Origin of the sequence: Virgibacillus ndiopensis, assembly GCF_900187325.1 — a bacterium.
GTDB classification, from domain to species: domain Bacteria; phylum Bacillota; class Bacilli; order Bacillales; family Amphibacillaceae; genus Virgibacillus_E; species Virgibacillus_E ndiopensis.
In genome coordinates this window covers 806,594-921,936 of the sequence record NZ_FZMZ01000005.1, presented here as the reverse complement: position 1 = coordinate 921,936, position 115,343 = coordinate 806,594, and the positions used below count along the sequence as shown (strand labels likewise).

Genomic DNA, 115,343 nt, shown 5'->3' with positions numbered 1-115,343 from the left:
AGAAGAAAAATATCCTGCATACGGAAACCTAGTTACTCGTGATATTGCAACACGAGAAATTTTTGATGTCTGTGTAAATCAAAAATTAGGTATCAATGGGGAAAATATGGTATACCTAGATTTATCACATAAAGACCCTAAAGAATTGGATGTAAAACTTGGTGGAATCATCGAGATTTATGAAAAATTTGTTGGGGAAGATCCACGTAAAGTTCCAATGAAAATTTTCCCTGCTGTTCATTATTCTATGGGTGGACTTTGGGTTGATTTTGATCAGATGACTAGTATTCCAGGAATCTTTGCATGTGGTGAATGTGATTATTCTCAACATGGCGGAAATCGTCTAGGTGCTAACTCATTGTTGTCAGCAATTTACGGTGGTTCAGTTGCAGGACCGAATGCAATTAAATACATTGATGATTTGGACATACACGTTGAGGATATGTCACCTGAATTGTTCGAGAAAACTGTAAAAGAAGAACAAGAAAAATTCGAGAAGCTTATGAAGATGGAGGGCGAAGAAAATGCTTATCAGCTTCATAAAGAGCTAGGAGAATGGATGACAGATAATGTTACAGTAGTACGTCACAACGATAAACTTCTTAAAACGGACGAAAAACTTCAAGAACTTCAAGAACGATGGGAAAATATTAATATTAATGATACTTCTCGTTGGAGCAACCAAGGTGTTATGTTCACACGTCAACTTAAAAATATGCTTCATTTAGCACGTGTTATTACACAAGGAGCATATAACCGTAATGAAAGCCGCGGGGCACATTATAAACCAGAATTTCCTGATCGTAATGATGAGGATTGGTTAAAAACTACAATCGCAACATTTGATAAGGAGAACAATGCTCCGGTATTAACATATGAAGAAGTGGATACTTCACTAATCAAACCAAGGTTACGTGACTATTCAAAAAAACATTGAGGGGAGAAAGATAGAAATGGCTGAACAAAATACTGTTACTTTTATTATAACTCGGCAAGACAGCCCGGATTCTGACCCTTATGAGGAAACATTCAATGTCCCTTATAAAAAAAATATGAATGTTATTTCTGGGTTAATGGAAATACGTAAAAATCCTGTTAACGCCAATGGAGAAAAATCAACTCCAGTTATGTGGGATATGAACTGTCTGGAAGAAGTATGCGGAGCCTGCTCGATGGTCATTAACGGTACAGCTCGTCAATCTTGTGCTGCATTAGTAGACCAATTAGAACAACCTATTCGTTTGCAACCGATGAGTACGTTTCCAGTGGTTCGTGATTTAATTATTGATCGCGAACAAATGTTTGATGCACTAAAACAAGTAAAAGCATGGATACCAATCGATGGAACATATGATCTAGGTCCTGGACCACGTATGCCTGAGAAAAAACGTCAATGGGCGTATGAACTTTCTAAATGTATGACTTGTGGTGTGTGCTTAGAAGCATGTCCAAATGTTAATGATAAATCAAACTTTATTGGACCTGCTGCAATTTCTCAAGCGCGATTATTCAATGCTCATCCAACAGGGGAAATGAATAAAAGTGAACGTTTAGAGGGATTAATGGAAGAAGGTGGAATTACTGGATGCGGAAATGCTCAAAACTGTGTTCAAGTATGTCCAAAAGGAATTCCATTGACAACTTCTATTGCTGCAATGAATCGTGCAACAAATATACAATCATTTAAAAATTTCTTTGGAAGTGACAATGTACGTTAATTTGATGTAGTTGGAATTTTACCATGACCCTTACCATTTTTATGGTGAGGGTCATTTTTTAAAGTAGGCTTTTTTCGCATAGTTTGTTACTATTTATAGAAACTGCGATATTAGTTTATACTTGGATTACCTTTCCATGGGATTGCTGTATATTTCCATCTTAGTGTTGTGTTTTTTAATCCAATTTCATTGATGAAATATAGAAATGCATATATTTTCTTACAAGCAGCCCGTATATACGAAGACTCTTGGGAGATGAGAGCATCGGTGAGAATCCGGAGTGCTTTAGCACAAGGAGGCTCAACAGCCGCAAAGGATGCGCGAAGTGGATACGGGCTGCTGGGCAGAAAGCAATAAAAGAAGTGAATTAACACAACGCTTACGTCGTATTTTATATCAACTATTAAACAAGATTCAGCATTAGAAATTGCAACTGTCTTTTAGGAAACAGCCTAAAAGATTGCAGGAAGGGGAAAAGGAATGAATTCAATTTTATATATAGAGGACATGGAAAAGTGGCGATCGGGATTCACATTTTTTACACCAATAAAAGTTCGTTTTTCAGAAACGGATATGTTCGGTCATGTTAATAACGTTTCATCATTTATTTATTTTGAGGAAGCGCGTATCGAATTTTTAAAATCTGTTGGTTTATTTGATGATGCTAATAGTAAAAATGGTATTCCGATAGTTGCTGATTTGCAATGTGATTATCACAAACAAATATTTTTTGAAGACGATTTAAGACTTTTTGTTAAGGTCTCTCATGTCGGAAACTCATCATTTGATTTACATTATATGGCGCTAAATCAAAACGAAGATATGTGCTTAACTGGAAGAGGGAGGATCGTTTACATACATCCTGAAACTGGAAATTCTGTTCCATTAAGTGAAACGATGAAAGAAAAACTTATAACTGCTTAACAAGTGAAAACCGACTTCCTATAAAGAAAGTCGGTTTTAATTAGAGCTTTAATTCCCCCATGCGAAGGAGCTCTACTACTGCTTGCGAGCGCCCCTTAACTCCTAATTTTTGCATAGCATTTGAGATGTGGTTCCGGACAGTCTTCTCAGATATAAACAAATCCTGGGCAATTTCTTTTGTTGTTTTGTCTTGTACTAAGAGTTCGAATACTTCTTTTTCACGTTTAGTTAATAATTGCTTCGGTTTATACTCGTTGTCCTTCAAATGTTAACCCCTCCTTACTGTCATAGAGCTGCAGAATGAAGGGAAATTATCTAGTCACTATAGCTTATGAAATTAAGTGTAAACGGTGCGTACAATTGCATGAACGAAATAAATTTGTTACTTTATTACCTTATGCTGCATTTTGAGTAGAAAACAAATTTGGAAATAATTGAATACAATATTACGAAGCAAGCAATAAATTGGTACAAATAAATATTTAAAAAGTCAACAAAAATTGACATTTTTATGTCGGAAATACCAATACCTGTTATTATATATACATTTATGTGAGTTTTTTATCTATACTATGTTAAAATATGCATAGAGATGTAGGGATAATTGTCCCTAAATGTCAGATTGGTGAGAAACATTATATCCAACCAAGCTCAAGCAGAGGTTAAGTAGAACCAATCATGTTTGGATTGTCGGTTTATCTTTGCATAGCGGAGATATTGCGTCAGTAGAACGGGACTATCATTCAGAAGCGGAGAAAGTATGACCACTGAATAAGTTTCACTTTATAGGAGGTTGCCGACTTGGCAGACAAATTAAACGTAGAAATAATAGCTGATTTAGAAAAAAGACTACGATATATTGCAGGAGACATTAAACAGAACGGTCGTAAAATCTTAGCTAATTACCCAATTACGTCACCACAATTTATTGCTTTACAATGGCTTCTTGAAGAGGGTGATATGACAATCGGTGAATTGTCAAATAAAAATGGTTTAGCATTTAGTACTACAACCGATTTAGTTGATCGTATGGAAAAAAATAAACTTGTTGAACGTGTACGTGACTCAAACGATCGACGTGTTGTTCGTATACATGTATTAAAAAAAGGTAAAACAATTATTGAAGAAGTAATTCTTGAGCGGCAAAAATTTTTAGGAGAGATATTAGAAAAATTCTCGTTTGAACAGACAAATACATTAAATGAATTACTGACATTTCTTCATCAACAAATGAAAACAGTTAATGAAAAATAACAACAAAGACGAGGCGATATAGTTGGATTCGGCAATTGGTGTAATTGATTCTGGTGTTGGGGGATTGACAGTGGCACATGAACTTATGCGCCAGCTCCCTAAAGAAAAATTAATATATCTCGGAGATACGCTAAGATGTCCGTATGGACCGAGATCCAAAACGGAAGTAATAAAGTTTACTTGGGAAATGGTAGAATTTTTATTGCAAAAGAATATTAAAATGTTAGTTGTTGCGTGTAATACTGCGACTGCATTTACTTTAACTGAACTTCAAGAAAGGTTGAATATACCAGTAATTGGTGTCATCCAACCTGGTGCACGAGCTGCAATTAAGTTTACTAGAAATAGTCATGTTGGTGTTATTGGTACGGATGGGACAATTCGAAGTAATGCATATCCAAATGCATTAAAGAGTATAAATGCTGACATTCATGTAAGGGCGTTAGCTTGTCCAATGTTTGTACCAATGGTAGAACAGGGGATTTTATCAGGTGAACACGCTAAACGAGTGGTAGAAGAGTCATTACAACCAATTAAAGAAAGTAACCATATAGATACATTGATTCTAGGATGTACACATTACCCACTAATAAAAGAAACAATTCAAGAAGTAATTGGTCATCATGTTACTGTGATTTCTTCAAGTGAGGAGACAGCTCGTGAAGCGAGTACAATTTTGGAATTCCGTCAATTATTAAATAAAGGTGACCGTACACCAAAACATCAATTTTTCACAACTGGAGAATTAGGCATATTTGAGAAAATAGCAAGAGACATTTTTAAAACATCGTTACCAGATTTTAAAAGCGTCATAATTGAAAAGGCAGTTATTAGTTAATATCAAGGTTTTAAGATCTTGATATTTTTTTGTGTTTATTTTAATAGATTGGTCTAAATTCACGATAAGCTCGTATATATAATAGTACAAACCATCGTGGGAGGGAAAAACATGCGGAAGCAAGGCACATTACTAATAACTGGAATAATGGGCATTTCAATTATATTGACGGGGTGTTTTCAAGGGGAACAATCAATGGAAAAAAAGGTTGATCCACCTCCGAATGCTGAAACGGTAAACGATTTAGAAAATGGAACATCGGATGAAACGAAAACAGATGCGAAAGCTGATACTGAAAATGGTGAAACTGCAGAAACTGTAATGAGGCAGTTGTTTTTGATTGATGCTAATGGAATGGTGGCACCTCAAACATTAGAGATACCAAAAGATGATTCCAAGGAAGTTGCTTCACAGGCGTTAGAATATTTAGTGAAGGATGGACCAGTAACAAATTTATTACCAAATGGATTCCAAGCTGTTTTACCAGCAGGTACAGAAATACTGGGATTGAATTTAGAAGAAGATGGAACGATGATTGTTGATGTTTCTAACGAATTTAAAAATTATGAAGCAGAAAATGAATTGAAAATATTGCAAGCTATGACGTACACATTGACACAATTTGATAGTGTTAACAAAGTTCAATTACGAATTGAAGGAAAAGATCAAACTGAAATGCCTGTAAATGGAACACCAATTGCAGAAGGATATACAAGAGCAGACGGTATTAATATAACAGAAACGGAAGCTGTAGATCTTATGAATAGTCAAGCTGTTACATTATACTATCCAACCGAATACAATGAAACAAAATACTTTGTCCCGGTTACAAAACATATTGAAGTAAAAGATGGGGATTTATATGGCTCAATTGTACAAACTCTATTAAATGGCCCGGGCTATAAAGTAAATGCGAAACAAGTATTTAATGAACAGGCTTCGTTGACGAGTGATCCCACATTAAATAGCGGTGTTCTTGAGTTGGTCTTTAATCAAGATATATTAAAAGGTAAAGATACGGATAAAACAACGATTTCTGATGATGTGATGGAGTCACTAGTTCGAACTCTAACAGAACAACAAAGTGTAGATGCGTTAAAAGTAAAGGTTGAAAAAGTTGACAAGTTGTTTAATGAGAAAGGCGAAGAATATAATAAACCTGTTACAGCGGATATGTTCTCTCCAACGGAAAAACTTTAATTTAAGGTGGCTGGTATTTACAGCCTCTTTTTTTGTTTCTAAAGGCTATTTTCTAAAAGATTGTTGTTTTGTTTTACACAAAAGATTCAAACTGCGACGTAAGTACTCTGTAAATTTCGCATTCTATAACACTCTTTCGCCCCGCAGTCCGTATATACTTCGCTTTCCGAGGAGGCTCACCGCGAGCCCGTGGAAAGCGTAGTGAATTTCCGGAACGGCAGCCAAACCGTCATTTCAATCTACGTCGTAGTCTACCTAAAACTACGTATTAAAAAGAAAAAAACTTACGAAAAGAGCCTTTCTAAAAAAATAAAATAAAATACTGTGGATAAACTAACGAATAGATTAGAATGGCACACATATTCACTTTTGTTCCAAGATTGGTAAAAAATATGTTACCATTGATTTTGACTGAAGGAGGAAAATTAATATGAGAAATGATCAACGTACAACTGACGAACTACGACCAATTACAATTACACTAGATTTTGTTAAACATCCTGAAGGGTCTGTACTAATTCAAGTAGGGGAAACAAAAGTGATATGTAATGCAAGTATAGAAGATAGGGTTCCTCCATTCATGCGCGGTCAAGGGAAAGGCTGGATAACAGCGGAATATGCCATGTTACCTAGAGCGACGGATCAAAGAAATATTCGAGAATCATCTAAAGGTAAGGTTAGTGGAAGAACAATGGAAATTCAACGTCTAATTGGAAGAGCATTGCGTGCTGTTGTGGATTTGGACAAAATAGGTGAACGTACAATTTGGGTTGATTGTGATGTCATTCAAGCAGATGGCGGAACTAGAACAGCATCCATAACTGGAGCATTTGTTGCAGTTGTACAAGCTTTTGGTAAGCTATTGGAAAATAAGACATTGGACAAAATGCCTGTTACAGATTTTTTAGCAGCAACTTCAGTCGGTGTATTACCAGATGGTACTGAGGTTTTGGATTTGAATTACGAAGAAGATTCTAAAGCACATGTCGATATGAACATTGTCATGACTAGTGCAGAAGAATTTGTTGAAATTCAAGGAACTGGTGAAGAAGCAACGTTTACCAATACTCAATTACAAACAATGCTTCAACTTGCAGCAAAAGGTTTAGTAGACATTATGGAAAAGCAAAGGGAAGTATTAGGTGAGATAGCCGACCGGATTGGTGAAACAAAAAGATAAACGAATAGGTGAACGACGATGAAACAGGTAATCATTGCTACAAAAAATGAGGGAAAAGCTAAGGAATTTAAAGACTTTTTTGAACCATATAACATAAATGCCGTTTCTCTATTGGAGTTACCAGACAATATTCCAGATATTGAAGAAACAGGTGGTACCTTTGAAGAAAATGCTGCGTTGAAGGCAGAAACCATCACTGATTTATTGGGTACACCTGTGTTAGCAGATGATTCCGGATTGGTAATCGATTCATTAGACGGAAGACCAGGGATTTTTTCTGCGCGCTATGCGGGTGAGACAAAAGATGATCAAGCAAACATTCAAAAAGTACTTTATGAATTGGAAAATGTAACAACTGAAAAACGAACGGCACGATTTGTGTGTGTATTAGCAATATCTATACCGAACAAAGAAACAATATTTTGCAAAGGCACATGTGATGGCAGTATAGCATCTTTTCCTGAGGGTGAGCACGGATTTGGATATGATCCAATCTTTGTTCCTAAAGGGTACTCAAAGACTATGGCAGAGCTTACCCCAAGTGAAAAAAATAATATAAGTCATCGTAAAAATGCAATTATACAATTAGAAGATTGGTTAAAGGGTATATACTAGTAGTAACCTTTGATAGGAAGGGGATATTATGCCTAAAGTTTTAATTATAAGTGACAGCCATGGATTAACGAATGAGGTTGCACAGATTAAAGAAAGACATCATGCAGATTATATGATACACTGTGGTGATTCGGAATTAGATATTGATGCTCCTGAATTAGAAGGCTTTCTTAAAGTAGCGGGTAATTGTGATTTTGATAATCGTTATCCTAATGAACAAGTAACAGCAATTGAAGGATTGAACTTTTTTGTGACACACGGGCACCTATACCATGTAAAATCAAACCTCATGACGTTAGCGTATCGATCGAAAGAGAAAAATGCGCATGTAGTATGTTTTGGACATAGTCATATTGCCGGTGTTGAAAAAGTGGGAGATCAATTATTTATTAATCCTGGAAGTATCCTTCAGCCTAGAAATAGGGTTGAAAAAACGTATGCAATGATAGAATGGGATACATTGGATGACGTAAATGTGACCTTCTACACGGTGACCGGCAGCCCTGTTGATGATCTTAATTATCAAACCTCTATATGAGAACTAAGGAAAACTTGTCATTCATAATTGAAAGGATGATTGATAGGTTTTCTTTAAAATTAATTGTAGAAAAGGTATTGACAAAAAATTGCTTAGTGCATATAATAATTCTTGTCTCTTAAAAAGAAATAAGTTAAGTGCGGGTGTAGTTTAGTGGTAAAACCTCAGCCTTCCAAGCTGATGATGTGAGTTCGATTCTCATCACCCGCTCCATACATAATTTTATGTCCCAGTAGCTCAGCTGGATAGAGCAACAGCCTTCTAAGCTGTGGGTCGCAGGTTCGAATCCTGCCTGGGACGTTGCAGTAAGAAACCTATATAATTTTTATAGGTTTCTTTTTTCATATTAATGAAATGTTTAATTTTTTAAATTTCGGGAATGTATATCTATTATGTGATATAAACCTAACTAAATATCCGTTTGTGGGAAAGGAGAGAAAGGATGCAGAAAAACGGAAATGTAATTCTTTTTCCAAAATGGCAAACAACATTGGAGGAAGAAAGCTTATCTGCACTTAAGCAAAAGAAGTACGGAGAAGCGTTGGAGAAATTGAATAAATTATTAAGTTATCAAATTAACAATCATGAGATTATTATAGGAAAATTAATTTGTTTAATGGAGCTAGAACAATATGACGAAGCGCAAGATTTATGTGAGGATGTACAAAAGCAAAAAGATGAACACTATTTTCAATATGTACATATATACTTAACGATATTATTTCAGACAAGCCAGTATAAATTGCTCATGGATCAAGTCGAATATGAATTCGAAACAAACGAGGTTCCAATGCCAGTTAAAGAACAGTTCCAGCAGTTATATGATATGAGTGTACAAATGAATGATCAATTAAATGTTGAGCAATCAGTATCGTACATAAAAGAATTACTAGATGCAGTTAACGAGCAAAATCATTCATTACAGTGGCGTTTAGTAGAGAACATGAAGAAAATGAAGGCAAAACCTGACATTCAAGTTATGGAGGACCTCTTAACGAATGAAACAGTTCATCCTGTTACGAAGACGGCCATATTTCAATGGTTGCAGGAAAAAATGTTTTCAGAAAGTGTTACTATACATAAATTAAATGTACGTCATACGGTCTTTCCTACAGATATAACAGGGTTAGAATCACATATTTTCATAAAACAAACCATACTGGTGATTGGTGAATTAGAACAAAAAAATCCTTCACTGTATCGAATGATTGAAAAGCTGTTGTATCGATATGCTTACGTTCGTTATCCGTTTATGCCATCGAATGATGACTTTATGCTGATTGCTGAAGCATTAATATCTATAGGTGAAGAATATTTAAATTTACATAATAGTGAAGTACAAAGTAAAGAAGTTTTACAGTATATTGAAGAAATAAAAATGTGTGAAACGTTATATTTATCAATTATAGAAGACTAAGTGAATCGTAGCAGACAAGAATAGCTACAAATGCTTGAAAGGCATAGTAATTATGTTATAATAAGATGGTTGTAAATTTGAATAGTATTACGTATCCATTAAATTTAATGAACGTGAAAATTTATGAAATACAATAGATTTTGGAGGGAATAATATGTCAGCAAAGTGGGAAAAGCAAGAAGGTAATGAAGGAGTACTAACAATTGAAGTTAGTTCTGAAGAATTTGATCGTGCATTAGATCAAGCATTCAAAAAGGTTGTAAAAAAAGTACAAGTTCCTGGATTCCGTAAAGGTAAAATACCACGTAAAATTTTTGAAAATCGTTTTGGTGTTGAATCATTATATCAAGATGCTGTAGATATTGTATTACCAGAAGCTTATACGAAAGCTGTTGAAGAAACTGGTATTGAACCAGTTGAACAGCCTGAAGTTGATATTGAAGAAATCGAACAAGGCAAACCTCTAGTATTTACTGCAAAGGTAACTGTGAAACCAGAAGTAACTCTCGGTGAATATAAAGGGTTAGAAGTTGAAGAACAAGATACTACTGTAACAGATGAAGACGTTGACCATGAAATCGAACATCAAAGAGAACATCACGCTGAATTAATCGTTAAAGAAGAAGGAAAAGTAGAAAAAGGCGATACAGTTGTAATGGATTTTGAAGGATTCATTGATGGAGAAGCATTTGATGGTGGTAAAGGTGAAAATCATTCGTTGGAAATCGGATCAGGTCAATTTATTCCTGGATTTGAAGAGGAACTTATTGGTAAAGAAGCTGGAGTGGAAACTGAAATAGAAGTTACCTTCCCAGAGGATTATCATGCAGAAGAATTGGCTGGTAAAAAAGCAACGTTCAAGGTAACAATTCATGAAATTAAAATGAAAGAACTACCTGAGCTTGACGATGAATTTGCTAAAGATGTTGACGAAGAAGTAGAAACGTTAGATGAGTTAAAAGCGAAAAAACGTGAAGAATTAGAAGCACAAAAGAAACAAGATGCTGAAAATCAAAAGCGTGAAACGTTAATCGAAAAAGCATCTGACAATGCAGAAGTAACAATTCCAGAAGCAATGGTGACTACTGAATTAGACCGTATGGTTAAAGAATTTGAACAGCGTCTACAAGCACAAGGTATGACGATGGAAATGTACTTCCAATTCTCTGGACAGGACGAAAATGCTTTACGCGAGCAAATGAAAGAAGATGCTGAAAAACGCGTTAAAACAAACCTTACTTTAGAGGCGATTTTCGATAATGAAGGTCTTGAAGTAACGGAAGAAGATGCTGATGCTGAACTTGAAAATATGGCTAAAATGTATGGGACTGAAGTAGATCAACTGAAGCAAATGCTTGGTGGAAATACGGAAGCAATTAAAGAGGATATTAAGTTCAAAAAAGCGATAGATTTCTTAGTAGAGCATAGAAAAACTATATAATCTTTCGTTTAGGGTTTATTTACAACTGAAAAAGGTGAATACTACTAACAAGGTGCGAATTTCTCGTACCTTGTTTTACCTTATAGAGAATATCTAGCTAGATAATTCCTACAATGCGACATAATGTGTTGTCTTAAATTTGTTAAATTCACATAAGATAAACAAAAGGGCATGTGACTAGAGAAAACAGTTATGATTTGACTTTTTCAATAATTTATCCATAATTATAAGAAATGTAGAAAAGGTTTATTGTTTTGTTTTCTAAATATGATTTGATATGATGGGCTATGAAAGCCAGAGTCCTAATGTAGGAGTAGAGTGAAACTTTTAGGGGTGAAAATGTATGTTTAAATTTAATGAAGAAAAAGGACAATTAAAATGTTCATTTTGTGGAAAGAGTCAGGATCAAGTTCGTAAATTGGTTGCCGGACCTGGTGTTTATATATGTGATGAATGTATTGAACTTTGCACAGAGATTGTAGAAGAGGAATTAGGCACCGAAGAAGAAACAGAATTTAAAGAGGTGCCAAAACCTAAGGAAATTTGTGACATTCTTGATGATTATGTAATTGGACAAGAAAAGGCAAAAAAGAATTTATCTGTGGCGGTATATAATCATTATAAGCGTATCAACTCACCAAAAAATTCGGATGATGTTGAATTAGCTAAAAGTAATATTGCGATGATTGGGCCGACTGGTAGTGGGAAAACATTGCTAGCTCAAACACTTGCAAGAATTTTGAATGTTCCTTTTGCAATTGCTGATGCGACTTCTTTAACTGAAGCAGGTTATGTCGGAGAAGACGTTGAAAACATCTTGTTAAAATTAATTCAATCTGCTGATTATGATGTTGAAAAAGCTGAAAAAGGTATCATTTATATTGATGAAATCGATAAAGTTGCACGTAAATCAGAGAACCCGTCCATAACAAGAGATGTCTCTGGTGAAGGGGTTCAACAAGCATTACTAAAAATTCTTGAAGGAACTACTGCAAGTGTTCCTCCACAGGGCGGTCGTAAACATCCGCATCAAGAATTTATTCAAATTGACACGACTAACATTTTATTTATTTGTGGTGGAGCTTTCGATGGCATTGATCAAATTATAAAACGTCGATTAGGTAAAAAGGTAATTGGTTTTGGAGCTAATGAGAAACAACAAGATCTTGAAATGGGAGAATTGCTTTCGAAAGTACTACCTGAGGACTTGTTGCGTTATGGTCTAATTCCGGAATTTATCGGAAGACTGCCAGTTATTGGTGCATTAGAGCCATTAGATGAAGATGCACTAGTAGAAATTTTAACAAAACCAAAAAATGCTCTAGTTAAGCAGTATGAGAAACTATTCCAAATGGACGATGTGGAGTTAGAGTTTGAAGAAGAGGGTCTTGTTGAAATAGCTAAAAAAGCTATTGAAAGAAAAACGGGTGCCCGTGGTTTGCGCTCCATTATTGAAAGTATTATGCTTGATGTAATGTTTGAATTACCATCTAGGGAAGACATTGAAAAATGTGTTATCACAAAAGATACGATCGCCCAGGAAGATGGTAGCCCTAAACTTATATTTAGGGATGGCACGGTAAAAGAGGGGAATGAAAAGTTTCCTAAAGAGAGTGCATAACTAAATTATAGATAATTATAACAAACCTGAGACTGGATTGAATGGTATACTGGCTCCTTTACTAGCGATGATTAGGTGTAGGAAGGAGGCTTGTGTATACTTTATTCTCCAGTCTCTTTTAATTGTGTTTAGTATTTACCCTTAAGGTAATACTAAGCCCATCAAGTTCAACAGACATTTACATTTACAAATAGAGAAGTTTTATATAAACTTTAACAATGAAGATATACATAGGAAGAATGAAAAAGATTGCATGATAAATTGGAGGTACATACAATGACAACTAATACAATTCAACTTCCCCTCCTCCCTTTACGTGGATTACTCGTCTTTCCATCAATGGTGCTTCACCTTGATGTGGGAAGAGATAAGTCAGTTACAGCATTAGAAAAGGCGATGATGGATGATCAAACTATTTTCCTTGCTGCACAAAAAAAGGTCAGCGTCGATGATCCAGAACCAGCCGATATTTATCGTGTCGGAACTATGGTAAAGGTTAAGCAAATGTTAAAACTTCCAAACGGGACAATTCGTGTCCTTGTTGAAGGCTTACATCGAGGGGAAATTGTCCGTTTTATTGATGAAAAAGATGAATTTATTGTTGAAATAGATAAATTAGATGAAGTTATTAGTGAAACACACGAAGAGGAAGCGCTAATGCGTTCATTATTAGCTCAATTTGAACAATATATTAAGGTTTCTAGGAAGGTGACACAAGAAACGTTTGCAACTGTACAAGATATTGATGAGCCAGGAAGACTGGCAGATATTATAGCATCACATTTATCATTGAAAATAAAAGATAAACAGGAAATACTTGAAATTATAAATGTTAAAAAACGTTTGCAGCATTTAATAAAGTTAATTTCAAATGAAAAGAAAGTTCTTGATTTAGAAAAGAAAATTGGGCAGCGTGTAAAAACTTCAATGGAAAAGACACAGAAGGAATACTATTTGCGTGAACAATTAAAGGCTATTCAAAACGAGTTAGGTGAAAAAGACGGTAAAACGGGTGAAGTGGAACAATTACGTGAAAAGGTAACTGAATCTGATATGCCTGAACGAATTATGGAAATAGCCATGAAGGAACTTGGAAGATATGAGAAGGTGCCACAAAGTTCTGCAGAAAGCTCCGTCATACGTAATTATATAGAATGGTTGTTGGCGTTACCTTGGACTAAAAAAACGCGTGATACGATAGAAATTAACAAAGCGCAAGCGGTTTTGGACAAGGATCATTATGGTTTAGACAAAGTAAAGGAACGAATATTAGAGTATCTTGCTGTTCAAAAACTTACAAAATCAATAAAAGGACCTATATTATGTCTTGTTGGGCCACCTGGTGTGGGAAAGACTTCTTTAGCTAAATCGATTGCAACGTCCATTAATCGAAACTTTGTACGAATTTCATTAGGTGGGGTTCGGGATGAAGCTGAAATAAGGGGACATCGCAGAACATATATAGGGGCAATGCCAGGCAGAATTATTCAAGGTATGAAGAAGGCTGAAACAGTTAATCCGGTTTTTTTATTAGATGAGATTGATAAAATGTCTAACGACTTCCGTGGAGATCCTTCATCGGCGATGCTTGAAGTACTGGACCCTGAGCAAAATAGTAATTTTAGTGATCACTTTATTGAAGAGACATACGACTTGTCTAGTGTTTTATTTATTGCAACGGCAAACTATGTTAACAATATTCCAGGTCCGTTATTAGACCGAATGGAATTGATATCAATTGCTGGATATACAGAGGTGGAAAAACTGCATATTGCAAAAGAACATTTATTGCAAAAGCAACTGAAGGAAAATGGATTGAAAAAAAGCAATCTGCAAATTCGTGATAATGCGTTACTAAAATTAATCAGACGGTATACTCGTGAAGCGGGTGTCAGAGGATTAGAGAGACAATTAGCTACATTATGTAGAAAAGCTGCCAAAATTATTATATCCGAAGATAAAAAACGTGTAATTGTAACAGAGAAAAGCATTGAGGAACTATTAGGCAAACCTTTATTTCGTTATGGATTGATGGAAAATGAAGATCAAATAGGTGCAGCAACTGGTCTTGCCTATACAGCAGCTGGAGGAGATACCCTTTCTATTGAAGTTTCTCATTATCCAGGAAAAGGCAAGCTTACGTTAACAGGTAAATTAGGTGATGTTATGAAGGAATCAGCTCAGGCTGCATTTAGTTATATCCGCTCAAGAGCGAAGGAACTGAATATTGATCCTGATTTTCATGAAAAATATGATATTCATATCCATGTGCCTGAAGGGGCAACACCAAAGGATGGTCCGTCTGCCGGAATAACGATGGCAACAGCGCTTGTATCTGCCCTGTCAGGAAGAGCTGTTAAAAAAGAAGTAGGAATGACTGGTGAGATTACGTTAAGAGGACGTGTACTTCCAATAGGTGGTCTAAAAGAAAAATCACTAAGTGCCCATCGCGCTGGAATTTCTACAATTATTATCCCTGAAGAAAATGAGAAGGATATTGAGGATATACCTGAGAGTGTTCGGAACGATTTAACGTTCATTAAAGTTAATCATTTGGATCAAGTATTAAAAAATGCTTTGGTGGAGGAAAATCATGAAAGTAACTAAAGCAGAAATTGTTATTAGCGCAGTCAGTCAAAAACAATATCCTAACGACCAGCTACCAGAAATAGCGTTAGCTGGTCGTTCCAACGTTGGAAAATCATCTTTTATAAATAAGCTCATTAATCGAAAGAATTTAGCAAGAACATCGTCAAAGCCTGGTAAAACACAGACGTTAAATTTTTATAAGATAAATGAAATCTTTTATTTTGTTGATGTACCGGGTTACGGTTACGCAAAGGTATCAAAGAAGGAACGAGAAAAATGGGGAGGCATGATGGAAGAGTATTTCGAAACAAGAGATACTTTAAAAGCTGTTTTGTTAATCACAGATATCCGTCATGAACCAACTAGAGATGATGTGCAAATGTATGATTTTTTAAAGCACTTTGAACTACCTGTAGTTGTTATTGCAACTAAGCTTGATAAGATCCCTAAAGGTAAACGTGATAAACATTTAAAGCGTACGAAAGAAACCTTGCAATTAGATAAAGAAGATCTCATTATTCCATTCTCAGCAGAATCTGGTGAAGGAAAAGATGAAGCATGGAAGGTTATACGAAATCATATTAATTTTTAAAGTTATCCCTACTAATGTCTATGACTTTAGTAGGGATTTTTTTTATTCATTTTCAGAAAATTTGGAGTGTATTTAAGGATATTAAAGTATATTACGGTATATGTAAGGTACATGAAGGTAAACCCGTCTAATATAAAGATATGTGGGCTTAATTAGATATATAAGTAAATTTGCAATTAGAAGTTGTTTGTGAATATTGCTATAATTTTATATATATTAGTGCGAAGGAATGACTCGACTTGCATGATATACGCATATTTAATTAAAAGGGGATGTATTAACTTATGAAAAGACTGAAAATTGCACTATTTTTCGCCCTATTTCTACTTATGTTAACTGCATGTGGTAAAAGTGGCTCAGAAACTGAATCAGGTGATAATTCTAAAAGTGGCGATAGTGGATCAGAATTTAATCTCATTGAGGATGGTAAGCTAACATTTGCTGCATCAGGTGAATTTAAACCGTTTAGTTATATGGAAGATGGAAAAATGGTCGGGTATGATATTGCCGTTGCAGAGGCAATAGCTAAAAAATTAGGATTAGAAGCAGTACAACAGAAAGCAAAGTTTTCCGGTATTGTTACTGGTGTAAAAAAAGGACGCTATGATATTGCGGTAGCAAGCCATACAATTACCGACAAACGATTGAAACAAGTTAACTTTTCAGAACCATATTATTACTCTGGACCAGTAATTTATACAAGACCTGATAGTGATATTCAATCAGCAGATGATTTAAAGGACAAAGAGATTTCCGTTTCACGAGGATCTACGTATGTTGATAAGGCTAGTAAATATACAGACAATATTCCACAGGTTGATAGTGATGTAGTTGCATTACAATCATTAGCAAAAGGCCATCACGATGCCGTAATTACTGACTCTATTACAGGACAAACAGCTATTGAAAATGGGTTAGAAATCGAGAACCGTGGACAGCTAGGAGTTAGTGAACAAGCAGTGGCTGTAGCTAAAGATAATGAAAAGTTATTAGCTGAGGTTGATGAAGCATTAAAAGAGCTTAAGGAAAGTGGTAAGCTTGCGGAATTAGCAAAAGAGTGGATTGGCGTAGATATTACACAAGAGCCTGAAGAAGCGAAATAAAAAAGTCTACCAATTAATACAAATGTGCGCTAGATTTGCGCACATTTGTCCTTTAAAAGGGAGTTGAACTAGTTGTCTGGAATTAAACATTTTTTTGATGTATTTATAAATAGTTTAGACGTTTTTATAGAAGGCTTTAAAATTACCATCAATCTTTCTGTAGCGTCATTGATAATAGCTTTTATTATTGGATTGTTCTTTGCAATTTTAAAAATATCGAATGTGAAAATCTTACAATGGATTGCGGATGCTTATATTTGGGTAGTTCGTGGAACACCACTTATTGTACAAATATTTGTCCTTTACTATGGGCTGACGGAAATCATTCTACTCGATAAATTTTGGGCAGGTGTGGCTGGTCTAGCTTTTCATAGTGGTGCGTATATTGCAGAAATTATCCGTGGTGCAATTCAATCCATTGATAAAGGTCAAACAGAAGCTGGTCGTTCATTAGGTATGACTTCTGGTCTTACTATGCGACGTATTATTTTACCACAGGCATTTCGTCGTGCCGTACCATCCCTTGGTAACCAATTCATAATTGGTATTAAGGATTCCTCACTTGTATCCTTTATCGGTATGCAGGAATTATTTGGAGTTGCCAGCACACAAGGGTCAAACAACTTTGACTATTTACCTTTCTATTTAACCGTTGCAGTTTATTATCTCATTATCGTACTGGTTCTTACGGTGCTAGTTAACATGTTAGAGAAGAAAATGGCTCAAAGTGATTAAGTGAGGAGGTATAGCATGAGTGAAAATAAGGAAATGATCAAGGTAGAAAAATTAAATAAATCATTTGGTAAATTACATGTGCTAAAAGATATTGATATGACAGTAAAAGAAAGTGATGTTGTTGTATTGATTGGTGCAAGCGGGTCAGGCAAAAGTACACTGTTACGTTGCTTAAATTTTTTGGAGATAAAAAACGATGGAAAAATTGTCATTGAAGGTGAGCAAATTGAACAAAGGACACACGATCTAAACAAAGTACGTGAACGAGTAGGCATGGTGTTCCAGCATTTTAACCTTTTTCCGCATAAAACGGTACTTGGTAATATTATTGAAGCACCTACACAAGTAAAAGGAATTAAAAAGGAACAAGCTATAAAAGAAGGTAAAGTACTTCTGGATAAAGTTGGGTTAGGAGATAAGTATAATGTCTATCCATCGACTTTGTCAGGAGGACAAAAGCAACGTGTAGCAATAGCTCGGGCATTAGCAATGAAACCAGATGTTATGCTGTTTGATGAACCAACTTCTGCACTTGATCCGGAATTAGTTGGTGAAGTCTTATCCACAATGAAGGATCTTGCAGAGGAAGGCATGACAATGGTGGTTGTTACACATGAAATGGGATTTGCACGAGAGGTCGGCGATTGGGTTGTTTACATGCACGATGGGAAAATAGTTGAAAGTGGGCGACCAAAGGAACTATTTGATAATCCAAAAGAGGAGCGTACACAGGAGTTTTTAAGTTCAATATTATAAAAATAAATGGTACTTTAATGGAGTAATGAAAAAAGCCCAATTTCTTAGCATTAATTCTAAGAAATTGGCTTTTTAATATTGGAATTGCCTCATAGTAAATCCGTATTTTCCTTACTTTTTTTCCTATAAATTTAAGATCCATCATAGCGTTGTTCATGTAAATACATTGATAAAAAAGAAAAACTATGGTAAATTTATATAGATATGCACTGTTGATGGATTTTTGTATAATTATCCTTATTTTAATTATACATCATAAATCCCTTTTCAGTCAACCACTATTTTTATTTTTATAAGGAGGGTTTGATAAAAGCATGGAACTTCGCCAAGAGTGGAAACGAATGAACAGCGTAATTGGTTGAGATGAAAAATTTTAGTCATATGATTTTTCTTGGTATTGATTGATAAACGGGAGGGAAAGAAATGAAACCATATGTACTAGAGTTTCGGGAGATCGATAAAACGCAACTTTTGCACGTTGGAGGAAAAGGGTTGAATTTAGGGGAACTATCAAAGATTGATAGAATAAAAGTGCCAGAAGGATTTTGTGTTACGACAGAAGCTTATGAAAAAGCTCTCGAACAAAACGATGCCTTCCACGCTTTGTTGGATCAACTAACACTGCTAAAAATAGAAAATCGAGATCAAATTGGCGAGATAAGCAGGAAGATTAGGAAAATCATTATGGAAATAGAGATTCCTTCCGATGTTGAGAAAGCTGTTAGCAATATACTCTCCCGGTTTGGTGATGAACATGCTTATGCAGTGCGTTCCAGTGCAACTGCTGAAGATTTACCACATGCCTCTTTTGCTGGTCAGCAAGACACCTATTTAAATATAACTAGTAAAGAAGCTATTTTGCAGCACATTAGCAAATGTTGGGCTTCCTTGTTTACGGATCGTGCCGTGATTTACCGTATGCAAAACGGATTTGACCACAGACAAGTGTCTTTATCCGTTATCATTCAAAGGATGGTTTTCCCACAGGCTTCAGGGATTTTATTTACCGCTGATCCGATTACTTCCAACCGAAAGGTACTATCAATCGATGCTAGTTTTGGACTTGGAGAAGCCCTGGTCTCTGGTTTGGTTTCTGCGGATTGTTATAAAGTACAGGAAGATAAAATCGTCGATAAAATGATAGCAACCAAAAAATTGGCTATCTATGGGCAAAAAGAAGGAGGAACAGAGACAAAGCAGCTCGATCCCGATCAGCAAAAAACGCAAACACTTACGGATCAACAAATATTACAACTGTCACGTATTGGAAGACAAATCGAAGCACATTTTGGTAACCCGCAAGATATCGAATGGTGTTTGGTTGATAATATATTTTATATTGTCCAGAGCCGTCCGATTACGACTTTATACCCCATCCCTGAAACGGAAGATGAAGAAAACCACGTCTATATATCTGTCGGGCATCAACAAATGATGACAGACCCTATAAAACCATTGGGATTGTCCTTTTTCCTGTTAACGACTCCTGCACCTATGCGTAAAGCCGGCGGAAGGTTGTTTGTTGATGTCACACATCAACTTGCTTCACCTGTCAGTAGAAACACTTTATTAAATGGAATGGGACAACACGATCCGCTCATGAAAGATGCCCTTATGAACATCATTGAACGTGGAGATTTTATAAAATCGTTACCAAATGATAATAAAGCCCCGAGTCCCACCAAAGGCAATACAGATATGCTGGAACAAATCGAAAACAATCCTTTAATCGTTTCTGATTTGATTAAGCGTAGTCAATCATCCATAGAAGAGTTAAAGCAAAATATTCAAATGAAAACAGGATCAGATTTATTTGATTTTATTCTAGAAGATATTAAAGAATTAAAGAAGATTTTATTTGACCCACAAAGTTCAGCTGTATTTATGGCTGCTATAAATGCTTCATCATGGATCAATGAAAAAATGAACGAGTGGTTAGGTGAAAAAAACGCAGCAGACACGCTTTCTCAATCTGTACCAAACAATATTACTTCGGAAATGGGTCTAGCACTATTGGATGTCGCAGATGTAATTCGTCCTTATCCAGAAGTAATTAATTATTTACAACATGTAAAAGATGATAACTTTTTGGATAAATTGGTTAATTTTGATGGTGGACAGGAAGTTAGAAACGCTTTTATTGCTTTTCTCAACAAATACGGAATGCGATGTGCAGGAGAAATCGATATCACGAAAACTCGTTGGAGTGAAAAACCAATTACACTTGTCCCCATGATTCTTGGTAACATCAAAAACTTTGAACCTAATACTGGCAAGCGCAAATTCGAGCAAGGGCGACATGTTGCTTTGGAAAAAGAACAAGAGTTATTAGACCGATTGAAACAATTACCGAATGGTGAACAAAAGGCCAAAGAAACAAAACGAATGATTGACAAAATCCGAAATTTCATCGGCTATCGTGAATATCCAAAATACGGCATGATTAATCGCTACTTCGTTTATAAGCAAGCTTTACTGAAAGAAGCCGATCAACTCGTACGAGCAGGTATTATTCATGAAAAAGAAGATATATACTATCTCACTTTCGAAGAACTTCACGTAGTCGTACGCACAAATAAATTGGATTACCAAATCATCAGCCAACGAAAAAACGAGTACAAATTATATAAAAAACTAACTCCCCCACGTGTTATTACGTCTGATGGTGAAATCATTGCAGGTGAGTACAAACGAGAAAATCTCCCAGCTGGAGCAATTGTAGGTCTACCTGTTTCTTCAGGAGTTATAGAGGGGCGAGCACGTGTCATCTTAAACATGGAAGATGCAGACCTGGAAGATGGTGATATATTAGTCACCGCTTTTACTGATCCTAGCTGGACACCATTGTTTGTATCCATAAAAGGACTCATCACCGAAGTTGGTGGACTGATGACCCACGGAGCAGTCATCGCTCGTGAATATGGCTTACCAGCAGTTGTGGGTGTGGAGAATGTTACGAAGCTGATCAAGGATGGACAAAGGATCAGGGTGAATGGAACAGAAGGATATATAGAAATACTATAGTAGAGCATCAACGTCAAATAACAAAGGAGGAAAAAACATTTTGAAAATTATTGTTAACAGTATATTTGTAGAAAACCAAGACAAAGCAATGGATTTTTACTCAGAAAAGCTGGGATTTGTAAAAAAGCATGACGTTCCCACAGGAGAATTTAGGTGGATAACCCTTGTTTCTCCAGATGAACAAGATGGTACCGAACTTTTACTCGAACCGAATGCTCATCCTGCCGCTAAAGAATATCAACAGAAGTTATTTGCTGAGGGCATACCAGCAACAATGTTTGGCGTTGCAGATATTCGCAGAGAATACAAACGATTAATGGAAAAAGGCGTTAGGTTTACTATGGAGCCGACAGAAATGGGAGAAGTCACAATAGCAGTCTTCGATGATACATGCGGCAACCTTATTCAAATAATACAGCAGTAACTCCGACAAAATAACCTAGTTCTGAACGACTTTATTGGTAAGTTTTACAATTAGTGAATTGTTTTTTATTAAAAATTCATCAACTTTATATTAGCCCTGTCCTAATTTTGGGATAGGGTTAAATATTTTTAAGGGTTAAAATAAAGGACATTCTTGTCACTCACCAATAGAAAGAAAAAGTTTTTTTAAATGAACAGTTCAAGAATCGAACGAGAGAATGTTATTGCAGTTGATCTTTTAGTTTTTTTAATAGAAAATTAAACTTAAGTACACCAATAAATGGGATATTATGTTAATATTAACTAATATAGATATTGAGCTAACGTAGTAGGACAGTTGAATAAAAGGAGGCTTTTTATGAATTGGAAATGGCTCAATAATAAGGGTTAGACATATCCCTTCTGTGTGGAGGATGTAGTTAGAAAAGTTAAAACAAAGGTGGTATTAATGAGGGGTTTGTTCTACGGTACAATTAGCTTTGTTGTATTATTTATTGTTTTTATTTCACTAGATTACAATGGGTTCGGGAATATTGTTAGTTTATTTGAATGGGTAACACGTTTTATATTACCTTGGATAGTGGTATATTGGTTTATACAATTCGTAAAAAGAGAAAAGGTGTAGCCATTTTCTTATTCAAGTAACGAGTACCAACAGATATAAGAAAGAAAAATGGCATTGGATATTTCTCCAAGCCATTTTTTACTGCGAATTTAATGGTGAAGATCAAGTGATTATAGGTAAGATTTAAGTTGCGAATCACTGTTTTCAAAAGTGCCCCCGCTAATCTTATAGGCGGAAGGGTTTATTTTTTCTTTCTTAATAAGTAAATACCAATTCCGATTAATAGGATTGGCCAAAATCTTTCAATATAATCAATGACTATATATATCCAATCAAACCATACAGGTAATCTGATGGAGAATATCAGCAGCAAGGAAACACCAATTAAAATAACCCCTGGCAACAAACCTGCTTTCGTTTTTAAGTAGCGTACAATGAAAGCAACTCCTACTATTAAAGGGTAAACCGCCCAGTGTTCAATCCAAAATGAATAATGCGCTACACCATGAAAATGAATTCCTAAGCCTAAAACGACTGTACCACTGAATAAATTTTGATAATCTTTGGAACTATAGCTATGAATAAGTAAAGCTAGACCTATTACAATTAATAAGGTTGGCCAGGAGTAAAAGTCTGTAATAATTGGTAATTTTAATTCTTTTAATAGAAAATACGCACCAATACCAATTAATAAATAGCCAGCGAACGAGTTCTGTTTTTTCATTCTATTGATTCCTTTCAAACATGTTGTTATACAGGTTGATTTCTTGCTTCTTGTTTGTGGTTATGATAGAGTACAAACGAGTTCTTAAGTATATACGTTTTATCCTATCATAATGTTTCAAAATCTGTTCACATTTATGGAAAATAAGATTTGGTACTCATGATATAATAGGAGATAAATGATAATTATTTAAACGATGTTTTTAACATCTTTGTTAAGTCTTGTGGGGGTAGATAGTGTGCATATTATAAAAGTCGGAATTAATTATAAGTCAGCCCCAGTAGAAATCAGGGAAAAGCTAACATTTTCTGAGCAGGAAATTGATAATGCAATGTTACGGTTAAAGGATCAAAAGAGCATATTGGAGAATGTAATTGTCTCTACTTGCAACCGTACAGAGATATATGCAGTGGTTGATCAAGTTCATACCGGCCGCTACTACATTAAGCAATTTTTGGCAGATTGGTTTCAAGTAGACAAGGAAGAATTTTCGTCTTATTTGCGAATAGCAGAAAGTGATGGTGCCATTGAGCATCTTTTTCGTGTGTCTACTGGTCTAGATTCCATGATTCTTGGGGAAACGCAAATACTTGGTCAGGTAAAACAAGCATTTTTAACTGCACAAAAAATGCAAACGACTGGTACAGTTTTTAATGAGCTTTTTAAACAAGCAATTACATTTGCAAAACGAGCACATAAAGACACAGCTATTGGGGAACACGCAGTATCTGTAAGTTATGCTGCTGTTGAATTAGCTAAAAAGATTTTTGGTAACTTGCAGAATAAGCATGTTGCTATTTTTGGTGCTGGTAAGATGGGAGAACTTGCTGCCAAAAACCTTCATGGTTCTGGTGCGTCAAAGATTACCGTTATCAATCGAACACTTGAAAAAGCAGAAACCCTGGCAGAAAAATTTCAAGCGAAAGCGGAACATGCGGCTAATTTACTTAACGTTATTCAGGAATCTGATATCTTAATAAGTTCAACAGGATCAGACTCTGTTGTATTGACGAAGGAAGATATCGAACCTATTCAAAAAAAGCGTAAGGGAAGACCGCTTTTCTTGGTAGACATTGCCGTACCAAGAGATATTGATCCAATTATTAGTGAATTAGACAATGTATTTTTATATGATATTGATGATTTACAACATATTGTTGATGAAAATTTAGCTGCTAGAAAAACTGCTGCTGAAACAATTGAACTTATGATGGAAGCAGAAATTGTTGACTTTAATGAATGGCTGCAAACGTTAGGCGTGGTACCTGTTATATCTGCACTTCGTCAAAAAGCATTAGCTATTCAAGCGGATACAATGGAAAGTATTGAACGGAAAATGCCAGATCTAACGGCCCGTGAGAAAAAAGTATTAAATAAGCATACAAAAAGTATTATAAATCAATTATTAAAAGAGCCTGTTACCCAAGCAAAAGAGTTAGCAGTAAGTGAAAAAGCTAATGAATCACTAACACTTTTCATTAACATCTTTGGAATAAAAGATGAAGTTAATGCCGAGTTAGACAAACAGGCAAAAAAAAATGTCAAATCGACGAAAATAGCGCAAAATAATAATGTATCCTTTCCAATGATTGAAAATTTAAAGACGCCTTAAGATGGAAGGGTATCAAGTATGATTGAATCAAAATGGCTTTACGAAATCATTCTTATTATTTATGGTTTAAGCTTGATGGGATACTTTATTGATTTTATTCAGCGTAACCGGAGGGTAAATAAGATTGCCTTCTGGTTACTTAGTATGGTTTGGGCTATTCAAACACTCTTTTTAGTAAGTGAAGTATTGTTTAAGGCTACCTTCCCAATATTTACGATCTATGATAGCTTATTTTTTTATGCATGGGTTTTAATTAGTTTTTCATTACTTATTAATAAACTATTTCCTGTTCACTTTATTGTATTTTTTACAAACGTATTTGGTTTTTTCATTTTACTTTTGTATATTACAACACGAGCACAAGAGGGCATGAAGCAACAGGGTATTCAATTAGTGAATGAAGTTTTGGTTTCTCACATCACGCTTGCTATAGTTTCATATGGATTTTTCACCTTATCTTTTTTATTTTCCATTATGTATATCGTACAATATCGATTATTGAAAAATAAAAAAGGACTTAAATGGATGTGGCGATTAGGCGACTTACAACGTCTTGATAGTTATTCGTTTAAAGCTGTTACCTTAGGGGTTCCATTGCTTTTGATTGCCATTATATTAGGAGTAGTATGGGCCTATGTCGCAAATGCTGAATTTTATTGGTTTGATTTAAAGACCGTTGGATCAATTCTTGTACTGATTGTTTACATTATCTATTTATTTTTACGAATTATAAAAAGATATCAAGGGAAGTCTATCTCCCTTTATAATTCAGCTGCATTTTTAATTTTATTAATAAATTTCTTTTTATTTAGCTTTTTATCAAATTTTCACTTTTAGTTTACGCTGAGGAGGCTATCAAATGCGCAAAATTGTTGTTGGTTCTAGAAAAAGTAATTTAGCTCTAACACAAACGGAGTGGGTAATTGAACAATTAAAGAGAAAAGGAGTTGCAAACGATTTTGAAATAAAAAAAATCGTGACAAAAGGGGACCGAATTCTTGACGTCACATTGTCAAAAGTTGGTGGAAAAGGGCTCTTCGTTAAAGAAATTGAACAAGCAATGTACGATCAAGAAATTGATATTGCTGTTCATAGTATGAAGGATATGCCAGCTGTAATTGCTGATGGACTTATTATTGGTTCAATACCTGAAAGGGAAGATCACCGAGATGCATATATTGCGAAAAATCATTTAGGACTACGTGATTTACCTGAAGGTGCGATTGTTGGGACGAGTAGTTTAAGACGTGCCGCACAGGTATTGGCGGTGCGCCCCGATGTTAAGATCAAATCTGTAAGAGGGAATATTGAAACGCGTATCCGAAAACTTGAAGAAGAGGATTATGACGCAATCATTTTGGCTGTAGCAGGTTTAAAACGGATGGGCTGGAGTGATGATATTGTAACAGAGTATTTAGATCCAGAAATATGTGTTCCAGCAGTTGGTCAAGGTGCTCTAGCAATTGAATGTCGTGAAGATGACCAAGAAGTTAAGGATTTGTTAGAAAAACTAAATGATACGTATACAACAAAAACCGTAACTGCAGAACGGACATTTTTACATTTATTAGAAGGTGGTTGTCAAATTCCAATCGCCGGGTATGCTCATTTAGAGAAGGATGAAATCGTTTTGACGGCGTTGGTTGCAACATCAGACGGTAAAACCTTGTTAAAAGAAGTTGTACGTGGAATGGATCCAGTGACAGTTGGGAAAGAAGCGTCTGAACGTCTTATAAAACGAGGGGCAAAAGATATAGTTGATGAAGTCAAAGAGGAGCTTGACCAGTAATGGCAGCTTCATTACATGGAAAAAAGATCTTGATAACGAGAGAAGAACATCAAGCTAAAGTATTTTCGAAAAAGGTTTTGCAGTTTGGAGGCATACCAATCGAAGTACCTCTTTTAAAAATTTCATGTAAGGATGGTTTTTATAATAATCAACTATTGCGCAATTTACAACAGTATAAGTGGATTTTCTTTACAAGTGTAAACGGGGTGAATTGTTTTTTTGAACTGTTGAAAACAAATTACGTATTCCATGACTTTATAAATTATCAGGTTGCTGCTGTAGGAGAGAAAACAGAGGAAGCATTACAAAAACATGGTGTTTCAGTCGATTTCATTCCGTCTACCTATAATGCAGAAATGATGGCAAAGGAATTCCTGTTTGCCTACCCGTTTGCCGGTCCTGTGTTACTTGTAAGGGGCAATCGTTCACGCGATGTGTTACCAGTAGAATTTAGAAAGAAATATATTACATTTGATACGATAGAAGTGTATGAAACAACATACAACTATCAAAGTAGTAATAAGTTAAACGATTTATTCATCGATCCTACTATTGATTTTATTACGTTTACAAGTCCATCAACTGTGGAAGCGTTTATTGATCTGATAAATAGTGATGAAAATTTAATCAATGCAAAAAAAACTGTTTGTGTATGTATCGGAACTACTACTGAGCAAAAAGCAAACGAATTGGGTTTCATCAATACAATTATTCCTAATCATTTTACGATTGATGAAATGCTTAACAGAATGATGAATTACATAAAGTGAAACTTTATTCATTGGGTGTTTTTCCGTCCTAAATGAATGGTAGTTAAACTAGATCGGACATTAACTGGTAGTTGATCCCTATGTATAAATGTGGTTTTAACTCAAATCTTGATTTGGATTCTTCCTGTCAGTTAATGCGTACAAAGAAAGGATGATTATTATGACGAATACACTACAATTTAGACGCCATCGCAGATTACGTTCCTCTATTGAAATGCGTTCATTGGTACGAGAAAATCACTTACACAAAGATGATTTAATTTATCCCCTGTTTATTATTGAAGGAGAAAAAACGAAGAATGAAGTACCATCAATGCCTGGTGTTTATCAAATTTCACTTGATTATTTAGAAGATGAAATGAAAGAATTACAATCTTTAGGTGTGAAAGCAGTTATTCTTTTTGGTGTTCCAAAAGAGAAGGATGAAGAAGGAACTGGTGCATTTCACGATCATGGTATTGTTCAAGAAGCAATACGAGAAATTAAAAACAAAATACCTGAAATGCTCGTAATTGCTGATACATGTTTATGTGAATTCACATCACATGGGCATTGTGGCGTAATACACAACGGTGATGTTGCTAATGATGAATCACTTGAATTATTAGCTAATACCGCAGTCTCTCAAGCAAAAGCTGGTGCAGATATTATTGCTCCATCAAATATGATGGATGGATTCGTAACTGCTATTCGAACTGCTCTAGATGAAGCTGGTTATATAAACATTCCGATTATGTCATACGCAGTTAAATATGCATCAGCTTATTATGGACCGTTTCGTGATGCTGCAGACAGTACACCACAATTTGGTGATCGGAAATCATATCAAATGGATCCGGCAAATCGTTTAGAAGCATTACGTGAAGCTGAATCGGATATAGAAGAGGGTGCCGATTTTCTTATTGTGAAACCTGCACTATCATACTTAGATATCGTTCGGGATGTGAAAAATAATTTTAATGCGCCAGTTGTTGCTTATAATGTAAGTGGTGAATATTCCATGGTAAAAGCTGCCGCAATAAACGGTTGGATTAATGAAAAAGAATTGGTTATGGAAAAATTAACTTCTATGAAACGTGCTGGAGCAGATTTAATTATTACGTATTTTGCAAAAGATGTTGCAAAATGGTTGAGTGAATAATTTATAAACTTTAGTGAGGTGGTTTGCAATGAGTAGTTTTGAAAGATCAGTCGATGCGTATAAAGAAGCAATTGACTTAATGCCTGGTGGAGTGAACTCCCCTGTACGTGCGTTTAAATCAGTTGGAATGTCACCCATTTTTATGGACCATGGTAAAGGATCAAAGATAGTAGACATTGATGGAAATGAATACGTTGATTATGTTTTAAGTTGGGGCCCACTAATCCTAGGTCATGCTGATGATCGTGTAGTAAAAAAGCTAAAAGAAACTGCAGAAAAAGGGACAAGCTTTGGTGCTCCTACTTTACTTGAAAATAAACTAGCAGAACTCGTTATCCGCCGAGTACCATCTATCGAAATGGTTCGTATGGTGAATTCTGGAACAGAAGCAACGATGAGCGCACTAAGATTAGCTAGAGGATATACAGGCCGGGACAAAATTTTAAAATTTGAAGGAAATTATCATGGTCATGGCGATTCATTGTTAATTAAGGCTGGTTCTGGTGTAGCAACGTTAGGACTTCCGGATTCGCCAGGTGTTCCAGAATCTATTGCAAGTAACACAATAACAGTTCCATACAACGATATTGAAAGCCTACATTACGCTTTTGCTAATTATGGTGACGATCTAGCTGCCGTAATAGTAGAACCAGTTTCTGGGAATATGGGCGTTGTACCACCACAGGAGAACTTTTTACAAGAACTAAGAAAGCTTACAGAAGACAATGGGACGATTCTTATTTTTGATGAGGTTATGACAGGTTTTCGAGTAGGTTATAATTCTGCACAAGGTTATTTTGGGATTACTCCTGATTTAACATGCTTAGGGAAAGTAATTGGTGGTGGGCTTCCGGTTGGAGCCTATGGCGGAAAAAGAGAAATTATGGAAAGTGTTGCGCCAACAGGTTCGATCTATCAAGCAGGTACATTATCTGGAAACCCTTTGGCAATGACAGCCGGCTATGAAACGTTAAATGCTTTATCAGTGGAATCGTATGAACAAATTAATCAAAAGGTTGATCGATTAATTGAAGGATATAAACAGGCAGCAATTGATTTTGATATTCCATTACACGTTAACCGTGCTGGTTCAATGGTTGGATTCTTTTTTACAAATAATCCTGTCATTAACTATGAAACATCCAAAAAATCAAATACGGATTATTTTGCACAGTATTACCGTGCAATGATTGAAGAAGGGATCTTCTTACCTCCTTCACAATTTGAAGGACTTTTCCTATCAACAGCACATACAGAAGAGGATATAGAAAACACAATAAAAGCAGCTAGAACTGCATTTTCGAAAATTAAAAAGTAATGTCGTTTTAAAAGCTTCTCGTAAATCGAGAAGCTTTTTTTTCGCATATATTTATTTCAGTTCTCATATAGTGAATTAAGACATATAAGCATATGGATATGTATGTTGAAGGGAGGAAGATCTTTGTCTAATGATCAATCAGTATTTAGTTTTGACCTGAATGAATCCCTATATTTTGAAAGGGGACAGGAAGTTGCTGAAATGATGGGGATATCACTGGACCCTGAAATTTCAATTCAAGCTTTTAATGAGTATATTTCAATTAGAGGGGTAATCGAACTTCGAGGCGAATATGTAAAGGCGAATAATTACGAGGAGGAATCTGACACTCTGGAATTTGATGACTATCAATCCAGACGCTATGTTGAAAGTGTCATAGACAGTGAATCGGGTGCAACAGAGTTCTCGCATCGATTCCCAGTTGAAATCTCTGTACCGACATATCGAGTTGGGGATTTAGACGATGTTACAGTTAGCATCGAGTCGTTTGATTATGAAATCCCCAATAGTAGCCAATTAAAACTTATGTCTACTGTTGCTATTCATGGTATTAGTGATCAGTCAGAAAGTTCACGTCAAGAAGAGTCGTATGATGGTATGGATTTCGCAGAGCCATTAGTAGATTCTGCGAACAGTGATACATTTGAATTTGATATAAAAGAGAGCAATCAGGATAGACCCGAGGAAAAGGAAATAAATGATTTTTCAAATGTCCCTACTTTAGCGAATGATTATGAGCAAACTGACGTGGAAGAACAAGAAGTACACGAAAATGAAAAGGAACGCTGGAAACAGAAAAAATCCCAAACACTGGCAGAGTTTTTCAAGAAGGACCCTGAACCTGATTCAGTAACAGAAAGTCCGTATGTTGAATCACCTGTAATGGACAATACGGAATCAGATGATTTTTATGAAGATGATGAAAGCCGGTCAAATGATGTGCAAGACGTTCGGTATTTATCTGAGATTTTTCGAAGTGATGAGGAAGAGAAATTTACAAAAATGCGAATGTGTATTGTACAAGAAAAGGATACAATAGAAAAGATTGCTAATCGATACAAAATCCCAACACTTCAATTAGTTAAACAGAATAGATTGCAGGACGAAAATTTGACAGAAGGACAATTATTGTATATTCCTAATAAAAATAAATAGGAACAAAAGCAATTGAGGTTTCCTGATTATTGGATTATTTATAAATGCTACCCCTTGATATTTTATCAAGGGGTATACCGTTTTATAATGACACTGGAGAGATGTAACGTGGACTCAATAAGAATAGCTTTAGAAGCATATCGAATTGAAGCCTTAAAAATAGATCGAATAACGGATAAGCTTTATGCTGTTTACGATGGTAAACAGGTTTTTGCGTTGAAAAGAAGTAAGATGACAACAGAACAAATAAAAAACTGGGAAGCTGTGTACCATCGTGCCTACTCTCAAAATTTAACTGGAATTTTATCTGTTTATCTTACCGCGGATGGGAAGCTATTTAAAGAAGTAGATGGAGAATTTTATTATATAACTCCTTGGCTGCTACAAAAAAAGGAAAATCAGAAACAAGAATTTGAGGTACTATACAAAACGATTGGGGCCATTCATGAAAACACAAAACAGCCAGTATCAAATAATATAGAAAAAGTTAGAGACCAATTTAAGCAGTATCAAGCGTATTGTACAAACATAAAGTCCCGTTTACTTAGTTATGTGGAAACATTTGAGAAAAATAGATATATGTCACCGTTCGAATTATTGGTCTGTTCACAATTTCGAGATCTTGATTTATTCTTAAACGAATTAAATAGACGAATTGACTATTTTATGGATGAATTAAACGAGCAGTCTGATTGGAATATTAGTCTATGTCATAAACAATTGAATACCTCCCATGTTTTACAGAGTGACACTATCTATATAACAAACTGGGAAGGAGCACAATTTGACAATGCAGTTGTCGATTTGTCCATCTATTTAAAGAATCAGGTGAAATATTATGATCAACCAGCAGAGCAAATAATTGATTCATTTCCTGTTTATTTGGAGAAAAATAAATTAACGAATAGTGAACTATACTTACTTTGTATCTATTTATTTGATCCTAGTACATACATAAGAATTATAAAACGTTACACAGGCAAAATATCTACTTATTCCATGCTGCAACAAATTCGTGAATTGCAACATGCCTATCGTCAGCTTATTTTTGCAATGAAATGGTCAGAACACGTTGATGAATTTACTGTTTCATCAATAGATAATCTTGAGAGTTAAATCCATTCTAAATAAAAGGCTATAAACACTCCTACCAATATACCTAATAAAAATACGTCAAAAGTGGTTGGGAAAAATAAAGTACGAATTAATTGAAAGATAAGGATTGGAAGTGTACACCTTTCAATGACAATTATGCAATTTCTTGCCCATGGTGGTAGTTTGTAGCGATAAAATCGTGCCAACAGAATCACCTCTTTTTTAATCACCTTTTGATCTATTTTATATTATGATATGTATATATGTAGTTGTTTTGTGCAATACAAAAAGTAATAGTTGATTTTCTTTGTCGTAACCGCTAAAATAAAACTAATTAAAATGATCAATTAAATGTGATGATAGGGAAGAGTACAGAATAATTACCTTCAGAGAGGGAAATCAGGAGCTGAGAATTTCCCAGGAACAATTATTTTAGAAGGTCGCCCTTGATGCAGCTTCTCTGAATCAAGTAGGAGAATGCCGGGACTTGTCCGTTATCAAGCAATGAGTGTACAAGTGATACTTTTACTTGTAAACAAAGGTGGTACCACGGAATTAATATCCTTTTCGTCCTTTATTGGATGAGGAGGATTTTTTTATTTGAAAAGGAGGATTTCTTATGAACGATAAACCGAACAGGTCTTTACCATCGAAATACAATCCACAGGAAGTAGAGCAAGATCGTTATAAATTTTGGGTGGAAGGCAAGTTTTTTGAGGCAACTGATGACAATGAAAAAAAACCGTATACGATTGTTATTCCACCTCCAAACGTAACTGGAAAATTACATTTAGGTCATGCATGGGATACAACAATGCAGGATACAATTTCACGGATGAAGCGTATGCAGGGATATGATGTATTATGGTTGCCAGGAATGGACCATGCTGGAATTGCAACCCAGTCTAAAGTTGAAGCGAAATTAAGAGAGCAAGGGAAAAATCGTTATGATTTAGGGCGTGAAAAGTTTTTAGATACGGTTTGGGAATGGAAAGAAGAATATGCAGATTTTATTCGTAAACAATGGGAGAAAATAGGTCTAGGCTTAGATTACTCCCGTGAACGTTTTACAATGGATGATGGATTGTCAGACGCGGTTCGTGAAGTTTTCGTAACATTATATGAAAAGGGCCTAATCTATCGCGGGGAATATATTATTAACTGGGATCCACAAACAAAAACAGCACTATCTGATATTGAAGTAATTTACGAAGAACTTCAAGGTAAATTCTATCATATGCGCTATCCATTAAAGGATAGTGATGAAACAATTGAAATTGCCACAACACGTCCAGAAACAATGCTTGGTGATACTGCAATTGCGGTTCACCCGAATGATGATCGGTATAAACACTTAATTGGAAAAACAGTAATTTTACCAATTGTTGGTCGTGAAATTGAAATCGTTGCAGATGATTATGTTGATATGGAGTTAGGTTCAGGTGCAGTAAAAATAACACCTGCACATGACCCTAACGATTTTGAAATCGGTAACCGTCATAACCTTAAGCGTGTACTTGTCATGAATGAAGATGGTTCGATGAATGAAAACGCTGGTAAATATGAGGGGCTTGATCGTTTTGAATGCCGAAAGAAGATAGTTCAAGATCTTCAGGACCAAGGAGTCTTATTTAAGATTGAAGATCATGTTCATCAGGTTGGTCATTCTGAACGTAGTGGTGCTGTAGTTGAACCATACTTGTCGACGCAATGGTTTGTTAATATGCAACCGTTAGCTGATGCTGCTGTAGATTTACAAGATAGTGATGAAAAGGTTAACTTTGTTCCTGACCGTTTTGAACGTACGTATTTACATTGGATGGAAAATATTCGTGATTGGTGTATCTCACGTCAGCTATGGTGGGGGCATCGTATTCCAGCGTGGTACCACAAGGAAACTGGTGAATTATACGTAGGAAAAGAAGCTCCAAAAGATAGTGAAAACTGGAAACAAGATGAAGATGTATTAGATACATGGTTCTCTTCTGCATTGTGGCCATTCTCTACTATGGGCTGGCCGGATAAAGAAGCGGAAGACTTTAAACGTTACTTTCCAACAGATGTGTTAGTAACTGGCTACGATATTATCTTTTTCTGGGTTGCTCGTATGATTTTCCAATCGAAAGAATTCACTGGAAAACGTCCATTTAAGGATGTACTGATCCATGGCTTGATTCGAGATGCTGAGGGGCGTAAGATGAGTAAATCGCTTGGTAATGGTGTGGACCCAATGGATGTTATTGAAAAATATGGAGCAGATTCATTACGATATTTCTTATTAACAGGTTCATCTCCAGGTCAAGATTTGCGTTTCCATTGGGATAAAGTGGAATCGACATGGAATTTTGCTAATAAGGTTTGGAATGCTTCCCGTTTTTCATTAATGAATATGGAAGACTTCTCCTATGAGGATATTGATTTAACAGGTGAAATGTCATTAGCAGATAAATGGATACTAACCAGATTAAACGAAACAATTGACCAAGTTACAAAGAACACAAATAAATACGAATTTGGTGAGGCAGGACGTCATTTGTACAATTTCATCTGGGATGAATTATGTGACTGGTATATTGAAATGGCTAAGCTACCATTATATGGTGACGATGAAGCGAAGAAAAGAACAACACGTTCTGTACTTGCATACGTTTTAGACCAAACAATGAGAATGCTGCATCCATACATGCCGTTTATAACCGAAGAAATATGGCAGCAGCTGCCACACCAAGGTAAATCTATAACAGTTGCAACGTGGCCCAAAGTACGAAGTGAGTTCCATGATGAAGCTGCATCAAAAGAAATGAAGCGACTTGTTGCAATTATTAAATCAGTACGTAATATTCGTGCTGAAGTTGATACCCCAATGTCAAAACAAATTAGTCTCTTAATTCAAGCAGAAAATGTGGACATTGTGGCAGAGATTGAAAATAATCGTGACTATTTGGAACGATTCTGTAACTTAAGTGAAATGACGATTTCAACGAATGTTGTTGTTCCTGAAAAAGCAATGTCAGCAGTTGTAACCGGTGCAGAGTTATTTCTCCCACTTGAAGGGTTGATTGATTTCGACAAAGAAATTGAGCGTTTAGAAAAGGAATTGACTAAATGGAATAAAGAAGTTGAACGGGTGCAGAAAAAATTGGCTAATGAAGGATTTGTTAAGAAAGCACCTCAGGCTGTTGTAAAGGAAGAGAAACAAAAAGAACAGGATTATTTAGAAAAACATGCGAAAGTTAAAGCGCGTTTAACTGAATTAAAAGGATAAACAAAAGCGGAATCTCAGATTGAATTGAGATTCCGCTTTTTAATGTACTTTCAAATGTTTGATGGAAAGTTTTCTTTTTATATGCGTAACATACTTTTTTAAGATATTAACATCACTTACTGCACTTAGTGTTCTGGAGCCGACAATATCTTCTATTTCATTAAACAAAAACGCGCCATCTTTACCAATTAAAAAATCAATACCGACCATATCGAAGTCAAAATTATTTATAATCTTTTTTACGATGTCAAATTCTTTAATCGAAAGTTGGTACCATTCTGCTGAGCCACCGAGTTTATAATTTGCTCGAAAATCGGAGGAACTTTCTCGTTTAACGGCACCAACAATTTCTGTACCTACAACGAACACACGAATATCTTGTCCAAGTGTTACGTTACACGATTGAATAATAATCTCGCTTGAAGATATTGACGAAATACAATTTTCCCACTCTTGTTTATGATTGATAAAATAAACCTGCTTTCCACCCCGTCCCGCTACTTCTTTGACTATGAACGGATAAGGAATCGGTGGTGTGGTAGGGATACTTCCTTTTTGGATAAACATTGTATCAACCATTGGAAGCTCAAGATTATGAATATAGTGATGAGATAAAGCTTTATTGTTACATAGAGTGGAAATACCAGAAGAATTCAGTACAAGGATACCACACGACTCTAAATGCAAACTTAAAAATGGATCAATAGTACGAACAACTGCAAAATCGGGCAAGTGTATGTCCTCGTTCTGATAGCGGACACTTCGCTGATTGTTTGTAATACCTATTGTTAATTCTTCTCGTAAAATAAGCTCAAGTGTAATATTTTGAAGACGTGCTTCTTCAATAAACCAATTAATATAAGCGTTGTTTTGAATAGCATCTTTCTTATTATAAATCAACCATCCTAAATACTTCATAATAAACGCCCCTGATCTCTTTCAAGCGTATTAATAATGTGCTCGATAATAAAATCAGCAACATTAATTTTTGTACAGTCATAAATGTTACGAATATGTGCATTTGAGTTTATCTCACAAATCAGAGGTTTATTATCTGGTCCAAATAATAAATCAACCCCGGAAAAATCTGCTCCAATGGCTTTCGTTGCTGCTATAGCTAATTCTGTTTCTTCTTCAGATGGTTCGTATGATTGCATCGTTCCTCCTGCTGTAACATTTGCTCTGAAGTCATCAGCTGCATTTCGAATCATCGCTGCAACTACCTGGTCACCAACTACATGTAACCGCATATCTCTGCCATAACTTGAGGATATAAATTCCTGAAACACAAACGGTTTTCCAAGTATTTCTGTAATTTTAGTCAACATTTCTTCTTGATTATGAGCTAAATAAACTTGTTCACCAAAAGATCCGAATGCTTCTTTGAGTATCATTGGAAAACCTAATGTTTCGATAGCGAATTGCGAAAAGCTGCGATCAATTTCGATTGTGTTTGGAAATATCTTTGGTGCCACAATTGTTTTAGGGATAGGTAATTTATATTTAGCTAAAGCTTGGTATGTAGCAATTTTGTCATCACTTAATTCGATAGCTTTAGAGCTATTAAACACACGAACTCCAAGTAATTCTAATTGTTTAGCCAAATAGATATCCTTATCCGTAAATATAACAAAGTCTGGTAATGTATGTTCATCAAGTAAAGCAAGGTGAGTGTTACCAAAATAGGTGAGTAGGTCATTATTTTTATAAATAACTGTATCAATGTTTTGCTTGAAAGCTGCACGTTGTAACCATTCCGCAAAATCAGCAAATTTATTCCCTGGTAAGTGACCGTTATATATAATCCATCCATTTATGTTCAAAATAGTTATCCTCTCATTTCAATTACGTAAAATTTTTGTTGCAGTAAGTTTTTTGTGTAGTATTATGTAATGCATGACCTATTATTAGAAAAGCGGTGTTCGTATGTTTAATAATTTTCAGCAGGTTAAAGCTTTTTTTGAGATTAGAAAAAGTTATGGTATAAAGCCAGGTTTAGATAGAATAAACCAATTACTTCATTTACTTAATAACCCGCAAGATAAAATAAATGCAATTCATGTGGCGGGAACAAATGGAAAAGGTTCCTCAATAAATTTTTTGAAAAATGCACTTATTTGTAATGGGTTTCATGTTGGTGTATTTACGTCTCCAAGCATGGAAGGGCTAACTGGATACATTTTTATCGATGACAATCCAATAAGTGAACAAATGTTCATTTCACTATTAAATGAGATGCATCCTGCCATACAAAAACTTGATAATGATCACAACCATCCTACTGAATTTGAAATATTAACCGCACTTGCTTTCGTCTATTTTGCGAAAAATGTTGATTTTGCATTGATAGAAACAGGTATGGGTGGTAGAGAAGATACAACTAATTGTTTTAAACCTATATTGTCTATTATAACAAATGTAGCAAAAGATCATATTGCATTTTTAGGTGAAACACAAGAAAAAATTGCTTATCATAAAGCCGGAATAATTAAAGAAAATGTACCAGTCATTATAGGCGATATGCGAAAAGACGCATTATCTGTTATATGTAATGAAGCATCAAAAAAAAGTGCACCAGTAAAGCAATTGGCAACAGATTTTAACTATGAAATTATCGAAAAAACGACATCAAACCAAACATTTTTGTGGAGCGGTGGTAATCATTATAAATTTAAAGTGTCAATTCAAATGCACGGTGAACATCAATTAAGGAATGCATCTCTAGCAGTTATGAGTCTTGTGCAGTTAGAGGAAATCGGTGTCGAACTAAATTGGTCAAAGGCTTTAATGGGGATAAATCTATCACAGGCTCCAGGAAGATTTGAAGTGGTATCTGTGAATCCTACTGTAGTTATAGATGGTGCACATAATGAAGCAGGCATAAATTCTTTTATTCAAACCGCTTTAAACAATTACCCCGATAAAGAGAAACATATTATTTTTGCAGGATTTAAAGATAAAGACTTAGAAGTGATGTTAAACAAGCTTAGTAGACATTTTGCATCTATTACGGTAACAACTTTCGATCATCCAAGAGCGGCCAAAGGTGAGGATTTATATCACTTATTTGAAATGGAGAATAAACTATTAAGTTATAACTGGAAAGATAGTATGGAAAAAATCAAAGAAAACCATACTGTAAATCAAATCTTTTTTGTTACCGGTTCTTTACATTTTATAGTAAATGTTAGGAAATATTTTGTAAAATAACAGTTACTGTGATACATTATCATTATCTGAAAGTTTTTAATAAATGAGCATAAAGTCACATTTTTGTCAATTATTGATAGGAGATGCATAGGCAAATGATAACTAGAAGAAAAATATATACACTCTGGTTCATTTGGCTCTTAATTTGGCCATTATTGCTATGGTTATCGTATGAATACTCTAGTATTAACATAGAAGGTCAATGGATTGATATATTTTTATTTGCTGTTTTCATGTGTATTGTTGCTTTATTTCCATTAACAATAAATAATAATCCGATATTTTTCATTAATGGAATTAGTATGGCAGTCTTTTTATCATTTGGGCTTATAGTTGAAACCATTTTGACACAACTAACGATATTAACTTTATTACTCAATTTGAAGATTGGTAAAAAAGAACTTTATCGTTTTCCATTAAATATGTTGATGTTTGCTATCGTATCTTTTATTTCTGCCAATGTATTTTGGTTATTAGGTGGGGATCATCAAGCAAAAAATTATCATTCATTAAACGGTCTTATTCCTATACTTGGTTATGTCATTACGGTTTTTGTTACAAATCAATTGATATTAAAACTACTTCAAAGGTACTTACATAAGCAGAAGGTTAAAATTTTTGATAAAGGTTTATTTTGGGAGGCTGCCTCTTCATTATTAGTGTTACCAGTCGGCTTTGTATTATTTGTACTTTTTACAGAAATAGGTAGAGAGGCTATTTTTTATTTGGGTATTCCGTTTATATCTATTTCAATTATTTTTAAACTATTATATTCTTATCAGGAAATTAATCGATATTTAAAGCGAACAGGAGAAATAGGCCATCAATTAACGAAACGACTAGAGGTAAATGAAGTCTATAATGTATTTATTTCTGAACTTGATCGAATTTTACCAATGGATTTCGCCTATATATATGTTGTAGTTGATAATCAGTACTTAGAACTTGTCCGGTTTGTAGATACCAAGAATAATAGTATGCTGAACAGTGATTATATAGAACGGAATGAAGCTTTTAGTGGTAAGGTTTGGGCAACAAGAAAACCAATAATGTACAGTAGCTCAACAGAGTGGGGACCGATTAACAACCCAAAAATTCCTGTAGGCACAGAAAGTATTTTATCGTTACCAGTAGAATACGGGGACAGTATTACAGGGGTAGTCACATTAGTTTCAAAGAAGCGAAAGGCATTCGACAAGTCACATTTTCGTATTTTAGATATCTTAACAAACTATTTAGGTGTTGCAATAGAAAATGCGAAAAATTATGAAGATACAAAAGCCAAAAGTGAGCGTGACAGTTTAACACAATTATATAATTATCGTTATTTTGAAAGTGCGTTAAATAATCATTTCAATAAACTAACAGATATGGATGACGGTGAAAAGTCATCATTATTACTACTAGACTTAGATCATTTTAAAGCAATAAACGACAGGTATGGACACGAAGCCGGAAATGAGATACTTTGTCAGGTTGCTAATCGTTTAATTGTACAATTTGGCGATTTTGGTTTAATTGCGCGATATGGTGGTGAGGAATTTGTAGTTTTCCTACCTGGTATTGATTTACCTCAAGCTAGTAAACTAGCAGAATCGTTACGGAAGAATATTGAAGGTATTTCTTTTCCAGTTGAAAAACATATCCTGAATCATTGCGAAAAAGTAGAAGTATCTGTGACTGCAAGTATTGGTATTGCAACATACCCTTTAGATTGTGAATCTCCTAGTGAATTGATTCGGCATGCCGATCGTGCTATGTATATTGGAGCAAAACGAAAAGGTAGAAATAGGGTGGCAGTCTATGGGGAATTTCAAACTTCATAAATTATAGCTTAAGACACCGGGAAATTAAAACTAGAAATTTTCCGGTGTTTTTATGCGTTTTTATAGAAAAGAATATCATTTTATGTTGAACAATTTTTTAAAAGAGTGACAAATCTCCTCTTACTTTTTATTGTGCATATGCTAGAGTTTAAAAAAGCAGCAAAGTGAGGGGAAATTGTGAAAAAGAAAAAACCAATTATATTATGGATTAACGGTAAAAAAACAAAAATTAATCGAAATGCCGACAAAAGAGATGTGTATATGTATGATAGAGAACAAGCAGCAACTATAGAAGATTCATCTAATAAAGATAACACTATTCCAACTTTAGCTAGACAGCATGATTATGAAATTAATGGTTATGTAGGTGAATCGATGGACAAAAGTAGGTTTAGTATATATAAGCCTATCATTTTTGCGACAGTTTCCGCTTTAGTTATAGGTTTATGTTTGGGAATTATTATGCTTAACATGTTTGTTGGTATTGGGAAAGAAGTAAGTGGCACAGGAAATGTACCAAACCAATTATTAAATAATAATGAAAATAATAGTAGTGCATCTGGAAATACCACGGAAAGTGCTGTATCAAATGTTACCTTTGAACAAATAAACGGTTATGTTTTACAAGCAGGGGTCTTTTCAAATGAGACAAATGCAAATGAATGGGCAAAAAAATACGATAAATCTGGATTTGGAACAATGTTATGGAAGCGTGATGGAAAATATTATTTATTAGCTGGTTTATCAAGCACAAAAGAGCATGCGAAAGAACAGGCAAAAAGTTTAAAAGAAAAAGATTTTGAAATATATGTAAAAGAATGGAGTACAAGTGAAATTCAAAAAAGTTTAACAAAAGAGGAAGGCGAGTGGATCCATTCCTTTAGAGATTTATGGTATGAATCGTTAATGGCAGTAACAGGTCAAGAGGTGATTTCAACAGATTCGTGGAAAAGCTTATTGGATCGTTATCCTAAGCAATCGGATCGTTTATCTAGTTTTTTTGACGTATTGAAGAATAGCTACAAACAATTTTCTGAAGTTAATCAGCAAAGAGCACAAATTATTCTCTTAAATCAGTGGAAACAATATGAAACTTCCTTGTCTAAATAACAATATATGACAAAGTGGGTTTGTTCAACTATCTGCTTTTATATTTTGCCACATGGAAATAGAGGTAAAATCAAATTTTCGCTAAGCGATTTTTCAATTTTCTTGTGTAGAAATAGCTATAAAACTTATTTTTGATAATTTGCCTGAAAATGCCTATCTAACTAAGATAAATATATCAAAATAAGGGAGGACAGATTATGGCTATTTCTTCAATTATGATAAAGGATGTACCAAAAGAGGACCGTCCGCGCGAGCGGCTATTAAATCTTGGATCCAGTCATTTGTCGAATCAGGAATTATTAGCGATCTTACTAGGTAGTGGTACAAAAGAAGAATCAGTTATGACATTATCACAACGAGTATTAATGCATTTTGAGGGATTAAATCTGTTAAAAGATGCCACAATTGAGGAACTTACGGCAATAAAAGGGATTGGTTCCGCAAAAGGTGTTCTGATCTTATCTGCAATTGAACTTGGTAAGCGAATGAATCAATATAAACCAACTGAACGGTATGTTATTCGATCACCAGAGGATGGAGCAGATTATATAATGGAAGAAATGCGCGGGTTAAATCAGGAACATTTTGTTGTATTGTTCCTTAACACCAAGAATCAAATAATCCACAGGCAAACTATTTTTATAGGAAGCTTGAATGCATCGATTGTCCACCCTCGAGAGGTTTATCGTGAAGCTGTGAAACGATCTGCAGCATCAATAATTTGTGCACATAATCATCCCTCTGGCGATCCAACCCCTTCACAGGAAGATATTCAAGTTACAAGACGTTTAGTTGAATCTGGAAAGATGATCGGCATTGAACTATTGGATCACTTGGTTATTGGTGACCGTAAATTTGTCTCCCTAAAAGAAAAAGGTTATCTTTAGTTATTAAAATATGCTTATAACACTATCTATTTTTTTATTTTTTTCGTATAATATTATAGACAAACAAACAAATTGGCGCCATTTTTCAATTTCTGTTGAAAGTGGCGCTTATTGTGATTTTTACGTGACATGTATTTAATTACATTAATGGAAAAAATATACAATTATAGAGAGTATTACATTGCATTACATATAATAAATAGATATAGTAAAGCTACAACATATGAATGTGTTTTTGGAAAGGGAGATATTTTTGGGAAGAATCAGTTTTTCACAGGATTTAGGTATTGATTTAGGTACAGCAAACACGCTTGTTTTTGTTAAAGGGAAAGGTGTTGTTGTAAGAGAACCTTCTGTTGTTGCAAAAAACATTGCAACAGGAGATATAGAAGCGGTTGGTAGTTCGGCTCGAAACATGATTGGCAGAACACCAGGGAATATATCTGTGATCAGACCGATGAAGGATGGGGTGATTGCAGATTATGATACTACTGCTGTTATGATGAAATATTATATTAAAAAAGCTATGCGCAAACGCTCTCTCTTTGCTAGAAAACCAAACGTAATGATTTGTGTTCCATCAGGAATTACAATGGTTGAGGAGCGTGCTGTAATTGATGCTACAAAACAAGCAGGTGCAAAAGAGGCATTTCCTATTGCTGAACCGTTTGCAGCTGCAATTGGGGCAGGTCTACCAGTTTGGGAACCGACGGGTAGTATGATTGTTGATATTGGTGGAGGAACTACCGAGGTAGCTGTAATATCACTTGGCGGGATTGTTACTAGTCAATCGATTCGTACAGCTGGTGATGATATGGATGAAGCTATTATTCAATATATCCGGAAAACATACAATTTAATGATTGGTGAACGCTCTGCAGAGTCAATTAAAATGGATATTGGTACGGCTGGAGAGGTAATGGAGAACGAAGAAGTAGAAATACGTGGACGTGACTTATTGACAGGCTTACCAAAAACTATTTCTATTACAGCAAAAGAAATTGCAGCTTCATTACAAGATACAGTAGCTGAAATTATTGAAGCAGTTAAGTTTACCTTAGAAAAAACACCACCAGAGCTTGCGGCTGATATTATGGACCGCGGAATTGTTCTCTCAGGTGGAGGGGCTCTTTTACGAAATTTAGATCAAGTTATAAGTGATGAGACGAAAATGCCTGTTTTTGTTACGGACGATCCATTAGATAGTGTGGCAATTGGAACAGGTAAATCTTTAGAATACATTCAACATTTCCGTTCCCATCCGAATGTATCATCTCGTCCTACAGTTGATTAAGTAGGTGCTTTTATGCCGTTTTTCCGAAAGAAAAGATTATTCATAATACTAATCGGATTCATTATACTTGTTGCATTAATCGGTTTTTCACTTGGGGACAGAAAAAATTTATCTACCCCCGAACAATTTATTAAAGACACCGTTGGATGGGCTCAAAGTGTTATACATACACCGGTTAAATTTGTAGCAAATATTTTTACTAATATTGATGATTTAAAAAATACGTACGATGAGAATCAATTACTAAAAGAAAAGCTATCGCAATACAAAGGTCTTATTTATGAAGTGCAAGAAATCAAAGAAGAAAATGAGCAATTGCGAAAGACTTTAGATAAAACTGAAAGTATAAGGGACTTTAATCCGATCCAGGCGACTGTAATGTCTCGAACTCCTGAGCGTTGGGTAGAACAAATAACCATAAATAAGGGCGAGCAAGACGGTTTAAAAACGAATATGGCTGTAATAACAGCTGATGGGATGATAGGAAAAGTTCAGACGACTTCTGAATTCACCTCAACCGTCCAGTTATTGACTGGATTTGATCAATTCAATCGGATATCAGCTACCATTTCCCGAAAAAAAGGAAAAGATATATTTGGTATGATTGAGGAGTTTGACGAGGAAACGAATTCATTACTTTTTAAGATTATTGAGGAATCAGATAAAGACCTGAAAAAAGGAGAACTTGTAGTATCATCAGGAATGGGTGGAGTCTTTCCAGCAGGTCTGCTTATTGGAACTGTTAAGGAAGTAATTCCAGACAAGTATGGATTAACACGAACTGCACTAGTTAAGCCTGCAGCTGATATGTATGAAATAAACAACGTGATTGTTGTTGATCGTACTCTAACAGAAGATAAACCTGAAGATCAGGGGGATAAAGAGTAATGAAGCGATTATATTTACCTCTCATCCTCTTTCTTTTTGTAATTCTGGAAGGTGTGTCACTTGAGTTATTGCCACCTAAATTAGTCATGAGTGATCTGTTAATCATTCCGCATTGGGTTCTTATATTTTTAGTGTTTGTATCAATTTTTTATGATAAAGAACAAACTTATTATTCTGTACTTTATGGTGTAATCTTTGGTTTGTTGCTTGATATCGTATATACCGGTGTACTTGGTGTGTATATGTTTACATACGCAATTGTTATATATATTATCCATGGGCTAAAAAAATTATTGCATGCTAATATTCATGTAACATTGTTATTGGGACTTATTGCTATAACTGTGGCAGATTTATTAATATATTTAATATTTTTCGTCATAGGATTAACCGAAATGTCAGGTGAGGAATATTTATTTTACCGGATTATACCAACTGTATTAGCTAATCTATTATTTTTACTTGTTTTATATCCATTTTTGAGGAAACGTCTTGTAAAATGGAGTGACGAACAGTTAACGAATAATTAATGGATTGAAATAATGAACAGTTCCCAATTACGTGTAAACGCGCCCAAGAGAATTTAATGAGGTGAACTAATAGTGCAAGAGAATAAGCAAATGATTACGATAAAAGGAACAAGAGATGGACTTACACTGTTTATCGATGATTCGTGCTCGTTTGAGGAAGCGTTCATCGAATTAAACGAAAAACTTACCGAAAATCTTTCCAAAAAAGATGAGCCAACGGTGTACGTGACGGTTAAATTAGGTAATCGTTATTTAACAACTGATCAAGCTGAAAAGTTAAGGGGATTAATTGGTAGGGGAAATCGTTTCAGTGTTCAGTCTTTTGAATCCAATGTTATTCCAAAAGACAAGGCGCTTTCTTGGATGGAAGATAGTGAAGTGAAGCCAATTAATAGAATCATAAGATCTGGACAAGTTTTAGAAGTTACAGGTGATTTACTATTAATTGGCGATGTTAATCCAGGTGGAAAGGTCGTATCAACTGGTAACATTTATATAATGGGTAGTATGCGAGGAATAGCACATGCTGGAGTTAATGGTGACCGAAATGCTGTTATAGCTGCATCTTACATGAAGCCTAGTCAACTCCGGATAGCGGATTATATTAGCCGTGCTCCAGATTACGAATCTGATGGTGTGTATATGGAATGTGGTCTTATTGATGAAGAGCAAGACAAAATTATAATTGATCGACTACAAGTTCTTTCACATAAACGAAAAGATTTAAATGGGTTCGAAAGGAGAATGAATAATGGGTGAGGCAATCGTAATTACATCTGGTAAAGGCGGAGTAGGTAAAACTACTACAACGGCCAATATAGGAACGGCTTTAGCTTTAATGGAAAAAAAGGTGTGTTTAATTGATACAGATATCGGTTTACGGAATCTCGATGTTGTGATGGGTCTTGAAAACCGGATTATCTATGATATTGTAGATGTGATTGAAGGACGTTGTAAATTAAAGCAGGCACTTATTAAAGACAAGCGGTTTGAATATTTATCGTTGTTACCTGCAGCACAAACTAGTGATAAAGCTGCTAGTACAGTTGATAGCATGAAAAAAATCATTACAGAATTAAAACAGGAATTTGATTATATTATTATTGATTGTCCAGCTGGAATCGAGCAAGGTTTTCAAAATGCCGTTGCAGGGGCTGATAAAGCGATAGTTGTTACCACACCTGAAAAATCAAGTGTTCGAGATGCAGACCGTATTATCGGGTTGCTTGAGAATAAAGAAATGGAACCACCTCGCTTAATCATTAATCGAATACGGAATCATATGATGAAAAATGGAGATATGCTTGATATTGATGAAATTGTACATATTCTCTCGATTGATCTTATTGGCATCGTTTTAGATGATGATGAAGTAATTAAAGCTTCGAATAATGGTGAGCCAATAGCTTTACACCCAAATACAAAAGTGTCCATTGCATATCGAAATATTGCAAGAAGAATTTTAGGTGAAACGGTTCCATTACAATCTTTAGAAGATGAAAAAGGGATGTTTCAAAAGGTAAAGAAATTTTTTGGAATTCGTTCGTAATGAAAGAATACTAGATATTTATTGCAATGATTGCTAATAGCTTTCATTGCATTTTTTGTACCTAAAAGATATGAAATATGCCCTAAATGCACTAACATAACTCGTCTACTTTACTCATACAATTATAAAAAAGTATGGTAAAGGATTGTGAGGAAAATGAATAAGGGAGTAAAGCAAGTTCGAAAGTCTATTAATCAGCGGAAAAACTTACGTGGCTTAAAAACAAAGGACATGTCTAAAAGTATTACACCTGCCTTTCCTCAAGAAGAGGAAAAGCATGGATTTTTTCCATTTATTCCAGATAACCAGCAACCCCAGCAAACGAAAGAAAAAAGCCGATTTATATCTTGGATTATTTTGAAAGGCATCTTATCAGTTGTTTTATTCTTTGGTGTAGCTATTTTATTTCAAACCAATTCAGAACTGCTGCGCAAACCAACCGAGTGGACAAGCAATGCACTAACTCAAGAATTTCCGTTTGCTCGAGTTAATCAATGGTATCAAGAAACTTTTGGATCACCACTTGCTTTTACACCTAATCAGAATCAGCAAGCAGAAAATGAACAACAACTAGCGCTTCCAGTAAGTGGAAATGTTACGGAATCATTCCAAGCGAATGGATCGGGAATCATGATTGCGCCGAAAGATACATCGGATATAATGGCATTGGACGAGGGTGTTGTCATATTTGCTGGTAATGATCCAGAAACGGATAAAACAGTAGTTGTTCAACATGCGGATGGAAGTTTATCTTCTTATGGTTTTTTAAGTGAAATTGATGTTCATTTATATCAATTTGTCTCAAGTAATGAACAGCTTGGAACTTTTGTACCTAACAAAGAGAATAAAACAGTATTTTTTGCGATTGAAAAAGACAATAAATATGTGGACCCGGTACAGGTGATCAAAGTTGACGATACTCCGTAAGTATGTACCTACCATTCATATTCACCCTATTCTCTTATTGTTTATAGGTATTGCTTTTATTACAGGTACATTTGTAGAACTATTTATTATTCTATCTATCGTGTTGTTTCATGAGCTCGGACATTATGCGATGGCTTATTTTTTTAAATGGCGTGTACGAAGTATTATGTTATGGGTATTTGGAGGGGTAATGGATACGGATGAACATGGGAATAGACCTTTTCATGAAGAAGCACTTGTAACAATTGCTGGACCTTTTCAGCATATTATTATATACGGCTTCATTTTGTTTGCTACAAATGCAGAGCTGCTCTCCCCTTCTATTATAGAAATTATGTTTTTTTATAATACTGTTATTCTCTTATTCAATTTGTTACCTGTTTGGCCGTTGGATGGTGGAAAGCTTTTATTTTTATTATTGTCACTTATATATCCATACCGCAAAGCTTACCACTCTGTTATACTTATATCACTTTTGGTATGTTTAATTATAATCATACTTCAACTATTTATTTTTCCATTTACCTTAAGTTCGCTAGTTATTATGCTATTTTTATTTAAAGAGAACCGGATGGAATGGAAACAACGTTATTATGTTTTCATTCGATTTTTGTTAAGAAGATACCAAAGTAACAATTTAAGCATTAGAGGGGTTCGACCCATTGTTGTCCCTTATCAGAGTTCTCTTCTTGAAGTATTTGCCCATTTTCGTCGAGAAAAAAAACACCCTATTTATATAGTATATCCAGATGATGAACGGAAAACGATTGATGAGGCTGATTGTTTACACAGTTATTTTTATGAAAAAGAGTACACAAAAACAATAGGTGAAATTGCCAGGGCAATTCCTTAATTACAATTGAAATTAAGGATACGCATCCTTGACAATTACTTGCTAAACGTGATAATATCAATACGTTATTCATCGTAGCACCACAGCTACAACCGCACAGAACAGGTTTCTAAACTCTTGGGCAAGAGAGTACCTGAATGGCGAGTCTGAGTAATTAAGGAGGTGCAAGGCATGTACGCAATTATTGAAACTGGTGGTAAACAAGTAAAGGTTACTGAAGGACAAGAAATTTACGTTGAGAAAGTAGTTGCAGAAGCAAATGATTCTGTAACTTTTGATAAAGTTCTTTTCGTTGGTGGAGACGATGTAAAAGTAGGCGCTCCATATGTTGACGGTGCAACTGTAACTGCTAAAGTTGAAAAGCACGGTCGTCAGAAGAAAGTTACTGTATTCAAATATAAGCCTAAGAAAAACTACCATCGTAAGCAAGGTCATCGTCAGCCTTATACAAAAGTAGTTATTGAAAAAATTAATGCTTAAAGGTATTTTCATATGATAAAAGTAACTGTTTTTAGGGATAATAACCAAATAAAAGCCTTTGAACTATCAGGACATGCAGAAAGTGGTCCATATGGCTATGATTTAGTATGTGCTGGTGTTTCGGCTGTGTCATTTGGTGCTGTCAATGCAGTTCTTACTTTATGTGAAACAGACCTTGAAATTGAACAGGGAAGTACTGGTGGTTATCTCCATGTTACACTTCCAGACGCTTTGGATAATAAAGTAATGGAAAAAGCGCAGACCCTGTTCGAAGGAATGATTATTTCACTGGAAACGATTGAACGTGAATATGATCAGTTTATTACGATTGAAAGTAAATAAGGAGGTGCAGCCAAATGCTACGTCTAGATTTACAATTTTTCTCACAGAAAAAAGGTGCTGGTAGTACTAAAAACGGACGTGATTCTGAATCAAAACGTCTAGGTGCTAAACGTGCAGACGGTCAGTTTGTAACTGGTGGATCTATTTTGTACCGTCAACGCGGAACAAAAATCTATCCAGGTGAAAACGTAGGTCGTGGTGGTGATGATACACTATTTGCAAAAATTGATGGTGTTGTAAAATTCGAACGCTATGGTCGTGATCGTAAAAAAGTTAGTGTTTATGCTACTGCTAAAGAAGCATAAAAACATAAGCCAGATAAAAACTCCAACTATTTATTGGTTGGAGTTTTTTATATATTTATTAGAATAATTACCCTTTCATCATTTTTCTGCTATACTTTTGTTATTGTGGAGGGATTAGCGTGGCTGAAAAAGATATTATTGATGTATTACGTATGTATCGTCATGATTTAATGAATGATTTACAAATTGTACAGGGCTACTTAACAATGGGAAAGACGGAAAAAGTACAAGAAAAATTAGCAGCGTGTATGAATCATTTCGATAAGGAAAGAAAATTAATAAGTTTAAACGCTCCTAAATTTGCTTTATGGTTGATTCAATTTAATTCCATACATGCAACTTTTCGATTAACATACGATATAAATACTGAAAATAAAAATTTCAGTGCTATAGACAATATTCTTTTGGGACAATGTCAGTATTGTATGAAGGTTCTAGAAAAAGCCGCCGATGCTACTGAAGTGTATGAAGGAAATGTTAATGTTGATCTTCATGAACAGTCTGTACTTGTTCAAATTTTTATGGCTGGTATCTTCAAAAAGATGGAGAATAATGAAACAGACCTAAAACAGGGGCAAGGTGTTACTATACATATGAAACGAGTAGATGATGGAATTACTTGTAATATTGAAATTCCATTCAATTAATTGAGGTGACCAACAATGTTTGTAGATCAGGTTAGTGTATATGTTAAAGCTGGTGACGGGGGTAATGGTCTTGTTGCTTATCGCCGTGAAAAATACGTACCAAAAGGTGGACCCGCTGGTGGAGATGGCGGAGACGGTGGGGATGTAGTTTTTGAAGTCGATGAAGGTCTAAATACGTTAATGGACTTTCGTTACAATCGCCATTTTAAAGCTAAGCGTGGAGAAAATGGTATGAGTAAAAATCAGCATGGTAAAAATGCATCACCGTTGATTGTGCCTGTTCCTCCTGGGACAACAGTAATGGATGAGGATACTGGAGAAGTTATAGCGGATTTAACACATCATGAACAACAGGCAGTAATTGTAAGTGGCGGAAGAGGAGGGAGAGGCAATTCACGTTTTGCAACACCAAGAAATCCTGCCCCAGATTTTGCCGAAAATGGTGAACCTGGTCAGGAAAGAGATATTAAAGTTGAACTAAAACTCATTGCTGATGTTGGTCTTGTAGGTTTTCCTAGTGTTGGAAAATCTACGTTTATATCGGTGGTAAGTGCTGCAAAACCTAAAGTTGCTGACTATCACTTTACAACACTCTCGCCAAATCTAGGAGTTGTGGATACCAGTGATCATCGAAGCTTCGTTATGGCCGATTTACCAGGGCTAATAGAAGGTGCTCACTCAGGCGTCGGTTTAGGGCATCAGTTTCTTCGCCATGTAGAACGAACTAGAGTTATTGTTCATGTTATTGATATGGCTGGAACTGAAGGTCGTGATCCATATGATGATTTTGTTAAGATAAATAAGGAATTAAAAGAATATGATGAAAAGCTAATGGATAGACCACAGATTATTGCAGCGAATAAAATGGACATGCCTGGTTCAGAAGAAAATTTACGGATCTTTAAAGAAAAAATGGTGGATGATTTTCCGATCTATCCTATTTCTGCATTGACAAAAGAAGGATTAAGAGATATTTTATTTGGAATTGCGGATACATTGGATACCATTCCAAAGGTTGCGCCAATGATAGAAGATACAGATGAAGAAGTGATATATCGTTATCAAAAAGAAAAAGAACCATTTACAATATCACGTGCTGATGATGGAGCGTTTGTGTTATCGGGTGACAAAATTGAAAAGCTATTTAAAATGACAGATTTTGCTAGAGATGAAGCGGTACAGCGATTTGCCCGTCAGCTTCGAGGTATGGGTGTTGATGAAGCACTACGTAAACGTGGTGCTAAAGACGGAGACACAATAAGATTGCTGGACTTTGAATTTGAATTTATAGAATAATTTCTGGTAAACAAGGGTGTAAAAGAGGGGTAATGATGACGCACGTAGATGAAAAGTTTTATTTAGTCCGTAGTGATGTGTTACCTGAATCAATGAGGAAAACAATTGAAGTTAAAGAATTAATTGAAAGAGAAAAGGTAAAGACGATATTTGAAGCAGTACAGAAGGTAAACTTATCAAGAAGTGCTTATTACAAATATAAGGATACAGTTTTTCCTTTCCAAGCAATGGTGAAAGAAAAAATAATGACATTGTTTTTCCATTTAGAGGATCGTAGTGGTACACTTTCAAAATTGTTGGCAATTGCTGCAGAAGCAGGATGTAATGTTTTAACAATCCATCAAACAATTCCAATACAAGGAAAAGCGAATGTAACATTATCACTAGATATATCATCTATATCCTACGATGTAGAAAAACTCATTCATAGATTGAGGCAGCTAGATTTTGTTGATCGTGTTGACATGTTAAGTTCAGGGCTAAGTTAGGGGGAGGATTAGTTGACAAAGAGAATAGGGTATTTGGGACCAAAAGGAACCTTTACAAAACTGGCTGTTGATGCAGCATTTAATGGAGAAGATAAACAAAGTTTTAAGACGATACCAGAATGTATCGATGCCGTCAATGACAATAAAATAGATATTGGTGTTGTGCCATTAGAGAATGCAATTGAGGGAACAGTACAATTAACGGTTGATTATTTGGTGCACCAAGTAAGATTACCGATTTTCGCCGAAATTGTAGTTCCTATTCAACAGCATTTGCTTGTCCGTCCTGATTTTGCAGGGGATTTATCGGATTTAGAAGAAATTCATTCACACAGCCATGCTATTGCCCAGTGTCACCAATATATTCATAAATATATTCCAGAAGCTGGTATAAAATATACCTCATCAACAGGGAAAGCGGCTGAAATCGTTAGTAACAGTGATAAAAATATTGCTGCTATTGGAAATAAATTGGCTGCAAAAGAGTATGATCTTACTATTTATAAAGAAAATATTCATGATTATCCAAATAACCATACAAGATTTGCTGTTTTAGCAAAAGAAAAAGAATGTGTACATATAAAACATGCTAGTGACACAGAAAAAACAAGCATGTTAATAACCTTGCCAAGTGATTACGCTGGAGCTCTACATCAAGTTCTATCAGCGTTTGCGTGGCGTAAAATGAATTTGTCAAAAATTGAGTCACGACCAATGAAGACTGGATTAGGAAATTATTTCTTTATTGTTGATGTGGATCAGCCATATGATGACGTATTGTTTCCTAGTGTTAAAGCGGAACTTGAAGCATTAGGGTGCAAGGTTACCATTCTTGGGACATATCCAGTATACCAGATGAAAATATAAATCTTTCCGTCTATACTTTTAAAAAGTATAGGCGGTTTTTTTCATCATAAAAATAAATAAGTTTCAACTTTTTCCATTCTAATGCATATGTTGATAATGAGTGATTAGCCCAGTCAACTAGAAACGAAAGGAGTTTGGAATAACTTGAAAATTCACATCGTACAAAAAGGAGATACACTATGGGAATTGTCGAAGAAATACGGGGTTGACTTTGAACAATTAAAGCAGCTTAATTCACAATTATCCAGTCCAGATATGATTATGCCAGGTATGAAAATAAAAATACCTAGCTCTTCAAAACCAGTACAAAAAGAGGGTATGAAACCAAAAGAAGTGCAGCAGCCCATTGCTAAACATCCATATAAAGATACTTCACCAAAACCTTTACCGGTTATTAAAGAGGATGATAAAGAAAAACCAAAACCGATCCAACCACAAATGCCAATACAGCCTAAAAAGGAAATGCCAATACAACCACAACCACAACCGCAGCCACAGCCACAACCGCCTATGCAACCAATAATTCAAATGCCAATAATGGAACAGGAATTGCAAAATTACACGACAATCAATCTTCCAAAAATGCCTGCATATCATGCACCTGTGGAAAAACCAAAGGAAAAGCCAAAAGAGAAGATGAAGCCAATGCCTTTACCGCAACCGACGCATATGGTTCCATTGTGTTGTCACGTTATAAATCCGTATTGTCCACCAGGTCCGCACGATTTCTTTCCGGTAATGGGAACCTTTTCTGGAGGACCAGCACCAATGCACATGCAGCACGATAATATGGTTCAGCCATATTCGCATGGCGGTCATATGATGGAATCACCAGAAATGCCAATGCCGGCAAAACCAACTATGAAGGCTGGAGGAAAGGATTGTGGTTGTCAAGGTAAATCACCGTATCCTCAACAACATATGGGGGGATATCATATGAATCAGCCACAGGCTTTAGGTCCATATGATTTTAATCGGCAACCCGGTTATGTCCCACAAAACTATCCTACTCATTTTGCAAATGCACCAACTAATGAAAATCAATACCCTAAACCACCTGGATTCTCTTTTGATCATAGGGATGAAGAGGATGACATACAAGGTGAATAGTAATAGTCGTAGAGACGAATTGAAAATCAATCGTCTCTCTTCTTTTTTATACCAAGAAGGAAAAGTAAATGTTGCTAACATTGTCCCAATAAAAGCAAACGTATTTTTAGTTAAGACATCTGACGGAAATAAAGTCATCCTAAAAAAACATAGAAAAAAGGAAGATGTTGATCAGCAATGGGATTTTTTTGACAAGTTAAGTACTTCTATCGTTATCCCATTTAGACGGTTCCCTAATGGTAAAAAGATTCTTATTAGTAATGGTTATTATTGGACGATAGCTCCATTTATTGAGGGGACAAAATTAAATTATGCTATAAATGATGATCGAAAAGCATGTTTAGCTACTTTACGAGCGTTCCATGAACGTGCAGAAGATATACGTGTGACGAATCCATTACGTCGAAAATTATTTTATAAACGTTGGTACAAACGATTACAGTCATTTAAAAACACGAGAGACTATTTCCTTAATTACGGTTTTGAAAATCTGTTTAAGGATATCGTGCAAACTACAGAAACTCAACTACGGCTTGTATCAGAACTACCCTGGGAAAGGTTAGAGCGAAAAGCAGAGGAAAAACGTGTTTGGATACATGGCGATGTAGCTTCTCATAATTTTATTCGAAGTAGAGACGTCTATATGATTGATTTTGACTTATTGGGACAATCGCCACAAATTTATGACTATATTCAATTAGCCCAACGTTTTTTACCATATTTAGATTGGAATCTTGATAAATTAATTTCATATCGAATGGTAGAGGATAGTCAATTGAAATTTTGGATTCTTGCAATGACCGTTCCAAGTGATGTGTTACGTGAATGGCTGCACTTTCTTTCAAGAAATTCAACAATGTCTATGGAAGAGTATTTAACGAACATGGAAAACGAGTGGATAAAACGACAGGAATTTTTGAAAAATGCCAAAGCAATGCTAAAATTGTATTAATGAATAAAAATCATTAGGCAAAAGGAGTAATTGATATGAAAGAAACAGTAGACAAATTGGTGGAATGGTTACAGCAACAAATCAAGCAAACTGGTGTAAAAGGATTACTAGTTGGTGTTAGTGGGGGAATTGACTCAGCAGTTGTTGCACACCTGATAAAACGTGCGGCACCAGAAAATTCTTTAGGGGTTATCATGCCTTGTAAAAGTACAGCTGCTGATATGGAACACGCTCAAGATGTAATAAATAGCTGTGACATTAATGCAGTTACGGTCGATTTATCTGAAACACACGATGTGATGTATAACACGATTCGAAACCAATTAAAACAAAAAGATCAATGGGAAGAACGAAATGACAAGCTAGCAGATGCCAACCTTCGTGCTAGACTACGGATGAGCACTTTATATACGCTTGCTACAAACTATAATTATTTAGTTGTTGGAACAGATAATGCTGCAGAATGGTATACAGGATATTTTACTAAATTCGGTGATGGTGGAGTAGATATTTTGCCAATTGTAAACTTTACTAAAACGGAAGTAAGAGAACTGGCAAAATATTTGGGTGTGCCGGACCAAGTAGTGACTAAAAAACCGAGTGCCGATTTGTGGGAAGGTCAAACAGACGAAGCTGAAATGGGCACAACCTATGATATTATTGACGCATATTTAAAAGGTGAAGAAATTCCTGATGCGGATAAAAAAATAATCGAAGATCTGCATAAGAGAACGGAACATAAACGAATCGGTGCAGCACAATTTAATTTAAAGGGATAAATTAACTGGTTTAAATTAACCTCTCTTATACAAGCTAAATGATAAGGGAGGTTTTTATATGAACAAAAAAATTCTTTTAAATACAGGTATTATTATAGCGTTCTTGTTTGGTTGTGCGAATACAAACCAGGATGAAAATGCTCAAGATAATAATGTTGAAACCCAACCATTGCATTATGAAACAAATGAAGAGCAAAAAGATAGACAAGGTGTGAAAAAAGAATCTGTAGGTGAAAAAGGTGGCTATAAACAAAGTGACCAAAAAGGAACGAATGCTTCAGAAAGAAACAGTGGAAACTATACCGACATATTTACAAATGAAGAAACAAAAGAAATATATAGACATGTAACGGGACTTAAAGAAGTCAAAAATGCTCAAATTGCCTCCACAGAGGAAAAAGTAATAGTGGCAGTAATGTTAAATGAACATTCAAATCATAATGTTCAAGCCGTAATCGAACAAGAAGTAAAAAAGTTTGCGCCCGACAAAACGATTGTAGTTTATACGGACGATATTTATTGGGATCGAATGAGTAACTTGAAGTCTAGATTGAAAGCTGGTAATGGCGGTAATGAATTTCAGGAGCAAATGGAAAAATTCTTTAACCGTGATAACGATTGACCTTTGCTTTATTGCAAAGGTTTTTTGTATAGGTAAGAAAATATAAAATTTAGGCTTTGTTCAATTTTCTACAGAGTTAGCCATGTCCAGCTCCAGCGATCAGAGACTGATGGATTTCCTTACCTCCGTACAATAAGGTCAACATCGATTCGCTACTCACTCGAGTTACCTTTATCTCCTGCGTAGGAATGTTCGGCTAAAACCGCCGCTTTGCGCGGCAACGCCGAACCACCCTGCTTGGCAGTGCGCAGTCCACACGTCTCTAAACGGGCGCTTGCGCTTTTCTTATGTTTCATCTGCATAATGTACTAATGGCTAAGGATCAAAGTTTCACTTTATAAGTAATGAAATTTTTGTTATAGTTAAAAAGGAAATTTCTAGAGAGGAGAATGTCCTATGGCTGGTCATTCTAAGTGGAAAAATATACAAAGAAGAAAGAATGCACAGGATGCAAAAAAAGGTAAAATCTTTATGCGTCATGCTAAAGATATATATTTAGCTGCAAAACAAGGTGGCGGGGATATTACTACGAATGCATCACTACGATTGGCAGTAGATAAAGCAAAAGCAGATAATATGCCGAATGATAATATTGATCGTGCAATTAAAAAAGCAACAGGTGCACTAGATGGGGCAAACTTTGAAGAAATTACTTATGAAGGTTACGGTCCTGGTGGTGTAGCAGTAATAGTCAATATTTTGACAGACAACAAAAATCGAACTGCGGCAGAAATTAGGCATGCATTCAAGAAAAATGGCGGAAACCTTGGTGAAAATGGCAGTGTATCATTTATGTTTGACCGTAAAGGCTATATCGTTATTGAAAATGAAGATGGAGCTATTGATGAAGATGAAATTACCCTTGAAGCAATTGAAGCAGGTGCTGATGATATTGTAGTAGAGGAAGGAGCATATGAAATTTTTACATCTCCTGAGAACTTTGATGCAGTTTGTACACATTTACGTGAGAGTGGTTATACACTAGCAGACGCTGAAGTTACATTAATTCCGCAAACGTATAGTGCGTTACCTGAAGAAGATGCTCAAAAAATGTTGAATCTTATTGATGTATTGGAAGACAATGAAGATGTTCAAGACATTCATCATAATTTAGAAGATGCTGATTAAGCGTTTTATCTTATTAGATTGAAACACCAATTATATCCAATTGGTGTTTTTTTTAAGTACTATAGGAATTCCTTGTTCCTGTACCCAATATGTATAGGTATGTTAAAATAGGTAAAGGAATTCCGAAGAGGAGAAGGTTAAATGATTGCTTACATAAAGGGTAACGTTACATATATATTAGATGATTCTGTGATAGTTGACATCCAGGGGGTTGGGTACGAGATTATGTGTGCCAATCCTTTTGTGTTTCAGTCATCATTAAATCAGGAAACTTTAATTTATACTTATCATTACGTACGTGAAGATGCGCAAGTGTTATACGGATTCAAAAACCAGGATCAGAAATCGCTTTTCACGAAGCTTCTACAAGTATCTGGAATTGGTCCTAAAGGTGCACTGGCAATATTGGGATCCGTTAATGTCGGGGACTTTATTGCAGCAGTAGAACGTGAAGATGATAAATTTTTAACAAGTTTTCCTGGAATAGGTAAAAAAACCGCAAGACAGGTTATATTAGATTTAAAAGGCAAACTGACAACAATGCTTTCGTTAGATGCACAGCCTGATTTAGTAAATCCCGATATCACTACTGTATCACCAGATGGATTAAATGAAGCACAAGAGGCTTTAAAAGCGTTGGGCTACTCAGATCGGGAAATAAAATCAATTATGCCGAAGTTACAAAAGGAAAATATCGAAAATACGGATGAAATAATTCGCAAAGCATTGGGACTATTGGTAAAAAACTAAGGGGAGATTGTTATGGATGAGCGTATAATTACAGGTGAATTACAAGCCGAAGATTCCACCATTGAGCTTAGTCTTCGCCCCACAACACTAAACCAATATATCGGACAGCAGAAGGTGAAGGAAAATCTAAGTATATTTATACAAGCAGCTAAAATGCGTGAAGAACCTCTTGATCATGTATTATTGTATGGTCCACCGGGATTAGGGAAAACAACTTTGGCTGCCATTATTGCAAATGAAATGGGTGTACAGTTTCGCTCCACATCAGGACCGGCAATTGAGCGTGCCGGTGATCTTGCGGCGATTCTTTCGTCACTTGAGCCTGGTGATGTTTTATTTATCGACGAAGTTCATCGATTACCGCGATCTGTTGAAGAAGTATTGTACCCAGCGATGGAGGATTTTTTTCTTGATATTGTAATAGGAACTGGTCCTAGTGCAAGGTCTGTCAGGATTGATTTACCTCCTTTCACCCTGGTAGGGGCGACAACACGAGCAGGTCTGTTGTCGGCTCCGCTTCGTGACCGTTTTGGTGTATTAAGTAGACTGGAATATTATGAGGCAAAGGATTTATGTTCAATTGTTGAACGTACAGCTGATATTTTTCAAACTTCTATTACAAAAGAAGCTGCAGCAGAAGTTTCCAGACGATCTAGAGGGACACCAAGAATTGCAAACAGGCTGTTAAAGCGTATTCGGGACATTTCACAAGTTAAAGGGGAAAATACAATAAGTCTTGAAACAACCGATCTTGCTCTAGAGATGCTTCAGGTCGATGATGTTGGCTTAGATCATATAGACCATAAACTCTTGAAAGGAATCATCGAGGGCTTTCAAGGCGGTCCAGTAGGGCTAGATACGATTGCTGCAACAATTGGTGAAGAATCACAGACAATTGAAGATGTATATGAACCATATTTATTACAAATAGGTTTCATTCAACGTACGCCTAGAGGACGGATTGTTACACCTAAGGCATATCAGCATTTTGGTTTAAAAGGAAACGAAGCGGAATGACTATTGGAAAATTGTTTATCTTGTTAGGGATTGTATTTATAGTAATTGGCGTTATTTGGACATTTGTTGGGAAGCTTCCTGGAGACATTAGCTTTAAAAAAGGAAATGTCTCTTTTCACTTTCCAATTATGACTTCTATTGTCGTCAGTATAATATTATCTCTTATCTTTTTCATACTAGGAAAATTTCGCTAAGACATAGTTAGGAGATCAGCATCATGAATATAGAAGATTTTGATTTTGATTTACCAGAAGAACTAATAGCACAAACACCATTAAAGGAGAGAACAGCTTCACGATTGTTGGTGTTTAACCGTGAAACAAAAGCAATCGAGCATAAACATTTTAGGGATATAAAAAGTTACTTAAAAAAAGGTGACTGCCTTGTTTTAAATGACACGCGTGTTCTTCCTGCTCGATTGTACGGTGTGAAACAAGATACAGGTGCAAAAATAGAAGTGTTACTCCTTCACCAGCAAGAAGAGGATTGCTGGGAGGTGCTTGCTAAACCAGCAAAAAAGATTAAAATTGGTACGGAGCTTTCGTTTGGCGATGGAAAATTACGGGCAAAATGTATTGATACAAAAGAACATGGTGGTCGTATTTTACAATTACAATATGAAGGTATTTTAGTTGAAATATTGGACGAGCTTGGCGAGATGCCATTACCGCCATATATTAAAGAGCAATTACCGGAAAAGGAACGCTATCAAACTGTCTATGCAAAAGAAGAAGGGTCGGCAGCAGCGCCAACTGCAGGTTTACATTTTACAAATGAATTATTAGACGAAATAAAGGAAATGGGAGTAACAATTGCCTTTATTACGCTACATGTTGGTCTCGGTACATTTCGTCCGGTAAGTGTGGATAATATTGATGACCATACCATGCATTCGGAATTTTATCATATGACGAATGAAACGGCGCAAATTCTTACCAATATAAGGAGAAATAATGGCAGGATTATTTCAGTCGGAACAACGTCAACTAGAACATTAGAGACAATCGCACGCGATAATGATGGACAATTCGTTGAAGCTAGTGGATGGACAGATATTTTTATCTATCCTCCATATAAATTTCAAGCTATTGACGGCTTGATTACGAATTTTCACTTACCTAAGTCTACACTAATCATGTTAGTTAGTGCTTTAGCAGATAAGGAGAGCATTTTACGTGCATATAATGAAGCTGTTCAAGAACGGTACCGTTTTTTCAGTTTCGGAGATGCAATGTTAATAATATAAGTAGAGGAACGAATATATGATGAAACCTATAACGTATGAATTAATTAAGACATGCAAACAAACTGGTGCACGTCTAGGCAAAGTGCATACACCGCATGGTTCGTTTGATACACCAATGTTTATGCCTGTTGGGACACTTGCCACAGTTAAAACGATGAGCCCAGAAGAATTACAGGATATCAATGCAAAAATCATCTTGTCTAATACGTATCATTTATGGTTACGACCAGGAGAAGATATTATTCGAGAAGCAGGTGGTCTCCATAAGTTTATGAACTGGGATGGAGCAATTTTGACAGATTCTGGTGGATTCCAGGTTTTTAGTCTAAGTGATATGAGAAAAATAAAAGAAGAGGGGGTTCATTTTCGTAATCATTTAAATGGTGAAAAGTTATTTTTGTCACCTGAAAAAGCGATGCACATTCAAAATGCGCTTGGTTCTGACATTATGATGGCGTTTGATGAATGTCCACCCTACCCAGCAACATATGATTATATGAAGGCATCTGTTGAGCGGACTTCCCGTTGGGCAGAACGTTGCCTTGAAGCACATAATCGTAAAAATGACCAAGGTCTTTTTGGTATTGTTCAAGGTGGTGAATATGAGGATCTTCGAAGACTTAGTGCACAGGATCTTACATCTATGGATTTTCCAGGGTATGCAATTGGTGGTCTCTCTGTTGGCGAACCGAAAGAAATAATGAATCGAGTCCTTGAGTTCACAACACCCCTTTTACCAAATAATAAGCCACGTTATTTAATGGGAGTAGGTTCACCAGATTCATTAATTGACGGTGCAATTCGTGGAGTAGACATGTTTGATTGTGTGTTACCAACACGTATTGCACGGAATGGGACATGCATGACTTCAAACGGTCGACTGGTAGTAAGAAATGCTAAATATGCACGTGATTTTAGTCCAATCGATGAAAATTGTGATTGTTATGTATGCAAAAATTATACTCGTAGCTATATCCGACATTTAATTAAATGTAATGAAACATTCGGATTTAGACTTACTACTTATCATAACCTACATTTTCTGTTAAAATTAATGGAGCAAGTACGAGCAGCTATTGCTGAAGATCGACTTGGTGATTTCAAGGAAGCATTCTTTGAACAATATGGTTTTAATCAACCAGATGCAAAGAATTTTTAGGGAAAGGAGGAATTCGTAATGAACACACTTATAAATTTAGCTCCAATTATTTTAATGTTTGTGATCTTTTACTTTTTGTTAATCCGTCCACAACAAAAACGCCAAAAGCAAGTAAAACAAATGCAGTCGGATTTGAAAAAAGGAGATTCAGTTGTAACGATTGGTGGTTTACATGGGACAGTACATACGATTGATGAAACAATCGTAGTAATTGAAGGTGGCGACGGTACAAAGTTTACATATGACCGTTCCGCAATCCGGGAAGTTAAAAGCAATTAATTTATCTATCTGAAAAAAATAGATCGTATCAGGGGACAAGCAATGGGCAGATTACTTAAATAATTTAAGTAACAAGTCTGTTGCTTTTGCCGTTTAGTTTTTATAAATAAAGTACATAAAGAAGAAGTTAATGAGCACATCTGCCATTAACTTCTAGTATTTTTTGAACCTTATTTTTTTTCATTTACCACAACATTTACTCCAATTACTCCGCCAACAAGTGCTGCCAGGATATATCCTAAGTGATGAAGAGATTGTTCTAGTGAAAATGCTTGGTGATAGCCTAGATATTGTACCAAAAATGTGAACAAAGTAAACCCTAGTCCAGTCAAACAACCGATTACCCAACCTTTTTGCTTTCCTTTTACTCCTGCTACAATTCCTCCGATAAATAAAGAAATTAATCCAACTGCTAATGTTGTCCACGATAATGTAGTTTCATCCATACTCGTAAAACGTAGTAATAACCCTAATACAAGACTAGTTACCAGAATGAAACCGAGTATAACAATCCAACCATACACCAAGGCAATAAATTGTTGTTTCTTCATGAAGATGATCTCCCTCCCCCCTGTTTGTCCAGTTACTTTCATTTTATTCATCCAATTAGAAAATAGACGGAAAATATTTTAGTTTTCCTTGCATATATTTTTTATAAGGTTGTTTACATATATGTGAGGGAAGGTGTCCTATGAATGTAATTCTTGCATCCACTATCTTTATTATTAGCTACTTTTTAATCATGACTGACAAAATGAACCGCGCTGTTATTGCATTGTCAGGCGGTACGTTACTGTTGTTAACAGGAATTTACTCAACTGATGATGTATTTATGAATTATATTGATTGGAACACAATTGGGTTATTGTTCTCTATGATGGTACTGATTTCGATTACAGAAAAAACTGGGTTATTTACATTCATTGCAATACGTTTTGCCCAAAAGGTACGAGGAGATCCAATTCCTTTATTAATTGGTGCAAGTATTTTGACTGCTACAGGCTCTGCATTACTTGATAATGTTACAACAGTATTAATATTTGTACCTATTATGTTAAAAATAACAAAATTATTAAATCTTCCATCTTTTCCATATTTATTAGCAATTATTTTTAGCTCTAATATAGGTGGAACAGCTACACTCATTGGAGACCCACCAAATATTATGATCGGTCAAGCTGTTGAACATTTAAATTTTCTGTCGTTTATTAATCATTTGGCACCACTTGCACTTATTATATTTTTAGCGATGATTTTTACACTCGTTTTCTTATTCAAAAATAAACTGCGAAAAAGTTCAACGAACAAACAAGAACTTCTTGGTATCGATGCCGCGGAGCACTTAAAACGAACACCTATGCTTTATAAATCTATTTTCGTATTAGGACTTACGATTTTAGGTTTTCTACTCCATTCATTCTTACATATAGAACTTACAGCAATTGCATTAGCTGGGGCAATTTTATTGTTACTCTTAACAGAAAAAGAAGTGTCCACAGAGCAAATTTTTGAAAAAGTAGAATGGGTGACATTGTTTTTCTTTATTGGATTATTTACATTAGTTGGCGGCCTTCAGGAGGTAGGAATTATTGATGAAATGGCTAGAGCAATAATTGTATCCACTAATGGTGACTTTTCAAAGACAGCTATATTAATATTGTGGGTATCTGGTATATTTTCAGGGGTTGTCGATAATATACCATTTGTAGCGGCTATGATTCCGGTGATTCAAGAGTTTCAAAGTTATGGAATGGTTTATTTAGACCCAATCTGGTGGTCTCTTGCATTAGGAGCTTGCTTAGGTGGAAATGCTACATTAGTTGGAGCATCTGCTAATGTTGTTGTAGCAGGGCTAGCTGAGGGTGCTAGAGAAAGGATTCCGTTCATACGTTTTCTGCTTTATGGTATACCATTCGTATTATTCTCACTTCTTATATCGACCATCTATATCATCATTCGTTATTTAATTCCATACTCTGGACAAGCATTATAAAAGCCTACCACTGTTTATTTCAGTGGTAGGCTTTTTATACCCATTTTTGGATAATAGGAATTTGTTTTAACTCCTCTTTCGTAATAAATCGTAGGGCGAATAATGTTACTATATAGATTAAAGCTAAAATGATCAATATACATAAGAAGATAAAAATATTAGGTTCTACCAATGCATACATGTTTTTAAGGAAATTTCCAACGACCCATGTTATCAAGATTAAGGCAATCATTTTGCACAAGTCTTTTAAAGGAATGGAATACCGAATTGCTTTTCGAAGTGAAGCTAAATGTAATAATGTCACTAATACTACACCAGTTACCATTGCAAGTGCTACACCCATAATCCCAAATTCAGCATTGGAAGCCAGTAAAAAGAGTACGACAAATTTGCACACAGCACCTATTAAACTATTCCACATAGCAGGCTTGGCTAAGTCCAGGGCTTGTAATGCTGCTTGTAATGGTGCTTGAATGTAAAGTAAAATGAAAAAAGGTGCCATTAATATCAAAAATTTACTTGCATTAGCTGTTCCATACATATATGTTAATATCGGTACCGAAAAAAGTGTCAATACAATTGTTGCGATTGCGCCGGAGGCAAACGAGATTCGAATAGCCTGGTGAATACGATAATGTATTAACTGGTTATGTTTGTTTGCTTCAGCCTCTGATATGGAAGGTACAAGTGCAATTGCTAAGGATTGTGTTATAAAAGTTGGTAAAAATAGTAATGGCAGTACGAATCCGGTTAATTCCCCATACTGCTTTGTTGCTAATGAACTTGAAATACCTGCTATTGCCAAACTTTGGGCAACCAATATCGGCTCTAGAAAATATGAAAATGAACCAATTAATCGACTGCCTGTACTAGGTAAAGCAATGGAAAAAAGCTCTTTCAATGTATCTTTACTGGATTTTAAGTACTTAAAAAATCGATATCGTATCTTTATAGTTTTTTTTCGTTTGAATATTTGAATCATAACCATCAAAGATACGAATTCTCCAAGTATAACACTAAACATGGCACCAGCTGCAGCAAACTCCACGCCGAAAGGAAGTAATAACTTGACGAAAAAGGCTACACAAATGATGCGAACCACTTGCTCAATTACTTGCGTATAACTTTGCGGCTTCATATTTTGCAGTCCTTGGAAATAACCCCTGAGTACAGCTGAAATTGCGACAATTGGGATGATAGGACTGATTGCCAATAATGGATACATCGTTCGTTCATCAGTAAGTAATTCTGTGGCAACAAATGGAGTAATAAGGATCATGCCGATGGTGAAAAAGATACTTGATATTGTAGTGATGATTAAAGATACAATAAGTATTTTTTTAATTTTAACTCGATCATTTTTTGCATCTGCTTCGGCAACACGTTTTGAAATGGCAACAGGTAATCCAAGTTGGGTGAATGTAATAACCAAAAAATATGTAGGAAGTGCCATCATATAAAGGCCGACACCTTCTTCACCCATAATTCTAGCAACAACCATCCGGTTAATAAAGCCTAAAAAACGAGTAATCATTCCAGCAACAATTAAGATTATTGTTCCTTTTAGAAATGTTTGTTTGGTCATTTAATGGACCTGCCTTCTCAAAAAATAAAATTTCATATACAATGATATATATGCTATTAAGTTGGCCAAGCATGACAAGAATAGGAAATTAACTCTGATTGAAAACAGGGGGGAAGAAGTTGGAGATCGTTAAAACAGTTAACGAATGGAAGGACTTAATGAAACCAGCGCTGGATAGTAAGACAAGTGAATTTAAATTAATGGGGTATTCTCAAGCAACAGGTGATGATATTTGGGATTGTTTGGTACAAAAGGTTTGGAAAGGTAACCCGACAAAGCGGTTACATGAAGTAACACAAGATATTTTTCATCTTGCATCTAACTTGTATATGAGTTATTTAACTGTTAATGCTTATCAAGAGAATGACGATTTAATGGCTTCTATTGCCGCTTTAACTGGTGGTCAAACAGAAGAAACGAAACAATAGAAGATTTTACATAATGCATTTGACCGTAGAAGAGGGAGGCAATTGGTAGATGAAGAACAGAGGTAAAATCGTTGCCTTTTTTCTAATCGTGCTATTATTTGCAGGAACGATTGGGACAACGATTACTGGAATTACAAAAGATATTAATTTAGGGTTGGATCTTCAAGGTGGATTTGAGATTCTATATCAAATTGAGCCTGTTGATGATGGAGAAGAGGTTGACAGGGAATTACTAGAATCAACTGTTCGAATACTCAATGAACGTGTTAACCGCTTAGGTATAAGCGAAGCGAGTATTGACATTGAAGGAGAAGACAGAATTCGTGTTCAGTTAGCTGGTATAAAAGACCAGGAAGAAGCAAGAGAGCTTTTATCGACTTCTGCTAGACTATCCTTCAGAAATGTTAACGATGAAGAGTTGTTGGATGGATCCGATGTGAAAGAGGGTAGCGCAAAACAGGATTTCAAACAAGATACGAATCAACCCATTGTTACATTACAGCTGAAAGATGCGAAAAAATTCGGTGAAATAACAAGTGAACTGGCTGCTAAAGCAGATCCGACAGCCCCACTACCTGAAAAGAAAAATTTGCTTGTTATATGGATGGATTATCAAAAAGGGAATTCATTTGCTGAAGAAGTTAAAAAAGAGGATCCAAAATATATTTCCGCTCCCAGTGTAAATGAAACATTAAATACACCGAATGTTATGATTGAAGGTAATTTCACGGTTGACTCGGCACAACGCTTAGCTGATATTATCAACGCAGGTTCATTACCTGTCAATATGACGGAGCTCTATTCACAGACTGTGGGAGCTCAGTTTGGAGAGCAAGCACTAAACAAGACTGTTTTTGCGGGTATAATAGGGATAAGTATTATCTTTTTATTTATGATTGTAGTATACCGTTTCCCGGGATTCATTGCTGCAGTTAATTTAAGCATATACATTTACTTGATTTTAGTGGTATTTGAACTAATGAATGGTGTGCTAACGTTACAAGGAATCGCTGCATTAATTCTTGGTGTTGGTATGGCCGTGGATGCAAATGTTATTACATTTGAACGGATAAAAGAAGAATTACGTGAAGGTAAATCGATTTTTGCATCGTTTAAAGCTGGTACGAGTAATTCCTTAAGAGCGATTGTAGATGCAAATATTACAACGATTCTTGCGGCGATTGTATTATTTATCTTTGGTACTAGTTCCGTTAAAGGTTTCGCAACGATGTTAATTTTGAGTATTTTGGTAAGCTTTTTAACAGCAGTTTATGGAACCAGATTCTTGATGCAATTATGGGTGAAAACTAAGTTTTTGAAAAATCGCCCCGGCTGGATCGGAGTAAAGAAAAAGGATATTAAAGATATCTCGGATCCGACGGAAGTGGAACCAAAACTCTTTAATCGTGAAGTTAATCCAGTGAAACACAGAAAGAAATTCTTTATTGCATCAGCAATAATGGTGATACTTGGTGCAATTTCTCTTGGACTATTCCAGCTTAACCCTGGAATAGATTTTACAAGTGGATCACGAATTCAACTTGAATCTGATAACAAAATGCCAACGGATGATATAGATAAAAGTTTAGATGAACTGGGCTTAAAGGCAGAGTCAATCGTTCCATCTGGTGAAAACAATGTTGTTTTACGATTTGATAAAGTAATAAATGAAGATAGGATCGCAGAAATTCAATCGTATTTTAAAGAAAATTATAATGCTGAGACTAGTGTAAGTATTGTATCACCGGTTGTTGGTGAGGAATTGGTCAAAAATGCTTTGTACGCATTAGGTATTGCATCTATTGGTATGATTATTTATGTTGCATTCCGTTTTGAACTTTTCTTCGCAATTACTGCTATTATTGCATTGCTACACGATGCATTCTTTGTCCTGGCAATATTCAGTATCATGCGAATTGAGTTCGATATTACAATCGTTGCAGCCATTCTTACAATTATTGGTTACTCGATTAACGATACGATTGTAACATTTGATAGAATACGTGAAAATTTACGTAAGAAGAAACGAGTCAAATCATTTAAAGAGCTTGCAAATATTGTAAATAGAAGTTTAGTTCAAACACTGACAAGAAGTATTAATACAACGGTAACCACATTGATTGCCGTTCTAGCATTCTTATTCTTAGGAGCTGAATCAATCACTGGCTTTGCAATTGCCTTAACCGTTGGGCTTATTGCGGGGACCTATTCTTCATTATTTATAGCTTCTCAGTTATGGCTTGTATGGCGTGGTAAAATGATTAAGGAAAAACCAGTAGTCTTTGCTAAAAAGAAAAAAGTAGAAGGACCTCAAGTATAAAAGGCTGGGACAAACCCTATAAAAAAGAATAAACCGCATGAAATCAAAGTGTTTAAATTTGATTTCATGCGGTTTTATTTTCACGATTTATAAAAAATAAATAAGTTTTCAAGTTATATCCCTGCCTTCTTGTTTACGGATGCTTTAAAAATTCTATAAAAGGGTATTTTATAAAATAGGATGGAAGGAGTGTATTAGTTGAGAGGACAATCTTACGTTATTTTAGCCATTATTTTTGTTATCTTAGTAGCTGTATTTGCTGTTACAAATGTGGAGACAGTGAAGGTAAATTATTTATTTTGGTCTGGTGAAGCCCCGCTTATTTTAGTGATTTTATTTTCTGTTCTTATGGGTGGTGTTATCACTGCTGCTGTTGGTGTCATCAAAATATTTCGCTTGCAACGAGAAGTTCGTACATTAAAATCTAAGAACAAACGTATATTTTCATGGTTGGATGAGCATGGAATTGACTACGAGATGAATAATGAGTCCTATCAGGAACAGGAAAAACTAGGGAAAAGCAACAATGAAAATAATTAAATCTCATTGCTACCCCTGACTTTCTTTGTGTATAATAGATTAGTCAGGGGTGAGTTTATGTTACAAAGTAAGGCAACATGGAATTTTACAACATTACAAGATAATTTAATACAATGGACGGATGATTTGAATAATAACTTTTCCCCGGTAATAAAAGAACTTTTATTACAAAGAGGAATAGCTACTGCACAAGAGGCGAATGAATTTCTTTCACCTAATCTAGCAAATTTATTTAGTCCTCATGGGTTTGCATCAATTGATAAAGCTGCAGAGCGTGTACATAAAGCAATCGAACAAAACGAAAAAATTCTAATATACGGTGATTATGATGCAGATGGAGTAAGTTCTACTACGGTACTTCTTAAAGCATTACAAGAGCTTGGAGCGGATTGTGCATTTTATATTCCAAACCGCTTTACAGAGGGCTATGGTCCTAATGAAGCGGCGTTCAGACAGGCCAGTGAAGATGGGTACCGGTTAATTATTACTGTGGATACAGGAATTGCTTCAGTACATGAAGCGAATGTTGCTAAAGACATAGGTATTGATTTAATCATAACAGACCATCATGAACCTCAGGATACATTACCAGATGCGTTTGCTATCGTTCATCCTAAATGTTCTCCGGATTATCCATTTCAAGAACTTGCTGGTGTTGGCGTAGCATTTAAGTTTGCTGAACGTTTGTTAGGGTATTTTCCTGAACAATTATTAGATCTTGTAGCCATTGGTACGATTGCCGATTTAGTACCACTCGTTAGTGAGAATCGTATTCTTGCCTATTATGGATTACGAAAATTAACCACTACTAACAGACATGGACTAAAAGCATTGAAAAAGCTCTGTAAGATTGAGGGTAATGTAACAGAAGAAGATGTAGGCTTTCTGATTGGACCACGGTTAAATGCTGTTGGTAGACTTCAAGACGCTGATTTAGCTGTCCAATTGTTACTTACAGAAGATTCTGATGAAGCTGAGGATCTGGCAGGTATGGTTGAAGATTTAAATAAAGAACGCCAACAAATTGTAGCGAATATTGTGAAAGAAGCTGAGAAAGTGGTTCAGCCTGATGGAAATGGAGTCATTATCGTTGCCCAGGAAGGGTGGAATGAGGGTGTGTTGGGTATTGTGGCATCACGCCTCGTTCGTAAATATGACCGACCTGCAATTGTTCTTGCTATTAATCCTGAAAATAATAGTGTAAAAGGATCTGCACGAAGCATACCAGCTTTTGACTTATTTAAAAATTGCATGAAGGTCAGAAGCTTATTTACCCACTTTGGTGGACATTCGCAGGCTGCAGGTATGACATTACCATTGGAAAATTTACAAATGTTACAAGCAGAATTAAATCAATCAATAATCGATCAGTTGACAGAAGAGGACTTCAAGCAGGTTATTGACATTAGTAAAACTTTAACTTTACCAGAAATGAACGAGACATTGGTTGATGAAATTAATCAGTTGGCACCATTTGGTATGGCTAATCCAAAACCGGTTTTCCATGTTAAACAAGTTCCTACAGATATACGACAATTGGGAAATATGAAAAAGCATCTTAAATTACAATTTAAACAAGATGCGGTCAATGTTGAGGGGATTGGATTTGGCTTAGGTAGTCATTTTGATTTTATTTCCCAGCAAACTCCAGTCTCAATAGTTGGTGAACTAGGGATAAATGAATGGAATGGTAATAAAAAAGTACAAATTGTTATTCAGGACATGAAAATAGATGAATGGCAATTATTTGACCATCGTGGAAAAAAGAATTTAGACATTTTACCATTTACAAATGTTGGTGAGAACGCATTAATTGTATGTAACGAGGAATCGGATCGACTTCCTCAAAAGGTAAATCATATATTGTTTGGTACTAGTTTAGAAACATTAACGAAATTGGATACATTATTTATTTATGATTTACCTACTAACCTTGCTGATTTAGAAGCGATTGTCCAAAGAACGAAACCATCACGTATCCATGCTTGTTATTATGTTGAGAATAGCAGTTATATGAAAGTTTTTCCATCACGTGATGATTTCAAGTGGTTTTATGCGTTAATACGAACAAAAAAAGTATTAGATCTAAATAAGGAAATGGATATTATCAAAGATAGACGAGGTTGGACACGTGACTTGATAGTATTTATTTCAAAAGTGTTTTTTGAATTAGAATTTGTTACTATAGTAAATGGAGTAATTACGTTGAATCCAAATCCCTCAAAAAAGGATTTGCAGGAATCACGAATATATCAACAACGATTAAACCAAGCAGATATAGAGAAAACATTATATTATTCAAACTATGAAAAATTAAAAGAGTGGTTTTCAACATGTATAGATGTTGCTGAAGGACCCAAGGAGGAACTGACTCATGGATTACAAAAAATATATTAAAATAGTTGAGAATTGGCCAAAAGAGGGCATTCAATTTAAGGACATTACCCCATTAATGGACAATGGAAAGGCATTTAAATCTGCTGTCGATGAAATAGTTGAGTTTGCTAATGAAAAAGAAATTGATATTGTTGTTGGACCAGAGGCAAGAGGGTTTATTATCGGTTGTCCTGTATCCTATGCATTAGAAATAGGATTTGCTCCAGTAAGAAAAGAGGGAAAGCTGCCTCGTGAGGTAATAAAAGTTGATTATGGCTTAGAATATGGAAATAATATTTTGACCATTCACAAAGATGCCATTAAACCTGGTCAGCGTGTTTTAATTACTGATGATTTACTTGCTACAGGTGGAACAATAGATGCAACTATTAAATTAGTGGAAGAACTTGGAGGAATTGTAGTAGGCTGTGCGTTTTTAATTGAGCTTACATACTTAGATGGACGTGAAAAGCTTGATGGATATGATGTTTTAACGTTAATGCAGTATTAGTTCCTATTAGCGTTTAATGCAAAATACTGGGCGAGGTACTAAATAAAATAGGGGGTCTGGCAAAATGTGTCAGACCTATTCTAATATATTTTTTGTAACATAATTGGCTCTCATGAATAGGCTAGTATATTTAATGAATTTATTTTAAATCCTATATTATAATGTTTTTTCCTTTACATTTATACTAAAATTTTCGATACTATTAAAAAGGCATATTCATGATTATTCTCTAAAGTGAATTAAGGTGATTACATGGCAAAAGAAGCTATCTTGACAATTGAAGACATAGTAGATAAGGCTCGACAGTATCTTACGGAAGATGATGCTGCTTTTATTCGTCGTGCATTCCAATATGCCGAGCATGCACATGCAGATCAATTTCGGAAATCTGGTGAGCCTTATATTATCCACCCGGTTCAGGTTGCAGGCATTTTAGTTGAGCTTGAAATGGATCCTGAGACAATTGCCGGTGGATTTTTACACGATGTCGTTGAAGACACAGATGTAACCGTTGACCAATTAGAAGAGGAATTTAATCATGAAGTTGCCATGCTCGTTGACGGTGTAACGAAGCTAGGTAAGATTAAATACAAATCAAAAGAAGCGATTCAAGCTGAAAATCATCGCAAAATGTTTGTTGCAATGGCAAAGGATATTCGGGTTATTTTAATAAAATTAGCTGATCGTTTGCACAATATGCGCACACTAAAACATCTACCACCAGCAAAACAACGTCGTATTTCTAATGAAACGTTAGAAATTTTTGCACCTTTAGCTCATCGTTTGGGGATTTCTACTATAAAATGGGAGTTAGAGGATACTGCACTACGCTATTTAAACCCACAACAATATTATCGGATTGTACAATTGATGAAGCAAAAACGCGAACAACGAGAATCGTATATTAAAGATGTAATGGATGAGGTAAATCATCAGCTGGAAGAAGTTAATTTAGAAGCAGATATCTCTGGTCGGCCTAAGCACTTATATAGTATTTATCGTAAAATGGTTAAGCAGAATAAACAATTTAATGAGATATACGATTTGCTGGCTGTTCGAATTATTGTTGAAAGTATAAAAGATTGTTATGCCGTATTAGGAATTATTCATACGTGCTGGAAACCGATGCCTGGCAGATTTAAGGATTATATTGCAATGCCGAAGCCAAATCTTTACCAATCCTTGCATACAACGGTTATCGGTCCAAAAGGTGATCCACTTGAGGTTCAAATACGGACGAAGGAAATGCACGAAATTGCTGAATATGGTATTGCTGCACATTGGGCATATAAAGAAGGTCGACAATTAAATAAAGATAAGCAATCATTTGAAGAAAAATTAACTTGGTTCAGAGAAATACTTGAATGGCAAAATGAAACCCACGATGCAGAAGAATTTATGGAATCGTTAAAGGTAGATTTATTTTCTGATATGGTTTATGTCTTCACCCCTAAAGGTGATGTGATTGAATTGCCATCAGGTTCTGTACCACTTGATTTCGCATACAAAATCCATACGGAGATTGGAAATCAAACAATTGGTGCCAAAATAAACGGGAAGATGGAACCGCTCGATTATAAATTAAAAAACGGAGATATAATTGAGGTAATGACTTCAAAGCATTCGTATGGACCATCACAGGATTGGCTAAATGTTACACAAACTTCGCAAGCAAAAAATAAAATTAAACAATTTTTTAAAAAACAACGACGTGATGAGAATGTTGCAAAAGGGAAAGATTTGGTTGAGAAAGAAATTAGAGCGTTATCCCTTGAGCCGAAAGACGTTCTCACGCAAGAAAATTTAAAACGAGTTTATGAAAAATTTAACTTTACAAATGCTGATGATATGTATGCAGCGGTTGGATATCAAGGTTTGACAGCGGCAATTATCGCAACACGTCTTACAGATAAAATTCGTGCTACCCAGAAAAAAGAACAGGACCTCGCACAAACACTTGAAAATGTCAAAAGTGAAGTAAAGGAAAAGAAATCTCATAAACGAGACTCTGGTGTTCAGGTTGAGGGCGTCGATAATCTGTTAGTTCGTTTATCCAAGTGTTGTAATCCGGTTCCGGGTGATACGATTGTAGGCTATATTACCAAAGGTCGTGGAGTATCCGTTCATCGTGCTGATTGTCCAAATGTGCAAACAGAAGAAGCACAACAACGTTACTTGGAAGTTAAATGGAAAAGTGAACAAACAGATAAAAAACAATATCATGTTGATTTAGAAATCTCGGGTTATGATAGAAGAGGTCTCTTAAATGAGGTATTACAAGCTGTTAATGAAACAAAAACAAATATCACACAAGTTAATGGTAGATCTGATCGAAACAAAATGGCAATCATAAATATAACCATTCTAATTCATAATACGAATCATTTACGGAAAATTGTTGAACGTATCAAACAAATAAAAGATGTATATACAGTAACGAGAACATTGCAGTAGAGGAGCATTGGAATGAAAGCTGTTATTCAGTGTGCTAAAAATGCAAGTGTATCGGTAAACGAAGAAATTATCGGTGAGATTAAACATGGTCTAGTTGTACTTTTAGGCGTAACACATGAGGATACGGAAGATGATAGTAGCTACTTAGTGAATAAAATCGTTAACTTACGTATATTTGAGGATGAAAATGAAAAAATGAATTTGTCCTTAAAAGATGTAGATGGAAGTGTCCTGTCAATATCCCAATTCACTTTATATGGTGACACAAGAAAAGGGAGAAGACCAAATTTTCTACAAGCAGCAAAACCAGATCATGCAAATAATATGTACCAACGATTTAACGAGCTCTTATTGCAGCAAAATATTACAGTGGAAACAGGAGAGTTTGGTGCAATGATGGATGTGCAATTCACAAACGTTGGACCGGTTACATTGGTTTTGGATAGTAAGGAAAAATAAGAAGGATGGCTAATTTTAGCCATCCTTTGCTTTTTGATCTTGCTTCAGACCAGTCGACTTCTTAATCTTCTTAATTCCTATTTCCGAAATACTTGGCAAATCCGTTGACGATACCTTTTACCAGCTTTTTTTGATAGGCGTCTGTCAATAAAAGTTGTTCTTTTTCCAAATTTGACATAAATCCTAGTTCTACCAGAACACCAGGTTTAAAGGTTTGTCTAATTACATGAAAATCACCAAATGTAATTCCTCTATCTTTCGCATTTGTTTCTTTTATTACCTCTTGTTGGATAAACTTGGCTAAATTTTTGTTTTGATCGTAATAATAATATGTTCCGATTCCTGTTACATTTGGCAATGTTGGTACACTATTATAATGAATACTAATAAATGCATCGGCATCTACTATATTTGCAAGGCTTGTCCGACTGCCTAGTGCAATAAACTCATCGTTTTTTCGCGTTAAGACTACTTCTGCACCTAGTATGGAGAGCTCTTGTTTTAATTCCATCGCAGTCTTATAGGCAACATTTTTTTCATAGGAGCCGCTTGCGCCGATTGCTCCTACATCACGTCCACCATGTCCGGCATCAATAACAATTGTTTTGCTTTTTAATCCAGTAGCAAATGAACTAGATTTCTTGTCCACAAATGGTTTAAAGATAAATCCTTTAATCTCACCATTTGAGATTTCATACCATTCATTCGTTTCTGAAATAACATCAAATTTTTCACCTTTGTTAACAAAGTCGGTAATCTCATAATCCGTTGATGGACCTTTGCGAATATGTGTGTTTTCATATTGGATCGTTATAGATTTATTTTCTTTACTATCAGATTTTGTCTTTGAGGCATCATCTGAATTGGAAGAAGTGACAGAACTAGTATCTTCACCTGAAATAGTAATATAATCATCTGTTATCCATCCAGTACTATTTTCTAACTGGATCTCAACCCAACCATTTTGTCTTTGTAAGACTGGATATTTTTGATCCGTATGTACCTGACCTATTTTTTTATGATCTGTTCCTGGGCCAGACCGTACATTTAAGTTGTCCGTATTAACTAATGCTTCACTTGCATTAACTATCGTCTGGAACAACAGAAACAAAGTTAAAAATAGTACAATTGTTGTTGTAATACGCAAAAGTAATTTCCTCCTATGGATCGTATATGTAAACATAACTATATTTTAATAAAAATATTGTTTTTAGGCAAAGATAGAGCTATGGGAGGAATTCTATTATGCGATTACATGAAAAACATTGGAATTCAACAATTAATAATGGCATCCAAGGGGTGGATCTTCATCGATTCATGGAATTAGAGGGTCACGCTAATCATATGGAAATTGCCCAAGAGTTAGGAATCTCATTGGGTGAGGTTAAAATGTTGAAGAAAAAAATCAATCGTGCTTGACATTAGATTATAGACAGATTATGATTATAATCATTCAACAATCAAGTTATTATTAATATGAAATTAAAATAGTACCCCGTTGAGGGAAAAAGTAGTTAGAATTCAGATGGAAAGAGAGAAGATGTCATCGGCTGAGAGCATTTTCACATTATGATCTAATGAAAGACATTCCTTAGGTTCTGTATCGAAATAAAGTAGGTATGGACGTTTTGCAGGCGTTAACTGTGAAGAGCGGATGCATAGTTTTGCATTAACTAGGGTGGCAACGCGGGTTAACTCTCGTCCCTTATATTTTAAGGGACGGGAGTTTTTTGTATAGTTTTTTATAAGGTAATTACACGTGAAAATTGGGGGTTTTATTAAATGACAATTAATGCACCACGCGGGACAGTTGATGTTTTGCCTAAAGATGCAAAGAAATGGCAATTTGTTGAAAATACAATTAAGAATGTTTGCAACCGATTCAATTATGAAGAAATCCGTACACCAGTATTTGAACATACTGAGTTATTTCAACGAGGTGTAGGTGATTCAACAGATATTGTACAAAAGGAAATGTATACCTTTGAAGATAGAGGGGGAAGAAGCTTAACACTTCGTCCAGAAGGTACAGCTTCCGTGACTCGTGCGTTTGTACAAAATAAGTTACATGGTTCACCAATTCAACCAGTAAAACTTTATTATTTCGGACAAATGTTCCGCTATGAACGACCTCAAGCAGGAAGAATGCGTCAACTTAACCAATTCGGTACGGAGGTGTTAGGGAGTGCTAATCCGGCTATAGATGCAGAAGTAATTGGTCTTGCAATGACATGTTATCAAGAGCTTGGATTAAAACACTTAAAGCTTGTTATTAATAGCTTAGGTGATAATGAGAGCAGAAAAAATTATCGTGACGCTTTGATTGAACATTTTTTACCGCATAAAGATGAGTTATGTAGCGATTGCCAAACTAGGCTATCACAAAATCCATTACGTATACTCGATTGTAAAACAGATCGTAATCATCCGGCAATGCAAACTGCACCATCAATATTGGAGTATTTGAACAATGAATCAAGAGAGTATTTTGATCAAGTTAAAGAATATTTAACAATGATGGAGATTCCGTATACCGTAGACAAAAATTTAGTCCGTGGGTTGGATTATTACAACCACACTGCATTTGAGATTATGAGTGAAGCAGAAGGTTTTGGAGCTATTACGACACTTTGTGGCGGTGGAAGGTATAACGGCCTTGTCGAGGACTTAGGTGGACCAAATACTCCAGGTATCGGCTTTGGTCTTGGTCTCGAGCGGCTGCTTCTAGCACTTCAGGCTGAAAATATTGAATTACCGATTACAGAAGAATTGGACTGTTACTTCATTGCTGTAGGTGAAGAGGCTGAAAAACAAGCCGTTCGTATTACGTATGAATTAAGGAAACAGGGAATACAGGTCGACAAAGATTATCTGGATCGAAAAATGAAAGGGCAGTTTAAAGCTGCTGACCGTTTACACGCGAGATATGTGCTAATCTTAGGTGATGAAGAGTTAAACAATCATGTTATTAATGTCAAATCAATGCAAACAGGTGAACAAAAGGAAATACCTATTTCAGAGGTAGTTCAACAATTGAAAGAGATGCTTCAAGGAGGAAAAGCGTAATGGAAAAACGTATATTAGCGGGGACGCTTCGATCATCGAATATAGATCAAGAAGTTTTATTAAAAGGTTGGGTACAAAAAAGACGGGATTTAGGTGGACTAATATTTATTGATTTACGAGATAAATCCGGTCTTGTTCAAGTTGTATTTAACCCATCTTCAAAAGAAGCGTTGGAAACAGCTGAAAATGTGCGCAGTGAATTTGTTGTTGAGATAAAAGGAAAAGTGGTCAAACGTGACGAGGCAACTGTTAATGAAGCAATGGAGACAGGAAGTATCGAGGTTGTAGCAGAAGATATCGTTATACTTAATAAAGCAAAAAATCCACCTTTTCAAATTCAAGATGAAACAGATGTTGCAGAAGATTTAAGATTAAAGTATCGATATTTAGATTTACGTAGAAATGATTTGCAAAAAACGTTTAAGCTTCGTCATCAAACAACACAGACAGTAAGAAACTTTTTAAACGAAGATGGATTTTTAGAAATGGAAACACCAATTTTAACTAAAAGCACTCCTGAAGGTGCACGCGACTACTTAGTTCCAAGTCGAGTTCATTCTGGAGAATTTTATGCACTTCCACAGTCACCACAGCTATTTAAACAGTTGATTATGATGTCTGGTTTTGAAAAGTACTATCAGATTGCAAGGTGTTTTCGTGATGAAGATTTACGGGCGGACCGTCAGCCGGAATTTACGCAGATTGATATCGAAACATCGTTCATGTCAAGTGATGAAATCATGGAAATGACAGAAAAAATGATGCAAAAAGTGATGAAAGAAGTTAAAAACATTGATATTTCATTACCTTTAAAACGCATTAGGTATGACGAAGCAATGGAGCGTTATGGATCAGATAAGCCTGACACAAGATTTGCAATGGAGCTTATTCATGTATCCGATATTTTAAAAGATTCGTCATTTAAAGTTTTTCAAGGTGCACTAGAAGCTGGTGGTAAAGTTTGTTTACTTAATGTAAAAAATGAAGCGGCGAACTACTCACGAAAAGATATTGACAAACTAACTGAGTTTGTGAAGGTATACGGTGCTAAGGGCCTTGCATGGCTGAAGGTTGAAAATGATGAAGTAAAAGGCCCAATTGCTAAATTCTTATCAGAAGAAGAAAAGGCTGGAATTATTGACCGTGCTAGTGCAACCGATGGAGATTTATTACTTTTCGGTGCTGATAAAACTGGAGTAGTATATGATAGTTTAGGTGCTTTACGATTGAAACTTGGTAAGGAATTGAAGCTTATTGACGAAACAAAATTCAATTTCCTATGGGTTACCGATTGGCCACTGCTTGAGTATGATGAAGATTCTGAGAGATATTTTGCTGCACACCATCCATTTACAATGCCCGTTGCAGAAGATTTAGAAAAATTATCGACTGATCCAGGAAGTGTCCGGGCTGTTGCCTATGACCTAGTATTAAATGGCTATGAACTCGGTGGAGGCTCGCTCCGAAATTACAAACGTGAGCAACAGGATAAAATGTTTAAGGTATTAGGATTTACAAAGGAAGAAGCGGAAGAACAGTTCGGCTTTTTACTTGATGCATTAGAATTCGGTGCACCACCACATGGTGGTATAGCTTTAGGTTTGGATCGAATTGTCATGTTACTCGCAGGTAGATCTAATCTTAGAGATACGATATTATTTCCAAAAACCGCTTCAGCATCAGATTTATTAACAGATGCACCAAGCAAGGTTAGTACAGATCAATTAGGGGAGTTATCTATAAACGTAAATGAAAAATATGACTCAAACAACGATTTGTAGTGAAATTGTAACATGTGTAACGTATTTTTCATTTTGAATAATATTGAAAAAGTATTATCGGTATGCTACGATAATGTTACAATAATTAAACAATTTAGAAATCAATCCTGATGTGTTCGTCTTTTATAATCGTTTTGACCGAACACCTATATACTCGGGAGCCTGAAAGGTTTTTATATTGCGTGAACGCCTCTTTATACTTATCATGAGGACTCATAAAGTATAAAACAGGGCACCCACCTGCTGAGAGCGGGATCAAAACTAGAAATCGGACGGCACAATTGGGATTGATAGAATACATAATAAAAACAGGATGTTCCGTTATTGGTGGAACATCCTGTTTTATATTCTAAAAGATTATTAACTTTCGCTATTTAGTTATTACTGGTTTGATCCTTGGGCTAGCTGTTGAAGGTTCCCATTTTTATCCATGCGAAATGCGGGTGGTTTCATGGAACCTTGATCATCTAGAACAGTCATTTTTCTAGCACGGTCCATAATTTGGATGAATACTTGATAGTCTTCCTGAATTGTTGCTAATTGTTCTTCTGTATCCGCTAACTTTTTTTCCAACTCATTTACATGGTCTCGCAACATGTTATTCTCTTTTTGTGTTTGTTCTAGTGATAGCTTTGATTGATTAGAAGCATGATAGTCTTTTTTAAGTTCTCTCAAAAAGCGAATAACCATGTCCATTGTCAATTGTGGCTGCTCAACTATATTTGATACTTGTTCTTGGGTTGTATCCTCTTCATAGGTTGGTTTTTCTTCATAATTTTGTGCTAAAGGTAATATAGTTTGTTTTGGTTTTTGTGGTTTCCCTGCCATAGCACGTTTTCGTTCTTTTCGTTGTCTTTTTGCAAGATCAATAGCATGGTCATATTTTTGTCTGACTTCTGCATTCCAACGAAATCCGCATGCTGCAGATGTACGATTTAACTTATCACCCACTTCTTCAAATGCATTTAATTGGGTGCTGCCTTCTCTAATATGGCGTAATACGGTTTCTGCTAATAATAAGTCGTCCTCGTGTGACCAAGCATCTTGTCTAACTTTAACCAATTTGTTCATCTCCTTTTTCGGTAACAGCAATTACATAATTCCATAGATTTTATAGTTCGTGACTACCTCTATCATCTATTGTGACCGCTGGAAAAAGGAAATATACCTAACTAGTGAGTATTGTTTTTGTCTTTCTGGATTTTTTCATATACTTGCTTTAGTGCTTGTTCAAATTTACCAGTCTTTTTAGGCTGATAATAGTATTTGTTTTTTATAGAGTCTGGCAAATATTGTTGGCTAATCCAACCATTCTCATAATTATGTGGATATTTGTATTCTACTCCACGTCCTAGATTTTTTGCACCTTGATAATGGGAATCTTTTAGATGGATAGGAATGTCTCCACTTTTTCCCTTGCGAATGTCGGCTAACGCAGTATCTAGTGCCTTGTATGCAGTATTAGATTTTGGTGATAAACTTAATTCGACAATAGCAACAGACAAAGGAATTCGAGCTTCTGGAAAACCTAATCGCTCGGCAGCCTGCACTGCAGCAACTGCTCTTGGTCCTGCTTGTGGATTAGCGAGTCCGATATCCTCATAGGCGCATACGATCATCCTTCTGGCAATACTATCTAAATCACCAGCTTCAATCAATCTACCTAAATAATGAAGCGCAGCATTTACGTCACTACCGCGAATGGATTTCTGAAAAGCTGACAGTACATCGTAATGGGCATCTCCGTCTTTATCATGCGAAAAACTTTTCTTTTGCATACACTCTTCTGCAATATCTAATGTTATTACAATTTGATTGTCATTATTTTTTGGTGTTGATGAAACGGCTAGTTCCAATCCGTTTAGTGCGGAGCGCATGTCACCGCTCGAAGCGTTGGCTATGTGTTCCAATGCTTCGTCTGTTATATCAATATCCTGATCACCAAGACCATTTACATCATCAACTACCGCACGTTTTAAAGCTGTCAATATATCAGATGGTGTTAATGCATATAGTTCAAACAAGTGACATCTACTTCGTATCGCTGGATTAATAGAATGGTAAGGATTGCTAGTGGTACAACCGATTAATGTCAGTAAATTACTTTCGACGTATGGTAATAAAAAGTCCTGTTTTCCTTTGTCCAGACGGTGTACCTCGTCAAGTATTAATACAACTTGTCCTGTCATTTTTGCTTCTTCAACGACTATCTCCATATCCTTCTTCTTGTCGACAACAGCATTTAGCATTTTTACAGGAATGCCTAAGCTTTTTGCTAAAGCAACTGCCATCGAGGTTTTACCTGTTCCAGGGGGGCCAAATAATATCATGGAGGCTAATCTTTCAGCCTGAACCATTCGATTTAGAATTTTACCCTCTCCAACTAAGTGTTCTTGTCCGATAATCTCACTTATATGTGTTGGTCTCATACGGTATGCAAGTGGTTTTTGTTTCATTTTTATCGTCCTTTATATAAAATAATAGTTTGCTTTACCTTATCAAAAGGCTATATCTGATTCTGATGAAATGCAAGAAACATCCTATTCATGCTATAATATCATGTATTGTAATTATACCGTTAAAATGTGCATGTTTAAAAACTGAGGTGTTTACTATGAAAATTTCAACTAAAGGTCGATATGGATTAACCATTATGATTGAGCTTGCAAAGAATTTTGGTGAAGGTCCAATATCGCTTAAATCTATTGCGCGTGATAAAAATTTATCAGAACATTATTTAGAACAATTAGCATCCCCACTTAGAAATGCTGGTTTGATAAAAAGTATACGAGGAGCATATGGAGGGTATATTTTAGCCAAACAGCCAGCGGAAATAACTGCAGGAGATATTATACGCGTATTAGAAGGACCGATAACCCCTGTTGAAGGTATAGAGGAAGAAGAACCAGCAAAGCAGGCATTGTGGCTGCGAATTCGAGATGCTGTTAAAGATGTACTGGATACAACAACATTGGATGATTTAAAAGATCATGAAGATGATAAACAGCAAGAATCCTACATGTTTTATATATAAGTTAGGTATTACAAATAGAAAGGAAAGGTAGACATGGAACACATTTATTTGGATCATGCGGCAACAACACCTGTTAATAAACAAGTAATTGATGCAATGTATCCAATTTATGAAGAGGTGTTTGGTAATCCATCTAGTGTTCATTCATTTGGTAGAAAAGCAAGAAGCCTTCTGGACGAAGCAAGACGTGTGTTGGCGAACAGCATTCATGCAAACGAAAAAGAGATTGTTTTTACAAGTGGTGGAACAGAAGCAGATAACCTTGCTCTTATCGGGACTGCATTTGCCAATAGGAATAGAGGAAATCATATTATTACAACTGTTCAGGAACATCATGCCACCCTTCATACTGCGGAATACTTGGAAAAATACGGCTTTGATATCACCTATTTACCAGTTTATGAAGATGGAAGAATTTCCATAGATGATTTACGAAGTGCAATAACGGAGGAAACGATTCTTGTATCGATCATGGCTGTTAACAATGAGACAGGCGTTATTCAACCGATTCAGGAAATTGGTCAACTTCTAAAGGACCACAAGACCTATTTCCACACAGATGCAGTACAAGCATTTGGGATAATGGAGTTGAATGTAAAAGCATTGGGGATTGATTTGTTATCCGTTTCTTCGCATAAAATCAATGGTCCAAAAGGAATTGGTTATTTATATGTGGCAGATGGTGTTAAACTAAGCCCTTTACAATATGGGGGAGAGCAAGAAAGAAAACGGCGAGCTGGAACGGAAAACGTTGTAAGCGCGATTGGTTTTCAAAAGGCTGTTGAGCTAGTAGGGGAAGAACGAGAAAAACGTGCAGATACGTATAGCCAGTATAAAAACCAATTCTTAAAGGTGTTAGAGGATAAAAACATTGATATAGACATTAATGGAAATCCTGAATTAACAATTCCGTCTATTGTTAATATTAGTTTTCCCGGGATGAATGTTGAAACGCTACTTACAAATTTTGATTTGGAAGGAATAGCTGCATCTAGTGGAAGTGCATGCACTGCCGGATCTGTTGAGCCCTCACATGTTTTAACAGAAATGTATGGAGCAGAGAATCCACGAACAACTAATTCGATTCGCTTTAGTTTTGGATCAGCTAATACAACAAGTAATGTTGACGAAGCGGCGAATCGTGTTGCTAAAATAATTGAACGGTTAACTTCTAGATAAGGGTGGTGAATATGCATGAAAAGTAAACAAGAAACAAGAGTGGTAGTTGGAATGAGTGGTGGAGTAGATTCATCTGTTGCTGCTTTACTTTTAAAAGAGCAGGGATATGATGTCGTAGGTATTTTCATGAAAAACTGGGATGATACTGATGAAAACGGGGTATGCACTGCCACGGAAGACTTTGAAGATGTAGTCCGTGTATGTAATCAAATTGGTATCCCATATTATGCAGTCAATTTTGAAAAACAATATTGGGATAAAGTATTTACCTATTTTCTTGATGAATATAAAGCTGGGAGAACACCAAATCCTGATGTCATGTGTAATAAAGAAATTAAGTTTAAAGCATTCTTGGACCATGCGATGTCATTAGGTGCTGACTATTTGGCAACCGGACATTATGCACAAGTACGCTATCATGATGGTAAATATGAGATGTTACGTGGTGTTGATGATAACAAAGATCAAACGTATTTTTTGAACCAATTAACCAGTGACGTTTTAGCGAAAGTAATGTTCCCATTAGGGCATTTACCTAAACAAAAAGTGAGAGAAATTGCAATGCAGCATGATCTAGCAACAGCTACCAAGAAAGATAGTACTGGAATATGCTTTATTGGTGAACGTAATTTCAAGGAATTCCTAAGCGAATATTTGCCTGCACAACCAGGTGAAATGAAAACGTTAAGTGGTATTGAAAAAGGAACACACGACGGACTTATGTATTATACAATTGGCCAACGTCAGGGACTTGGGATTGGAGGATCAGGTGATCCGTGGTTTGTAGTCGGGAAAAATTTAAAGGAAAATGTTCTTTACGTTGAACAAGGCTTTAGCCACTCGACACTTTACTCAGATGGTTTAATAGCTACTGATGTAAACTGGATTAATGAAAATAATATGGAGAAAACATTTACTTGCACAGCAAAATTTCGTTATCGTCAAAAAGATAGTGCAGTAACTGTGCATATCCTGGACAATGGTAATGTACATGTTGAATTTAACATAAAAGAACGTGCCATTACACCTGGACAGGCCGTTGTATTTTACGATGGAGAGGTTTGCCTAGGCGGTGGCACCATAAACGAGGTAATAAAAGACAATAAATACTTGGATTATGTAGGATAATACAAAATAAGTAAGGACCATGTTCCAGCAAACCGATTCTAGTGGTTCTTGGATAATGGTCCTGTATTTTTCCTTATGTGGAGAGGATTGTATAAATGGACAAAAATACACAGGCAATTGAGTATATGAGGGAACAAAAATATGAAGAGTCTGCTAGGCTTTTTACTGAAGTTATTGAAGAAAATCCAGATGATCCAGTTGGATATATTAATTTCGGTAACCTATTAATTCATATCCACGAATTGACACGGGCAGAAAACTTTTTTCAACGAGCTATTGAAATAGATGAACATGCTGCAACCGCATACTATGGATTAGGTAATTTATATTTTGAGCAATCGCTTTATCCGAAGGCAGCGGAAAACTTTAAAAAAGCTATTGAGTTGGGCTTGGAAGAAAGTGACGTTTATTATATGCTAGGTATGACATTTCAAAAACAAGATCAATTAAAGCTTTCCCTACCATATCTCCTTCGTGCGTCTGAAATGGATAAGGATGACGATGAAGTTTTATTTCAATACGGATTAGCTCTAGCACAATGTAATCATATCGAGGAAGCGGATTCGGTTTTTAAGAGTGTGTTAAAAAAGAATTCTGAGCATAGTGATGCACACTATAATTTAGGTGTAATCGCTTTATATAATGATGATGCGATGGGAGCGTTGGACCACTTTAACAAAGCTATAACAATTCAGCCGGATCATATATTGGCGGCTAACGGTAAGAAACAGGTTGAAGCGTTGTTAAAGCAAAACGAAGCGTAAGATGGCGAGGTTGTTTAGATGGAGCAGGAACGACAATCTATCGAAAATGAAGAGCAAGGGTTTATTAAGGGCGTGCTTATGTACACCATTTTTCATAATGAACAAGAACATTTTTCAATTGCTAAAATAAAAGTTGAGGATACGAACGAGGAATTAAAGGAGAAAGATATTGTAGCAAAGGGCTATTTTTCGAATTTACAAGAAGACAAAACGTATTGTTTTTACGGAACCTTCGAGAAACATCCTAAGTTTGGTATACAGTATAAGGTAAATTCTTATCAAACTGTTATACCTGATACAAAAGATGGGTTAATTGCCTATCTATCTAGTGACATGTTCTATGGAATTGGTAAAAAGACTGCTAAAAGGATAGTAGACCATTTAGAAGAAAATGCAATCTCTAAAATCTTAAACAACAAAGATGTACTAAATGATATCCCTGGACTTAAAAATGACAAGGCTGAAATGCTTGTTAAAAGTTTACAGGAAAATCAAGGGTTTGAGCATATTGTTGTCCAGTTAGCTAAATACGGAATTGGTTTAAAAATAGCGCAAAAAATCTATAAAGAATATAAAGATGAAGCGCTAACTATTTTACATGAAGATCCATATCAATATGTGTTCGATATTGAGGGATTTGGGTTCCAAAAGGCTGATGAAATAGCACAACAAAGTGGTCTTTCTTTAACACATCCGAATCGATTAGGTGCTGGATGTATTTATGTACTGCAAAGAAGCATTCAAGATGGCCATGTTTATACTCCATTAGACAATTGTTTAAAACAGGTCGTTAGTTTGCTATACCACGATAACGAAATGCTATCAGAAAAAGATATTACAGATAGATTGATGGAATTAAACAAAGAGAAGAAAGTTATTATTCAAAATGGAAATGTCTATTTACCATCCTTGTATTATGCAGAAGATGGTTTTGCATCGCACTTAAAGCGTCTGATTACTAAACCGATTGAAAAGACAACATCCTTGGCAGAATTAATGAAGATAATCGGAGATATTGAGGAACAAGAAGTATTAAGCTATGGAAAAGAGCAATTTTCTGCAATTAATCAATCTTTAGATTCAAAAATTACAATTGTCACTGGTGGTCCAGGTACAGGAAAAACCACTGTTATTAAGGGTATTCTAAAAGCTTATGCAGCAATTCACGATGTTGCACTTGACCCTAAAGATTACGAAAATAAAGCAGATTATCCGTTTATCTTAACAGCGCCTACAGGTAGAGCGGCAAAAAGGTTAAATGAATCGACAGGATTGCCGGCTGTTACTATTCACCGTCTATTAGGCTGGGATGGAAAAGACGGATTTGAGAAAAATCAGCAGGAACCATTAGATGGCAAATTTTTAATAGTTGATGAATTTTCAATGGTTGACATATGGCTTGCAAACAGTTTATTTAAGGCAATTCCAGATGATATGCAAGTCCTCTTAGTTGGTGACGAGGATCAACTACCTTCTGTGGGTCCTGGTCAAGTATTAAGTGATTTACTGTCTAGTGATTTGCTCCCGTTTGTAAGTCTTAATGAAGTATACCGACAAAAAGAAGGGTCAAAAATAATTCAGCTTGCCCATACAATAAAAAATAATGTATGCTCAAGTGAATCTCTTCAAAATGATAAAGATTTTAGTTTCATCCATTGTCACGAGCAACAAATGATTGATGTAATTACAAAAATTTATTCACATGCACGTTCAAAAGGGATTGACATAAAAGATATTCAAGTTCTTGCACCAATGTACAGATCGCAGGCAGGGATAACACGCATCAATAAAGAACTGCAAAATTTAGTAAACCCAAAATCAACAACCAAACGTGAAGTAAAAGCCGCAAATGATGTTGTGTTCCGGGTAGGTGATAAAGTCATTCAACTTGTCAATCAGCCAGAGGACAATGTGTACAATGGAGACATTGGTGAAGTGGTAGCTATCTTTACTGAAGACGAAAACACGGATAATGTAGAACAATTGGTGATTACATATGAGGGTAAGGAAGTAATATATGAACGTAAAGATTACATTAATATCATGCATGCTTATTGTATATCTATTCATAAATCACAAGGTAGTGAATTTCCAATTGTCATTCTTCCAGTAGTGTCTGCATACAATCGCATGCTGCGCAAGAATTTGTTATATACAGCGATTACTAGAAGTAAGCAGTCGTTAATTATTTGCGGGGAAGAAAATGCGTTTCTAAGAGGCGTTCGCACGTTAGATACTAATAAACGATACACATCATTAAAAGAACAACTTCAGGAAAGATTGTCAGACATGGAAACAAAACCTGTATTAGAAGAAGAAAAAGAAATAACACCTTATGATTTTATGTGAAATTATAAGTGGAGCGGCCTTGGTTATGCTGCACAAAACTTAGGTAATGGACAGGCTGAGAGCACGATGTTTTAGATCGCTCCAGAGTGTCCATTACTTACTTTTCGACCCGTGGATCTAGCCGAGGTAGTTAAGTTATTTTACCGATATGTAGTTACAAATGTATATTTTTCACAATTCGGGTTAGGCTAACGAATAAAATTTATTTTGCTGAAAAGGAGCATTATGTATGATGCAATGCCCGAATTGCCAAGGAAAAGATATCGGAAAAATTGGCTCACAACAATTTTACTGCTGGAATTGTTTTATCGAACTATCTGTAACAGATGACAATGAATTAACCGTACATCAAATAGAAGCTGACGGTTCCTTGAGTTCATTAAATGACTTATTTACTGATGATGAACGAAGAATCCAGTGGTAGTTCTTAGTCACAAATATGATTTTTTTGTACTAGGGAGTGCTGTTTATGTTTAAAGCGAAAAAGCCGTTAAATTTTCTATACTGGATTGTCATCGGCATACTAGTATTTTTATTCCTATATTTACTCGTAAAACTGTTCCCCATCTATGGAACTGTTTTTTCTTTTCTTTGGCACCTTCTTGCTCCTTTTATTGTGTCAGGGCTCATTGCATATCTCTTATTTCCTATTGTTAAAAAAATTCATTCCTATCACATCCCAAAAGCTTTGGCTATTCTTTTAATTTATATTCTTTTTTTCGCGGGGATTGGTTATTTGACTTATCGTGTTTATCCTGCCGTTCTTCATCAATTAAAAGATTTAACGGAACAGTTACCACAGTTAATTGATATGTATCAGGACTTAATATACCATCTTTACGAATATACCTCGTTTTTACCTGAAGCTGTACATGATAAAATGGATCAATTGATAGTTGGAATGGAACAGTCTTTAGAGAATTTATTGGGCAAACTAATAAGTGGGTTTACAAAAATTTTTGATATGATTATTTTTCTTACGGTTATCCCTGTCTTAGTCTTTTATTTACTAAAAGACTTTAACAAAATCAAAAATTATTTTAAAAAATGGATACCAGCTAAGTATCATGAGCAAAGTAGTGAGCTGTTTCATGCAATTGATGAAAGTTTGGGTAATTACATACGCGGTCAGTTACTTGTCTGTTTGTTTGTAAGCTTAACTACGTTTGTTGCTTTTCAGTTTTTGCACATTAAATACGCATTGTTACTAGCGATCATTATGGGATTAACCAACATAATTCCATACTTTGGACCAATTATTGGAGCGGTTCCAGCTGTAGCTATTACATTAACAATGTCTGCAAAGTTAATCATATTTGTGTTATTAGCGATTTTTATCGTACAACTTATCGAGAGTAATTTGCTTTCGCCGTATATTGTCGGAAAAAGTATTGATATACATCCAATAGCGATTATATTTGCTTTATTATTGGGTGGGCAAATAGGCGGTGTAATAGGTATGATTGTGGCGGTTCCGCTATTAACAATATTAAAGGTAATTGTTACGCATGTTACGTTGGTTAGACAACATCGTTGACTTTTCAGGCATAATTTTCTATAATATCGCTAAACTAGTATTTAATATAATGAACATGTTGAAGGTTCCAAGTACATGATACCCTTCCTTTAAGAGATGGATTTTCATTTGGCTGAGAGAAATCCAAGGTAAAGACTCATGGAAAGCTAAACTGGAGTACGGTTAAAACCCGTCGGATTGCACACCGTTATTGTGATAAGTGACAAGCGATTAAATTCGTTTGTAATTAGGGTGGTACCGCGAATATCTCGTCCCTGCATTGTGCAGAGAGAGGTATTTTTTTTAGGCTGTTTTATAAAAAGTTGTTGTTTTTGACACAAAAAGACATAAAAAGCGATGTAAATTTGTGCTTGGACAGCCGTTCCGGAAATACACTTCGCTTTCCGTGGGCTCGCGGTGTCTCCGTGTATTTCCTTCACTAGTTTTACGTTTACTGGCCATTAGGTGGAATAAGAAATTCGATATAAGACAGCATTATACCACATCACTAGTCTGGGTGAGCGGAGGGTGGTGACTCCTGCGGGAATAGCCCGTGTCCGAAGACCCCGCAGAGTGGTTTTCTCGAGGAGGCTGAGGCCGTGCCCGTGGAAAGCATCCACCCGAAGTGAATCCGGACGGAGGTCAAGAATTGGACGTAATTTTAGAAAGCATTCCATTAGTTGCGCTTTTTGAAACTACGAAAGTAAAAAAGCAACAAAATTTATGAAAAGAGCCTATTTTTATTTTGAAATGAAAATAATAAGTGGAGGGTATAAAATGAAACAGCTAAGTTCACAAGAAATACGGCAAATGTTTTTAGATTTTTTTAAAGAAAAAGGACACCGCATTGAACCAAGTGCATCATTAGTACCGAATGAAGATCCAACATTGCTTTGGATTAATAGTGGTGTAGCAACGTTAAAAAAATATTTTGATGGTCGCGTAATTCCTGAGAATCCCCGCATTGTTAATGCACAGAAATCAATTCGCACAAACGATATTGAAAATGTTGGTTATACTGCGAGACATCAAACATTTTTTGAAATGCTAGGGAATTTTTCGATAGGAGATTATTTTAAAAAGGATGCTATTGCATGGGCGTGGGAATTTTTAACAGATGAAAAGTGGATTAACTTCGATCCAGAGCTTTTATCCGTTACCGTTCACCCTGAGGATGATGAAGCTTATGATTTATGGCTAAACGAAATAAAACTTCCTAAAGAGCGAATTATTCGTCTTGAAGAAAACTTCTGGGATATTGGTGAAGGACCAAGTGGACCAAATACGGAAATTTTCTACGACCGTGGGGAGAAGTATGGGAATGATCCAAGCGATCCAGAGTTGTATCCTGGTGGGGAAAATGATCGCTATTTAGAAATCTGGAATTTAGTTTTTTCGCAGTTCAACCATAATCCAGATGACACGTACACACCGCTACCTAAAAAGAATATTGATACAGGAATGGGCTTCGAACGTATGGTTTCTGTTATTCAAGATGTACCAACAAATTATGAAACAGATTTGTTCATGCCAATCATTAAGAAGACAGAGGACCTAGCAAGTGTCACATATGGCAAGACTAAAGAAGGTGATACAGCATTCAAGGTAATTGCTGACCATATTAGAACTGTAGCATTTGCAATTGGTGATAGTGCTCTACCATCAAACGAAGGTAGAGGATATATATTAAGACGGCTACTAAGAAGAGCAGTCCGCTATGCAAAACAAATAGGTATTGAAAAGCCATTTATGTACAAACTAGTATCCGTTGTAGGAGATATTATGAAGGACTTTTATCCAGAGGTCCTCAAGCAACAGGAATATATTGAAAATGTAATTAAAACAGAAGAAGACCGTTTTCATGAGACATTGAATGAAGGATTAGATATTCTGAACACTATTATGGAGAAGGAAAAGCGTAATGGAAGTTCAGTATTTCCTGGAACAGAGGTATTTCGATTATATGATACATATGGCTTCCCAAAAGAATTGACGGAAGAGTATGTTGAAGAAGAAGGATTTACTATTGATGAAGTTGGATTTGAAGAAGAAATGGCAAAGCAGCGAGAGCGAGCACGTAACGCACGTCAAAAGGTTGACTCTATGCAGGTACAAGATGAAATTCTAAGTAAAGTAACTGCTGAAAGTGAATTTGTCGGTTATGAGAAACTGGAAGTGGATACAACAATCGTACAAATTATAAACGACAAAGAAATGGTTGATACTGTAAAAGAAGGCGAGGATGTCGTGTTATTCTTGGACAAAACCCCTTTTTATGCAGAAAGTGGTGGACAGATTGCTGATAACGGTTGGATTTACACTGACGGAGCGTCTGCATTCGTAGAAAATGTTCAAAAGGCACCTAAAGGGCAACATATTCATCAAGTGAGAGTGAAAGATGGAGAACTAAAAGTTGGGCAAAAGGTAAAAGCAATTGTTGACAGTAAATTCCGTAAAGCGATAGTCAAAAATCATACAGCTACACACTTATTGCATCAAGCGTTGAAGGATTTATTAGGTAACCATGTAAATCAGGCAGGATCTCTAGTTACACCAGATAGATTACGTTTTGACTTCTCCCATTTTGGAGCAATTACCAGTGAAGAGCTAGAAAAAATTGAGCAAATTGTGAACGAACAAGTCTGGAAATCTACACAATTGGTTATTGAGAATAAAAAGATTGCCGAGGCTAAAGAAATGGGGGCAATGGCATTATTCGGTGAGAAATATGGAGATATTGTACGAGTCGTCCAGGTTGGAGACTATAGTATAGAATTGTGTGGAGGCTGTCATGTTCGAAATACAGCAGAAATAGGCTTGTTCAAGATTGTTTCAGAAACAGGAATTGGTGCTGGGACAAGAAGAATTGAAGCTGTAACAAGCGAAAAAGCCTATCATTATGTTAACGACAAAATCAATTTGTTAAACAATGCTGCACACCTCTTAAAAACAAATGATGAAAAGGTCTCAGAGCGAATTGAAGTGTTATTCCAGGATATTAAATCACTTCAAAAGGAAAACGAATCACTTAGTGCAAAATTATCGAATGTGGAAGCTTCATCAATATTAGATCAAGTTGAAACAATTGATGGTGTGAAATTGTTAGCACAAAAAGTAAGTGTGAAAGATATGAATCAATTAAGAAATATGGTAGATGATTTAAAACAAAAACTCGAGTCTGGCATCATTCTACTTGCTGCAGAAAACAATAAAAAAGTACAATTAGCAGCAGGGGTTTCAAACGATTTAATTGAAAAGGGACTACATGCTGGAAATTTAATTAAACAAGCAGCGCAACTTTGTGGTGGGGGCGGTGGAGGCCGTCCGGACATGGCTCAAGCAGGTGGTAAAGACCCACAAAAAATTGAACAGGCTTTGCTATATGCGAGTCAATATGTTAAAGATAATATATAGAATGAAGGTCTTGTCTCTTATCTAGCATAAAAAGATATAATATTAGGTACAAACATGTTAGAATAAGAATGAAGGCAAAACTTGGAATGAGGTGTCACTATGAGCTCTATTGATAAGACGATGAAATTTAATTTTTCGGAAGAACCATTTGATCAGGATATTAAAGAGATTTTAATGACTGTTCACGATTCACTTAGAGAGAAAGGGTATAATCCGATTAATCAAATTGTGGGTTATTTGTTAAGTGGTGACCCTGCATATATCCCAAGATATAATGATGCACGGAATTTGATCCGGAAAGTTGAACGTGATGAAGTTATCGAGGAATTGGTAAAATTCTATTTAGAACAACAGGCAAAAGGGTAAATAAATGAAAATAATAGGCTTAGATGTGGGGTCCAAAACAATTGGGGTTGCGGTAAGCGACGCATTTGGATGGACCGCACAGGGATTGACAACAATTAAATGGGATGAAAATGATATCACTTCTGCTGATGATGAGTTAAAGGAAATTCTTGCTCAGCACGAAGTAGAAAAAGCAGTAATAGGTTTACCTAAAAATATGAATGGTACGATTGGCGAACGTGGAGAGGCATCAGAGCGATATGCAAGACACGTAGAAGAAACACACCAGATTCCAACCGTATTATGGGATGAACGATTGACAACGATTGCTGCAGAACGTGTACTTTTAGAAGCGGATGTCAGTAGAAAGAAACGGAAAAAAGTAATTGATAAAATGGCAGCAGTAATGATATTACAGGGCTTTCTGGAGTCTAAAAATTAAGGAGTGTAGGCATGGCACTAGAAGAAAAAGAACGTATTATTGTCCCTGATGAAAACGGGGAAGAACATTTATTTGAGGTTTTATTTACATTTGACGTTGATCAAACAAATCAATCGTATATTGCAGTAGTTCCAGTTGAACAGAAAGATGACGAAGAAGTTGAAGTTTATGCTTTTCGTTATGAAGAAAATGAAAAAGATGATAATGATTTGTCACTATTTCCAATTGATTCTGATGAGGAATGGGAAATGGTCGAGGAAATGCTAAATACGTTAGCAGATGAGGAAGAAAATGAACAATAAGTAAAATTATACAAAAAGCTGATGTTGAGGCTTAGACATCAGCTTTTTTGTGTGTTTTTTATGGGAATTACGGTACTATTTTTAGCGAATAATGGCATATCTTATATTTTTTTAGTATAATATACCGGATGAGAGGGGGATACTTGATGTCCAAAAAGAAAAACAAAGGAAGCTATAAGGACAACCTAATTGCTAGAAGTGATGAAGCTAGAACGGTTCGTAAAATCGTATCGATAATTATAATATCGTTAATTCTAATCCTTATAGTAGGTGGTATCTCGGGGTACATGTACGTAAAATCAGCGTTAAAACCTGTAGATTCATCGAGTAAGAAGGAAATTAATGTTGAAATTCCAATGGGATCTTCAACATCTGATATTGCACATATTTTAGAAGAAGAGGGCATTATAAAAGATGCACGTGTATTTCGCTTTTACATAAAGTTTCAGAATGAGTCGGATTTCCAGGCTGGGGAATATGCTTTGATGAAATCAATGACACTAGATGAAATTATCGAAGCGTTACAAAAAGGAAAAGTAATGGAAGAACCACTATATACAGTCACCATACCTGAAGGAAAAACAATAGAGCAAATTGCTGAAATTTATGCCAACAAATTACAGATAAAGAAAGAAGACTTTTTAAACAAAGTAAATGATCCAAAATATGTTGAACAATTGATGAATGAATATCCTGAGATTTTGACGAATGCCATATTGGAACCAGATATTAGAACACCGTTGGAGGGCTATCTATTTGCAGCAACATATGATTTTTATGAAGAAAAACCAACTGCTGAAGCGATAGTGGAAAAAATGCTTAAAAAAACAGTTGCAGTTGTTACGCCTTATTTAGATGATATAGCTGCCAAAGATTCTACAGTCCATGAAGCAATAACAATGGCATCATTAGTAGAAAATGAAGCTAAAACCGTAGAACAACGCAAAATGATTGCAGGGGTTTTTTATAATCGACTAGAAGCGGGAATGAAGCTTCAAACAGACCCAACTGTTCAATATGCTATGGGTGAGCACAAAGATAAAGTGACCTATAAGGATTTAGAAATTAAGTCGCCGTACAACACTTATTATGTTACAAAGTTACCTGTTGGTCCTATTTCAAACTTTGCAGAGAGTTCGTTAAAAGCAACACTTAAGCCTGAAGAAACAGAATATAAGTATTTCCTACATGATTCAGAAGGGAAAATTCATTATTCCAAAACGAATGAAGAGCATAATAAGCTTAAGGAGCAATATATTGACTAAAAAATATCCGGAAGTGTGAATTAAATTTCACATTTCCCGTTTTTTTAGTGCATTCTGGGATAAAATGAATGGAGGCTGATAAGATGGATGTGCAAGAACAAAACTATTTAACTAAATTATTACCTCCACAAGAGGATTGGGTTACTGATCTTGAAAGGCAAGCAAAGGAAGAACGTGTGCCAATCATGGACCCGTTAGGCATGAATTATTTAATGCAACTAATAAAAATGACTAAACCGAAAACAATTCTGGAGATTGGAACTGCAATCGGGTATTCAGCACTAAGGATGCTTGAAGCTCATCCTAATGCACAAATTGTTACAATTGAGCGTGACGAAAGACGGTATAACCAGGCGCTGGAAAATATTCAGCGTCAATCAAAACAAAATCATATTCATGTGATTTATGGAGATGCGCTTGAAAAGTCTCAGGAGATTAAAGATCGAGGGTCCTTTGATATGATGTTTATAGATGCAGCAAAAGGTCAATACCAACGATTTTTTGAATTGTATAGTCAGCTCGTTCCCAGAGGTGGCATAATTGTTTCTGATAATGTATTATTTAAAGGTTATGTTGCTGATTCATCGAAAGACCATCCTCGTCACAGTAAAATTGGTCAAAAAGTTAGAAACTATAATGAGTGGCTGGTACGGCATCCTGAGTTTTCAACGACAATTGTTCCAATTGGAGATGGAGTCGCTATTAGTATAAAAAAATAACGAGAGGAGTACCTTATTTCATGCAAGATAAGCCAGTTGTAATAGGTGTGGCAGGAGGAAGTGGAAGTGGAAAAACCACAGTAACACGCTCTATCTGTCAACGCTTTTCTGATAAAACAATTCTTGTCATCGAACAAGACTATTATTATAAAGATCAAAGCCATTTACCTTTTGAGGAACGATTAAATACAAATTATGATCATCCACTTGCATTTGATAATGACTTATTGATTAAGCATATTTATGATTTGATGAATCAAAAAACAATTGAAAAACCAGTATATGATTACAAAATTCATACACGTTCAAAAGATGTTATTCCAGTGGAACCTAAAGAGGTTATTATATTAGAAGGAATATTAATATTAGAAGATCCGCGGCTAGTTGACTTAATGGATATTAAGGTATTTGTCGATACAGATGCCGATGTAAGGATAATCCGTCGCTTGTTAAGAGATATTAAGGAACGTGGACGAACGCTTGATTCCGTTATCGATCAATATATTAATAATGTAAGACCGATGCACCTACAATTTGTTGAACCAACAAAGCGTTATGCTGATATAATTATTCCAGAAGGTGGTCAAAACCATGTCGCTATTGATATCATGGCCACTAAAATTGAGAACATTTTATCGAAAAATCGCGAAAACAAATAAAGAAAAAGTATTGAAAATTTAAATAAAGTCTGCCATAGTAAATATTAGTATATTATGTTATTACTTATTTAAATGGGCGCACAGAGGTGCTGCTTATTTTTATCGGTTCAGTAGGTGAAATAAATCTAATACTGAATAATGATTCACTTTATATTGGTATTTTCAGTGGAGAATGAAAAGGAGTGTTTTTTTAATGGCTACAGAGAAAAGTTATTACATGACACAAGAGGGGAAAGAAAAATTAGAGAAAGAACTACATTATTTGAAAACAGAAAGAAGACAAGAAGTTGTTGAACGTATAAAGGTTGCGCGTGGGTTTGGGGATTTATCCGAGAACTCAGAGTATGACGCAGCTAAAGATGAACAAGCATTTGTGGAATCACGTATTGCACAAGTAGAAAAAATGATTCGTAATGCAGTTATAATTGAGAATGATAATGATAACCCGGACATTGTTTCATTAGGAAAATCAGTAACATTTACAGAATTACCTGACGGAGAGGAAGAAACGTATACCATTGTTGGAAGTGCTGAAGCCGATCCATTTGAAGGAAAAATTTCCAATGATTCACCTATGGCAAAAAGCTTACTAGGTCATGAAGTAGGAGAAGAAGTTGCTGTTGCAACTCCAGGTGGGGAGATTCAGGTTAAGATTGTAAAGATAAATTAAAGCGTAAATGAAAGTTGTAAAAAGCGGATGATCCAGTATCATCCGCTTTTTATCAATTCCTTATCAAAATGTAAATGTTATCTTATCTTTTTCATCTATGAAATTGTAGTATACCTCGTATTTGTTAAGCTTCCATTTCCCAGCTTTTTCATCATAAATAACGGTAAGCATTTTTGTTCTTGTATATTGTTTCTTTTCTTCATCCAGTAATAACCACCCTAACGATTCATTTGGTTCATGGAAGGTCAGTTCAGTTTTTATATTTAATTTGTAAGCCTTTAGATTATCATCATATTCTGGATTTAGTAATGACTTACTATCGTATACTGATTTAACCAACTTTCCAGTATAATTAGGATACTGCTTGTTAATATTTTTCATTCTTTTAGTTAAATCTTTCTTCATTGCATCTGTGAAATTATCCTTCATGACAGAAGCATCCTGTTTTGTTAATGCCTGCATATATTGTGATATTGTATCATTTAATTTATTTAATAGTGCTTCTTGATCTTTTTCCGAAAGAGGATCAATTGTACTAAAAGTTAAATAATCACCATTTATAACTAGTTCCTCACTTTTACCAGTACCCCATGGAAATTCTTTTTCAACATGGGCTTTTACAGATTCATCTGTTGGGAACATGCCAAGTGATTTTTCATCTTTTCCAATAACAATGTCAGTCTTTTTCCCATTAATATATAAATTTGAGTCATCATATCGTGTGGTTGCTTTAACCTCAGCTACATCAAGTTTTAATGTGTGGACTAACGAAGGTTTACTTGAATCGAACAATTCAACTTCTTCTTCAACATTTGACGAAACATATGAATTATCAAATGTAGCTTTTAGTTGATGAATCCCTGGCATAAAAGGACCGAATTTTTCGTGATAATCTTTCCCTGTAGATGTACCCACTCTATTTCCATTAACAAAAAGGCCAACGTCTTTCGTATCCATGTAAAGGTCAAGATACATTGGGACAACCACTATTTCATAATTATCAAATAGCCACCATTTTTTGCCTTCTTTTATAATATTAACTGTTGCATATGTATCGTTTGAATATGCCATCCTATTTTCTCCTGATGTATTAATACTTTCTACCTGTTGATTCAGTCTATTGATTAACTTATCATATTTTTTAGGATTATTTGATAAGAATTCAATAAATAGAGAAGTGTTCTCCTTTGTTAACTCAAAAGAGTCATTAACTGGATTGATTAGATTTTTCAACGCTTTAGTATCCTTATTCTCCACTGCTTTTTCAAAGGCATCAACTGTATTTTCTGGTGTAAATTTCCCTTTACCGATAAAGAAAAAGGCAATAAAAGATAAAATGATGATCATTGCTATTGATGCAAAAACAATATACTTTTTATTCATAGGTTTATTTGAGTTTAGCCCTTTAGATTTATTGGACAATTGATTACCACACTCTGGGCAAAATTGTTTCTCCTCATTTGTTCTATAGCCACATTTTTTACACTCCATCGATTGACATTTCCCCCTTTCTGAGAAAACTGAATTGGATATATTCAATAATATAACAATCGTATCACACTGAAAAAAATTGATAATACCACTTTCTGCCTGTTTTATTTCTATCCATATAGGACTTTTTAATGGTTAAAGGGATATAAAAAAAGGACATCATTTATATTTTTACAGGTATGGGTAGTGGAATGGGTGTTAAATATTACAATTTGATTACAAACTATAAGGTAACAAATTTATATAAGTAAAAAAACCCATAACAATAGGCTCTATAAAAAGGAATAATTATCCAATTTAATATTATGTAAAAACACTGAATATTTAGTTTTGTGTTATTTTGAAGGTTTGTGTTAAGAATTCATCTTATTTTCTTATTATTTACGAATTATTACTGTTAAAAAGTGGTTAAATGTACGATAAATTATCTTGAAATTAAACTATTTAACTTAAATTATCTCGAATTCAAGGTATTTTTTAATAGCAATAGGTATAAATGACTGTTTTGTTGTTTATATCTTATCTTTGTATGTCATTTTTAGTAACATTTATAAAAGGATAGTGAAACAGTATTAATTGTTCAGAAATGTGAGGTGTGTTCATGAAAAAGATACGATTGATAGTTGCTGATAATAATGAACTATATTTAGAATCATTAGCAGCTTACTTGCGTTCATCAAGTGATTCAACCAGATTTATCGTTTCATTATTTTCAAAAACAGAAACGCTAGAAATGTACATAAACCAAGGAGAAAACATAGATATCTTACTAATTAATCCACAAATGTTTACGGATAGTCTTAAAGTTTCACAGTCAACAATAATAATTTTCCTAGATGATGATAAAGTAGCAAAGCCAACCAATAATTACGCTTCTGTGTATAGATACCAAAGGTTAAACCAGTTAGTGTCAGATGTTCTAGCAATTTATTATCAAGAAAACGAGCTGGCCGGTATGCTTTTAGCAAGGAGTAAACAGACAAGTGTTTTATCTGTGTTCTCTCCTGTAGGGGGATCGGGTAAGACGACAGTGGCGATTAATCTGTGTAAGCAACTAGCTCTTAACGGATCGAAGGTATTTTATTTGAACCTAGAGTTATTAAATACAACTAAATTGTATTTTTCATCCTTAGAAGATAACCCTTCATTACAAATTCTTTACTATATTAAAGCAGAATCAAATCAGTTGTTGTCAAAAATTGAGTCACTAAAAAAATATGACCCTTATTCTATGGTCGATTACTTTGATATAGAAATAAGTGCAGAGGAAATGTTGGAATTAAACGAGTCTGATGTTAATAAACTCATAAATAGTGTTGTGCAAACTGGTTCTTATGATTATATAGTTGTTGATTTAGATAGTTCCTTACATAAAAGAAATATTGCTGCCTTAAAAGAATGTGATCAAGTAATATGGAATATTTCTAACGATATTCAAAGCCTGTTAAAATCCAAAAGTTTATTGGTGGAAGAAGAAAAATTGTTTGGTGAGGAAAATATATTACAAGATAAACTTCTTGTTATTATGAATAAATATAATGGCACTATGGTTGGAAGTACAGAAGATTTTGATCTATCAATTGATGGTTTTTTGCCATTAATACCTAGTTGGTCAACGCTACAATCGGGATCTGAAATCTTAGGCAATGATCTTTTTAACCAAGAAATACAGGCAATTATTCGTGGGAAAATTGTTCGTGAACAGGAAGGTGTAACAAGCATTGATTGATGACAAAGTTATAAAAGAATTAATTCAGCAGTTACGTGAAACTCTTGATCTTATGCATTCGATATCAAACGATGAATTAAAGGAATATGTAGAAGCAGCTGTTTTTGATTATGCGAAGGAAAACAAGATTAAATCAGCTGAAATTAAATATTTAGTTGAACGAATCTATAATGCATTCCGTGGATATGACGTCTTACAACCATTGATAGATGACAAAACCATTACTGAAATTATGATAAATAATCACAAGGAAATTTTTATTGAAAAACATGGTGTAACAAAACAAGTAGATATTCAATTTGAAAACGAACAAAAATTAGAGGATATTATACAAGCAATTGTTTCGAAGGTTGACAGGGTAGTTAATGAATCTTCACCAATTGTTGATGCTAGACTCCATGATGGTTCACGGGTAAACGTTGTATTACCCCCTATAGCACTAAAAGGTCCGGTTATGACAATTCGTAAATTTCCCGAACAACCTTTGACAATTGAGGATTTAATTGAAAATGATTCTATTACCCAAGATGCAGCAGATTTTTTACATAAACTTGTTGTTTCAAAGTACAACATATTCATTGGTGGTGGAACAGGTTCCGGGAAAACTACCTTCTTAAATGTGTTATCCAATTTCATTCCGACGGATGAACGTATTATTACAATAGAGGATTCAGCCGAACTACAAATAAAGCGAATTCCTAACTTAGTAAGCTTAGAAACTAGAAATGCAAATACGGAAGGGAAAGGGGAAATAACAATACGGGAACTGATTAAGACGTCACTCCGTATGAGACCAGACCGGATAATTGTTGGGGAGGTACGTGGTGCAGAAGCACTGGATATGCTTCAAGCAATGAACACTGGTCATGATGGCTCATTGTCAACAGGTCACGCAAACTCAACAAAGGATATGTTAAGCCGATTAGAAACTATGGTGTTAAACGGTGCCAATTTACCTGTTGAAGTTATTCGAAAACAAATTGCATCAGCAATAGATATTATGATTCATTTAACTAGATTACGAGATAACTCAAGAAAAGTAGTTGCGATTAGCGAAGTGATCGGGGTAGAAGATGGAGAGGTAATGCTTAATCCGTTGTATGATTTTGTTGAAGAGGGTGAAACCGAAAATGGGCAAATAATTGGAGAACTAAAACCAACGGGTAGTAAGCTAATTAGTAAATCAAAAGCTCAATTAGCGGGTATATCGGTGGATGAAGAAGCAGTAGGTAGGTGATGAAATGACAGATATAATACTTATTATTTTATTGGTATGCCTTATTGTTATTTACTTTTTAATGGTTTCTAAACGAAAAAAAAATGAAAAAGAAAATGCTATTAGTGGTTCATCTGTTATAGAAGAAAATACTGAGTTGGAACTGCTCAAAAAGAAACATTTCATGGAAAAGTTAAAAGAAAAAACAAGTAAACAAATTGATGGACATTTGGTTAATTATGCTGTTTATCGTTTGTCAGTTAAGGAATATATTTTTTATGCAACTATATCAGCAGCATTTTTTTTCTTTGTTGGGTACTTATTTTACGAAAGCATTATAGCTGCGATCGTTTTAGCTGCATTTGGCTTACTTTATCCGAAGGTGCAAAAGAAGACGCTACTTGAACGGCGAAAAGATAAGTTGAAATTACAATTTAAGGAGGCTATCGCTTCACTTTCATCTTCATTGGCTGCGGGAAGGTCGATTGAAAATAGTTTTAAAGAGGTTGTTACCGATCTATATCTACTATATCCAGACCCCAATACATTTATCATCCAGGAATTTGAAATCATAAATCGACGTATTGAAAATGGGGAAACGATTGAAAATGCGATTCAAGATTTTAGCATACGTTCCGATGTTGACGACATTCAAAATTTCGCAAATGTCTTTATAACGTGTAAACGAACAGGTGGTAACCTTGTTGAAGTTATTAGAAGAACGTCAGATATAATTAGTGAAAAGATCGATATCCAACAAGAAGTTTCCGTTATGATTGCACAAAAACGCTTTGAATCAAAGGTATTAAGTCTTGCTCCATTAGGAATGATTTTATTACTTAAATACAGTGCTGAAGACTATTTGGCTCCAATGTATCAATGGAGTAGTAAAGGACCAATTATGATGACAATTTGTCTAGGACTGCTAGTGTTTGCGTATTGGTATGGACAACGCATTATGAATATTAAGGTGTGATGGATGATGATCCTATATGGAATATTGACTCTACTAATCATCGGTATATATTTTGGGTTATCTTTAAAAGTTGGCAATCGCTATGACCTAGTGATTCAAGAGTTTAAAGGGAAGTATCCTTTGTTATTTATGGCGCCAGTCTCATTATTACTCATTGATAGATTCAAGATAATGGAACGTTTATATGGTCAGATAGCAAAAATTCAACAAAAAATGATCAGTCTTTATGGTAATAGAACAGCATTACAGCATACGAGGATGTATGTTGCACAATTGGTGTCAACTATTTTGGTATGTTTACTAGGTACATTTCTCTTTACATTACTTGCTGAAGGCGATCAAACAATCTTTATTGTTGGTCTACTGTTCACTGTTATGATTCCCTATGTTATGATCAGTCAACTTGCTAATCAAGAAAAAGAACGTAAGGAAAAGATACTAACAGAGCTACCTGAGGTTGTTAACAAGATCATTCTGCTAGTAAATGCTGGAGAAACAGTACAAAAGGCGTTAATTAAATGTGTAACAACAACAAAGGATCCTACTTCACCACTGTTTGTTGAATTAAACGAAACAATTAATAAGATGATGAGTAATGAGCCTTTTCATCAAGTTATGAATGATTTAAGCAAGAAATGTGGGATACAGGAAATCTCCATTTTTACTACGACAATTTTATTGAATTATCGTAAAGGTGGTCACGATTTAATATTAGCTCTACGTGAGTTATCTCATGATTTATGGGAGAAGCGAAAAACTATCTCCAAAACAAAAGGGGAAGAAGCATCTTCTAAACTAGTATTTCCGCTCATTATCATTTTTGTGGCGGTTATGATTATCGTAGGATACCCGGCGATTACAATTTTATAGGCAGGGTTAATATAAAAATCTAGGAGGAATAAGTAATGAATAAACTTAAGAAATCTGTATCAAAATTTTGGAAAGGCGAAGAAGGTATGCAAACATTGGAAATAATGTTGATTATTGCAGTTATTGTTGTTATTGCCTTGCTATTTAGGAATAAAATTGTTGAATGGATTAATAGTCTTTTGAAATTTGGTGGTACGGAAATAGATAAGTTTCAAAAAGGTGGAGGCGGAAATGGCTGAGGTTAAGGCCGCTCAAACAATAACTATTTTGTTTTATAGAAAGAAGGAGCATCAACATGTTGCAAGTAGAGGATTACATTCTAATCATATTCATAGTTATCGCTTTTATTACCGATGTTACAAATCGAAAACTTCCCAATTGGCTCACTGTTAGCGGAGTGATAGTTGGAATTGGATATCATCTAGGTAGTAATGGTGTGGATGGATTGTTATTTTCTTTTTTTGGCCTGTTGGTTGCAGGAGCTATCTTTCTGGTATTATACAATTTAAAAGCAGTTGGTGCTGGTGATGTTAAATTATTCGCGGGTATTGGAGCAATGGTCGGTGTGGAGCAGGTGTTTTTTATGTCAATGTATTCCATTATATTTGCTGGTTTAATCGGGATTATTATTTTAGTATTTACAAAAACCTTTTTACGAAAAATGATTGAAGTTTGCTTCAGCATTGCCGATTCCATTTTTTCAAGAAATCTCAGCAACTTAGAAGAATATAAAATGACAAAGGGTACGAGGTTTCCATTTATGTACTCTGTTATACCTGCTGTATTATTAACATACTTTATATCGTTGCATTAGAACAAGTTAATGTAGGTAAATTCCCTAGGTAGTCGAAAGGATTAATTTTTTATGGGAAAATGCATGAAGTTTTTTAAGAAAATAAGAAAAAAAGAAGATGGAAATTTCACAATCGAAGCTACGGTTATTTTTCCTATTATTTTGATGCTTACAATAAGTCTTGTCTTTTTTAGTCTAGTTATCTACCAAAAAGCTGTTCTACATTATAGTGCTAATACATTGGCGGAGCGTCTTGCGTTTGTTTGGGATAATAGTGATAAAGACATCGATACTGGGTATTTTGATAAATATACAACTTTTTCTGGTGGTGATGGACTATACTGGCGCCTATTCGGAAATTCGTTTTTGTCAAAATTCGGATTGGATTTTGGTTCCAATAATGCAACAATACCAATTGGTGGCGGTGGGGGGAGTTTAGTAGAAGATAAATTAGCTAGATCTACTACAAGTATCCTACCAGCTGGCGCAACAGGTAAAGTAAGTTACAAAAATAGTATAGTCGGCGGGAAAATTGTTGTTGATTTAGAAAGCCCATTAAATTTACCGTCGTTTTTACAGGATCTATTTGGGATTGATAAAATTGAAGCTAAGGTAAGTCACGCTGTAGTTGAACCGACTGAGGTTATTCGTACTACAGATACAGTTATTCATGCTGGGAAAACAATAATGGGTTATACAGATTTTTTCACTAAATTTATTAATAAGTTTGGTAAAAAGGGGGGGAGGTAAGTAGATTGAAACAAAAACTAAAAGCAGCATTTCGTAAATTCATTATGAAGGAAAACGGTGCTGTTTCAATCTATGTCGTAATCGTTACCTTCCTAATATTTCTATTTAATGCCGTATTAATTGACTTTGTTCGAATTATGGTTGCGGAGTATCAAACAGAACAAGCTACTAAAACAGCGGTTCGTTCAACATTTTCATCTTATAATAAAGATGTACAAAACAAAGGTTTATTTGTAATTAGCGAAGGGGAATCGTCTGGGAAAATATTTGAAACAGTATTTGAAAAAAATCTCGCTCCAGAAGAGGAAGGTTATTTTAAATTTGTAGACACAAAGATGGAAAGTACGTCTTTTAAATCTAATGAAGAACGATCATTTGCAAATGAAGAAATTGTTAAACACCAAATTCTGGAGGATATGAAATACAAAGCGCCGATAGAGTTTGGGAAGGTAATCCTTGATGGAGTATTACCTTATGCATGTACTATGCTTGAGGCGGAGATAACGGTTGATGTAGCTGAGGCAGTGGATAAAGATATTAAAGATAGAGATGCAGAAATGAAGAATGCAATAGAGCATTTAAAAGCAGCCAAGCAAAAATTAAAAAATGTAGATGGGGAGATAAATGATCCATCAAGATCTAGTTATCCTGATGTAAAAAATTTACAAGATGCGGTAAAACATAACGAGGAATATCATGATGATGAGAATCCTCCAAATGAATATAAAACAGATTTAAAAAATGTGTTGAATGAAATCGAGTCACAATCAGACTTAGCATATAAAGAATTAAAAAAAGCAAAAAAAGAACTTAAGGATGCACAAAAAGAAAACAAAAAAATAGAAGAAACCATTACGGAAATTCGAGAAGAAGTCGAAGCAAAATATGATAATTTATCAAGTGGAAATTGTGATCAAACCAAAACGTCTGAAGCAGAAGAAGAAATGAATAAGCTAAAGGATCCAAAAGAATATCAAGTTGAACCACAATTTTTCCAAGATGCACTTGCGAAGACTGAAAAAGCAATGAAAAGTATTGACAATGGTAAAGGGACTACAACCCAGTCACTTATTCCTTATGTAGAATATCAAATCGATGACTTGGATGGTATGATTGAAAAATCGCAAATTAAGCCCAGTGTAAACCTATTGAAAGGTTACTATGACACGGCTTATAAAGATACGAAGAATGCGGTAAGTTTTGCAGACGATAACTACGAAGAACAGGAAGCGGTTGAAGATAGTGAAGATGGTGGACTTGGTAAAGCGCTAGAAGCTTTAGGGAAAATAAAAGATTTTATTTTTATGGCAGAGGGATTAAATGAGGATTCCGAAAAATATGAAACATTAAAAAAATTAGTTACGGACTATGGAAATGTATTATCAGATGACGCTGGTAATCTTGACATGGATGACCCTAAACAAGGGGCTAAGGATGCCTTTGATATTGTTAGTGGATTATTTAACCAACTAGGAAATTTAGGAAAAAATATACGTGATAAGGCCTATATTAGTGAGTATATTTTAACAAGATTTAATGCCGATGATTCATTAGGACTGTTTGATCCCAATAGCTATCCTGAAAATTTTTTATTTTACAATAGAGAAGTTGAATATATTTTATACGGTCAACACGCATCTGGGGCTAATTATATGGCCGCATTACTAGAGCTTACGGCTACAAGGTTTGCTTTTAATTTTATTGCTGCATTTACAAAGGATGTAGTTAAGGTTGCACCACACCCTATTGCTAAATTTATAGCTGCAACAGGTTGGGCGTTTAGCCACACTGTAGATGATATTAGAAATTTGACAAGTGGTACAAGAAAAGTTCCATTATTGGATATCCCTGGTGTTAAGTTTGACACAGACTATAAATTTTATTTGCGATTATTTTTGTTAATCCATTCATCAGAAAGTGATGAACGAATTAATCGTATTCAGGCAGTTGTTGATGATAAAACTCCTGAGAATATTCAAAAAGCACCAACCTATGCATCTGTTAAAACCGAATCATCCATTGATCTTTGGTTCATTCCAGGAATTACTAAAATGCTTGGTACTACCGGAATACTTGATGGCTATGTAAAAGATGGCAGGTATTTTATTAATGAGAAAATTGATTATTCTTACTAACAAGGGAGAGAGTTAGATGAAAAAACAATTTAGTATATTAATTGTATTTATTATTGTATCAATCAGCCTTATTGCATGTAGTGACGACGAAGGAGATACAACTGACCAAAGTAATACTCCTAGCAATGAACAGGAGGAGGCTACGGAAACAAATTCATCCGAAAAAAGTAATGATACTGAAGGTAAGTGGGGAAAGGATTATTTGGAATTGGGTATTGGTGATACAGGTATTGTGCATAATAACCATTCCAAATTTGAAGTAACATTAAATTCTGTTGAAATAACTGAGAAGAAAGGTGATCATACTTCCGAAACTGGGGTATTTGTTATTCCTAATATTACAGTTAAAAATATAGGTGACGATACTATAATTGGCGATGATATTTTAAGCAGCACTGCTCTAACCTATGAACCAGGTACTTCCGGTTATACTGTAGTATATTTAGATGGTATATTTAATGGATGGCCTGCGGAAATAAAACCCCAGGAATCAAAGTCAGTTGATGTTGTTTTTGATGAAATAAAAAATGATGTCTACGCTTTGCAGTTTGGTCATGCACTTGAATCTGTATCAAATGAAGTTCGATTTACTTTTAATCGCGATGAAGCTAAAAAGTAAACAGCGATAAATTTCATAGATAAAACATACACGTAAATTGAATATAATTTAGTCCCTATTGACATAACAGAATTATTCAGAATTACGCTGAATAATTCTGCTTTGTTTGTATGTTTGTAAGGAAGGAGGCATTATTCATGAATTTACGAAAAGAGGATGGGAGTATTACTTTAGAAGCAGCCATGGTTTTACCCATTTTCATGCTATTTGTCGTATTTATGGCCTCAATGATTCGAATATCCGTAGCAGAAATTGCACTAAATAAATCTGTAGCTGAAACGGCACAATTTATTTCTACTCACGCTTATCCGGCAACTATTGTAACCGAAGGAGTGAACTCAATTATTGATGATAAGTTAACAGGAATGACATTGGGTACTATAAACTTGCAGGAGGCAGAGGAATTTATTGGTACCTCATTTCGGGAAGTAATGGACATTAATGTAACTGGTTCATCTTTTATTCAATCATTTTCTGATAGCAAAATTAAGAGTGTTGTTCAAGATAAATTTGCGGATAATGTTGCTTCAAATTTATTTGACGAATCAAATGTTTCAGTCGAGGTGGACCTTCCAGTGTCGTTACAGGGTGGTGAAGATTCGTATATAGGTATTTCTGCGACCTATGATCTAGATCTATATGTTCCATTCGTAAGTCATACAATTACAATTAAAAAAAATGCTTATGAGCGACTTTGGGTGGGTAGTTTTTAAATAATACTGTGAAAATTACCAGATAAGGGTGAAACTATGTTCCATGTATTTGATTATTTACTAATTATATTTATTATTACAGCTTTTGTTTTGGATATTCGCTTTCATAAGATACCCAATTGGTTAACAGCAGGAGGTATCTTAGTTGGATTAGTATGTCATTTAATCCTCGATGGAATAGATGGTTTTATATTTTCAGGATTAGGCTTGTTAGTGGGCGGTGTCATTTGTTTACTTCTTTATTATTTTAAGGCTATTGGTGCTGGAGATGTAAAATTATTTGCTGCAATCGGTGCATTCTTAGGGATTGAAAAGGTTTTATACGCAATTATGTACGCTATAGTTTTTGCGGGAATTATTGGCATTATTCTTTTATTAATAACTCGTACACCAGTTTATAAGGCATGGAATAGAATTATAGAAATTGTAAACCACCGATTTGATAAATGCTTTAATAAAATAGCAGACAAAAAAGAAGAAAAAGTAGCAACCTTCCCTTTTATGTATGCCGTTTTACCCGCAATTATCGTTCATTATTATTATCTTTACATATAGGAGGAAAGTAAATGGAATCAACAATCTATGGTCTGAATTATGATTATACATACCAAAATGGTCAATCAATTGTTTTCAATAAACGAAACGGACAAAAATTAACTGGAGATGATTTAATCTCTGTTCAATTGAAAATGATTCAGTCTAATAGGATACCACATATGTTAGAGCTTACGGTAGAAAATTTTGATTTAACGACTAGATTGCATTATGATCTTACATCCAAACGGAAAATGATTTCTTATTTTCGGGATAACAGTACAACCATGAACGATTATTATCAATTGTTTTTAGCCATTATTTCTACGCTTGAAGAAAGTGGTTCCTATATGCTGGACCAACGAAACTTTTTGCTTCACACAGATTTTATATTTGTTGGGGAAAATGCAAGTGATGTATATCTTACGTATTTACCAATTAATGCTATTTCAAAAGAATCTGCTGTGACAGATGATTTGAAGGCTTTGTTGACAGATGTAGCTGGAGAGGTTGAGGGTTTACAGGGTAATGAATTTAAAAGTATCTTAAATTATATTAAAAATTCATCATTTAGCCTTGTAGGGTTAAAAAAATTATTACTTGAATTAATTTCTTTAAGGTCAAATGTTAACCAACCAAGAGAAAATCCTACTAGCTATGACCCTATATCGGTAAATCAAAACATTGGAACGCCACAACCTGTAAATTCCCAAACCGAACGAAGTCGGCCAGTACCACAGCAACAACAAACGCAAACAATGGAGGCTACATCTTCGAAAAAACAAAAAGTTAAGAAACAACTACCGAAACTATCATCAAGAGCAAAAGTTTATATGTTTACTGGATCATTACTCACTTTAGCCCTAACTTGGAAGCTTTATGATATAAGTACAACCTCTACTACACTGATAATATGCAGCGCATTATCATTATTGATTGTAGCAGGTGTTTTTGTATTTTGGAAAATTTGGCGTCCAGGAGTATCTAAAGTTGAAACAGAGGCACAAACTAAGGAAAATCATGATTCAAAGCAGACGAATAATAATCAACAACAGCCAAATCCAGCTGCTAATCAACAGTCAAACCAAAATGTATCATTTCAGACTCAATATCAATTTTACAATAGAGGTGTTGCAAACGCATCATTTGAAGCAAAAAATTCAGTAGCGGCTACAGCAATGGATACAACGCTACTAACGCAAAATAATGAAGATACTGTTTTATTAGAAGATGAATCAGATTTAGTGATGAACAATGACCTACAAGAAGAAGTAATGCCTAAGTTAATGCGGGTTACTGAAGATAATCAGGAAGAAACAATAAGTATAAATCGTGCTAATTTTGTGATAGGCAGAAATGCAGAAGCCGTAAATTACGTAGAAGAGGCTGTGGGGGTTTCCAGGGTCCATGCTGAAATTGTTAAAATTGACGCAAAAAGTTATGGCGTTAAGGATTTAGGCTCGAAAAACGGTTCTAAATTAAATGGAAATACGATGGTTCCTTATAAGATTTATGCATTAAATGAGAATGATGAATTTACGTTGGGAAAAGCAAACTATACATTTACTTGGGGTAATTCTCAATGAACGCAAATTGGCAAATGGGAATAGGAACACATCAAGGAACTAAAAAAGATAAAAATGAAGATTCTTATTTATATCGAATTTCAAAGGATAACAAAGGTAATGAAATAGCATTATTTGTTGTTGCAGATGGTATGGGCGGTTATCAAGTTGGTGATGCTGCTAGCCGTCTAGCAACCCTGGCTTTTCAAAAGTGGTGGGAGAAGCGTATTAGTAAACTAGTAAGAAAAAAAGATGTCATTCAACGTGTGATCGATGAAGGCGAAAAAGTCTTGCGCCAAATCAATAAATCTATTATTGCCACAAGCAATCACAACGGAGAGAAAATGGGAACGACAGTGTCATTATTAATTTTATATAAAGGTGATTATGCTGTCATACATATTGGGGATAGTCGAGTTTATCAAATGAAAGGTTGGAATTATGGACTTCAGCAATATTTCCATAATCAAAAGCTTACAACAGAATTAATGTGTCTAATCGATCAGCAAAATACGGAAGTACTAGAGTCTGAACCAGAGCTTATAAAATTAACGGAAGATCATTCCTGGGTTGATAAGCAGGTGAAAGAAGGAAAGATGACTGAAGAACAAGCACGTAATCATCCAAAAAGAAATGTTCTAACACAATGTTTGGGTATTAATAACGAAATAACCCCATGTATTAAAACAGGTAAATTCCAATCTAGTGACTTATTCTTGGTTTGTAGTGACGGATTTCATTCATTATTTTCTAATGATGAAATTAAAAATATGCTAATTAGTCTAGAAAAGGAATATACGAACTTACAGGCTATTTGTGATTATCTAATTAATTTTTCGAATTTCCGAGAAGCATACGATAACATAACTTTATTACTTGTTCGGAATCTATATGCAAATCAGGTTAATTCTGAAAAAAGGGGATTATTATCGTTTTTCTAATAGCGGGAATTAAAGCAATACGGGGAGCGAATTAGATGAATAAACATGATATTCACGTCCAAAAAGAGGATGTATTGAGGGATAAATATAAGGTTTTGTCACATATTGCATCAGGGGGAATGTCTGAGGTTTATTTAATTGAGCAAATCGATAATTCAAAAAAGCAATGGGCAGTAAAAATTGCTAATATGACAAATAAACTTTCTTCCAAACTTGTTGATGAGGCAAAAATTTTAAGTGTTTTAGATCATCCTAACCTTCCTCATATTGCTGACTTTTTTTCATCCGATCAGTATTTTTATCTAGTACAGGAATACATAGATGGAGTTCCGTTATCCGAACTATTTACTCACCAAAATAATAAACTATCAATAGAAACAATTATACAAATCGGTGTTCAGTTATGTGATGCATTGCATTTTCTGCATCGTCAACAACCACCCATAATTTATCGGGATATCAAACCTGGAAATATTATGGTTAAGTCTGATGGAACGATTAAATTAATTGATTTTGGTATTGCAAGGAGATACCAAGAAGATAGACTAAAGGATACTGTTCAAATAGGGACAGTTGGATTTGCTGCACCAGAACAATTTGAAAAAATACAATCTGATACTAGAACGGATTTATTTTCCTTGGGTGCTTTATTATATTATTTATTGTCTGAAGGAAAATATGTGTATGTTGCACAAAAGCCAATAAAAACATTTCAAAAAGCGATCCCATCAAGTCTTAAAGAATGTGTGGATCAATTAGTAAAACTTGACCGGGAAGACCGATTACAAGATATTCGTGAAGCTAAAATTTTATTACTAAAGGCAAAGGAAGAGTGGCAAAAGAGTAAAATAAAACAGTATATGTATACATCAAATAATAAGTCGGGGCTTATAAAATATTCATTTTTATCCATTTCCATACTACTTGTTGGTTATATTATTTATACTATTATAGTTTAATTACACTAATTTTAAGGAGGCGATTCTATGGCAAATCATATTGCATTACAATATGGTAATTTAAAGGAAAATGACGATGTAATAATGTATGAGATTCCCAAAGCTCAAACAACGTTAATTGAACCAGAACAACTAGAAGAGCTTAAACGACAAGACCCACTATTTTTACCTTGTCAGCATTACAAAGTAGATGAAACATTTATACTAATCTATTATAAACGTGAAAACGGCTATAGTTCCTTGCAAAGTCAGCAAATTGAAAATGAGGATCTTAAGTACAAGGTTGCTAAAAATTTATTGGCTATTGAACGACTTATAGGAACTCAATTTACCACATTAATACATCCGGACAATATATACATAAACAAATTAGGTGATATTAAATTAGCTCATCGCGGTATTCGATCAGTTCTGCCACCAGAAGAATTTTCTGAAGTGCAGTTGCTTAACTATCTAAAAGCGATTATTTTGTCTTTATTCACCGACTATAGCTTTGCACAAATAAATGAAAAGTCTATTAATAAATTGATAGCGAAAGATTCGTTTCTTAAAAATTTATACCAAGCTTCTTCTTTAAAGGACTTGCAAAAGTTTCTCTATAAAAACCAATCAAATCAGAGTAAAACTACATACACTAAACCCACTAAGGAAAAAGGAAAACAAAATAAACCAAAGCAGCAAGTCTCATTATTGTCGGGTATTTTAATCGGAATATTACTTGGTATGCTTCTTTTATATGGTATTAAATTAATGCCTTTATCGGAAGCTTCTTCAAAAACAGAGGCAGCGTATAATGAGAAACAAACAGAAAATATCAAACTAAAGGAACAATTGGAGCAAAAGAATGTGCTTATAGATGCATATCAAGCAGCTGTATCTAGCGATCATGTAAAGGCTATAACACTATTGGAAAGTATAGATAAGCTTGATGATGGTGCTAAAAAGATACTTGCTGAACAATATATGCTTACTAACAAACCAGTCAGCTTATTAAAAGCGGCAGAATTGGACGCTGCTAATCATGCAAAAGTAGTATCAAGTTTGGTTTCTCTTAACAATAAAGAAGCAAATCAAGCAATACAAGAAATGAAATCAGAAGCTCCTGAAGTTTTGATAGAACAGGCTTGGTTAAAGAAGGATTATGATAGTGTAATTGAATTATTAAAAGAACTTCCAGATAGTAAACGTGCGAAGTTTCTTGGTGCTAACAGTTTTATTGAAGTTAATAAACCAGACGATGCTTTGAAACTGGCGGAAGCGTTAAAAGATAAACAACTTCAGATTGAAAGTTTAAAAAAGAAAGTTGATATGATAAAAAAAGATGATTCAATCAAAAAAGACGATAAAGAATCGCAAATCGATAAATTATCTGAAAAAATTAAGAAGTTAGAGGACTAAAGAGGCAATATTTATAGAGGGTGGGGTTAAAATGGAGGAATTTATTCGTGAGATGTTACTTGGAATTCTTGATGTCTTAAAGACACTCTATAATTATTTATATGAATTTCTTTTTTGGTTTGCCGCAAAATTAGGAGATTTCTTGTTATTTATTGGTATATTTGAAGATGAAGGAACTGCTTATACTATTTCATTTTTTATCGTAATGCTTATTCCGGTATTTATTCTGGGTAAAATATTTGGATGGAATCATCTAAGGGGTAATAGTGGGGGCAATTAAATAGCCTTATATTTAGTAATTAATCTCGACTCTAAGAAATAAAAATAGTGCTTTTAGTGATAATTGGGTGTAGTGATGATTCAAGTGATACAGAGAAATTAAATGAACTGAAACAATCGATGATGAAAATGTGAAAAAAGATACCGAAAATAAATAGGGAAAGGATTATTTTGAATTAGGGATTGGAGATATAGGGATCGTATAACCATTCGAAGTTTAAGGTGACCGTAAATTCCGTTGAGATAACTGGGAAGAAGGTGATCATACATCTGAAGTTAGGGTATTCCTAATATTACTTTTAAAAATATAGGTGATAGTACAATACTTGGTGATGATATTTTGAGTAGTACTGTATTAACCTATGAACCTGGTACTCCAGGTTATGCTGCAGTATATTTTATCCTTGTTACTGTTTTCAAATTACTTGTAACACTTGATTTAAAAAGGAATCAAGGTAGAATTGGATTTGGCGATGGAGCGGGAGATGACGATAGCGGCGTTTTAATCCTAGTCAAAATTATCCATTCTAAAACTGACATATCATATTCTCATAAAAAATATGATACTATAATAGAGTATAGTATGGGAGGGAAGATGAATGTCTGACTTTGATAATCATTCGCGTGTCGATAAATTTGAAAAAAGAAGAAAAAATACGAAATTACTGTCCATCACGCTAGTTCTTGGTGGTATATTCATTGTTGTTCTGATAGGAATATTTATATTTGGCGGAGGCGATGACGAACCTACTGAACTACCAAATAATATATCAAACAGAGAAACGACAAGTGATTCTGATCAAAAAACAGATAATGCAGAGACTGATGATTCCACAAACACTGACGAAGATAATGCTTCGACTGATGAAGAAAATACTACGGATGATGAGAATACTTCTGATGATTCATCCAATAATAATACTGAAGTTGAAAAAGAACCGGTTGAATCAGACGATGCGAATGTTGAATCAGCATATACAGGTAACTGGGAACCGATTGGTACGGAACAACAGGGACCGCATACGACAACCTATGATGAAGGAACCCAGGATCGAATCGAAATGGAAAATGCCATTCGCGTAGCAACGGGCCTTCAGGATGGTGACATGATTACATGGTGGCTAGAAAATGGC

Annotated in this window: 113 protein-coding genes, 2 tRNA genes, 1 other RNA gene and 4 other annotated features (2 of these 120 running past the window's edge); of the genes, 104 read left to right on the top strand and 12 right to left on the bottom strand. The window is 35.2% G+C overall.

Annotation, left to right across the window (positions count from 1 at the left end):
- The 3 genes from sdhA to CS937_RS12025 all read left to right on the top strand — a co-directional run.
- Positions 1-937, top strand: the 3' portion of a protein-coding gene (gene sdhA, locus CS937_RS12035) for a succinate dehydrogenase flavoprotein subunit (protein ID WP_099158693.1). Its footprint begins 815 nt before the window's first position; only the last 937 of its 1,752 coding nucleotides appear in the window; the start codon falls outside the window, past its left edge; it ends in the stop codon at positions 935-937.
- A gap of 16 nt (positions 938-953) precedes the next feature.
- The gene (gene sdhB, locus CS937_RS12030; RefSeq protein ID WP_099158692.1) at positions 954-1,718 is read left to right on the top strand and encodes a succinate dehydrogenase iron-sulfur subunit; all 765 of its coding nucleotides are present in this window, start codon (positions 954-956) and stop codon (positions 1,716-1,718) included.
- Between the two features lie 480 nt (positions 1,719-2,198).
- Positions 2,199-2,642, top strand: coding sequence for an acyl-CoA thioesterase (locus tag CS937_RS12025; protein WP_099158691.1), 444 nt, complete (start codon positions 2,199-2,201; stop codon positions 2,640-2,642).
- Positions 2,643-2,682: 40 nt separating this feature from the next.
- On the opposite strand, the gene CS937_RS12020 is transcribed toward CS937_RS12025, so the two are convergent.
- Entirely contained in the window at positions 2,683-2,907 is a 225-nt protein-coding gene (locus CS937_RS12020; RefSeq protein WP_099158690.1) for a helix-turn-helix domain-containing protein, read from the bottom strand.
- A gap of 536 nt (positions 2,908-3,443) precedes the next feature.
- Between CS937_RS12020 and CS937_RS12015 the strand changes: the two genes are divergently transcribed.
- The 18 genes from CS937_RS12015 to CS937_RS11930 all read left to right on the top strand — a co-directional run bounded on the left by CS937_RS12015 (position 3,444) and on the right by CS937_RS11930 (position 21,969).
- Positions 3,444-3,896 (top strand): MarR family winged helix-turn-helix transcriptional regulator, encoded by a 453-nt coding sequence (locus tag CS937_RS12015; RefSeq protein WP_099158689.1) that lies wholly within the window; start codon positions 3,444-3,446, stop codon positions 3,894-3,896.
- 22 nt (positions 3,897-3,918) lie between these two features.
- The gene (gene racE / locus CS937_RS12010; RefSeq protein ID WP_099158688.1) at positions 3,919-4,734 is read left to right on the top strand and encodes a glutamate racemase; all 816 of its coding nucleotides are present in this window, start codon (positions 3,919-3,921) and stop codon (positions 4,732-4,734) included.
- 111 nt (positions 4,735-4,845) lie between these two features.
- Positions 4,846-5,934 carry a GerMN domain-containing protein gene (locus tag CS937_RS12005; protein WP_099158687.1) on the top strand — a complete coding sequence of 363 codons (1,089 nt, stop codon included), beginning with the start codon at positions 4,846-4,848 and terminating at the stop codon, positions 5,932-5,934.
- A 430-nt stretch (positions 5,935-6,364) separates the two neighbouring features.
- Positions 6,365-7,114, top strand: coding sequence for a ribonuclease PH (gene rph / locus CS937_RS12000; RefSeq protein ID WP_099158686.1), 750 nt, complete (start codon positions 6,365-6,367; stop codon positions 7,112-7,114).
- An 18-nt stretch (positions 7,115-7,132) separates the two neighbouring features.
- Positions 7,133-7,729 carry an XTP/dITP diphosphatase gene (locus CS937_RS11995; RefSeq protein ID WP_099158685.1) on the top strand — a complete coding sequence of 199 codons (597 nt, stop codon included), beginning with the start codon at positions 7,133-7,135 and terminating at the stop codon, positions 7,727-7,729.
- Positions 7,730-7,757: 28 nt separating this feature from the next.
- Positions 7,758-8,267, top strand: coding sequence for a metallophosphoesterase (locus CS937_RS11990; protein ID WP_099158684.1), 510 nt, complete (start codon positions 7,758-7,760; stop codon positions 8,265-8,267).
- Between the two features lie 139 nt (positions 8,268-8,406).
- Positions 8,407-8,480 (top strand) — tRNA-Gly (locus tag CS937_RS11985).
- 13 nt (positions 8,481-8,493) lie between these two features.
- Positions 8,494-8,567 (top strand) — tRNA-Arg (locus tag CS937_RS11980).
- A gap of 142 nt (positions 8,568-8,709) precedes the next feature.
- On the top strand, positions 8,710-9,684 hold the full coding sequence (locus tag CS937_RS11975; RefSeq protein ID WP_099158683.1) for a tetratricopeptide repeat protein: 975 nt from the start codon (positions 8,710-8,712) through the stop codon (positions 9,682-9,684).
- 154 nt (positions 9,685-9,838) lie between these two features.
- Complete coding sequence (tig, locus tag CS937_RS11970; RefSeq protein WP_099158682.1) at positions 9,839-11,125, top strand: trigger factor; 1,287 nt, start codon at positions 9,839-9,841, stop codon at positions 11,123-11,125.
- A 343-nt stretch (positions 11,126-11,468) separates the two neighbouring features.
- Positions 11,469-12,746 (top strand): ATP-dependent protease ATP-binding subunit ClpX, encoded by a 1,278-nt coding sequence (clpX, locus tag CS937_RS11965; protein WP_099158681.1) that lies wholly within the window; start codon positions 11,469-11,471, stop codon positions 12,744-12,746.
- Between the two features lie 276 nt (positions 12,747-13,022).
- Positions 13,023-15,353 carry an endopeptidase La gene (gene lon / locus CS937_RS11960; RefSeq protein WP_099158680.1) on the top strand — a complete coding sequence of 777 codons (2,331 nt, stop codon included), beginning with the start codon at positions 13,023-13,025 and terminating at the stop codon, positions 15,351-15,353.
- On the top strand, positions 15,340-15,927 hold the full coding sequence (gene yihA / locus CS937_RS11955; protein WP_099158679.1) for a ribosome biogenesis GTP-binding protein YihA/YsxC: 588 nt from the start codon (positions 15,340-15,342) through the stop codon (positions 15,925-15,927). Before lon ends, yihA begins: the two co-directional genes overlap by 14 nt.
- A 284-nt stretch (positions 15,928-16,211) precedes the next feature.
- Entirely contained in the window at positions 16,212-17,030 is an 819-nt protein-coding gene (locus CS937_RS11950; protein WP_099158678.1) for a transporter substrate-binding domain-containing protein, read from the top strand.
- Positions 17,031-17,102: 72 nt separating this feature from the next.
- On the top strand, positions 17,103-17,765 hold the full coding sequence (locus CS937_RS11945) for an amino acid ABC transporter permease (protein ID WP_099158677.1): 663 nt from the start codon (positions 17,103-17,105) through the stop codon (positions 17,763-17,765).
- Positions 17,766-17,780: 15 nt separating this feature from the next.
- A complete protein-coding gene (locus tag CS937_RS11940; protein ID WP_099158676.1) occupies positions 17,781-18,521 on the top strand; it encodes an amino acid ABC transporter ATP-binding protein in 741 nt (246 codons plus the stop codon).
- Between the two features lie 423 nt (positions 18,522-18,944).
- Complete coding sequence (gene ppsA, locus CS937_RS11935; RefSeq protein WP_099158675.1) at positions 18,945-21,545, top strand: phosphoenolpyruvate synthase; 2,601 nt, start codon at positions 18,945-18,947, stop codon at positions 21,543-21,545.
- Between the two features lie 40 nt (positions 21,546-21,585).
- The gene (locus CS937_RS11930) at positions 21,586-21,969 is read left to right on the top strand and encodes a VOC family protein (protein ID WP_099158674.1); all 384 of its coding nucleotides are present in this window, start codon (positions 21,586-21,588) and stop codon (positions 21,967-21,969) included.
- A gap of 592 nt (positions 21,970-22,561) precedes the next feature.
- On the opposite strand, the gene CS937_RS19500 is transcribed toward CS937_RS11930, so the two are convergent.
- Positions 22,562-22,741 carry a hypothetical protein gene (locus CS937_RS19500; RefSeq protein WP_176555826.1) on the bottom strand — a complete coding sequence of 60 codons (180 nt, stop codon included), beginning with the start codon at positions 22,739-22,741 and terminating at the stop codon, positions 22,562-22,564.
- 33 nt (positions 22,742-22,774) lie between these two features.
- Entirely contained in the window at positions 22,775-23,257 is a 483-nt protein-coding gene (locus CS937_RS11925; protein ID WP_099158673.1) for a LiaI-LiaF-like domain-containing protein, read from the bottom strand.
- A gap of 238 nt (positions 23,258-23,495) precedes the next feature.
- On the opposite strand from CS937_RS11925, the gene hemA reads away from it, so the two are divergent.
- The 8 genes from hemA to CS937_RS11885 all read left to right on the top strand — a co-directional run bounded on the left by hemA (position 23,496) and on the right by CS937_RS11885 (position 32,158).
- Complete coding sequence (hemA, locus tag CS937_RS11920; RefSeq protein ID WP_099158672.1) at positions 23,496-24,869, top strand: glutamyl-tRNA reductase; 1,374 nt, start codon at positions 23,496-23,498, stop codon at positions 24,867-24,869.
- 18 nt (positions 24,870-24,887) lie between these two features.
- The gene (locus CS937_RS11915) at positions 24,888-25,706 is read left to right on the top strand and encodes a cytochrome c biogenesis protein (protein ID WP_099158671.1); all 819 of its coding nucleotides are present in this window, start codon (positions 24,888-24,890) and stop codon (positions 25,704-25,706) included.
- Between the two features lie 22 nt (positions 25,707-25,728).
- A complete protein-coding gene (gene hemC / locus CS937_RS11910) occupies positions 25,729-26,658 on the top strand; it encodes a hydroxymethylbilane synthase (protein WP_099158670.1) in 930 nt (309 codons plus the stop codon).
- A complete protein-coding gene (locus CS937_RS11905) occupies positions 26,658-27,428 on the top strand; it encodes a uroporphyrinogen-III synthase (protein WP_099158669.1) in 771 nt (256 codons plus the stop codon). The genes hemC and CS937_RS11905 overlap by 1 nt, the downstream gene beginning before the upstream one ends.
- A gap of 160 nt (positions 27,429-27,588) precedes the next feature.
- Entirely contained in the window at positions 27,589-28,569 is a 981-nt protein-coding gene (hemB, locus tag CS937_RS11900; RefSeq protein ID WP_099158668.1) for a porphobilinogen synthase, read from the top strand.
- A 28-nt stretch (positions 28,570-28,597) separates the two neighbouring features.
- The gene (hemL, locus tag CS937_RS11895) at positions 28,598-29,887 is read left to right on the top strand and encodes a glutamate-1-semialdehyde 2,1-aminomutase (RefSeq protein WP_099158667.1); all 1,290 of its coding nucleotides are present in this window, start codon (positions 28,598-28,600) and stop codon (positions 29,885-29,887) included.
- Positions 29,888-30,010: 123 nt separating this feature from the next.
- Positions 30,011-31,042, top strand: coding sequence for a stage VI sporulation protein D (gene spoVID / locus CS937_RS11890; RefSeq protein WP_099158666.1), 1,032 nt, complete (start codon positions 30,011-30,013; stop codon positions 31,040-31,042).
- 108 nt (positions 31,043-31,150) lie between these two features.
- On the top strand, positions 31,151-32,158 hold the full coding sequence (locus CS937_RS11885) for a protein kinase family protein (RefSeq protein ID WP_099158665.1): 1,008 nt from the start codon (positions 31,151-31,153) through the stop codon (positions 32,156-32,158).
- Here CS937_RS11885 and CS937_RS11880 read toward each other — a convergent pair.
- Positions 32,155-32,343, bottom strand: coding sequence for a hypothetical protein (locus CS937_RS11880; RefSeq protein ID WP_099158664.1), 189 nt, complete (start codon positions 32,341-32,343; stop codon positions 32,155-32,157). The two genes, CS937_RS11885 and CS937_RS11880, sit on opposite strands and share 4 nt — an antisense overlap.
- A 141-nt stretch (positions 32,344-32,484) precedes the next feature.
- Positions 32,485-32,715, top strand: a binding site (T-box leader).
- Between the two features lie 41 nt (positions 32,716-32,756).
- On the opposite strand from CS937_RS11880, the gene CS937_RS11875 reads away from it, so the two are divergent.
- Complete coding sequence (locus CS937_RS11875; RefSeq protein WP_099158663.1) at positions 32,757-35,402, top strand: valine--tRNA ligase; 2,646 nt, start codon at positions 32,757-32,759, stop codon at positions 35,400-35,402.
- Positions 35,403-35,441: 39 nt separating this feature from the next.
- On the opposite strand, the gene CS937_RS11870 is transcribed toward CS937_RS11875, so the two are convergent.
- Together CS937_RS11870 and CS937_RS11865 are read right to left on the bottom strand one after the other, a co-directional pair.
- Positions 35,442-36,320 carry an ATP-grasp domain-containing protein gene (locus CS937_RS11870; protein ID WP_099158662.1) on the bottom strand — a complete coding sequence of 293 codons (879 nt, stop codon included), beginning with the start codon at positions 36,318-36,320 and terminating at the stop codon, positions 35,442-35,444.
- A complete protein-coding gene (locus CS937_RS11865) occupies positions 36,317-37,225 on the bottom strand; it encodes an ATP-grasp domain-containing protein (protein ID WP_099158661.1) in 909 nt (302 codons plus the stop codon). The genes CS937_RS11870 and CS937_RS11865 overlap by 4 nt, the downstream gene beginning before the upstream one ends.
- 103 nt (positions 37,226-37,328) lie before the next feature.
- On the opposite strand from CS937_RS11865, the gene CS937_RS11860 reads away from it, so the two are divergent.
- The 29 genes from CS937_RS11860 to yajC all read left to right on the top strand — a co-directional run bounded on the left by CS937_RS11860 (position 37,329) and on the right by yajC (position 61,943).
- The gene (locus CS937_RS11860; protein WP_099158660.1) at positions 37,329-38,612 is read left to right on the top strand and encodes a bifunctional folylpolyglutamate synthase/dihydrofolate synthase; all 1,284 of its coding nucleotides are present in this window, start codon (positions 37,329-37,331) and stop codon (positions 38,610-38,612) included.
- Between the two features lie 95 nt (positions 38,613-38,707).
- Positions 38,708-40,438 carry a sensor domain-containing diguanylate cyclase gene (locus tag CS937_RS11855; protein ID WP_176555825.1) on the top strand — a complete coding sequence of 577 codons (1,731 nt, stop codon included), beginning with the start codon at positions 38,708-38,710 and terminating at the stop codon, positions 40,436-40,438.
- A gap of 177 nt (positions 40,439-40,615) precedes the next feature.
- The gene (locus tag CS937_RS11850) at positions 40,616-41,548 is read left to right on the top strand and encodes an SPOR domain-containing protein (protein WP_099158658.1); all 933 of its coding nucleotides are present in this window, start codon (positions 40,616-40,618) and stop codon (positions 41,546-41,548) included.
- A 197-nt stretch (positions 41,549-41,745) separates the two neighbouring features.
- Complete coding sequence (gene radC, locus CS937_RS11845; protein ID WP_099158657.1) at positions 41,746-42,435, top strand: RadC family protein; 690 nt, start codon at positions 41,746-41,748, stop codon at positions 42,433-42,435.
- Positions 42,436-42,688: 253 nt separating this feature from the next.
- The gene (locus tag CS937_RS11840; protein WP_099158656.1) at positions 42,689-43,729 is read left to right on the top strand and encodes a rod shape-determining protein; all 1,041 of its coding nucleotides are present in this window, start codon (positions 42,689-42,691) and stop codon (positions 43,727-43,729) included.
- A gap of 12 nt (positions 43,730-43,741) precedes the next feature.
- Complete coding sequence (gene mreC / locus CS937_RS11835; RefSeq protein WP_099158655.1) at positions 43,742-44,617, top strand: rod shape-determining protein MreC; 876 nt, start codon at positions 43,742-43,744, stop codon at positions 44,615-44,617.
- Positions 44,617-45,147 carry a rod shape-determining protein MreD gene (gene mreD, locus CS937_RS11830; protein ID WP_099158654.1) on the top strand — a complete coding sequence of 177 codons (531 nt, stop codon included), beginning with the start codon at positions 44,617-44,619 and terminating at the stop codon, positions 45,145-45,147. The genes mreC and mreD overlap by 1 nt, the downstream gene beginning before the upstream one ends.
- Positions 45,148-45,219: 72 nt before the next feature.
- On the top strand, positions 45,220-45,906 hold the full coding sequence (gene minC / locus CS937_RS11825; RefSeq protein WP_099158653.1) for a septum site-determining protein MinC: 687 nt from the start codon (positions 45,220-45,222) through the stop codon (positions 45,904-45,906).
- Entirely contained in the window at positions 45,899-46,696 is a 798-nt protein-coding gene (gene minD / locus CS937_RS11820) for a septum site-determining protein MinD (protein ID WP_099158652.1), read from the top strand. The genes minC and minD overlap by 8 nt, the downstream gene beginning before the upstream one ends.
- A 156-nt stretch (positions 46,697-46,852) precedes the next feature.
- Positions 46,853-47,623: a M23 family metallopeptidase gene (locus CS937_RS11815; protein ID WP_099158651.1), complete on the top strand. Its 771-nt coding sequence runs from the start codon at positions 46,853-46,855 to the stop codon at positions 47,621-47,623.
- Positions 47,607-48,476, top strand: a complete 870-nt coding sequence (locus tag CS937_RS11810; protein ID WP_099158650.1) for a site-2 protease family protein — start codon at positions 47,607-47,609, stop codon at positions 48,474-48,476. Before CS937_RS11815 ends, CS937_RS11810 begins: the two co-directional genes overlap by 17 nt.
- A gap of 80 nt (positions 48,477-48,556) precedes the next feature.
- Positions 48,557-48,634 (top strand) — a sequence feature (ribosomal protein L21 leader region).
- A 13-nt stretch (positions 48,635-48,647) separates the two neighbouring features.
- On the top strand, positions 48,648-48,956 hold the full coding sequence (gene rplU, locus CS937_RS11805) for a 50S ribosomal protein L21 (RefSeq protein WP_099158649.1): 309 nt from the start codon (positions 48,648-48,650) through the stop codon (positions 48,954-48,956).
- 12 nt (positions 48,957-48,968) lie between these two features.
- Entirely contained in the window at positions 48,969-49,298 is a 330-nt protein-coding gene (locus CS937_RS11800; protein WP_099158648.1) for a ribosomal-processing cysteine protease Prp, read from the top strand.
- A 14-nt stretch (positions 49,299-49,312) separates the two neighbouring features.
- A complete protein-coding gene (gene rpmA / locus CS937_RS11795; protein WP_099158647.1) occupies positions 49,313-49,603 on the top strand; it encodes a 50S ribosomal protein L27 in 291 nt (96 codons plus the stop codon).
- A 119-nt stretch (positions 49,604-49,722) separates the two neighbouring features.
- Entirely contained in the window at positions 49,723-50,250 is a 528-nt protein-coding gene (locus CS937_RS11790) for a Spo0B domain-containing protein (protein WP_099158646.1), read from the top strand.
- 15 nt (positions 50,251-50,265) lie between these two features.
- Positions 50,266-51,546: a GTPase ObgE gene (gene obgE, locus CS937_RS11785; protein ID WP_099158645.1), complete on the top strand. Its 1,281-nt coding sequence runs from the start codon at positions 50,266-50,268 to the stop codon at positions 51,544-51,546.
- 35 nt (positions 51,547-51,581) lie between these two features.
- On the top strand, positions 51,582-52,034 hold the full coding sequence (locus CS937_RS11780; RefSeq protein ID WP_099158644.1) for an ACT domain-containing protein: 453 nt from the start codon (positions 51,582-51,584) through the stop codon (positions 52,032-52,034).
- A 12-nt stretch (positions 52,035-52,046) separates the two neighbouring features.
- Positions 52,047-52,901: a prephenate dehydratase gene (pheA, locus tag CS937_RS11775; protein WP_099158643.1), complete on the top strand. Its 855-nt coding sequence runs from the start codon at positions 52,047-52,049 to the stop codon at positions 52,899-52,901.
- A 144-nt stretch (positions 52,902-53,045) separates the two neighbouring features.
- Positions 53,046-54,011, top strand: coding sequence for a SafA/ExsA family spore coat assembly protein (safA, locus tag CS937_RS19825; protein WP_099158642.1), 966 nt, complete (start codon positions 53,046-53,048; stop codon positions 54,009-54,011).
- A complete protein-coding gene (locus CS937_RS11765; protein ID WP_176555824.1) occupies positions 54,004-54,963 on the top strand; it encodes a phosphotransferase in 960 nt (319 codons plus the stop codon). Before safA ends, CS937_RS11765 begins: the two co-directional genes overlap by 8 nt.
- Before the next feature lie 35 nt (positions 54,964-54,998).
- Positions 54,999-55,742 carry an NAD(+) synthase gene (gene nadE / locus CS937_RS11760; protein ID WP_099158640.1) on the top strand — a complete coding sequence of 248 codons (744 nt, stop codon included), beginning with the start codon at positions 54,999-55,001 and terminating at the stop codon, positions 55,740-55,742.
- Between the two features lie 58 nt (positions 55,743-55,800).
- Positions 55,801-56,364: a YhcN/YlaJ family sporulation lipoprotein gene (locus CS937_RS11755; RefSeq protein WP_099158639.1), complete on the top strand. Its 564-nt coding sequence runs from the start codon at positions 55,801-55,803 to the stop codon at positions 56,362-56,364.
- A 396-nt stretch (positions 56,365-56,760) separates the two neighbouring features.
- Entirely contained in the window at positions 56,761-57,492 is a 732-nt protein-coding gene (locus CS937_RS11750) for a YebC/PmpR family DNA-binding transcriptional regulator (RefSeq protein WP_099158638.1), read from the top strand.
- 141 nt (positions 57,493-57,633) lie between these two features.
- Complete coding sequence (gene ruvA, locus CS937_RS11745; RefSeq protein WP_099158637.1) at positions 57,634-58,242, top strand: Holliday junction branch migration protein RuvA; 609 nt, start codon at positions 57,634-57,636, stop codon at positions 58,240-58,242.
- Positions 58,243-58,254: 12 nt separating this feature from the next.
- Positions 58,255-59,259 (top strand): Holliday junction branch migration DNA helicase RuvB, encoded by a 1,005-nt coding sequence (gene ruvB, locus CS937_RS11740; protein ID WP_099158636.1) that lies wholly within the window; start codon positions 58,255-58,257, stop codon positions 59,257-59,259.
- Positions 59,256-59,453, top strand: coding sequence for a DUF2905 domain-containing protein (locus tag CS937_RS11735; RefSeq protein ID WP_099158635.1), 198 nt, complete (start codon positions 59,256-59,258; stop codon positions 59,451-59,453). The genes ruvB and CS937_RS11735 overlap by 4 nt, the downstream gene beginning before the upstream one ends.
- 23 nt (positions 59,454-59,476) lie before the next feature.
- Positions 59,477-60,505 (top strand): tRNA preQ1(34) S-adenosylmethionine ribosyltransferase-isomerase QueA, encoded by a 1,029-nt coding sequence (gene queA, locus CS937_RS11730; RefSeq protein WP_099158634.1) that lies wholly within the window; start codon positions 59,477-59,479, stop codon positions 60,503-60,505.
- A gap of 19 nt (positions 60,506-60,524) precedes the next feature.
- Positions 60,525-61,664 carry a tRNA guanosine(34) transglycosylase Tgt gene (gene tgt / locus CS937_RS11725; protein ID WP_099158866.1) on the top strand — a complete coding sequence of 380 codons (1,140 nt, stop codon included), beginning with the start codon at positions 60,525-60,527 and terminating at the stop codon, positions 61,662-61,664.
- A gap of 18 nt (positions 61,665-61,682) precedes the next feature.
- Positions 61,683-61,943 carry a preprotein translocase subunit YajC gene (gene yajC, locus CS937_RS11720; protein ID WP_099158633.1) on the top strand — a complete coding sequence of 87 codons (261 nt, stop codon included), beginning with the start codon at positions 61,683-61,685 and terminating at the stop codon, positions 61,941-61,943.
- Positions 61,944-62,113: 170 nt separating this feature from the next.
- Here the strand turns inward: yajC and CS937_RS11715 are convergent, their stop codons facing one another.
- Positions 62,114-62,494, bottom strand: coding sequence for a TIGR04086 family membrane protein (locus CS937_RS11715; RefSeq protein WP_099158632.1), 381 nt, complete (start codon positions 62,492-62,494; stop codon positions 62,114-62,116).
- Between the two features lie 140 nt (positions 62,495-62,634).
- Here CS937_RS11715 and CS937_RS11710 point away from each other — a divergent pair, with 140 nt between their 5' ends.
- The gene (locus CS937_RS11710; RefSeq protein ID WP_099158631.1) at positions 62,635-63,936 is read left to right on the top strand and encodes an ArsB/NhaD family transporter; all 1,302 of its coding nucleotides are present in this window, start codon (positions 62,635-62,637) and stop codon (positions 63,934-63,936) included.
- Between the two features lie 34 nt (positions 63,937-63,970).
- Here CS937_RS11710 and spoVB read toward each other — a convergent pair whose 3' ends face one another.
- A complete protein-coding gene (spoVB, locus tag CS937_RS11705) occupies positions 63,971-65,521 on the bottom strand; it encodes a stage V sporulation protein B (RefSeq protein ID WP_099158630.1) in 1,551 nt (516 codons plus the stop codon).
- Between the two features lie 119 nt (positions 65,522-65,640).
- On the opposite strand from spoVB, the gene CS937_RS11700 reads away from it, so the two are divergent.
- The 7 genes from CS937_RS11700 to dtd all read left to right on the top strand — a co-directional run bounded on the left by CS937_RS11700 (position 65,641) and on the right by dtd (position 74,609).
- Positions 65,641-65,949: a post-transcriptional regulator gene (locus tag CS937_RS11700; protein ID WP_099158629.1), complete on the top strand. Its 309-nt coding sequence runs from the start codon at positions 65,641-65,643 to the stop codon at positions 65,947-65,949.
- 49 nt (positions 65,950-65,998) lie between these two features.
- Positions 65,999-68,269 (top strand): protein translocase subunit SecDF, encoded by a 2,271-nt coding sequence (secDF, locus tag CS937_RS11695; RefSeq protein ID WP_099158628.1) that lies wholly within the window; start codon positions 65,999-66,001, stop codon positions 68,267-68,269.
- 198 nt (positions 68,270-68,467) lie between these two features.
- Complete coding sequence (locus CS937_RS11690) at positions 68,468-68,809, top strand: LapA family protein (RefSeq protein ID WP_099158627.1); 342 nt, start codon at positions 68,468-68,470, stop codon at positions 68,807-68,809.
- Between the two features lie 57 nt (positions 68,810-68,866).
- Positions 68,867-71,206: a single-stranded-DNA-specific exonuclease RecJ gene (gene recJ / locus CS937_RS11685; protein WP_099158626.1), complete on the top strand. Its 2,340-nt coding sequence runs from the start codon at positions 68,867-68,869 to the stop codon at positions 71,204-71,206.
- On the top strand, positions 71,184-71,696 hold the full coding sequence (locus CS937_RS11680) for an adenine phosphoribosyltransferase (RefSeq protein ID WP_099158625.1): 513 nt from the start codon (positions 71,184-71,186) through the stop codon (positions 71,694-71,696). The genes recJ and CS937_RS11680 overlap by 23 nt, the downstream gene beginning before the upstream one ends.
- A 252-nt stretch (positions 71,697-71,948) precedes the next feature.
- Entirely contained in the window at positions 71,949-74,150 is a 2,202-nt protein-coding gene (locus CS937_RS11675; protein WP_099158624.1) for a RelA/SpoT family protein, read from the top strand.
- Positions 74,151-74,162: 12 nt separating this feature from the next.
- Positions 74,163-74,609 carry a D-aminoacyl-tRNA deacylase gene (gene dtd / locus CS937_RS11670; protein WP_099158623.1) on the top strand — a complete coding sequence of 149 codons (447 nt, stop codon included), beginning with the start codon at positions 74,163-74,165 and terminating at the stop codon, positions 74,607-74,609.
- Between the two features lie 70 nt (positions 74,610-74,679).
- On the opposite strand, the gene CS937_RS11665 is transcribed toward dtd, so the two are convergent.
- Positions 74,680-75,756, bottom strand: coding sequence for an N-acetylmuramoyl-L-alanine amidase family protein (locus CS937_RS11665; protein WP_176555823.1), 1,077 nt, complete (start codon positions 75,754-75,756; stop codon positions 74,680-74,682).
- 98 nt (positions 75,757-75,854) lie between these two features.
- Here CS937_RS11665 and CS937_RS19495 point away from each other — a divergent pair, with 98 nt between their 5' ends.
- The 4 genes from CS937_RS19495 to ssrS all read left to right on the top strand — a co-directional run bounded on the left by CS937_RS19495 (position 75,855) and on the right by ssrS (position 79,748).
- On the top strand, positions 75,855-76,028 hold the full coding sequence (locus tag CS937_RS19495; RefSeq protein ID WP_176555822.1) for a hypothetical protein: 174 nt from the start codon (positions 75,855-75,857) through the stop codon (positions 76,026-76,028).
- Positions 76,029-76,098: 70 nt separating this feature from the next.
- Positions 76,099-76,318 (top strand) — a binding site (T-box leader).
- Positions 76,319-76,391: 73 nt separating this feature from the next.
- A complete protein-coding gene (gene hisS, locus CS937_RS11660; RefSeq protein ID WP_099158621.1) occupies positions 76,392-77,675 on the top strand; it encodes a histidine--tRNA ligase in 1,284 nt (427 codons plus the stop codon).
- Positions 77,675-79,456 carry an aspartate--tRNA ligase gene (aspS, locus tag CS937_RS11655; protein ID WP_099158620.1) on the top strand — a complete coding sequence of 594 codons (1,782 nt, stop codon included), beginning with the start codon at positions 77,675-77,677 and terminating at the stop codon, positions 79,454-79,456. The genes hisS and aspS overlap by 1 nt, the downstream gene beginning before the upstream one ends.
- A gap of 101 nt (positions 79,457-79,557) precedes the next feature.
- A non-coding RNA gene (ssrS, locus tag CS937_RS11650) (6S RNA) lies at positions 79,558-79,748 on the top strand.
- Positions 79,749-79,837: 89 nt separating this feature from the next.
- On the opposite strand, the gene CS937_RS11645 is transcribed toward ssrS, so the two are convergent.
- Both CS937_RS11645 and CS937_RS11640 read right to left on the bottom strand, forming a co-directional pair.
- Positions 79,838-80,518, bottom strand: coding sequence for an RsfA family transcriptional regulator (locus tag CS937_RS11645; RefSeq protein ID WP_099158619.1), 681 nt, complete (start codon positions 80,516-80,518; stop codon positions 79,838-79,840).
- Between the two features lie 110 nt (positions 80,519-80,628).
- The gene (locus tag CS937_RS11640) at positions 80,629-81,912 is read right to left on the bottom strand and encodes a replication-associated recombination protein A (RefSeq protein ID WP_099158618.1); all 1,284 of its coding nucleotides are present in this window, start codon (positions 81,910-81,912) and stop codon (positions 80,629-80,631) included.
- Positions 81,913-82,070: 158 nt separating this feature from the next.
- On the opposite strand from CS937_RS11640, the gene cymR reads away from it, so the two are divergent.
- The 15 genes from cymR (at position 82,071) to greA (ending at position 97,242) form a co-directional block, all read left to right on the top strand.
- Entirely contained in the window at positions 82,071-82,490 is a 420-nt protein-coding gene (gene cymR / locus CS937_RS11635) for a cysteine metabolism transcriptional regulator CymR (protein ID WP_099158617.1), read from the top strand.
- A 33-nt stretch (positions 82,491-82,523) separates the two neighbouring features.
- A complete protein-coding gene (locus CS937_RS11630; RefSeq protein WP_099158616.1) occupies positions 82,524-83,669 on the top strand; it encodes a cysteine desulfurase family protein in 1,146 nt (381 codons plus the stop codon).
- A 15-nt stretch (positions 83,670-83,684) separates the two neighbouring features.
- Positions 83,685-84,797: a tRNA 2-thiouridine(34) synthase MnmA gene (gene mnmA, locus CS937_RS11625; protein ID WP_099158615.1), complete on the top strand. Its 1,113-nt coding sequence runs from the start codon at positions 83,685-83,687 to the stop codon at positions 84,795-84,797.
- A gap of 95 nt (positions 84,798-84,892) precedes the next feature.
- Positions 84,893-85,561 (top strand): tetratricopeptide repeat protein, encoded by a 669-nt coding sequence (locus tag CS937_RS11620; RefSeq protein WP_099158614.1) that lies wholly within the window; start codon positions 84,893-84,895, stop codon positions 85,559-85,561.
- Between the two features lie 18 nt (positions 85,562-85,579).
- The gene (gene recD2 / locus CS937_RS11615) at positions 85,580-87,910 is read left to right on the top strand and encodes an SF1B family DNA helicase RecD2 (protein WP_099158613.1); all 2,331 of its coding nucleotides are present in this window, start codon (positions 85,580-85,582) and stop codon (positions 87,908-87,910) included.
- Between the two features lie 229 nt (positions 87,911-88,139).
- Positions 88,140-88,334, top strand: coding sequence for a hypothetical protein (locus CS937_RS11610; protein ID WP_099158612.1), 195 nt, complete (start codon positions 88,140-88,142; stop codon positions 88,332-88,334).
- Positions 88,335-88,379: 45 nt separating this feature from the next.
- Positions 88,380-89,447, top strand: coding sequence for an AI-2E family transporter (locus CS937_RS11605; protein WP_099158611.1), 1,068 nt, complete (start codon positions 88,380-88,382; stop codon positions 89,445-89,447).
- 49 nt (positions 89,448-89,496) lie between these two features.
- Positions 89,497-89,706: a binding site (T-box leader), on the top strand.
- A gap of 497 nt (positions 89,707-90,203) precedes the next feature.
- Positions 90,204-92,840, top strand: coding sequence for an alanine--tRNA ligase (gene alaS, locus CS937_RS11600; RefSeq protein WP_099158610.1), 2,637 nt, complete (start codon positions 90,204-90,206; stop codon positions 92,838-92,840).
- A gap of 99 nt (positions 92,841-92,939) precedes the next feature.
- Positions 92,940-93,206: an IreB family regulatory phosphoprotein gene (locus CS937_RS11595; RefSeq protein ID WP_099158609.1), complete on the top strand. Its 267-nt coding sequence runs from the start codon at positions 92,940-92,942 to the stop codon at positions 93,204-93,206.
- A 4-nt stretch (positions 93,207-93,210) separates the two neighbouring features.
- Positions 93,211-93,627 carry a Holliday junction resolvase RuvX gene (gene ruvX, locus CS937_RS11590; RefSeq protein WP_099158608.1) on the top strand — a complete coding sequence of 139 codons (417 nt, stop codon included), beginning with the start codon at positions 93,211-93,213 and terminating at the stop codon, positions 93,625-93,627.
- 11 nt (positions 93,628-93,638) lie between these two features.
- A complete protein-coding gene (locus tag CS937_RS11585) occupies positions 93,639-93,929 on the top strand; it encodes a DUF1292 domain-containing protein (RefSeq protein WP_099158607.1) in 291 nt (96 codons plus the stop codon).
- Positions 93,930-94,075: 146 nt separating this feature from the next.
- Positions 94,076-95,194 carry an endolytic transglycosylase MltG gene (mltG, locus tag CS937_RS11580; protein WP_099158606.1) on the top strand — a complete coding sequence of 373 codons (1,119 nt, stop codon included), beginning with the start codon at positions 94,076-94,078 and terminating at the stop codon, positions 95,192-95,194.
- Between the two features lie 83 nt (positions 95,195-95,277).
- Positions 95,278-95,913 carry an O-methyltransferase gene (locus CS937_RS11575; RefSeq protein ID WP_099158605.1) on the top strand — a complete coding sequence of 212 codons (636 nt, stop codon included), beginning with the start codon at positions 95,278-95,280 and terminating at the stop codon, positions 95,911-95,913.
- Positions 95,914-95,933: 20 nt separating this feature from the next.
- Positions 95,934-96,572 carry a uridine kinase gene (udk, locus tag CS937_RS11570; protein WP_099158604.1) on the top strand — a complete coding sequence of 213 codons (639 nt, stop codon included), beginning with the start codon at positions 95,934-95,936 and terminating at the stop codon, positions 96,570-96,572.
- A gap of 193 nt (positions 96,573-96,765) precedes the next feature.
- Positions 96,766-97,242 carry a transcription elongation factor GreA gene (greA, locus tag CS937_RS11565; RefSeq protein ID WP_099158603.1) on the top strand — a complete coding sequence of 159 codons (477 nt, stop codon included), beginning with the start codon at positions 96,766-96,768 and terminating at the stop codon, positions 97,240-97,242.
- A 63-nt stretch (positions 97,243-97,305) separates the two neighbouring features.
- Here greA and CS937_RS11560 read toward each other — a convergent pair whose 3' ends face one another.
- Entirely contained in the window at positions 97,306-98,733 is a 1,428-nt protein-coding gene (locus CS937_RS11560) for a zinc ribbon domain-containing protein (RefSeq protein WP_099158602.1), read from the bottom strand.
- 601 nt (positions 98,734-99,334) lie between these two features.
- On the opposite strand from CS937_RS11560, the gene CS937_RS11555 reads away from it, so the two are divergent.
- The 18 genes from CS937_RS11555 to CS937_RS11470 all read left to right on the top strand — a co-directional run.
- On the top strand, positions 99,335-100,462 hold the full coding sequence (locus CS937_RS11555) for an AAA family ATPase (RefSeq protein ID WP_099158601.1): 1,128 nt from the start codon (positions 99,335-99,337) through the stop codon (positions 100,460-100,462).
- Positions 100,455-101,699, top strand: coding sequence for a TadA family conjugal transfer-associated ATPase (locus CS937_RS11550; RefSeq protein WP_245835735.1), 1,245 nt, complete (start codon positions 100,455-100,457; stop codon positions 101,697-101,699). Before CS937_RS11555 ends, CS937_RS11550 begins: the two co-directional genes overlap by 8 nt.
- Positions 101,700-101,703: 4 nt before the next feature.
- Positions 101,704-102,654: a type II secretion system F family protein gene (locus CS937_RS11545; protein WP_099158600.1), complete on the top strand. Its 951-nt coding sequence runs from the start codon at positions 101,704-101,706 to the stop codon at positions 102,652-102,654.
- A 6-nt stretch (positions 102,655-102,660) separates the two neighbouring features.
- Positions 102,661-103,524: a type II secretion system F family protein gene (locus tag CS937_RS11540; RefSeq protein ID WP_099158599.1), complete on the top strand. Its 864-nt coding sequence runs from the start codon at positions 102,661-102,663 to the stop codon at positions 103,522-103,524.
- Between the two features lie 35 nt (positions 103,525-103,559).
- The gene (locus tag CS937_RS11535; RefSeq protein WP_099158598.1) at positions 103,560-103,763 is read left to right on the top strand and encodes a Flp1 family type IVb pilin; all 204 of its coding nucleotides are present in this window, start codon (positions 103,560-103,562) and stop codon (positions 103,761-103,763) included.
- Positions 103,764-103,819: 56 nt separating this feature from the next.
- Positions 103,820-104,338: an A24 family peptidase gene (locus tag CS937_RS11530; protein WP_099158597.1), complete on the top strand. Its 519-nt coding sequence runs from the start codon at positions 103,820-103,822 to the stop codon at positions 104,336-104,338.
- 63 nt (positions 104,339-104,401) lie between these two features.
- Positions 104,402-105,067 (top strand): TadE/TadG family type IV pilus assembly protein, encoded by a 666-nt coding sequence (locus CS937_RS11525; RefSeq protein WP_141554354.1) that lies wholly within the window; start codon positions 104,402-104,404, stop codon positions 105,065-105,067.
- Between the two features lie 5 nt (positions 105,068-105,072).
- Positions 105,073-107,202, top strand: coding sequence for a DUF5702 domain-containing protein (locus CS937_RS11520; RefSeq protein WP_099158595.1), 2,130 nt, complete (start codon positions 105,073-105,075; stop codon positions 107,200-107,202).
- Positions 107,203-107,218: 16 nt separating this feature from the next.
- Positions 107,219-107,821 carry a DUF4352 domain-containing protein gene (locus CS937_RS11515; RefSeq protein WP_099158594.1) on the top strand — a complete coding sequence of 201 codons (603 nt, stop codon included), beginning with the start codon at positions 107,219-107,221 and terminating at the stop codon, positions 107,819-107,821.
- A 137-nt stretch (positions 107,822-107,958) separates the two neighbouring features.
- Positions 107,959-108,534 (top strand): TadE family protein, encoded by a 576-nt coding sequence (locus tag CS937_RS11510; protein WP_176555821.1) that lies wholly within the window; start codon positions 107,959-107,961, stop codon positions 108,532-108,534.
- Between the two features lie 36 nt (positions 108,535-108,570).
- The gene (locus CS937_RS11505) at positions 108,571-109,089 is read left to right on the top strand and encodes an A24 family peptidase (protein WP_099158592.1); all 519 of its coding nucleotides are present in this window, start codon (positions 108,571-108,573) and stop codon (positions 109,087-109,089) included.
- An 11-nt stretch (positions 109,090-109,100) separates the two neighbouring features.
- Positions 109,101-110,654 (top strand): DUF6382 and FHA domain-containing protein, encoded by a 1,554-nt coding sequence (locus CS937_RS11500; protein ID WP_099158591.1) that lies wholly within the window; start codon positions 109,101-109,103, stop codon positions 110,652-110,654.
- Positions 110,651-111,574, top strand: coding sequence for a PP2C family protein-serine/threonine phosphatase (locus tag CS937_RS11495; protein WP_141554353.1), 924 nt, complete (start codon positions 110,651-110,653; stop codon positions 111,572-111,574). Before CS937_RS11500 ends, CS937_RS11495 begins: the two co-directional genes overlap by 4 nt.
- A 35-nt stretch (positions 111,575-111,609) precedes the next feature.
- Positions 111,610-112,533, top strand: coding sequence for a serine/threonine protein kinase (locus CS937_RS11490; protein ID WP_099158590.1), 924 nt, complete (start codon positions 111,610-111,612; stop codon positions 112,531-112,533).
- A 27-nt stretch (positions 112,534-112,560) separates the two neighbouring features.
- Positions 112,561-113,931: a type VII secretion protein EssB/YukC gene (locus CS937_RS11485; protein WP_099158589.1), complete on the top strand. Its 1,371-nt coding sequence runs from the start codon at positions 112,561-112,563 to the stop codon at positions 113,929-113,931.
- A gap of 31 nt (positions 113,932-113,962) precedes the next feature.
- Entirely contained in the window at positions 113,963-114,211 is a 249-nt protein-coding gene (locus CS937_RS11480; protein WP_099158588.1) for a hypothetical protein, read from the top strand.
- Between the two features lie 339 nt (positions 114,212-114,550).
- Entirely contained in the window at positions 114,551-114,817 is a 267-nt protein-coding gene (locus CS937_RS11475; protein ID WP_099158587.1) for a hypothetical protein, read from the top strand.
- On the top strand, positions 114,810-115,343 hold the 5' portion of the coding sequence (locus CS937_RS11470) for a YrrS family protein (protein ID WP_099158586.1). 135 nt of this gene lie beyond the right edge of the window; the window shows 534 of its 669 coding nt (coding positions 1-534); it begins with the start codon at positions 114,810-114,812; its stop codon lies off the right edge, out of view. The genes CS937_RS11475 and CS937_RS11470 overlap by 8 nt, the downstream gene beginning before the upstream one ends.

Bases quoted from the DNA above. Each gene is read 5' to 3' on its own strand.
- sdhB (WP_099158692.1), top strand. From the start codon at position 954: ATGGCTGAACAAAATACTGTTACTTTTATTATAACTCGGCAAGACAGC.
- CS937_RS12025 (WP_099158691.1), top strand. From the start codon at position 2,199: ATGAATTCAATTTTATATATAGAGGACATGGAAAAGTGGCGATCGGGA.
- CS937_RS12005 (WP_099158687.1), top strand. From the start codon at position 4,846: ATGCGGAAGCAAGGCACATTACTAATAACTGGAATAATGGGCATTTCA.
- rph (WP_099158686.1), top strand. From the start codon at position 6,365: ATGAGAAATGATCAACGTACAACTGACGAACTACGACCAATTACAATT.
- CS937_RS11995 (WP_099158685.1), top strand. From the start codon at position 7,133: ATGAAACAGGTAATCATTGCTACAAAAAATGAGGGAAAAGCTAAGGAA.
- CS937_RS11990 (WP_099158684.1), top strand. From the start codon at position 7,758: ATGCCTAAAGTTTTAATTATAAGTGACAGCCATGGATTAACGAATGAG.
- CS937_RS11975 (WP_099158683.1), top strand. From the start codon at position 8,710: ATGCAGAAAAACGGAAATGTAATTCTTTTTCCAAAATGGCAAACAACA.
- tig (WP_099158682.1), top strand. From the start codon at position 9,839: ATGTCAGCAAAGTGGGAAAAGCAAGAAGGTAATGAAGGAGTACTAACA.
- clpX (WP_099158681.1), top strand. From the start codon at position 11,469: ATGTTTAAATTTAATGAAGAAAAAGGACAATTAAAATGTTCATTTTGT.
- lon (WP_099158680.1), top strand. From the start codon at position 13,023: ATGACAACTAATACAATTCAACTTCCCCTCCTCCCTTTACGTGGATTA.
- yihA (WP_099158679.1), top strand. From the start codon at position 15,340: ATGAAAGTAACTAAAGCAGAAATTGTTATTAGCGCAGTCAGTCAAAAA.
- CS937_RS11950 (WP_099158678.1), top strand. From the start codon at position 16,212: ATGAAAAGACTGAAAATTGCACTATTTTTCGCCCTATTTCTACTTATG.
- CS937_RS11940 (WP_099158676.1), top strand. From the start codon at position 17,781: ATGAGTGAAAATAAGGAAATGATCAAGGTAGAAAAATTAAATAAATCA.
- ppsA (WP_099158675.1), top strand. From the start codon at position 18,945: ATGAAACCATATGTACTAGAGTTTCGGGAGATCGATAAAACGCAACTT.
- CS937_RS11925 (WP_099158673.1), bottom strand. From the start codon at position 23,257: ATGAAAAAACAGAACTCGTTCGCTGGCTATTTATTAATTGGTATTGGT.
- CS937_RS11915 (WP_099158671.1), top strand. From the start codon at position 24,888: ATGATTGAATCAAAATGGCTTTACGAAATCATTCTTATTATTTATGGT.
- hemC (WP_099158670.1), top strand. From the start codon at position 25,729: ATGCGCAAAATTGTTGTTGGTTCTAGAAAAAGTAATTTAGCTCTAACA.
- CS937_RS11905 (WP_099158669.1), top strand. From the start codon at position 26,658: ATGGCAGCTTCATTACATGGAAAAAAGATCTTGATAACGAGAGAAGAA.
- hemB (WP_099158668.1), top strand. From the start codon at position 27,589: ATGACGAATACACTACAATTTAGACGCCATCGCAGATTACGTTCCTCT.
- hemL (WP_099158667.1), top strand. From the start codon at position 28,598: ATGAGTAGTTTTGAAAGATCAGTCGATGCGTATAAAGAAGCAATTGAC.
- CS937_RS11875 (WP_099158663.1), top strand. From the start codon at position 32,757: ATGAACGATAAACCGAACAGGTCTTTACCATCGAAATACAATCCACAG.
- CS937_RS11870 (WP_099158662.1), bottom strand. From the start codon at position 36,320: ATGAAGTATTTAGGATGGTTGATTTATAATAAGAAAGATGCTATTCAA.
- CS937_RS11860 (WP_099158660.1), top strand. From the start codon at position 37,329: ATGTTTAATAATTTTCAGCAGGTTAAAGCTTTTTTTGAGATTAGAAAA.
- CS937_RS11855 (WP_176555825.1), top strand. From the start codon at position 38,708: ATGATAACTAGAAGAAAAATATATACACTCTGGTTCATTTGGCTCTTA.
- radC (WP_099158657.1), top strand. From the start codon at position 41,746: ATGGCTATTTCTTCAATTATGATAAAGGATGTACCAAAAGAGGACCGT.
- mreC (WP_099158655.1), top strand. From the start codon at position 43,742: ATGCCGTTTTTCCGAAAGAAAAGATTATTCATAATACTAATCGGATTC.
- mreD (WP_099158654.1), top strand. From the start codon at position 44,617: ATGAAGCGATTATATTTACCTCTCATCCTCTTTCTTTTTGTAATTCTG.
- minD (WP_099158652.1), top strand. From the start codon at position 45,899: ATGGGTGAGGCAATCGTAATTACATCTGGTAAAGGCGGAGTAGGTAAA.
- CS937_RS11815 (WP_099158651.1), top strand. From the start codon at position 46,853: ATGAATAAGGGAGTAAAGCAAGTTCGAAAGTCTATTAATCAGCGGAAA.
- rplU (WP_099158649.1), top strand. From the start codon at position 48,648: ATGTACGCAATTATTGAAACTGGTGGTAAACAAGTAAAGGTTACTGAA.
- CS937_RS11800 (WP_099158648.1), top strand. From the start codon at position 48,969: ATGATAAAAGTAACTGTTTTTAGGGATAATAACCAAATAAAAGCCTTT.
- rpmA (WP_099158647.1), top strand. From the start codon at position 49,313: ATGCTACGTCTAGATTTACAATTTTTCTCACAGAAAAAAGGTGCTGGT.
- obgE (WP_099158645.1), top strand. From the start codon at position 50,266: ATGTTTGTAGATCAGGTTAGTGTATATGTTAAAGCTGGTGACGGGGGT.
- CS937_RS11780 (WP_099158644.1), top strand. From the start codon at position 51,582: ATGACGCACGTAGATGAAAAGTTTTATTTAGTCCGTAGTGATGTGTTA.
- nadE (WP_099158640.1), top strand. From the start codon at position 54,999: ATGAAAGAAACAGTAGACAAATTGGTGGAATGGTTACAGCAACAAATC.
- CS937_RS11755 (WP_099158639.1), top strand. From the start codon at position 55,801: ATGAACAAAAAAATTCTTTTAAATACAGGTATTATTATAGCGTTCTTG.
- CS937_RS11750 (WP_099158638.1), top strand. From the start codon at position 56,761: ATGGCTGGTCATTCTAAGTGGAAAAATATACAAAGAAGAAAGAATGCA.
- ruvA (WP_099158637.1), top strand. From the start codon at position 57,634: ATGATTGCTTACATAAAGGGTAACGTTACATATATATTAGATGATTCT.
- ruvB (WP_099158636.1), top strand. From the start codon at position 58,255: ATGGATGAGCGTATAATTACAGGTGAATTACAAGCCGAAGATTCCACC.
- CS937_RS11735 (WP_099158635.1), top strand. From the start codon at position 59,256: ATGACTATTGGAAAATTGTTTATCTTGTTAGGGATTGTATTTATAGTA.
- queA (WP_099158634.1), top strand. From the start codon at position 59,477: ATGAATATAGAAGATTTTGATTTTGATTTACCAGAAGAACTAATAGCA.
- tgt (WP_099158866.1), top strand. From the start codon at position 60,525: ATGAAACCTATAACGTATGAATTAATTAAGACATGCAAACAAACTGGT.
- yajC (WP_099158633.1), top strand. From the start codon at position 61,683: ATGAACACACTTATAAATTTAGCTCCAATTATTTTAATGTTTGTGATC.
- CS937_RS11715 (WP_099158632.1), bottom strand. From the start codon at position 62,494: ATGAAGAAACAACAATTTATTGCCTTGGTGTATGGTTGGATTGTTATA.
- CS937_RS11710 (WP_099158631.1), top strand. From the start codon at position 62,635: ATGAATGTAATTCTTGCATCCACTATCTTTATTATTAGCTACTTTTTA.
- spoVB (WP_099158630.1), bottom strand. From the start codon at position 65,521: ATGACCAAACAAACATTTCTAAAAGGAACAATAATCTTAATTGTTGCT.
- secDF (WP_099158628.1), top strand. From the start codon at position 65,999: ATGAAGAACAGAGGTAAAATCGTTGCCTTTTTTCTAATCGTGCTATTA.
- recJ (WP_099158626.1), top strand. From the start codon at position 68,867: ATGTTACAAAGTAAGGCAACATGGAATTTTACAACATTACAAGATAAT.
- CS937_RS11680 (WP_099158625.1), top strand. From the start codon at position 71,184: ATGGATTACAAAAAATATATTAAAATAGTTGAGAATTGGCCAAAAGAG.
- CS937_RS11675 (WP_099158624.1), top strand. From the start codon at position 71,949: ATGGCAAAAGAAGCTATCTTGACAATTGAAGACATAGTAGATAAGGCT.
- dtd (WP_099158623.1), top strand. From the start codon at position 74,163: ATGAAAGCTGTTATTCAGTGTGCTAAAAATGCAAGTGTATCGGTAAAC.
- CS937_RS19495 (WP_176555822.1), top strand. From the start codon at position 75,855: ATGCGATTACATGAAAAACATTGGAATTCAACAATTAATAATGGCATC.
- hisS (WP_099158621.1), top strand. From the start codon at position 76,392: ATGACAATTAATGCACCACGCGGGACAGTTGATGTTTTGCCTAAAGAT.
- aspS (WP_099158620.1), top strand. From the start codon at position 77,675: ATGGAAAAACGTATATTAGCGGGGACGCTTCGATCATCGAATATAGAT.
- CS937_RS11640 (WP_099158618.1), bottom strand. From the start codon at position 81,912: ATGAAACAAAAACCACTTGCATACCGTATGAGACCAACACATATAAGT.
- cymR (WP_099158617.1), top strand. From the start codon at position 82,071: ATGAAAATTTCAACTAAAGGTCGATATGGATTAACCATTATGATTGAG.
- CS937_RS11630 (WP_099158616.1), top strand. From the start codon at position 82,524: ATGGAACACATTTATTTGGATCATGCGGCAACAACACCTGTTAATAAA.
- mnmA (WP_099158615.1), top strand. From the start codon at position 83,685: ATGAAAAGTAAACAAGAAACAAGAGTGGTAGTTGGAATGAGTGGTGGA.
- CS937_RS11620 (WP_099158614.1), top strand. From the start codon at position 84,893: ATGGACAAAAATACACAGGCAATTGAGTATATGAGGGAACAAAAATAT.
- recD2 (WP_099158613.1), top strand. From the start codon at position 85,580: ATGGAGCAGGAACGACAATCTATCGAAAATGAAGAGCAAGGGTTTATT.
- CS937_RS11610 (WP_099158612.1), top strand. From the start codon at position 88,140: ATGATGCAATGCCCGAATTGCCAAGGAAAAGATATCGGAAAAATTGGC.
- CS937_RS11605 (WP_099158611.1), top strand. From the start codon at position 88,380: ATGTTTAAAGCGAAAAAGCCGTTAAATTTTCTATACTGGATTGTCATC.
- alaS (WP_099158610.1), top strand. From the start codon at position 90,204: ATGAAACAGCTAAGTTCACAAGAAATACGGCAAATGTTTTTAGATTTT.
- CS937_RS11595 (WP_099158609.1), top strand. From the start codon at position 92,940: ATGAGCTCTATTGATAAGACGATGAAATTTAATTTTTCGGAAGAACCA.
- ruvX (WP_099158608.1), top strand. From the start codon at position 93,211: ATGAAAATAATAGGCTTAGATGTGGGGTCCAAAACAATTGGGGTTGCG.
- CS937_RS11585 (WP_099158607.1), top strand. From the start codon at position 93,639: ATGGCACTAGAAGAAAAAGAACGTATTATTGTCCCTGATGAAAACGGG.
- mltG (WP_099158606.1), top strand. From the start codon at position 94,076: ATGTCCAAAAAGAAAAACAAAGGAAGCTATAAGGACAACCTAATTGCT.
- CS937_RS11575 (WP_099158605.1), top strand. From the start codon at position 95,278: ATGGATGTGCAAGAACAAAACTATTTAACTAAATTATTACCTCCACAA.
- udk (WP_099158604.1), top strand. From the start codon at position 95,934: ATGCAAGATAAGCCAGTTGTAATAGGTGTGGCAGGAGGAAGTGGAAGT.
- greA (WP_099158603.1), top strand. From the start codon at position 96,766: ATGGCTACAGAGAAAAGTTATTACATGACACAAGAGGGGAAAGAAAAA.
- CS937_RS11560 (WP_099158602.1), bottom strand. From the start codon at position 98,733: ATGGAGTGTAAAAAATGTGGCTATAGAACAAATGAGGAGAAACAATTT.
- CS937_RS11555 (WP_099158601.1), top strand. From the start codon at position 99,335: ATGAAAAAGATACGATTGATAGTTGCTGATAATAATGAACTATATTTA.
- CS937_RS11545 (WP_099158600.1), top strand. From the start codon at position 101,704: ATGACAGATATAATACTTATTATTTTATTGGTATGCCTTATTGTTATT.
- CS937_RS11540 (WP_099158599.1), top strand. From the start codon at position 102,661: ATGATCCTATATGGAATATTGACTCTACTAATCATCGGTATATATTTT.
- CS937_RS11535 (WP_099158598.1), top strand. From the start codon at position 103,560: ATGAATAAACTTAAGAAATCTGTATCAAAATTTTGGAAAGGCGAAGAA.
- CS937_RS11530 (WP_099158597.1), top strand. From the start codon at position 103,820: ATGTTGCAAGTAGAGGATTACATTCTAATCATATTCATAGTTATCGCT.
- CS937_RS11525 (WP_141554354.1), top strand. From the start codon at position 104,402: ATGAAGTTTTTTAAGAAAATAAGAAAAAAAGAAGATGGAAATTTCACA.
- CS937_RS11515 (WP_099158594.1), top strand. From the start codon at position 107,219: ATGAAAAAACAATTTAGTATATTAATTGTATTTATTATTGTATCAATC.
- CS937_RS11510 (WP_176555821.1), top strand. From the start codon at position 107,959: ATGAATTTACGAAAAGAGGATGGGAGTATTACTTTAGAAGCAGCCATG.
- CS937_RS11505 (WP_099158592.1), top strand. From the start codon at position 108,571: ATGTTCCATGTATTTGATTATTTACTAATTATATTTATTATTACAGCT.
- CS937_RS11500 (WP_099158591.1), top strand. From the start codon at position 109,101: ATGGAATCAACAATCTATGGTCTGAATTATGATTATACATACCAAAAT.
- CS937_RS11495 (WP_141554353.1), top strand. From the start codon at position 110,651: ATGAACGCAAATTGGCAAATGGGAATAGGAACACATCAAGGAACTAAA.
- CS937_RS11490 (WP_099158590.1), top strand. From the start codon at position 111,610: ATGAATAAACATGATATTCACGTCCAAAAAGAGGATGTATTGAGGGAT.
- CS937_RS11485 (WP_099158589.1), top strand. From the start codon at position 112,561: ATGGCAAATCATATTGCATTACAATATGGTAATTTAAAGGAAAATGAC.
- CS937_RS11480 (WP_099158588.1), top strand. From the start codon at position 113,963: ATGGAGGAATTTATTCGTGAGATGTTACTTGGAATTCTTGATGTCTTA.